Origin of the sequence: Kitasatospora sp. NPDC059408 (assembly GCF_042751525.1) — a bacterium.
In the GTDB taxonomy this organism is placed as follows: Bacteria; Actinomycetota; Actinomycetes; order Streptomycetales; family Streptomycetaceae; genus Kitasatospora.
The window spans coordinates 1-92153 of sequence record NZ_JBHYWI010000033.1; the positions used below are offsets into that span (position 1 = coordinate 1).

Sequence of the window (92153 nt, forward strand, 5' to 3'; positions counted from 1 at the left end):
ATGGTGGAGCCCGCCGGCCCCGCGGGCCCCGCGCAAAAAAGCGGCGCCAACGGGGCCGGCGCGCCCGGGCGGTGGGGGGGGGGGGGCCCCCGCACACGGGGGACCCCCCCCGCCCGCGCTCGCCTCAGTCGAAGAGCGACAGGTCCAGCGCGGCGAGCCGCTCCGGGTCGTTCAGCACGTCGATCGCGACGATCGCGCCCGCGACCACCGTGAACGCCATGACGGACATCGGCTTGCCGTTGGGGCCGATGACCACCGCGCCCGCCGTGCCGTTGACCAGCGCCGGCCGCGCGAACGGCGCCAGCTTGCCCCACAGCACCGCCTGCCCGGCCACCGTCGACGCCCCCGTGAACACCACCGAGTGCCGGGCCCGCACCGCGCCGCCGTCCGAGCGCAGCACGACGTCCGGGTCGAGCACGGCCACCAGCGCGTCGAGGTCGCCCTCGCGCGCGGCCGCGAAGAACGCGTCCACCGCCACCCGCTGCCGGCTCAGGTCCTTGTCCGGCGCGGGCGCCTGCCCCTGCACCTTGCGGCGCGCCCGGCTGGCCAGCTGGCGGGTCGCGGCGGCGGTCTTCTCGATCAGCGGCGCGATCTCCTCGAACGGCACCGCGAACATGTCGTGCAGCACGAACGCGACCCGCTCGGCGGGCGCCAGCGACTCCATCACCACCATCAGCGCCAGGCCGACGGAGTCCGCGAGCATCACCTCCTGCTCCGGGTCGACCACGCCCGCCCGCCCGAGGATCGGGTCCGGGATGCGCGGCGCGCCCGCCGTGCCGTCCTCGCCCGTCTCCAGCGGCTCCTCCCGCCGCTGCGCGCGCGAGCGCAGCAGGTTCAGGCACACGCGGGAGACCACCGTGGTCAGCCAGGCGCCGAGGTTCGAGACCTCGCCGGTCTCGGTGCGGTCGTAGCGCAGCCACGTCTCCTGGACGGCGTCGTCGGCCTCCGCGATCGAGCCGAGCATCCGGTAGGCGACGGCGCGCAGGTGGGGCCGGTGCTCCTCGAACTGGTCGGCAGGTGCGGTCTTCTGATTCACCGTATTTTTCCTCGTCCCCGTTGGCCCGCTGGTTGAAGCTGCAGCACTGGCAACCTAGCCGCTCCCGCGGGAACGTCGGACCCCGGGTCTAGGGTGACCGCCATGACCGCCGTGACCGCAGGGACCTCCGCTTCCGCCGGGACTTCCCTGATCGCCGCCATCCGTGCCCACCCCGCCGCCGAGGACTTCCTCGCGTGGCCGGGCGACTTCAGCCTCGACGCCTACCCGCACGTCGAGGACGTCGTGCTGGCCTCCGGCGAACCGCTCGAACTCCTCGCCAAGGAGGGCGGCGGCGGCACGTACTTCTTCTGCGGGCCGAGCGAGCTGGGCGAGGACCGCCCGGTCCTGTTCGCCGACTCGGAGGGTGGCGCGGCCCTCATGGCGCTGAACCTCCGCGAACTGGTCGAGCTGCTGATCACCGTGCCCTGGTGGCAGGACTGCCGCACGTTCACGGCGGAGGAGAGCGCCGAGGCCGCCGAGGACTTCCTGGAGGACGACCCCGATCTCCCCGCCGACCGCGCCGCCGCGGCGCGAGCCCTGGGCCTCACCCTCCCCACCGAACTCGAAGCACTCACCCGCCTCCGCGAGACGGCCACCGGCCCCGGCCGCGCCTACGTCCTCCTGAACGCGGTGGAGGGCTGCGCCTACAAGCCGCTGATCTGAGCCCCGGCCGGGACGGTTCCAAGATCCGCACGAGCGTGTCAGACGTATGTGTTGCACAAATGTCTAACTCCTGGGTACGGTCATCCCATCAACCGCTCCACGGGGGGAACGACCACCATGAACGACGCCATCCGCTCCGAGCTCGTCATCGACGGCCGCCGGCTCTCCTACCTCGACTTCGGCGGCACCGGCCGCCCGCTGCTCGCCCTGCACGGCCACCTCGCGGAGGGCGCCGTCTTCGCGCCGCTCGCCGCCGCACTGGGCCCGGAGTGGCGGGTCATCGCCCCCGACCAGCGCGGGCAGGGCGAGTCGGACCGGGCCGCCGACTACGCGCGGGAGGGCTACCTCGCCGACGTCGAGGCCCTGCTCGACCACCTCGGGCTGGAGGGCGCCGTGCTGCTCGGCCACTCGCTCGGCGCCGTCAACGCCTACCAGTTCGCGGCCCGGCACCCCGAGCGCGTGACGGCGATCGTCAACGCCGAGGGCCCGGCCGCGCTCGGGCTGGACGGGAGCCACCCGCTGGCCTTCCTGCTCCACCTGCCCTACGACGCCTCCAGCCGGGACGCCCTCGTCACCGCCCTCGGCCCCGCCGCGCCGTACTTCGAGGACCGGCTGCGCGAGAACGCCGACGGCAGTTGGCGCCTGCCCTTCCACCCGCAGGACATGTACGCCTCCGAGGCGGACGTCCACGGCGACCACTGGGCGGACTGGACGGCCACCACCTGCCCGGCCCTGGTGGTGAGCGGTACGAGGGGTGCCATCCCCGCCGAGCAGGTCGCGCAGATGATCGCGCGCCGTCCGGGGACGGTCCTGGCGGAGCTGGACGCGGACCACATGCTGGTCACCGGCGCGGCGGACGAATTCCACCGCGTGGTGCGGGAGTTCCTCGCCACGGTGTGACGGGTGGAGGGTGGAGCGGCGGCCCTCAGCTCCGCCGCCCCGTTGGCCTTTCGGCACCCGGCTCGGGGTCCGTTGAGCCAAACCCCACCTTGGGGTGGACTCAGCGGTCCGCCGGGTGACGGAGGACGAGGTCGGTGGCGGTGGCCCAGTGCTCGTCGACGGCGGTGACGATCACGTAGCCGCCGTCGAGGAGGGCGAGCGGGAAGCGGGCGCTGCTGCACCCGTGGGCGCGGTGGACGTGGACGGGGAAGGTCAGGCCCTCGAACTCGATGTCCCGGCTCGTGTAGCCGGTGGTGATGTCGAAGTCCGGGGGGACGGGCTCGATCCGGCCGGAGTTGGCGAGGAACGTCCACAGCTCGGTCTCCGGCGTGGTGTTCGGGTGCATGCGGTGGTGCTCCGAGAGGGGGCGCGCGGTCTGGACGGTTGCGGCGAGGCCGTGGCCGTGGCGGTGGTAGTTGACGTCGATGCACCAGAGGCACCCGTCGGATTCCTGCCCGCTGTAGATGGGTATCCAGCCGGGCGGCCGATCTCGGAGGTCGGCGATCGGGGCGTCCCACTCGGCGACGACATTGCGGAACACGTCTTCCCCCAACAGGTCCGTGGTGACTGGTCGTTGGGGTTCAGTACATCACCGGGCGACGGCCTCCGCGCGGGCCCGGCAGCGGGCGAGGGCGGGTTTGACGCGGGGGTCCGGGGTGGGGGCGGCGGCGAGGAGCTCGCCGGCGGTGACGAGGGCACTCCAGTAGTGGGCCGCGTCGCCGACGCCCGGGCGGGGTTGGGTGGCCGCGAGGGAGAGGTACGCGGCGGTGAGGTTGCCGGTGACGAACCAGCGGGTGAGGCCGTGCTGGTGGCCGGCGCGGAGGGTGCCGAGGGCGTCGATGGCGAGGAGGAACTGGTCGACGACGGCGAGGCCGCGGGCGTCGAGGGGCTTGGGGACGTCGAACACCCCGAGCGCTTCGAGGAGTTCGCCGGTGTCGGCCTCCGAGTTGGGGCGGGGGTCGGCGAGGAGGGCGTCGTAGCACTCGTCGATGCGGCGGGTCGTCTCGTCGGCGGCGATGCCGAGGGCGTGGCAGACGGCGCGGGCGGCGGTGGCCGGCTCGCTGGTGCGGCGGGCGAGGGCGGCGTAGGCGTCGGCGGGGGTGGCGCCGGTGTCGAACAGGTGCCGGGCGAGGGTGGAGAACGGCATCGGGCGGCCTTCAGGCGGTGAGGAGGACGGGAGCGGGGGCGGGTGCGACGAGGGCCCAGACGAACTTGCCGATGCCGCCCGCCCGGGGGCAGCAACCCCACTTCTCGGCCAACTCGTCGACGAGGTGCAGGCCGCGGCCGTGCTCGTCGGCGGGGGTGGTGGCGAGGAGGGACGGGCGACCGGTGCCGGCGTCGTGGACTTCGAGGCGGAGACGGTTGCCGATGAGGGCGAAGCGGACCTCGATGAGGCGGTCATCGGGGGCGTCGGAGTGCTGGACGGCGTTGGAGAACAGCTCGGAGAGGAGCAGTTCGGCGATGTCGGAGTACCGGTCGCCGGAGGGGAGGGCGGAGAGGTAGGCGCGGAGCAAGTGGCGCGCGATGGGGGTGGAGTAGGGGCGGGAGTCGAGGCGCGCGGCGAAGGTTCGGGGCCGGCGGGTGGTTCTGAGCATGGCGAGGCACCTCGGGGGCGGATGGGGGTGGTGCGACGGGAGCGCACAATCACGCTGTGCGTGCGAATGATTGCGTTCTGGCCTCAATGGTCCCGGTGCCGGAGTTACGGTGACGACCAAAACCACGTGTTTGCCGTGCGCTGCACATCCGGGAGCTGCGATGACACCAAAGGCCAAGCGAGCGCCGACCGCGAGCTCGGCGGTCCTGTTCGGCGAGGAGCTCCGGCACGCGCGCAAGGCGGCGGGCTTCACGCAGGAGGAGTTGGGCAAGCTCCTGCACTGCGACCGGACGGTCATCACGCGGACCGAGGGCGGCAGGCGGAAGCCGTCGGTCGAGGAAGTCGAGGAGTACGGTCGGCTGTTGAACACCGGCGACCTGCTGATGCGGCTGTACACGCGAGTCGACTGGGATGGGTCGATCGCGCACCCGGATTGGTTCCAGGAGTACGTGGACCTGGAGGCGATCGCGATCGCGCAGCGGGTGTACCAGAACAGCGTGATGTACGGGCTGTTGCAGTGCTGGCAGTACATGCGTGCGCTTTTTGCATCGGGCGATTCAGCTGGCAAGCCGGAGAGGATCGAGGAGCTGACCAGAGCTCGACTCAGTCGGCAGACCCGCTGGTTTGACGGTGACGGGCCATTGTTGATCGTCATTCTCGACGAGAGCGCCATCCGTACAGTCATCGGCGGGCCGACCGTGATGAGATGTCAGATGGAGCACCTCCTTCGGGTGGCCCAACTCCCGAACGTCGTGATCCACGTGGCGCCGTTTGCGAAGCGGCGGACTCTCATCGACGCGGGTATGGTGTTGCTGGAGCTGCCGGACGAGGAACGTTGGACCTACTCGGAGAGCCTCGATCTAGGGCATCTGAGCAGCGATCCCGCCACTGTGGCCAAGCGCCAGCGTCGCTACGATCGGCTCCGTTCTGAGTGCCTGTCAGAAAGTGACTCGCTTCGGCTGATCGCCGAGACGCTGGAGGGTTTCAGAGATGAAGAGCAACAAGCTCGCCGGAGCCGCTTGGCGGAAGAGCAGCTACAGCGGCACCAACGGCGGGGGCTGCGTCGAAGTGGCCCTCGAATCCCTTCCCGGCGCCGTCCCAGTGCGTGACTCGAAGGACCCGAACGGCCCGGCCCTCGTCTTCCCCGCCCCCGCCTGGGAGTCCTTCGTCTCCGCCGTCCGTGCCGGCGACTTCCCGGTCTAGCCGGTCAGCCTCGGTCACATCCGAACGATTTCCATCAGTTCCGACGCGGCCCTGGTGCTGTGAGTAATCGAACCATTACGGTCCATCACTGTGCGCACGTGACCCTGCTCGCATCGACCGAGGCGGTACCTCATGGCACAGGAACCCCGTATCGACGTAGCGCTGACTGCCCTCAAGGAGGGCCAGGTGGAGCCCACCAAGGCCGAGTTGGCGGAGATCGCCGACTCGCTCAAGCCCGGCGTCTGGTTCGCCGGTGAGCTGTCCGGCGAGCGCAGCCGCGACGCCGACGTGGTGTGGGACCTGACCGGCGCGCCGTACAAGGGGCAGGAGGCGACCGGGCAGGCAGCGGTCTACTACGCCAACCCGAAGTTCGGCCTGCGGAAGCCCTTCCTCTTCGCGGACGGCTTCAGCTACGGCCCGAGCAACCTCCCCGGCCTGTTCGCGCACTTCAACACCGTCACCGACGGCCGGCCGGGCCTCTTCGACGAGCTGCTGAGCCGGGGCTACGACATCGTCCTGATCGGCTTCACCGAGCGGCACACCCACATCCAGGCCAACGCCGGGGTCGCGGTCGACGCCATCCGCCGGGTCATCCAGGAGCGCGTGGGCGAAGAGCGGCTGACCGTCGGCGGGGTGAGCATGGGCGGCATCGTCACCCGCTACGCGCTCGCCAAGATGGAGTCCGAGGACATGGACCACCAGACGTCGACGTACCTCTCCTTCGACTCGCCGCACAACGGTGCCTGGATCCCGCTGGTCCTCCAGCAGATGGCGTACTTCTTCGAGGACTTCACCCCGGCCGGTCCGGACGGCGCCAAGCAGGCCGACCTGGTCCGCAGCCCCGCTGCTCAGCAGCTCCTGTGGGCGTGGGTCGAGAACTCGAAGTACTCCGGCCCGGTGGCCACCGCCAGCCCGCTGCGCAAGGAGTTCCTCGACGACCTCGCGCAGGTCGGCAACTTCCCGGTGCGTCCTCTGAAGCTCGGCGTCTCCAACGGCCGGCGTGACGGGGTCGGCCTCCCGCTGCCGGTGGGCGAGGTGGCGTTCGACTGGCAGGCGCTCGTCGCCAGTGCCACGGCCCGGTTCCAGCCGGACAAGGGCGAGAAGCAGCGGATCGGCGGCATGCACCTCGGCCTCGCCGTGCGCCGCAGCACCACCACCGAGGTCCCGGGGCTGGACGCCGTGCCCGGCGGCACGCTGGACTCGTTCGGCAAGGTTGCGGACGCGCTCAAGGCCAAGATCTCCGACGACTACCGCAGCGGCACCTTCGTGCCGGCCGTCAGTGCGGCGGCGCTGGACTTCGACCCGGTGAAGTGGGACGTCGACCCGGCCGCCGCGATCACCGACGCCGACGTGGAGCGCGGCCACCTGGACTCCGTGAAGTTCGACGACGCCAACACCGAGCACAGTCACGTCTCCCGCGTGCTGGTCGACTGGATCGTCGCGCAGCTCGCCGACTGACGCCTCTCACCTGGTCCGGAGCACCCGCGCGGATGGGCTACGATATTCCTCATCACCCAGATGCGCGGGTGGCGGAATAGGCAGACGCGCTGGATTCAGGTTCCAGTGCCCGAAAGGGCGTGGGGGTTCAACTCCCCCCTCGCGCACAGCGAACGGCCGGTCGATCTTCGGATAGACCGGCCGTTTTGTCGTTCCCGGGCCTTGCGCCCGCATGGTCAAGAGCTGCCCAAAAAACTCATCGCGCTCGACGGGCCCGCCGTGGGACCCTCGCGCGGGGTCGAGGGTGCTTCTCAGCTTGTCCTTTGCGCTCGCTAGACTCCGCCCGCCTGTGAACTCCTGTGACGGTCACGGGAGTCAGGCGTTTCCGACATGGGGGGAAAGTGTGACGTTCCTGTCCACCGACAGACGAACGCGACACAGGGGGAGGAGAGCCTCACTCGCGGCTCCCGGCGCCCTGCTGCTCGCCGTCCTGGCCACGTTCGTGGGCCAGGCCAACCCGGCTGCCGCCGCTGCGCCGCCCGCAGCCACGTCGTCCGCGAGCCCGACCGCCGCGCCGACCACCACCCCGGCCCCGGCCGCCGCGCCCACCGCCGGGCCGTCGACGGCGCCGGTTCCGGACCCGAAGGCCGAGCACGAGAAGGCGGCCCGCGAGGTCCAGCAGGCCGACCCGACCAACCCGTGTCCGGCCGGCCTGGTCCCGGGGGCCGTCTCCACCTGCTCGATCGACGGGGGCAAGACGGCCTCCTTCGCGCTCACGCTCCCGCAGGCCGCGGACGTGCTCCTCGTCCAGGCCGTGGCGACGAACAACCCGGTCTACCCGACCGTGGCCGGGCCGGGCGGTGCCGCCGTGGCCTGCACCCAGCCGATGGGCGGGGGCTGGGGCGACGGGATGCTGCGCTGCGCCATCGCCCAGGCCGGCACCTACACGCTCCAGGTCCGGGACGGCAGCGGCCGGACCAACGGCCTGTCCGTCTCCTACCTGCCGCTGCTGTCGACCACGGCCTGTCGGACGATGAGCGCCACCGACCTCGCGCTCGGCAGCCCGACCCTGCTGCACGGGTCGCTCCCGGTCGGTTCCACGGGCGACTGCTACGCGCTCGGCGACCTGACCACCGGTGACGTGCTGCGGACCCACGTGTCCGCGTTCCAGATCATCCAGATCGTCTACGACGCCACCGGAAAGGAGGTCTGCAACACCCGGTCGAACCAGAACACCGAGATCGACTGCAAGCTCACCGGCCAGGCGCCGTTCCGGATGACCGCGCAGCAGATCTCCGGCGCGGCCCAGACGTACGACCTCACACTGGCCCGGCTCACCCACCCGGACGGCTGCGCGATCGTCGAGCCGCAGGCGTTCGGTACGGGCCCGGACCTGACCCCGGCCCAGCGCTGTCGGACGCTGCGGGTCACCGAACAGGCCCAGTACTCCTTCGCTCCGGTCACCGCCGACGGCTCCACCCTTAACGGCGGGCTGTACGGCCCCGACGGCACCCAGCTCTACGGCGGCTGCGCGAAGGGCGAAGGCTGCGACCTGGCGCCCGGTGACTACACCTGGGTGGTCGAGGCGCGGAACGTCAACGCCGGAGCGTTCGGCATGGCCTTCCACTCGGGCAAGGAGACCCGGGGTTGCACCGCCACCAACGACACCGGGCTGACGTCCGGCCCGGCCACCGGTACCTTCGGCGCGCGCGGGCAGCAGTTCTGCCTCACGCTGCCGACGGCCACCGGGAGCGGTGTCTACCTGCTCAACCGGCCGCCCACCGGCGGTACCGGGGCCTTCGCCGCCGTCTACGACGCGGCCGGCGCCAAGCAGTGCGACAACGGCGGCGCCAACACCCCGTCCGCCGTCTGCAAGCTGGCCGGTACCGCGCCGTTCCGCGCGGTTCTGAGCGGCGAAGTGAACAAGTCCTACGCGCTGGTGATCCACCGGACCGGCGAGACGGCAGGCTGTGCCGCCTGGCCGCAGAGCGGGTTCGACGGCACCTGGGGCGCGGAGGTCACGCTGACCGCCGACGTGAAGCAGGCCTGCCTGGCCCTTCCGGCGGACCAGCACGCCACGGCTGAACAGGCCGACTACACCAACACGGCGAACCAGCTCAACGCCTCGCTGCAGGTCGTCGACCCGCAGGGCAACGTGGCGTGCTCGACCTTCCTCAACACCGCCTTCACCTGCGCCCTCACGGCCGGCGCCCCGTACACCGCGCTGCTGACCAACTCGGCCGGGGGCGACAGTTACAAGCTCGTCCGGCGGGACATCTCGCCCACCGCGAACTGCCTCACCCCGAACTCGACCGCCGTCGGCGGCCAGTCCGTCCAGCTGGACCTGGGCTCGGTCCTCGACGCCCGCTGCGTGCGGGTCACCGCCGCGGCCACGGACAAGTTCTGGCTCAGCGTGCGGACGACCACCGTCGGCAACGGGGCCCAGGGCACGGCGACGCCGCTGGTGATCGACGCGAACGGCAAGAGCCTCTGCGGCGCCAACGGCACCTACTGCAAGGTCACCGGCTCGACCTCCTACACCATGGCGGTGCTCGCCTCCGGGTACCGGGGCCAGAACATCCACGCCGCCGTGGACACCTGGAAGGTCGGCACGCCCGACGGCTGGGCGCCGGAGTGCACCGCCAACCCGGTCTCGGTGCAGGGCTTCCCGCTCCGCAGCGGACTGCTCACGGAGTCCTCGACCGGCTACTGCGCCGTCGTCGACATGAAGCCGTCGCAGTCCTTCAACGTCGTCGGCACCAGCAGCGCCACCAACATCGCTCAGCCGGTGCTGACCTTCCTGACCCCGGCCACCTGGGACGACTACGACTACACGTACCAGTGCGGCGGGAACTGGGGCCAGTTCGGCGCCCGCTGCCAGGCCACCAACAACGCGGTTCCCGGCAAGGCCGTCCTGCTGCTCAGCGCCGGCGGCACGGTGACCCCGACGGAGTACAGCATGCAGGCCGTGTGCGAGTACCCCACCTGCACCGGTCAGAACGGACCGTCCCTCACCGGGATCAACGGCACGACCGGCGCGGCCGGGACCCAGACCCAGATCGAGATCCGGGGCACGAACCTCACCCTGGGGACCAAGGTGAAGTTCGGCGGCGCCATGTACCCGATGCGGCCGGTCTCCGTCAGCCCCGACGGCACCTCGCTCCACGTCATGGCCGACACCAACGGGATGACGCCGGGCACCTACGACGTCGTCCTCGACGGGATCGGCTACACCACCGGCGTGCCCTCCCCGAACTACTTCCCCAAGGCCTTCACGGTGACCGCCGCCGCGCCGGCCACCAAGGGCAAGCTCGTCCCGCTCACCCCCAACCGCATCCTCAACACCGTCTCCGGTGTCGGCGCGCCCGCCGGCCGCCTCGGCCAGGGCGGCGTGATCTCGCTCCAGGTGGCGGGCGTCGGCGGCGTCCCGACGACCGGCGTCACGTCCGTCGTCATGAACGTGACGGCCGTCAACCCCAGCAGCAACAGCGCCGTCTCGGTGTACCCGAGCGGACAGAAGGTGCCCGACCTGCCGACCGTCAGCTTCGCCGCCGGGCAGATCGTCACCAACCTGGTGACGGTGCCGCTCTCCAACGGCAAGGTGGACATCCGCAACGCCTGGGGCGACGTCGACCTCGGGGTCGACATCCTCGGCTACTACACCGACGGCGGTGCCGGCTCCCTGCTGCGCCCGGTCGCCCCGTCGCGCATCCTGAACACCGTGTGGGGCGTCGGCGCCCCGGCCGGGCGGGTCGGCGCCGGTGGCGTCGTGCCGCTCAAGGTCACGGGTGTGGGCGGCGTCCCGGAGACCGGCGTCACCGCGGTCGTCATGAGCGTGACGGCCGTCAACCCGTCGCAGACCAGCTACCTCACGGTCTACCCGGACGGCCAGCCGGTGCCCGACGCCTCGGCGGTCAACTTCGCCGCCGGGCAGAACGTGACCAACCTGGTGACCGTCCCGGTCGTCAACGGCGTCGTGGACATCCGCAACGCCTGGGGCGACGTCGACCTCGGCGTCGACATCACCGGCTACTACACCGACTCGGGCTCCACCTACACGCCGTCCTCGCTGGTGCGGCTGATGGACACCCGCGATGGCGAGGGCGCCCGCGTGGGCTCCCTGGGCGGCTCGGGCGACCTGGTGAGCCTGCGGGTGGCCGGCGTCGAGGGCATGCCCGCGACCGGGGTCACCGCCGTCGTCATGAACGTGACGGCGGTCTGGCCGACGAACACCAGCTTCCTGACGGTCTTCCCGCACGGGACGGCCCGCCCGGACGCTTCGAGCATCAACTACCGGCCGGGGCAGGTCGTCTCCGCGCTGGTGGTGGCCCCCGTGGTGGACGGCCGGGTGTCGTTCGTCAACCAGTGGGGGAGCACCGACGTGGTCGCCGACCTGGTCGGGTACTTCTCGTCCTGAACCGCTCGGCAGGAATACCGGTGGGCCCGACGTCACGGACGTCGGGCCCACCGGCCTTTTTTCTCACATCGCCGCCGCCTCGCGGAACTCCCGGTAGGCCGAGTCCGAGGCGGGCAGCAGGCCGGCCCGGACCATCGCCGCGCCGAGCTCCAGCCGCCGCTCGGGGTCGGGGCACTCCAGCCCGCACTGGATGACCTCCGCGACCACCTCCGTCGTCCCGGCCAGGAAGATCGAACCGCTGTCCACCTGGTAGAACCAGGCCTCGTAGCGCGGTACTCCGTCGGCCACCACGTCCCAGAGCTCGCAGAAGTGCAGCACGCCCTCGTCGCCGTCGTCGCCGTCGTCGCCGTCCGCGTCCCCGTCCGCGTCCCCGTCCACGTCCGCGGACAGCCGCCGCTCGGCGGGCAGGTCCTCGCCGTCGTAGAGCCTGCCGCTCAGGGCGACCTGCGCCGCCTGGAGCGGGGTGAGCGAGTCCGCCGACGTGACCGGGCGGCGATTGGTGAAGTCAGCCATGCGCGGGAACCTACCAATACCCACCGACCACGGCCGGTGCCGACATTTCTCGCCGGCCGGTGGTGGCGGTGGCCATGGTGCACGGGCCGGCCGCCGGACTCGCGCTGCTCTCGGAGCTGGAGGCGGACCGGCGGCCTCCGCGCCACCACCGGCTCTTCGCGGTGCGCGGGCAGCTGCTGGAGCTGTTGGGGCAGTCGGCGGAGGCTGCCGCCGCCTACCGCGAGGCCGCGGCCCGTACGGTCAGCGCGCCCGAGCGGCGGTACCTCGCTGAGCGGGCCGGCCGGGTGGCGTCATGACGTCGCCCGGCGGGCCCGGAGCTCGTCGAGCCGGCCGCTGACCTGCTCGTCGCTGTGCAGGTAGGGGGCTCCGGGGCCGTGGCGCAGGTCGATCCCGGCGAGTAGGGCGAGGGCCCGGGCGGCCGACTCGTCGGTGTCGTCCTCGGTCAGGTGCATCTGCTGCACGGCCCACTCGTCCGCCGCCTCCCGGGTGAGACGGCCGTCGAGGACGTTGCTCCTGCACGGTGCCGACCCGAAGCGGGCTTACTTCTTCGCCCCGTCCTGGGGCGTGAAGTTCGCACCGTGTCAGGAGCCTTCGGACGACGAGATGCACCTCACCGACGGCGGGACCGTCACCACGTGTGAGATCTACCTCGTGCCGGAGAGCGTCCAGCCGCTCTACGTGGGATTCCAAGGGCGGCGGGACGCCTCGAACCCGAGCAACGACACGGGTTCCGCGCCGGAGGTGAGCCGGAAGGTGGGCCGACGGTGTCGCCCGGGTGCCCGCCGTGCCGGCTCGCGACCGCCTTGAGCGGGCGTCGAGGCGGGGTTCCCCCGACCGGCGGGCGGCCCCATCATGGGGGCTCCCCAGGAGAGCCCCCCAGGAGGCAGCGATGTCGATTCCACTCCCCGTCCGGATCCAGGCCGCCGTCGTCCGGGGCGCGTTCGCGCTGCCGGAGGGGGTGCGGCGGGCGATCGCGGGGGCGCCGGTCGTGCGGGACGGGCAGACGCTCGCCCTGGACGCGCAGCTGATCCTCAAGCTGCAGCGGCTGTCGAAGGCGGCCCTCGTCCTGCCGGGCGGGGTCGGGCCCTCGCGGACGGCGATGGAGTACGCGCGGTACCTGGTGGGCGGGCCGACGATCGGGCCGGTGGCCGTCCGGGAGGTCGGAATCCCCTCCGGCGGCGGCGAGTTGGCGGCGACGCTGTACAGCCCGGCCGGGCTGGGGGAGCGGTCCGGGCTGCTCGTGTACTTCCACGGCGGCGGCTGGGTGGTGGGCTCCCGGGCGAGCCACGACCACGTCTCGCGGTTCCTGGCCCAGCGGGCCGGGGTGCGGGTGCTGTCGGTGGAGTACCGCCTGGCGCCCGAGCACGCGTACCCGGCGGCGGCCGACGACGCCCTCGCCGCCGTCGACTTCGCCCTCGCCAAGGCGGGCGACCTCGGCGCGGACCCGGCACGGATAGCCGTCGGCGGCGACAGCGCGGGCGGCAACCTCGCCGCCGTCGCCGCGCAGCGGGCCGTGCGCCGGGGCGGGCCCGCGCCCGTCTTCCAGCTGCTGCTGTACCCGGCGACGGACGCGTCCGTCCGGCGGCCGTCCCGGGACCTCTTCGCCGACGGCTTCTTCCTCACCAGCGCCGACATGGACTGGTTCGCGGACCGTTACGCCCCCGAGCCGGTCGACCGCGCCGACCCGGGCGTCTCACCGCTGCGCGCCGCCGACCTCACCGGCCTGCCGCCCGCGTACGTCGGCACGGCCGGCTACGACCCGCTGCGCGACGAGGGCGAGGCGTACGCGGAGGCGCTGCGGGCGGCGGGGGTCGAGGTGGAGCTGAGCCGGCAGCCGGACCTGATCCACGGGTACGCCAACTACATCGGGATCGGGCACCGGTTCCGCGAGGCGACGGCGGAGGCGGCGGAGGCGCTGCGGAAGGCGCTGCGGTAGGGCTTCGGTTCTTTGAGGCGGCCTGCGCTTCTTTGAGACGGCCCGCGTTTCTTTGAGGCGGCCCGCGCCCCGGGGTTCGCTCCCGGGGCGCGGGCCTTTCGCTGTGCGCCCCCGGTCCGTCGCGCGGGGGGTTCTCGGCGGCGGGCTCTTATTGTACTGTCCGTCTAATAAGCGGGTCAGCGGGAACCCGCAGGAGCAGGCACCTGGAGGCAGCCATGGCTCTCACCGACCCGGCGGCGCGGCGGAGGAACGACCAGCACACCGTTGCCGACGACGACGTCTCGAAACGGCTGCTGGACTCGGCCGCCATGCTCTCGTACGACCCGTCGACCGAGATCGACTGGGACGCCCCCCTCCCCGACGAGCACTACGGCCTCAATCCGGAGTGGAGCACGCTCTACGGCACCCGCCTCTGGGACGAGATGACCGAGCAGCAGCGCGTGACCCTCACCCGGCACGAGGTCTGCTCGATCATGAACACCGGCATCTGGTTCGAGATGATCCTCCAGCAGATGGTGCTCCGCGATCAGTACCTCAAGAACCCGGCCGGCTCCGAGTTCCAGTTCGCGCTCACCGAGATCGCCGACGAGTGCCGGCACTCGATCATGTTCGCGCGCGCCTGCCAGAAGATGGGCGTGCCCGCGTACCGGCCGAACAAGGTGGTCGCGAACGCCGGCCGCGCCTTCAAGTCCCTCGCGAAGGGCGAACTCGCCTACGGCGGCATCCTCGTGGCCGAGGAGGTGCTCGACGTCATGCAGCGCGACTGGATGCGCGGCGAGAACGTCCTCGACATCGTCCGCGGCACCTCCCGCATCCACGTCGTCGAGGAATCCCGGCACATGAAGTTCGCCCGCCAGGAGATCCGCGAACGCATGCGGCACGCCGGCCCCACCCGGCGGCGCACCTCCGCGACGGGCATCGCCATGGGCGCGTACGTCATCGTCACCAGCATGGTGCACCCCGGGGTGTACAAGGCCACCGGACTCGACGTCGCGCGGGCCCTCGCCGAAGTCCGGGGCAACGAGCACCGCAAGGCCATGATGCGCACCAGCTCCCGGCACCTGATGGCCTTCCTCGCCGAGACCGGGCTCCTCACGCAGCGCTCCGCGGCCATCTACCGGCGCATCGACATGCTCTGACCTCCCCCTCCTCCCCCCACTCAGTGAGGACCCACCCCCGGCCATGGCCTACGCGATCACCCGCACCTGCTGCAACGACGCCTCCTGCGTGTCCGTCTGCCCGGTCAACTGCATCCACCCGACCCCGGACGAACCGGAGTTCGGCACGACCGACATGCTGTACATCGACCCGGCGGCCTGCATCGACTGCGGCGCGTGCGCGGACGCCTGCCCGGTCGACGCCGTCTTCCCCGTCGACCGGCTCCGTGGGCCCGACACCGTGTACGGCGACCTCAACCGGGACTGGTACCGCGACCACCCCAACGACCACGCGTGGGGCGCGCCCACCTTCCCCCGCAGCCTGCCCGACGGGCTCGGGCCGCTGCGGGTCGCCGTCGTCGGCACCGGGCCCTCCGCCGGGTACACCGCGCAGGAACTGCTGCGCACCACCGGAGCCGAGATCACCATGATCGACCGGCTGCCCGTCGCCGGCGGCCTCCTGCGGCACGGCGTCGCCCCCGACCACCAGTCGACCAAGCGCATCGCCGAGAGCTTCGCCGGCGTCTTCCACGACCCGCGGCTGCGGATGTACCTCAACGTCGAGGCCGGCACGGACCTCACCCACGACGAACTCGCCGCCCACCACCACGCGGTGGTCTACGCCGTCGGCGCGGCGGCCGACCGGCGGCTCGGCATACCCGGCGAAGACCTGCCCGGCAGCCTCCCCGCCACTACCTTCGTGCGCTGGTACAACGCCGAACCGACCGTGCCGGCCGACGCGGTGACGCTGTCTTCGTCGTCGTGCGGTCGGGTCGTCGTGATCGGCAACGGGAACGTCGCCGTCGACATCGCGCGCATCCTGCTCACCGACCCCGACCGGCTCGCCGCCACCGACATCGCCGACCACGCGCTCGCCGCCCTGCGCGGCAGCCGGGTGCGGGAGGTCGTCCTGCTCGCGCGGCGCGGGCCGGCGGAGGCGGCGTGGACGCGGTCGGAGTTCCTCGCGCTGCGCCAACTGCCGGGGGTGGAGGTGGTGGTGGACTCGTCCGGGTCCGCCCCCGCGCCTCTGCTGGACGGGCTGCCGCTGGTGCGCTTCGACGGCTCGGCGGAGCCCGAGGGGGCTCGCCGCTTGGTGCTCCGCTTCTTCTCCACCCCCACGGCTCTGACCGGGGACGACGGGGGAGTGACGGGGGTCGCGGTCCGGCGGGCCACGGGGGAGGAGGAGGTGATCCGGGCCGGCCTGGTCGTGCGCTCCATCGGCCACCGGGGCGTCCCGATCCCCGGCCTCCCGTTCGACGAGACGACGGAGACCGTCGCCCACCACGGCGGCCGCGTCGACGGCCTCCCCGGCACCTACGTCGTCGGCTGGGCCAAACGCGGCCCGTCCGGCGGCATCGGCGCCAACCGCGCCTGCGCCCGCGAAACCGTCGACGCCCTCCTCGACGACGCCACCGCCCGCACCCTCCCCACCCCGGTCGCCACCCGCAAGGACCTCGACCACCTCATCCGCTCCCGGCGCCCCGACACGGTGGGCCTGAAGGAACTACGAGCCGTGGACCGCGCCGAACGCACCCGAGGCGAAGCCGAAGGCCGCCCCCGCGTAAAGCTGGCCACCGTCCCAGCCCTCCTCGCCGCCGCCCGCTCCAAGCCCTAACCCCACCTCACCCCACCCGACGTCCTGCGCCTTGGCGCCCCCTTCGTCCGCTCGCACGCGGCGCCCGCCGGCGCTACTGGGCCGTGTATCGAAAGTAGATCTTGAGCGATGAATGATCACCGTTCATGGGGCGGGGAGATCTCACGGACGAGCAGTGGGCGGTGCTGGAACCGTTGTTGCCGAAGGGGGGGCGAGGGCGGGGCGGCCACCCGTCTGGCCTCGGCGGCGGCTGACCGACGGCATACGGTTGCGGGTCCGTACCGGTGTTCCGTGGCGAGACGTGCCTATCGAGTACGGACCGTGGGGCCGGGTCTACGACCTGTTCCGCCGATGGCAGCGGGACGGCATCTGGCATCGAGTCCTCACCCAGCTGCAGTCCCTGGCCGATGCGAAGGGTGCGATCGTGTGGGACCTGAGCGTCGACTCCGCGGTATGCCGTGCTCATCAGCATGCAGCTGGGGCTCGTAGGCATGGTGACCTGCAGAAAGAATCACCGGGCGGGTTGTTTACCGAGCCCGGAGATCACGGACTGGGACGTTCGCGCGGTGGGTTCACAACCAAGGTGCACCTGGCAGTCGAGCAGGGGCAGAAGCCCATGTCGATCGTGATCACGGCAGGACAGCGCGGCGACTCGCCACAGTTCGAACCCGTACTGGAGAAGGTCCGCGTGCCCCGCGTTGGGCCGGGCCGGCCACGCGCGCGCCCCGACCGAGTGCGGGCTGACAAGGCGTACGCCTCCCGCAGGAACCGCACCTACCTGCGCCGCCGTGGAATCCGCTGCACCATCCCCGACAAGGCCGACCAGGCACGCAACCGCCAGAATCGAGGCTCCCGAGGTGGCCGACCACCGCGCTTCGACCCGGTCGACTACCGCAAGCGTCATGCGGTCGAGTGCGGGATCAACCGTCTCAAGCGCCACCGTGCCGTGGCCACCCGCCATGACAAGCTCGCGGTCCGCTTTGAAGCCACTGTCCTCGTCGCCGCCATCAACGAGTGGCTGTGATCAGTACACGTCGCTACAGCTCATAGTCGTGGGCCAGCTCCTCCCAGTGAATGCTGCGAAGCGCAAGATCTGCATCCTCGCCCGCCGGCACCTCCGGTGCTGCCTGGAACCAGGCGACGACGAGGGTGGAACCGTCCATCGCCGGGTCGAGCGCCGTGGAGCCGAAGACGCCGACGCAGGCCACGGAAGGCAGCACCTCAACGGGACCGAAGGCGCCGGCGGTCTCATCCGGGTACTCGCGGGAGGGCTCAACAAGATGGACCGGTGTGGAGGGAAACGCGCGCTCGGCCTGCCGCTGGAGCGAACTGACCTTCATGTCGTTGATGCGCTTGCACGGGTAGCCCTCCAGCATCCCGCCGTAGGTCGAAGACATCCGTAGCTCGGCGAGCCGGATCGAACGACCGGACAAGAGGACTATGTGACCCAGTGACATGCCAACACCCTAAGCGAACGGTTCACTTCCGATACACGGCCTAGTCGTGCCCCAGCACCCGCGCGAGAAGTCGGCCAGCCCGACTTCTCGCGCATCCGCGTCCACATCGTTCGTTAACGCACCGTCCGCTGGCGCTACTCTTCGCACGCCAGCACCTACGTGAGAAGTCGGCCCGCCCGACTTCCTATGCAGCGGCGATCCTTGTGCTTTGGGGGTGCACTGGGCCGGATGACAGGCACCGGCTGACCCCGCACGAGAAGTCGGTCTGCTCGACTTCCTGCGCGCTCGCCGCCGACCGCCTCTTGTGCGAGGCTCGCCGGCTGGCGTTGGCGGCGTCATCCCTCAGATCGCCGACGAACCACCGCTAGTGATTCCTTGGCACCCACCGCCCCTCGCGCCGGTCCCGCGTGGGAAGTCGGTCTGCTCGACTTCCGGTACGCAGCTGGCGCCTTCCTCACCCGCTGGCTTGTACGGGCGGCGCACCAACCCGCATGGGAAGTCGGCCGGCCCGACTTTTGACGCACCACTCCCAACGCCCCAACTCTTGTGCAGCCCACTCGAGAAGTCGGGCCTGCCGACTTCTCGCGTATTGGCTGGTGGGTGGTGTGCAGGGTGGAGTTTCGAGTGAGCGAGTGGGTGCGTGAGAAGTCGGGCTGGTCGACCTCGTGTGCGGGCTTGAGGTGGATTTCGAGGGTGAGCGTGCAAGAAGTCGGCCACGTCGAATTTCTGTGTGTCGGCTGGTGGGTGGCGTGCGGGGTGGGGTCTCCGAGTGAGTGAGTCCGTGCGTGAGAAGTCGGGCTCGCCGACTTTCTGTGCGGGCGTGGCGGCTCCGGTTGGCCCTCGCGTGAGCGCACGGGAAGTCGAGCTCGCCGACTTCCTGTGCAGGGGTGGCTCGTAGGGCGTTGTGGGGGAGGGCGATAGGGGGTGGGCGCACAGGAAGTCGGCTGGGTCGACTTTCTGTGCGAAGTGGGGTGGGGATTCGGGGTGAAGGGGTGGTGGGGGCGTGTCTCCGGTGGGGTGGGGGCGTTGGGCGGGGCGTGAGTGATTGTGTTGCGTCGATGGGCGAGGAAACGATTCTGCGGGACGTCGCCGGGGTGCCGATCTATGCCGAGTTGGTGCGGCTCTGGTGGGCGGCCGGGCGGGCGGTGCCGGGGGTGGTGGATCCGGTGTGGGAGAGTTTGGCGGCTCCGCCACCGGGGTGGGTGCCGGGCAGTGCCGGGTCGATAAAACCCGGATGATCCACTGTCACCGCACCGCGGTTGGCCCTAGCCTTTGAGGGCTCGCGGGGAGGGGGAGACGGTGGAGCAACTCGGGCCTGCGGATCCGCGACAGGTCGGGCCGTACGCATTGGTCGGACGGCTCGGGGCCGGTGGCATGGGGGCCGTGTACCTGGGCCGGTCGGCCGGTGGGCGGACCGTGGCCGTCAAGGTCGTGCGGCCGGAGCTGGCCGGGGACCCGGGCTTCCGCGCGCGGTTCCGGCAGGAGGTCGCGGCGGCGCGCCGGGTGTCGGGGGCGTTCACCGCGCCCGTCGTCGACGCCGACCCGGAGGCCGTCACCCCCTGGATGGCCACGGCCTTCGTCGTGGGCGTCCCGCTGCAGGACGCGGTGGTGCGGCACGGCCCGTTACCCGAGGGGACGGTCCGCACGCTGGCCGCCGGGCTCGCCGAGGCCTTGCACGAGGTGCACCGTGCCGGGCTGATCCACCGGGACCTCAAGCCCGGCAACGTGCTGCTGGCGCTGGACGGTCCGCACGTCATCGACTTCGGCATCTCGCGCGCCGCCGACGGCACCGGGCTGACGACGACCGGTTCGGTGATCGGTTCGGCGCCGTACATGTCGCCGGAGCAGGCGCTGGGCGAGCCGCTCGCCCCGGCGAGCGACGTGTTCGCGCTCGGGTCGACGGTCGCGTACGCGGCGCTCGGACGGCACCTGTTCGGCGAGGGTGCCGGTGCGGCCGTGCTGTTCCGCGTGGTCAACACCGAGCCGGACCTGAGCGGTCTGCCGGACGGCCTCCGGTACCTGGTGGGCGCCTGCCTCGCGAAGAACCCGGTGCACCGGCCGGCCCCGCGGCAGCTCGTCGAGCTGGTCGAGCGGATCGGCCGCCCCGACACGGCGGGCGGCTGGCTCCCGCAGGCCGTCACGGCGGACGTGCTCGCGGTGCGGGGCGTCCTCACCGCGGCACCCGAGCCATCGGAGAGACCGGAGTCCCCGGAGCCACCGGAGTCACCGGCATACCCGCCGCCGGCATACCCGCCCCCGGCATACACGCCGCCCCCGTCCGACGCCCCACCCCGCCAACCCCCGCGTCGCCGGCTCCCGCGCCGTCGCGTCCTGCTGGCCATCGGCGGCGGCGTGCTCACCGCAGCGGGCGCGGCCACCACCGTCGCTCTCCTCCGCGAGCAGGACGTCCACGAGCAGGACGTCCGCGACGTCCACGCGCCGCCCGGAGCCGCCGCCACCACGGGCGCCACGACCACCCGCCCCGCCGTCGCCGCCGTCCCCGAGGCGTCCCTCGCCTGGAAGGTGAACCTGCCGTCCGCCTGCCCCCAGCTCCTCTCCGCCCCCGGCGTGACGGCCTGCATCGGGCTCGGCCACATCTGGGGCGTGGACGACGCCGGCCACACCAAGTGGACGGCGGACGCCGGCTACGCGATGGGCGGCATGCCCCGGAACTTCTCGGCCCTGGGCGGCGACCGCCTCTACACCGTCGGAATGGCGATGGTCGGAGTCGCGTCGAGGAGCGAGCTGGTGAGCGTGAACCCGGCCGACGGTTCGATCGACTGGCGGCTCCAGCAGGACCACCCGCACGCCGTGGGCGAGCTGCTGTTCGCCGGGGTCCGCGCCGGCCGGGCCTACCTGATCGGCCTCGGCGACGGCGCGGACCGGGGGATCGCGGACACCGGCTTCCACGTGTGGGCGGTGGACCTGGCCGGCCGCCGTACCGCCTGGCTCCACGGCGACCAGGCGCAGCTGCTCGAACTCGCGCTCCTGCCCGGCGACGACCACGCGGCGCTGAGCACCCAGGACACCCTGAAGATGCTGGACGCCAAGGGCGAGGTCGCGTGGGAGCGGAGGATGCCCTCCCTCGGCCTGACCGCCGCGGGCGGCCACTACCTCGTGCCCGACGCCGTCCGGGGCACCCTGACCGCCCTCGACCCGGCCACCGGCAACCCGACGTGGACGACGGACGGTGTCATCGGCGCCTCCCTGCGCGGCGACGGCTTCGCGGCCTCGGCGGACGGCGGCACGGTGCACTGCCTGATGAAGGACGCGGACGGAGGCGTCTCGGTCGCCGCCCTCGACACCGGCAACGGCCGCCCCCGCCACCGCACCCCGCTGCCGCCCGACCCGCCGGACGCCGCGTACCTGGGCGCCCGCCTCCTGCTCGCCGACGGCAACCTCTACCGGATGGGCCCGGACACCGTCCTGTGGGCGCTCGACCCGGCGGACGGCAAACCCCGCTGGAAGTACTCGGGGTTGAAGGGCAAGGACCCGACCACCCTGGCCTGGACGGCCGGCGACGGGCGGCTGTGCGTGTCCGACCCGAGTACGTCCACGGTGACCGCCCTGCACGCGAACGGAGCGTGAGCACGACCGTGCACGACCACCCCGCCCCCGCCCCCGCCCCCGCCCCCGAACCCGCCCCCGCCCCCGAACCGAACGGAACCCGATGATGCGGCAGCTGGACCCCGCCGACCCGCCCAGGATCGGCCCGTACGCGCTGCTCGGCCGGCTCGGGGCCGGCGGCATGGGCGTCGTGTACCTGGGCCGGTCGGCGGGCGGACGGACGGTCGCCGTCAAGGTGGTGCGGCCCGAACTCGCCGGGGACCAGGGCTTCCGCGCCCGGTTCCGGCGCGAGGTCGCCGCCGCGCGCGCCGCGTCGTCGGCGTTCACCGCGCCGGTCGTGGACGCCGACCCGGACGGGCCCGTCCCGTGGTTGGCGACCGCCTTCGTGCCGGGCATCGGCCTGGACGAGGCGGTGATGCTGGTCGGGCCGTTCCCCGAGCACGTGCTGCGCATCGTCGCGGCCGGGATCGCCGAGGAGCTGCGCGCCATCCACGCGGCCCGGCTCACCCACCGCGACCTCAAGCCGAGCAACGTCCTGCTGGCGCTGGACGGCCCGCACGTCATCGACTTCGGCATCGCGCGGGCGGCCGACGGCACCGCGCTCACCGCCGAGGGCGCGATCTTCGGCACGCCCGCGTACATGTCCCCGGAGCAGGCGCTGGGCCGGACGGCGGGCCCGGCGAGCGACGTGTTCTCGCTCGGCGCGACGCTGGTGTACGCGGCCTCCGGCGGGCGCGGGCCGTTCGACGGCGGGCACCCGCTGGCGGTGCTGCAGAAGGTGACGGGCGAGGAGCCCGACCTGTCGGCGGTGCCCGGCGGGCTGCGGCTCCTGATCGCGGCCTGCCTGGCGAAGGAGCCGGCGGACCGTCCGACGCCGGAGCAGGTCGTGGCCGCGCTCGCGCAGGGCGGTGCGGGGGCGGTGGCCCAAGGTCCTTGGCTGCACCCGTCGTTGGTGACGCAGATCGAGCGGGCGGCGGCCGTCCTCGCGCCGTCCGTCCCGCCACCGCCCGCGGCGCCCCCTCTCGCCCCGCCCGCGGCGCCCCCTTTCGCCCCGCCCGCGGCGCCGCCCGCCGCACCGCCGCAGCCCGAGCCCGCTCCCGGGCCGACCGGTCAGCCCAGGCCCTCCCGCCGCAAGCTGCTCCTGGGCCTGGCCGGGGGAGCCGTGGCGTTGGCCGGGGGCGGCGCCGCGCTGTACTACGCGCTCCCGTCCTCCTCGGACCGGGCCTCCGGCGACGGAGCGAAGCCCTCGACCGCCGCCCCCGGACGCCCCGCCCCCACCGACCTCACCCGCCCGATCGACACCAAGACCGCCGCCACTCCCCTCTGGACCGCCCAACTCGACGAGCCCGCGATCCAGTTGGCCGGCGAGGGCGGCACCGTCCTGGTCGCCGGGATGACCGGCGTCCGCGCCTTCGACCAGTCCGGCCGTCCCCTCTGGGGTCCGCTGTCGAACCAGATGGCCCGTTCGTGGACCGGGCTCGGCTCCGGCGCGTTGGTGGTCGGCGGTGGCAAGGCCTACGCCGGCGGGTTCGTGAGCCTGACCGACCCCCTCAACCTCAACTACGCGATCAAGGCCGTCGACCTCGCCACCGGCACCGTCGCCTGGTCGATCACCCGCAAGGCCGTCGGCCTCACGAACGTCTCCCTCGCGGGCCTGCTCGACGGGGTCCTGTACATCCACGGGGACGGGACCACCACGCACGTCGCCCCGCCCGCGCCGCCGACGTACCAGCAGGAGTCCTTCGTCCAGGCGATCGACCCGGCGACGCAGGCGGTCCGCTGGGAGACCACCTACCCCCACACCCAACCGGTGTACGGGCGGCTCCTGGTGCCGTCCTCCGGCACCCGCGTGCTGTACAACACCGCCACCGTCGACCGCACGATCTCCAAGCTGACCGCGCTCGACACCACCGCCGCCGGGAAGACGGTGTGGGAGCAGCCCGCCCCCGGAGCCGGGACCACGCTCACCTCCCTCACCACCCTCCCCGCCTTCTCCGACGGCCCGCACGCGTCGGCCGGCGGCCGGTTCCTGTTCCTCACCGACCACCTCTACGCCCTCGACCCGGAGGGCGGCGCGGTGGCGTGGCAGTCGCCCGGCCGGCCGGTCTTCCAGGCCGCGGCGGCGAGTCCGGACGGCACCGCCGTCTACGCGGCCGCGTCGCGGTTCGAGGAACCGGCGGTGGTCGTGCAGGCCTTCGACGCGAAGAGCGGCGCGGTCCGCTGGTCGGGGGCGCTGCCGATCGGCTCGGTCAACCGGATCGAGGTGTTCTGCGCGGACGGCAACGTGTACGTGTGGGCGCACGGACAGGTGTGGGCGCTCGACCCGGACACCGGCGACGCCCGGTGGAGTTTCGACTTCACGCCGAGCACCGAGACGACCGCCCTGGTGCCGTTCTGGGCGGGCGGCGGAAGGGTCTACGGGCCGACGGACAAGGGCCTGGTCGCGCTCGCGGCGGACGGGAAGGCGGCGCGGAGCTGAGCGGCGGAGGCGCTGGTCCGTCGACCCGTCAGTCCGCCAGCGCCTCCTCCGTCGGCGCCCCGTCGGCGAACAGCTCCGCCCGACCCGCCTCCTCGCCGTAGAACTGGCGCGCCCAGCGCCGGAGCAGCCCGATCGAGCGTTCCCCGGGGACCAGGCGCGGCTGCGCCAGGTAGCGCTTGTGGGCGAGCACCGGGCGGTCCTGCTTGACGACGCGCACGGTGCCCCGCAGCGCCACCCACGCCGCCGCCCGGTCCGCCGCCCGGTCCGCCGCCGAGGCGAGCACCCCCGGCACCCCCGGCACCCCCGGTGCCCGCCGGCCGACCGCCACGGCGATCAGCACCGCCGTCCGCCACGGCGCGACCGGCGTGGACAGCACCCACACCCGCAGCCGGCGGCCCAGTCCCGGCAGTTCCGCCACCACCTGGATCGAGCCGAGCCCGGCCAGCGTGACCGGCTGCTCCAGGCTGACCGCGCCGAGGCCCGGGAAGCGGGTGGTCGTGCGCTGGTGGACGGTGAACAGCGGGCCGGCGATCTCCGGCGGGGCGGTCTCCCGGGTGTCCAGGCCGTGCAGGACGGCGGTGTGCCGGAAGTCGACGCTGTTCTCCGCCACTTCCTGCGGGTGCGACAGCACCTCCCCGCGCCACCACGCGAGCGGCACCGCCCCGACCGGCGGTGGGAGTTCCCACGTGGGCGGTTCGCCGGCGATCCCCCGCCAGACGTACAGGATGCCGTCCCGCTCGGCGAGGTGGTTGTGCGTCAGGCCCGCCCGCAGCCGGGTGCCGTCCGGTGCGCCCGTGCACGAGCCGTCCGGCCCGAACGCGAAGCCGTGGAACGGGCAGACCAGGTCCTCGCCCCGGACGGTCCCGCCCGCCCCGAAGTGCGCGCCCAGGTGCGGGCAGTGCGGGCCCACCGCGCGCAGCGTGCCGCGCCGGGTCCGGTACAGCACCACGTCCTCGCCCATCAGGCGGGCCGTCCGCACCCGGCCCGGCGGGACGTCCCGGGCGAGGCCGACGCAGAACCAGCCGCTCGGGTACGGCAGGGGGGCGGCGTTCGTCATGCGGTTCACCTCGGGGGCTCGGCGGCGGAAGCGGGGGAGAGCGGCTTGACGGCATTCGGCTTGACGGCGGTGTGGACGTACCAGGCGACGTATGCCCGCACGGCGTACATCTCCACCGTGGAACGGAGGTTGAGCCAGCGCGCCGGATTCCCGAACCGGCGCAGCACCGCCCACGGAAGCCGGAAGTACGCGTACACGGCCTCCGTCGTCGGCGTGTAGTACGGCGTCGCGTCCAGCGCCTCCTCGACCTGGAACCCTGCCTCGGCGAGCAGGTGCGGGAGGTTGCGGGCGTGGTAGACCTTGGCGCCCGTCATCACCATCGCGTCCAGGTAGGGTTCGAGCAACGCCCGTGCGTCCGGCGCCATTTCGTCCAGCGGGACGGTGCTCATCGGACCGAGCAGCACCAGCCGCCCGCCCGGGCGCAGCACCCGGTGGAGCTCGGCGAGGGCGCGCGGCGGGTCGTAGGAGTGGACGAGCGTCTCCATCGAGTACGCGCCGTCGAACGTGCCGTCGCGGAACGGGAGTCGGTGGTAGTCGCCGCACGAGAAGGTGGTGCGGTCGGACAGTCCCGCGCGGGCGCTCAGCCGGTTCGCCTCGTCGACGTGGAAGTCCAGCAGGTCGACGCCGGTGACCGCGAGCCCGAACCGCACCGCCATCGCCCGCGCCACCACGCCCGCCCCGGCGCCCGCGTCCAGCACCTCGGCGCCCGGCGGGAGCGCGAGCCTGCGGCCGAGCACGTCCTCCAGCTGCCGCTGCGCCCGCCACAGGCGCCACTTCGACTGCCCGGGCTCGGTCCACCCCCAGTGCCGGGCGTTGCGCGCCACCCGGGTGTAGAACAGCCGGCTGCCCGTACGCCCGTAGACCCGGCGCAACCCGGCGAGATCGGGTTCCTGAGCGATCATGCAGACAAGCTAGCCCCGCACGTGAGGCGCGGACTCGCGCGCCACGCGCGGGGCTCGTTCGTTCGAAGTCGTGCGAATTCGTGCGAAGTCGTTGCGACGAGATGATCAGCCGACCATCGTCTTCCGCAGCCACGCCGTGATGAGCTCCATCGCCTCGCCCATCTTCGAGATCGCGCAGTGCCCGGTGTCCGGAAGCAGGTGCACCTCGGTGGCGCGGCGGCCGGTGAAGACCAGGGTGTCGTGCTGCGGGACGTGCACGTCGTCCGCGCCGTTGACGACCAGCATCGGAGCGTTGGCGTCCCGGTCCAGCAGTGGCCGCAGGTCGAACTCGGCGAAGGCGTCGTCCCGTTCGGCGGCGCTCGGCGGGGCGTCGAAGCCCAGCGCGTTGCCGACGATCCCGTCCATGCCGAACGCGAACCCGCGCCCCCGCACGAACGACCGTTCCACCGGGCCGCCCAGCACCACGGCCGCGTCGACCGCACCGCTCAGGCCCGTCCGGGCCGCGTAGTAGCCGCCCATTGAGATGCCGAAGTACCCGACCCCGACCCCGCCGCCGACCGCCCCGCCGCCGCCCACTCCGCCACCGACCGCCCCGCCGCCGCCCACTCCGCCACCGACCGCCTCGCCGGCGATCGTCCGGGCGTGCGCCACCAGGCCTTCGATCACCTCGGCGCCGCCGTCCGGCGTCATCGGGAGGTGCGAGGTCTCGCCGGTGCCCGGGAGGTCGAACAGCAGCAGGCGCACCGGCAGGGCGAGCGCGAGCCGGACCCACAGGCCGTGCAGGTCCATCTTCCAAGAGTCGACGCCGCCGCTCGCCAGCAGTACGGGCGCGTCGGCGGGCAGGCCGGGGGCGGCCATCAGGTGGACGGTGACATCGGTCGTGCCGGTGCCGGTGCCGGTGCCCGCGCCCGGGCGTCCGCCCCCGCCGTACGGGACGGTGAGCGTGCGGCGCTCGAACTCCACCGGGAAGCCGGCCGCGGCGAGCCGGTACTGCTCCGCCTGGCGGGCGAGCGCGGCCCGCTTCGGCCCGTCGGCCAGTGACGGGAACTTCGCCCAGCCGTACGCCTGCGCCGCGAGGTCCGGACGCCCGGCGGCCGCGTGCCGGGCGGCCAGGGCGGACCACTCGTGCACCCAGCCGCCCGGCCGGTCGGGCCACATCTCGGTGACGGCGGCGCGGACGGCGTCCACTTCGTCGGCGGGGAGGCCGAGGGTCATCTGCGGGTAGCGCTCGGCGAACAGGTCCTGCGGGTCCAGCGGCCAGATGAAGGGCATGTCGAGACTCCTGCCGTGGCTGGGGGGCTGCGTCCTTAAAGCCGGAACTCTTGCGTTAATGACTATGCGCCTCCATCGACCCTTAACGCAAGTGGTCCTGCGTTAGGGTGATGGGCATGGAATCGGAAGAGTCGGAACCGGTGCGGAGGCGACCGGGCGGGCGGGCCGCGCGCGTCCGCGAGGCCGTGCTGGCCGCCGCCGCGGACGTCCTCGTCGAACACGGCGCCGCCAAGCTCACCATCGCCGGCGTCGCGGCCCGCGCCGGCGTCAACGAGACCACGGTGTACCGCCGTTGGGGTACCCGCGAGAAGCTCGTCCTGGACGCCCTCCTCGCCGCCAGCGACCAGGGCATCCCCGTCCCCGACACCGGCGACGTCCGCGCCGACCTCACCGCGTTCGCGACCGCGCTGGCCGAGTACCTCGCCACCCCCCTCGGCCGAGCCGTCGCCCGGGCCGCCGTCCTCGGCGCGGACGACCCCGCCCTCGCGGAGGCCTGGCAGGAGTTCTGGCGATCCCGCCTCGACCAGGCGGCCGTGATGATCCAGCGGGCCGTCGACCGCGGCGAACTCCCCGCCGGCACGGATGCCGCCGTGGCCGTCGAGCTCCTCGCGGCCCCCGTGCAGTCCCGGGCGCTGCTAGGGCACCGGCCGCCGGAACCGGACTTCCCGGGGCGACTGGCGGCGGTGATCCTGGACGGCCTGCGGGGTCGGTGAGCCGGCGGGTGGCGAGGCCGGCGGCGGCCGGTCGCGTCGGCACCGTGTCCCCCGACACCGTGACCGACGTGACCGGCATGCCCCCCGGGGTGCCCACCGGCTCGTGCCCCCCGGCACGGTGCCCGGCACCCCCACTGCGGCCGGCGCCACCCCCTGTCGGGCGCCGGCCCACGGCCGTCGGTCCGAACCCGGCGACGGCCGTTGGCACCGGGCCGCCCGCACCACCGGACAGCCCGCCGCGGCCGCGACGTCCCCCCGTCGTGGGCCGCGCCCCCGAGCGCGTTCCGGTGGCACCGCACACCTCGGCGCCACGGAGATCGTGACAGTGCGGAGGCCCTCCGCACATTGCCAGGACCCGGCAATCTTGACGCCCCTTTGACACCCGGAAACGCGCGTGTGCCCAAGCGCGCCCGCCCGCGTTCATGCGCGCCCGCCGGCCGGCGTCGCTACAGCGGCTGCTCCGGCCAGTTCAGGAGCCGGGCCCCCATGGCCGCCGTCTCCAGCGTGAAGCGCTGGAGGGCGTCGGACGGGTCGTAGCCGGTCAGGGCCTTGATCCGCTCCAGGCGGTAGCCCAGGGTCCGGACGCTCAGGCCCAGGCGGCGGGCGGCCTCCGCGTTGACGTAGGCCGTCTCCGACTGGACCACGATCGTGTCCAGCAGCGGGCGGGCCCCGCCCCTCGCCTCCGTCAGCGGGCCCAGGACCGTCCGTACGAGGTCCGCCATGGCCGCGCGGTCGCGCATCAGCACCGGGAAGACGAGCAGCTCCTCCGCCTTCAACTGCCGTGCGGGGAGGGCGAGCCGCTCCGCGTAGTCGAGTGCCCCCAGTGCCTCCTCGTAGCTGCGCAGCACCCCGCTCGCGCCCGAGTGGCGGCGGCCCGTCGCCACCCGCCGGACCGGGCGGTAGCCGGTGCCGGGGCGCAGGGCCAGTTCGGTGAACGCCTCCAGCACCACGCGTTCGCTGTCCGGGGCGATGCACACCAGCCGGCCGTCCTTGCCGGTCAGCAGGACGCCCCGTTCGCCGAAGCGCCCGACCAGTTCCCGTTCGACCCGGCTCACCAGGTGGTGCACGTGGTGCGCGTCCGCCGCGGGCCCGTCGACGGCGGCCACCGCGACGGCGTAGGCGCTGGCGAGCCGCAGGCCGAAGCGGTCGGCGCGTTCGGCGAGGGCGCCGAGGTCGGTGCGGCCGTGCAGCAGGTCGTCGATGAACTCCCGCCGCGCGGACTCCTCCTGGCGCACCGCCATGCGCTGGGCGCGTTCGTGGCCCTCGCCGAGGGCGGCGAGGGCGGCCTCGGTCGCGGCGAGGACGGCGTCGCCGGTGCGGCGCAGGTCGCCGACGCCGCTCGCGGCGGTGACGTCCGGCAGGGTGTGCCAGGCCCGGCGGGTGGCGGCCAGGCCGTGGGCGACCACCTCGCGCAGGCCGTAGCCGGCTTCGGCGCAGTGCTCGCCGAGGGTGCGCAGGTGCTCCAGTTCGGCGCGGCGCGGGAGCCGGCCGGTGCGGGCGACCTGGGCGAGCAAGTCCGTGCAGGCGGTGGCCAGTTCGGTGGGTATGCCGGGGCCGGGTCCGGGTTCGTTCCCCGCCGTCATCGTGTTCCGCCCCGCTCTTCCTTCGTGCCGCTACCGGCGCGGAACCCTAGCAGGACCGCTACGGACCGTCCGGCCCAGGCCCGTCCGGCCCGGGCCCGCCCGCCGCCGATTCGCCGGGCCCAGGCCCGCCCGCCGCAGAGTCGCCCGGCTCCGCTCCCAGCGGCTCGCGGAAGTGCAGGACGAAGCGCGCGCTGCTGCCGTCGATCCGCCGCCGCACGTACAGCGCCGGGGCGCCGTCCGGGGTGCAGCTGACGCCCTCGCGCACGAGCAGCGGCGTGCCCGCCGGGACGCCGAGGAGTTCGGCGTCGGCGAGGTCGGCGCCGATCGCGCCGAACGCCCGCCAGTCGTACTCCAGCTCGACCCCGGCGGCGCGGGCGAGGTCGAGCACCAGGTTGCCGGGCCGGCCGGGCCGGACGAGCTCCGCGGGCAGCGGCCCGAACGGCACCCAGTAGCTGCACGCCGCCCGGGCCCGCCCGCCGAGGCGGATCACCGTGTCGACGCGGGACAGCTCGCCCGGCCCGCGGCCCAGCTGCCGGGCGGCCTCCTCGTCCTCCGCCGAGCCGGCCACCGGCCGCGCGCCCAGCACGAACTCCCCGTCCCCGCCCTCCGGGGCGCCCGGCAGCGCGCTGTGCACGCTCCCGAGGTCGAACCGCTGGCTGCGCGGGTCCACCGTGATCGAGACGCGCACCGCCGGCGGCCGGACGAACGTGCCGACCCCGCGCCGGATCTCGACGACGGCCGCGCGCTCCAGCTCCGCCACCGCCTGCCGGACGGTGAGCCGGTTCACACCGAACTCGGCGCTCAGCTCCGGTTCGCTGGGCAGCCGGGCGCCCGCCGGGTACGCGCCGGCGTCGATCCGCTCCTGGAGCTGTCGCGCCAGGCGGCGGTAGAGGGGGGTGCTGGGAGGGTTGGTCGCCACGGGCACGATCCTACGAAGCTCCCGGCCCGACGATTCCCGTCCGGCGCGGGCCCGGCTCGACGCGGGCCCCGGCTCGACGATCCGGCCCGGGAGCGGTGCCATGGAAGGTAGCCCCGGGGCACGGCGGCTTGCCCGCGACCCCTCGGAGCGGTTAGACATCTGGACGACACATCTAGATGTCTAGATGTCCTCTCGAAAGGCATAGGCCGCGCATGTCCCTGGTCAACTTCCGCGACTCCGCCGTCCTCGGCGACCCCGAGGGCCTGCGGGTTCGCCCCGGTGTGCTCTACCGCTCCGCCCAGCCGTTCCCGGCCGCCGACGCCGCCACCGTCGAGCAGCTGCGGGCCTGCGACATCCGCACCATCGTCGACCTGCGCGACGGCTCCGAGACCGACCCGGCCGACTGGGCCGCCGCCGAGTCCGCCGGGATAGCCGTCGTCGCGGCCCCGGTGAACCCGGCCACCGACGGCCTCGCCGAGCGCTTGCGCACCATGACCACCGCCGCCGACCTCGGCGACTTCTACGTGCTGATGGCCGAGTCCGCCCCGGCCGCCGTCGCCGCCGCCGTCGAGGCCGCGGCCCGTCCGGGCGCCGTCCTGCTGCACTGCGCGGCCGGCAAGGACCGCACCGGGCTGCTCACCGCGCTGCTGCTCGACCTGCTGGGCGTCCCGGCCGAGCTCATCGTCGCCGACTACGTCCGCACCGCCGACGCGCTGCCGCAGATCTTCGCCGGTCTCGCCGACCGCCACCGCACCGCCCTCAACGAGCGGCCCGACCTGCACATCCCGGCCCCGCTGCTGCAGGCCCCGGCCGAGGCGATGGCCGTGTTCCTCGACCTGGTCCGCACCCGCCACGGCGGCGCCGCCGCCTTCCTGCCGGCCTGCGGCGTGAGCGCGGAGACGCTGGCCGCGTTCCGCGCCAAGGCCTCCGCCGATGCCTCCGCCGATGCCTCCGCCAAGGCCTCCGCCGATCCCGCTGATGCCGCCGATCCCGCCGTCAGTGCCGGCGTCGTGGAACCCGCGGCAGGCTGAGGCCCGGGAGCCGCAAATCCCGTTGCCGCCGCCCGCCCCTCCTGGCAACGTGCATCGGCATGACCGCGCTGTACGGGATCCGGGCCGACCACGACGAGCGGACGATCGTCCTCTACCAGGCGTACGCCCCCGCCGTCGCCGACCCGGCGCTCGCGGCGGGCCGGTTCGTGGCGCCGTTCTCGTTCCGGCGGATGACCTGGATCAAGCCGTCGTTCCGCTGGCTCATGCACCGCAGCAACTGGGCCCGCAAGCCAGGCCAGACGCGGGTGCTGGCGGTCCGGATCACCCGCGAGGGCTGGGAGGAGGCCCTGGCCCGGGCGGTCCTGACGACGGCGCACCCGGACGAGGTCGCGGGTGCGGCCGTGCACGTCCAGTGGGACCCGGAGCGGACGCTGCGCGGGGGAGCGCTCAACCACTACAGCATCCAGGTGGGGGTGGGCCGTTCGCTGATCCGGACGTTCGCCGACGAGTGGGTGGTCGGCCTCACCGACCTCACGCCGCGGGTGCACCGGATCGCCGACCTGGTCCGGGCCGGCCGGGCGGCACAGGCCGAGCGCCTGCTTCCGCCCGAGCGCCCGTACCCGCTGCCGGCCGCGATCGCCCGCCGCCTGGGAGCGGACTGACCTCCGCGGGTCCCGCCGTCCCGGCCCGTCCTCACACGTCCCGCCGCCGGACCAGGACGACCGTCACCGCCACCGCGACCACGCCCCACACCCCCATGGTGATCCACGAGTCCAGCACGCTCGGCGCGTACTTCCCCATCGTGGTCGTCGAGTTCGGATTGATGGCGAGCCGCTGCACGGTGGCCAGCGGCAGGTGGGTGCCGATCTCCTTGAGCCACCGGTAGCGGTCCCCGCCGAACATCATCGGCAGGATGAACAGCAGCATCACCAGCGAGACGATCGACGCGGTCGCGTGCCGAAGCAGCGCTCCCAGCGCCATCCCGATCAGCGCGCAGACCGGCACGATCGCCGCGTACCCGAGGACCGCCCGCAGGCAGCCGTCGTCGGTGATGGACAGCCCGACGTGCCGGGAGGCCAGCATCGCGTTGGTGGCGAAAAAGGAGACCACCGACACCACCGCCCCGGCGAGCGCGGTGATCCCGCCGATCAGCAGCACCTTGGCGCCGATCACCCCGCGCCGGTCGGGCACGGCGGCGAACGTGGTGCGGATCAGCCCGGTGGTGTACTCGCCGAAGACGGTGATCGCCCCGAGGCTGCCCGCCGCGACGGCCATCAGCGCGCTCGAAATGCTGCCGAGCCCGTGGTACAGCGGGTCGTACCGGTACGGCGGCATGCCGGGCATCCGCGCGGGCGGGTGGTCGATGTACGTCAGGTCGGTGTGGACGGCGTTGATGTTGACCGCGATCGCCACCAGCGAGGCCAGCGCGAGCACCCAGTAGGTGGACCGCAGCGAGCGGAGCTTGATCCACTCGGCGGCGAGCAGGTCGGTGAAGCGGGGCAGCGGCGCCCCGGGGTGGAGCGGCGCCGCCGGCTGGAGCGGGGCTGCGGGCTGAACGGTCACGGTACTCATCGGGCATCTCCGGCCAGGTACTCGACGCTGTCGGCGGTCAGGGACATGAACGCCGACTCCAGGGAGGACGTACGGGGGGCGAGCTCGTGCAGCACCACGCCGTGCCGCAGGGCCAGTTCGCCGATCCGGGCGGCGGGCAGGCCGGTCACCAGGCCGGTCTCCGGGCCTTCGCGCCGCACCTCGGCGCCCGCGTCCGTCAAGACCGGTACCAGTGAGGCGAGTTCGGGCGTCCGCACGGCCACGCCCGCCGCCGTGTGCCGGGCCGAGAAGTCCGCGAGGCTCTCGTCGGCGATCAGCCGGCCCCGGCCGATCACGATCAGCCGGTCGGCGGTGTGCTCCATCTCGGCCATCATGTGGCTGGAGACGAAGACCGTCCGCCCCTCCTCCGCGAGCCGCCGGAACAGCCCGCGCACCCACAGCACGCCCTCCGGGTCCAGCCCGTTGAGCGGCTCGTCGAAGAGCAGCACCGGCGGATCGCCCAGCAGTGCGCCGGCGATGCCCAGCCGCTGCTTCATGCCCAGCGAGTACCCGCCGATCCGGCGCCCGGCGGCTTTGCCGAGCCCGACCTCCGCCAGCACCTCGTCCACCCGCCCGAGCGGGATCCGGTTGCTGCGGGCCAGCGCCGCGAGGTGCGCCCGGGCGCTGCGCCCGCCGTGCACGTCCTGCGCGTCCAGCAGGGCGCCGACGTGCCGCAGGCCGCGCGGGCGCCCGGCGAACGGGACGCCGTCGACGGTGACGGTGCCGCCGGTGGGCGTGTTGAGCCCCAGGACCATCCTGAGGGTGGTGGACTTGCCGGCGCCGTTGGGGCCGAGGAAGCCGGTGACGGTGCCCGGCCGGACGGTGAAGGACAGGTCGTCGACGGCGAGCTTGTCGCCGTACCGCTTGTTGAGTCGCTCGATCTCGATCACGGGGACAACGGTGCCGGTCGGAGCCGTGCACCGGCATCGGGCGACGGGACACACCGCGCGGCCCACGGGACACACCGCGCGACCGGTGCAGTGGCCCCGGGGATTAGGCCCGTGGGCCACTGTGCGGCGCACGGATGATCGATACGATCGGGCGATGATCACCGAAGCCCGCCCGCCGCTGCTCCGGCGCCTGCCCCCGGGCGTGTGGGTGGCGGCGTTCTGGGCGGCCGTCGTCGTCTTCCGGTTCTTCACGCGCGCCGACGAACTGCGCCACCTCCTCACCTACGACGGCAACCCCGAGGACATGCCGCTCGTCGTCACGGCGGTCGTCACCACGTCCGTCGCCGCGCTGCTGGTGCGCCTGCCGCTCGCCGCCATCGCGGTGGCGCTCGCGGGCGGCCTCTTCTCGCTCGGCATGTGGAAGGTCCCCGAGACGACCGTCCTCCAGTTCCTGATCGCCGACGCCGTCGTCGGCTACTGCGCCGCCATCCGCACCCGGCTCGTCTCCCTCTGCGCCGCCGGGATGCCGCTCGCCATGCTCCTCGGACTGTTCCTCTGGGGCGCCCTCAACGGCTACCCCGTCAACCCGATGGCCTACGGCGGCATCGGCGCGACCGTCGCCATCGCCTGGCTCGTCGGCAACACGATCCACCAGAGCCGCCGCCACACCGAAGCCCTGCGCGGGCGCGCCACCGAACAGGCCGTCACCGCCGAACGGCTGCGCATCGCCCGCGAGTTGCACGACATGGTCGCCCACAACATCGGCATCATCGCGATCCAGGCCGGCATGGGCCGCCGCGTCATGGACACCCAGCCCGCCGAGACCCGCAACGCGCTCGACGCCATCGAGGCCACCAGCCGCGAGACCCTCGCCGGACTGCGCCGCATGCTCGGCGCGCTGCGGCAGGGCGAGGGCGAGTCCGCACCGCTCGAAGTCGCGCCCGGACTGGCCGAGTTGGACCGGCTCGTGGCGAACACCGCGGTCGCCGGCGTCCGCGTCGCACTCACCCGCACCGGCGAGCCGCGCCACCTGCCCGCCGACGTCGACCTCGCCGCCTTCCGGATCGTCCAGGAGGCGGTGACCAACGTGGTCAAGCACTCCGGGACGAGGGACTGCCACGTCACCGTCGACCACCGCCCGGACGAGGTCGAGGTCACCGTCGTCGACCTGGGCGTCGGTGGCGGCGCGGGCGGCGGCTCCGGATCCGGCCCGGGGCACGGCCCGGGCCCGGGGCGCGGATCCGGCACCGGCTACGGCATCGCCGGCATGCGCGAACGGGTCAGCCTGCTGAACGGCGAGTTCAGCGCCGGCCCGCGCCCCGAAGGCGGCTTCCGCGTCGCCGCCCGACTACCGCTCCCCGCGGACTTCCCCCTGGAGGTGGGACCGTGATCCGAGTCGTCCTGGTCGACGACCAGCCGCTCATCCGCACCGGCCTGCGCGTGCTCATCGCCGACACCCCCGACCTGGAGGTCGTCGGCGAGGCCGGCGACGGCGCCGAGGCCGTCGACCTCGTCACCCGGCTGCGCCCGGACGTCGCCGTCATGGACATCCGCATGCCCGGCGTCGACGGCATCGAGGCCACCCGCCGCATCGCCGCCGACCCCGGCGTGGACACCCACGTGCTCGTCCTCACCACCTTCGACGACGACGACTACGTGTACGGCGCGCTGCGCGCCGGCGCGAGCGGGTTCCTCGTCAAGGACCTCGCCCTGGAGACCATCCTCGACGGCATCCGCGTCGTCGCCGCCGGGGACGCCCTCATCGCGCCGAGCGTCACCCGCCGCCTGATCGGCGAGTTCGCCGCCCGCCCGCAGTCCGCGCCGACCCCGCGCCGGCCCGTCGCCTCGATCGTCACCGAACGCGAACGCGAGGTGCTCACGCTGGTCGGGCGAGGGCTGTCGAACGCCGAGATCGCCGCGGAACTCGTCATCAGCGTGGCCACGGCGAAGGCGCACGTCGCCCGGCTCTTCGCCAAACTCGACGCCCGCGACCGGGTCCACCTGGTCATCCAGGCCTACGAGTTCGGCCTCGTCGCACCGTAGGTCCCGACGGCGCCTCCGCGCCCCTGTCCCCCCGGGCACGGCAAAGCGCCGGGGCGGGCCCGCACTGCCCGCCCCGGCGCCTGTTTTCCGGCGGCCTTCAGATGGTTCTCACGTGGTGCTCAGACGGTTGCCCGGATGGTTGCCCGGACGGGTGCCCGGACAGTTCAGGGAACGACCGGGTGCGAGATCTCGCAGCCGCCCGCGCCGCCGTTGTAGTCGTTCGCCCAGGTGCCCTGCATCGCGAACGAGCCCGTCGCGAGCGTCACGTTCTGCGCGCCGCCCACGCCGCCGGTGCCCTTCCAGGCGCACTTGTCGGCGTTCTCCGAGCCGGACGAGTCGGTCCAGCCGCCGGCCGGGTTCTGGTCGGTGATGGTCTCGGAGTACTCGTGGCCGTACACCATCGTCACGCCGTCCAGCAGGCCCGCGGTGCCGGTGTTGACGTAGTTCTGGCCGCAGGAGGTGCCCATGTCGGTGACGTACGGGTCGTTGGTGAACGCGATGTCGCCGTACGGGGAGGAGGCCGCGCCGCCGCTCAGGGTGGAGTCGCCGTTCCAGTCGTGCCAGGCGCAGAAGCTGCCGGAGGTGGTGTTGAAGCCGTCCGGGTGGGTGCCGGTGGGGGAGAGCACCACGTACTGGACGTTGCGGTTGGCCGCACCGGTGGTGTTGCCGAAGTGCCCGGCGGCCTTGATCGCCTCGTTGGCGATCTGGTTGCCGGTGGCCTGGCCCGGGGCGGCGGCCGACGGGTCGACCCAGACGCCGGCCAGCGCGCCGCCGGTCGGGTAGCCGACGTGGGCGGCGGTGGACGGGCAGGAGGTCGCGCCCTTGGTGATGCCCTCGCAGTACTGCGTCATGACGCCGGACCAGGTCTCGTTGTTCGTGCCCAGGCCCTTGAACAGCTGCTGCGCGCGGACGGCGATGCCGCTCGGGTCCCCCGAGAGCGTGGTGTAGCCGTTGGCGTCGGTGCCCTGGGTGCCCCACTGGGAGCCCCAGAAGACCAGGTAGACCTTGGGCGCGCCGGTGGTGACGCCGATGCCGTCGACACCGCCGCCGTAGTTGAGGTTCGACGTGCGCTTCCCGGCCGCGGCGGCGCCGGCCTCCTTGGTGGGGACGACGCCGTGCCGGTACGGGTGGGTGTGCCCGGCGAACTCGCTGCCGGGCTGGTCCGCCTGCGCGGGTGCGGCGGCGGCGAAGCCCGCGGCGGCCAGCACCAGCGAGGAGAGGCCGGTCAGGACTCTGGAGGTGGGGGACATGCCCATCGTGAGGGTTCCTCTCTGCCGCCGGCGCGGAGGTGTGGGGTGCGCCGGCGGTTCATGGGGCCGAAAGGGTGGCCCGAAGCAAAGCAGAGCCGCTGAAAGCGGGTCAACGAGATCGGAAGCAAAGGAAACCCAGCCGTACCGTAGCGAACTCCAAAAGCGGGCAGGTCAGAGCACGTCCATGCGCGTAGCGACGCCTTCTATCAACATTCGGAGGGGAGTTCCGCAACAGTATGGAGACCGTCCACACAACACGTCGGGGCCCCGGCCGGGTTGGTCCTCCCGGCCGGGGTCCTCGCGCCTCACGTCAGTTGCCGGCGGGCGGCTCGACGGCGGGTGGCTCGGCGGCGGGCGGCTCGACGGCCGTGTTCTGGCCGGCGACGATCCGCCAGCCGTCCTCCTGCCGGGCGACGACGTAGAGCGTCGCCCCGCGCACGCCGTCGACCGGGTTGCCCGCCCGGTCGGTCGGCTGCTGCGCGACGTTCACCGCGATGACGTCGGGCGCGATCTCCAGCAACTTGACCACGTCGTAGCGCGCGTAGGAGTCCGCGAGGAACCCCTTCAGTGCGGGCCCGCTGAACTCGGCGATCGACGCGCGGTCGTCCAGCCGCAGGCCGCGGGCGTTCGACCACGACGTCCGCCGCGCGAACTGCGCGGCCAGCGCGTCCCCGTCCTTCTCGTTGAACGCCCGCTCCAGCGCCTTCACCACCCCGGTCACCGCCCGCCGCACGTCCTCCGGGACGGACCCCACCACCAGCACGTCGTTCGTCATGACCTGACCTCTCGCCTCTCGCCCGTCGCATCGACGGATCGGATGCGACCATTCGATGAGCTCAAGCGCCCTTGAGGTCAAGTGCCGTCCCGCGCAAGGAGTCCGGCCCCGGCACCACCAGCGCCGCGACCAGCGGGAACGCCACCACCGCCGCGTACGCCCACGCGTAGCCCGTCACGCCGATCAACGCACCGGCCGTCGGGGCGACGCCCGCCGCCACCGCGTTCTGCACCGTCGTGTGCACCCCCAGCGCGCGGCCCGCCCACGAACCGCCCGCGTACTCGGCCACCGCCGTGAACGACAGCCCGTTCGTCGACACCGTCACCACGCCCGCGGCCATCAACGCCACCGTCGCCGCCGCCGAGTGCGCGAACGCCCCCGCCGCAAGCACCGCCAGTACGCCGGCCGCCGTCAGCGCCAGACGCCGCATCGGCACCGTCCGGCTCCCCGCCCGGTCCGACCACCACCCGGCCGCCAACCGCGCCCCGGCCCCTGCCACCTGCACACCGGCCAGCACCGGACCGGCCGTCGACGGCGACCAGCCGCGCTCCTCCACCAGGAACACGAACGCGAACACGGACACCGTGAACTGCGGCACGACCAGCAGCGTCGCCGCACCGTGCAGCCGCCACAACACCGGTGTCCGGTACGGGTTCCCGCGCTTCTCCCCGGAGCCGCCCCCGAGCCGCGCCGGGTCCCGCACCAGCACGACGACCAGCAGTGCCGCGGCCACGCTCAACGCCCCGAGTACCGCCAGCGCCAAGGACCGTCCGTGTGCGGCCAACGGCGGCAGCAGGAGGGCCGCCAGCGCGACCCCCAACGGCAGCGACGTCTGCCGCAGCCCCATCGCCAACCCGCGCTCCCGCGCCGGGAACCACCCGAGGATCAACCGCCCGCTCGACGCGTGCGCCGACGCCCCGGCCGCCCCCGCGACCAGGAAGCACACCGCCAACCCGACCGTCCCGTGCACCGCCGACGCCCCCAGCAGCACCAGGCCCCCCACCCCGAGGCCCGACGCCAGCACCCACCGCTCCCCCCAGCGGTCCGCCGCCGCACCCCAGGCCGCGAGCGTCAACACCAACCCGATGGTGGGACAGGCCGCCACCAACCCCGCCTGCCCCAGGGACAACCCGCCCGCCCGCAAGGCCGGAATGAGGTACGGCAACCCGAACTGGAACGCACACCCCGAGGCCATCGCCACCATCCCGACGACCAACACCACCCACCGCCGCCCATCACCCATACCGCCCACCCAACCCGACCACCCCCACCCCGGCCACCCCCGCCCACCCAATGGACACCCCACCCGCAAAACATCGCCCACGCCGACTTCCCCCGCGCCGCAGCCCCAGCCGGCCCCACGTCGCTTCACCCGTGCCCTTGTCGCCGGGCACGAGAAGTCGGCCGCCTCGACTTCCTACGCGCCGCGACCCCAGGCGGCCCCGCGTCGCTTCGTCCGCCCCCTTGTCGCCGGGCACGAGAAGTCGACGTGCCCGACTTCCTGCGTCCCACCTCGCCAACGGCTCCGCGTCGCTTCGCCCGTGCCCTTATGGCCGGGCGTGAGAAGTCGACGTGCCCGACTTCCTGCGCGCCTCAGCCCCAGGTGGCCCCGCGTCGCTTCGCCCGTGCCCTTATCGCCGGGCGCGAGAAGTCGGCGGGCTCGACTTCCTGCGTGTCGCTGCTCCAGGCGGCCCCGCGTGGTTTCGGCCGTCTCCTTTGTCGCCGGGCGCGGGAAGTCGGCGAGCTCGACTTCCTGCGTCCCACCTCGCCAATGGCTCCGCGCCCGGCGGTGTCGGTTCCACCTACTCTGCACGCTCTGCACGAAAAGTCGATGAGGCCGACTTTTCGTCAGCGCTCCGCTCATGGCCCCTAATCGCCGGGCGCGAGAAGTCGACGTGCTCGACTTCCTGCGTGTCGCTGCGCCAGGTGGCCCCGCGTGGTTTCGGCCGTGTCCTTGTCGCCGGGCGTGAGAAGTCGGCGAGCTCGACTTCCTGCGTCCCACCTCGCCAACGGCTCCGGGTCCGGCGGTGTCGGTTCCACCTACTCTGCACGCTCTGCACGAAAGGTCGATGAGGCCGACCTTTCGTCAGCGCTCCGCTCATGGCCCCTAATCGCTGGGCGCGAGAAGTCGACGTGCTCGACTTCCTGCGTGCCCCTGCGCCAGGTTGCCCCGCGTTGCTTCGCCTGCTCCTCAACGGCCGGGCACGAGGAGTGGACGGGCCCGATCTTCCGCGCGTCACCCGGCGGCCGGCGGTGCCGCGTCGATTCGCCCAGCTCCCAACCGCTGGACACAGGAAGTCGATTGGCTCGACTTCCTGTGTCCGGCAGGATCCGCTTTCCGACCGTGTTGCTTCCAACTGTTGGCCTGCGTGGCTGTGCCCGCTGGCTTGCGGGCATGCGGCCGCCGGTTGGGGCGGGTGCGCAGGGTGCGTGGGAGGTCGATTTGGCCGACTTCCTGTGCGGGCGCCTCCACTCCGCCTGCTGGCGCCCCGGGGTGGAGCTGCTTCTATTCGCCGGGCGCGGGAAGTCGGCCGGCTCGACTTCCTGTGCGCTGCTGTGCCGGGTGGTTCCGCGTCGCTTCGCCTTGCCCCAGCGGCCAGGTACGAGAAGTCGGCGGGCTCGACTTCCTGCGCGCCGCTGTGCCAGGTGGTCCCGCGTCGCTTCGCCTTGCTTCCGGCGGCTGGGCGTGAGAAGTCGACGGGCTCGACTTCCTGCACGCTGCTGTGCCGGGTGGTCCCGTGTGGCTTCGCCTTGCCCGCAATGACCGGGCGCGGGAAGTCGACGGGGCCGACTTCCTGTGTGCCGCTGGCCCTGCGTCCGGCTGGGGTGCTTCCAGTTGCTGGCTTGCGGGCATGCGGCCGCCGGTTGGGGCGGGTGTGCAGGGTGCGTGGAGGTCGATTTGGCCGACTTCCTGTGCGGGCGCCTCCACTCCGCCTGCTGGCGCCCCGGGGTGGAGCTGCTTCTATTCGCCGGGCGCGGGAAGTCGGCCGGCTCGACTTCCTGCGCGCTGTGCCGGGTGGTCCCGCGTGGCTTCGCCTTGCCCCCCAGCGGCTGGGCGTGAGAAGTCGGCGGGCCCGACTTCCTGCGTGCCGCTGTGCCGGGTGGTCCCGCGTCGCTTCGCCTGGCCCCCGGCGGGCGGGCGTGAGAAGTCGACGGGGCCGACTTCTTGCGCACCAGCCTTCGCTGCCCCGGGCGGTTCTGTGTGGATTCGCATGCGGGAGGTCGACTTGGGCGACTTTCTGTGTGCTGCATGGCCCCAAGTGGTGTGGTGTTGATTCGTTCGATTCCCAGGGGGTGGGCGCCAGAAGTCGGTCGGCCCGACTTCCTGCGCGCGGTCTCAGGTGGGTAGGCGGCGGTAGGCGGTGGCCACCTTCAGGAGCCAGGTGATCTCCTCCTGCGGGGTGGCGCCGCCGGGGTGGGTGGGTTCGGGGGGCATACCGGTGGCCGGGGGGTGGCCGGTGGTGTGGTGGTGGAGGGCGGCGTGGAACCAGGCGGCCTCGGCGCGCGCTCGGTCGCCCGGCGCGACCGCGGCGACCGCCGCGCCCGCGCCGGGGGCCGAGGACGGCAGGCCGTCCCGCAGGGCCAGTGCCGCGTCGCGGATCTCGAACGCCCGGTGGGCGACGTCCAGCGAGCGGTCGCCGAGGGCGAAGAGGTTGCGGACCCGTCCCGCCGGGGTGCCGAAGACGACCTGCGGCGCCGCCGCGACGAGGTCGGCCCAGAGGGGGTGGAGCCGCCACATGGCGTGCTGGTCGCGGACGTAGCGGCTCACCGTCCGCAGGGGCGGCATGGCGAGGCCGAGCACGAGCAGGATGGCCGCCGCAGCCGGCAGGAGCTCGCCGACGGGGTCGTACGGCGGGACGGGTTTCCCGGTGACGGGGTCGTGTGCGACGACGGTGTGCGCCGCGATGTAGTACACCCGGTACAGGACGTACACCGCCCCGGTCCCGGTGCTCGCCGCCATCAGCCGGACGCCCGTCCGCAGGAGGCCGCGGGGCACGTTGAGCCGGTTCGACCAGAAGAGCCGGGAGGCGAGCAGCGTCGAGGCGAAGAAGAACAGGTAGTAGACGGTGAGGTAGAGCTGCACCGGCCGGTCGGCGTAGTGCGCGTCGATGCCGTCGGGCCCGATCTGCTCGTGCTTGAAGAAGAAGACCGACAGCACCGCCATCACTCCGCACGCCACGGCCGCCGCCGCGTGCCGGACCTTCGCCGAGCGGATGCCCGTCCCTGGCTTCCCGTGGATCGCGAAGACGTAGTCGAGCAGGCAGGTCGCCGCCGCGATGCCGAGGAGGTGCTTGATCAGGACGGACACCTCGGGCAGCCCGGTGCCGTCCTCCAGGAGGCGGGCGACGGGGGCGGGCCGGGTGGTGAGCGCGAGCGCCATCGCGGCCACGGTGCCCCAGAGGGCACGGGTGGCGGGGGAGCGGAAGGCCCGGGGCGCGCGCCAGGCGACGGCGGTCCACAGGAGGGCGGGGACGAGGATCTCGAAGACGGAGCGCAGCATCCTCAGCCTCGCCCTCCCGAGGACCGCCGCCCGCGCCGGAGGGGTTCGACCGGGCTGAGCATGCTGTCGACGAGCCGTTGGGAGGATTCCGTGCGCGCGCGGTCGGTGCCCGCGAGGTCGGCGAGCAGCAGGGCTATCATCTCCGCCTCCTGTTCTTCGACGGTGGTGTAGCTCGTGCGGGCCAGGCCGAGGGCCCGGGCGACGAATTCGGGGGTGAGGTCCGGCAACAGACCGGTGAGGTGGCGCAGTTCGAGGACGCCGGTGTGCTCGCAGGCGACGTGCCCGAGTTCGTGGAGCTTGATGAGGTCCTGGTGGGCGGGGGTGGTGTGCCGTTCGTAGAAGACGACGTCGATGCTGGGGAGGGCGATCCACAGTCCGCAGGGGGCGTCGTGGCCGAGGGCGGGCAGGGGTTCCATGGCGATCGGCCGGCCGCGGTGGCGTTCGAGTGAGGCGCGGAAGCCCTCGACGGTGAACGGGACGGGCAGGTCGAGGGCGCCGAGGATGTTCTCGCAGCGCCTGCGGAGGCCGCGGGGAAGTGGCATGCGGGAAAACGTTCCTTCAGTCGGCGGCGATCGGCGAGCGGGCGCACGTGCATGCGAGCGGGCGTACATGCGGGCGGGCACACGAGCAGGCGGACGGCCTCAGTTCGCGTCCGAGCCGCTGAGGCCGTCCGCTCGCGACGCCCCTTCCTCCAGGGTCTTGAGCCGTTCGGCGAGGACGAGCAGCATGTTCAGGCTGTTGTCGGACAGTCCCGAGGCGCGCTTGACCAGGCTGACCACCCCGGAGTTGCCGAGGGCGTGCCGGAGGTCCCCGAACTTGTCGAGGCGGTCGAGCTGTTCGTCGACGTCGGCGGTCCTGCGGTCGTCCAGGAAGTAGGCCGCGCCCTGCCGGATGCCGAAGCCGCGGCCGAGCCAGTCGAGGGTGTCGACGGTCGGGTTGGGGCTCTGGCCCTTCTGCGTGACGCCGTGGTGGAGGTTGCGGATGGTGTCCTTGGAGATGACGTCGCGTCCGGCCAGGGTGTTGATGCGGTCGGCGAGTTCGCGGTAGGTGGGGGCGCGTCCGGCGGCCCGGGCGGCGTCGCGGGAGATCAGGTGGTCGATCTTGTCGGCGATGGCGCGGGCGCGGCGCGGCGGGTGTTCGGGCGCAGCGGGGCGATCCGCAGCGGGGCGATCCGCGCCGGGGCGGTCGACGACGGGGTGGTCAGCGCCGTCCGGCTCGTGTTCGCGCACGTCACCCGCCCCTCCGATCGATCCGGGGCACCAACCTATCGCGGGGGCCCGGCCCGCTGAATCCCTACGGGCGGCCGAGTTCCGTGATCCGCATGATGCGCCCGTGCGAGTCGAGGACGACGTCGTACGTGTTGCCGTAGCAGCCGTAGGGGGTGGCAGGAGGGCGGGCGGCGAGGCAGTCGTCGAGGTGGGTGAGGAGTTCGGGCAGCGGCACCGGCTTGGCGGGGTCGCCGTGCCGGCGGTCGACGAGGGCGGCGTCGACGCCGGCGGCGGCGAAGGAGTAGTGCATCGGGCGGCCGACGGGCTCGAAGCGGTTCGGCGAGCAGAGGTACCGGGTGGCCCGGGCGGTGAGCCCGGGGCCGTCCAGGGCGCCCGTGGCGTCCGCCGCCCCTGCCGGGTCCGCCGGGTCCGCGGCGACGACGAGCAGCACGGTGTGCCCGGGGTGCTCGCCGGCCGGCGAGCACGTGGCGGGGGCGGACGGCAGTGAAGGGACCGCCTCGACGGCGTCGTCACCGGCGTCACCGGCGTCCCCGGGGTCGCCGGCGTCCCCGGGGTCGTCGTCCGGGCCACCGGACTCGCTGGACGCGCTCACGGCCGTCGGGTGCTCGTCGACGGGGGTGCAGGAGGCGAGTCCGGCGACGGTGAGGGCCACGGCGGTGCAGGAGAGGACGGCGGTGAGCAGGATGCGGGGCGTGGCCATGGCACCAGTCTCCCCGGCAACGTGGCGGACGTGTACATCCGGTCGTGGACGCGGACATCCGGTTACACGTGTGCGGGCCGGGGTGCGGTTCCCGTCCCCGTCGGATGTGCGGACCCGACGGGGACGGGAAGTTCAGGAGGGCCGGAAGTTCAGGAGGGCCGGAAGGCCAGGACGACCGGAGGCTCAGGGCCGGTTCACACCGCGACCGGCCGCCCGGCTTCGTACGCCTCCCGCACCCGCGCCTGCGCCCGTGCGTCGCCGCCCAGGTGGTCGAGCCCGAGCAGGGCCGCCCCGAGCACCGGCGGCGCGACGACGACCCGCGGCTCGGCCAGCGGCGCGGCCTTCGCGAGCCGCGCCGTGACGTTGTCGAGGAGCAGCGGCTGCCGGGAGGCGAGCACCCCGCCGCCGAGCACGACCGGGGCGGGCGCGTCGAGCAGCTGCAGCCGGGTGAGCGCGACGACGGCGAGCCGGACGATCTCGTCGGCCTGCCGGTCGACGAGCTCCCGCGCGGTCGGGTCCCCCGCGTCCGCGACGGCGAACAGCACCCGGACGATCTCGTGCAGCCGCGCCGCCGGCAGGTGCCCGAGGTGGACGGCCTCGGCGACGGCGCCGGCGCTGGGCAGCCCGTAGTGCTCGGCGATGGCCCGGGCGAGGGCGGTGGGCCCGCCGCGCCCGTCCTCGGCGCGCACGGCGTGCCACATGCTGTGGCCGGCGAGGCTGGCGCCGCCGCCCCAGTCGCCGGTGAGCTCGCCGAGGGCGGGGAAGCGCGCGGTGCGGCCGTCCGGGAGGAGGCCGACGCAGTTGATGCCGGCGCCGCAGACGACGGCGACGCCGCGCGGGCCGTCGGTGCCGGCGCGCAGCAGGCCGAAGGTGTCGTTGACGACGGTGTTGCTGACGCCCCAGGGGTGGGATTCCAGCGCGGTGCGCAGCGCCTCCTCCTCCACGGGGAGGTCGGCGTTGGCGAGGCACGCGCTGACGTGGGTGGTCAGCCGGCCGGTCCAGGTGGGGTGCCCGGCCGTGCGCGCGGCCTCCTCGACCAGCGGGGCGAGGCCGGCGACGGCGGCCGCGCCGCCGATCTTCTGCGGTGCGAAGCCGCCGCCGCGGGCGGTGCCGAGGACGGTGCCGTCCGCGCCGATCAGGGCGACGTCGGTCTTGGAGTTGCCGGCGTCGATGGCGAGCACGCCGGGCAGGACTGGTTCGGGCTGGTGGGTCATCAGGTCCCCGCGACTCGTACGTGGCCCGGCCGAGGGTGCCCGGCCGGGTGGCCCGGCCGGTGGTTTCCCCGGCCGGGGGGGTGGGCGGTCCGCTCGCGGAGCCCGGCCCGCGACACCCTCATATCGCGGGCCGGGCCGTCCACGGCGACGCCGGGGCGCGGACGTCGGGCCGTCACAGCGGGCCCGGGACGCCTGCACGCCCGGATGCCCGGGACGCCTGCACGCCTGCACGCCCGGACGCCAGAACGCCCGGACGCCAGAACGCCCGGACGCCTGCACGCCCGGACGCCAGAACGCCCGGACGTCAGGACGAGCGCGACCGCCCGGCGCCCCGGACGTCAGGCCCAGGCGAGGTGCTCGCGGTTGTGGGCGAGCAGCCGGTCCGTCAGCCGGTCGGCGAGGTCGAACTGGCCGACCAGCGGGTGGGCGAGCAGCGCGTCGTACACGCGGTCGCGCCCGCCGCGCAGGGCGGCGTCGAGGGCGAGGTGCTCGTACGAGGTGACGGCCGCGACGAGCCCGGCGTAGAGCGGCTCGACGAGCCGCTGCGGCAGCGGGCGGACGCCGGCCGCGTCGACCTCGGCCGGCACCTCGATGACGGCGTCGTCGGGCAGGAAGGGCAGCACGCCGTCGTTGCGGGTGTTGACGACCTGGACGGAGGTGCCGCCGTCGGTGCCGAGCAGGGCGGCGATGAGCTGGACGGCGGCCTCGGAGTAGAACGCGCCGCCGCGCTTGCCCAGCAGTTCGGGCTTGGTGTCGAGGCCGGGGTCGGCGTACATCTCCAGCAGCTGCCGCTCGATCTCGGCGACCTGCGCGGCCCGCGAGCCCTGCGCCTTGAGCTCCTCGACGACCTCGTCGTGCTGGTAGTAGTACCGCAGGTAGTAGGACGGGACGACGCCGAGGCGCTGCACGACGGCCTGCGGCAGGTGCAGGTCGTCGGCGATCTCCTTGCCGAAGTCGCGGAGCAGCTCGGGCAGCACCTCCCGCCCGCCCGCCGCGCCGGGGGCGTCGAGCAGGGTGACGCCGCGCTCCCAGGTGAGGTGGTTGAGGCCGACGTGGTCGAGCCGGACGAGCTCCGGTGCCACCCCGAGGTGCGCGGCGAACTTCCGCTGGAAGCCGATCGCGACGTTGCACAGGCCGACGGCCTTGTGCCCGGCCTCCTGGAGGGCCCGGGTGACGATGCCGACCGGGTTGGTGAAGTCGACGATCCAGGCGTCCGGGTTGGCCCGGCGGACGGTGTCGGCGATGTCCAGCACGACGGGGACGGTGCGCAGCGCCTTGGCGAGCCCGCCGGCGCCGGTGGTCTCCTGGCCGACGCAGCCGCACTCCAGCGGCCACGTCTCGTCCTGGTGGCGGGCGGCCTGTCCGCCGACGCGCAGCTGGAGCAGGACGGCGTCGGCGTCGGCGACGCCGGCCGCGACGTCCGTCGTGGTGGACACGACCGCCGGGTGGCCCTGCTTGGCGAAGATGCGCCGCGCCAGCCCGCCGATCAGCTCCAGCCGTTCGGCGGCCGGGTCGATCAGGACGAGTTCGCCGATCGGCAGGGTGTCCCGCAGCCGGGCGAAGCCGTCGATCAGCTCCGGGGTGTACGTCGAACCACCGCCGACGATCGCCAGCTTGAGAGCGGACCTGGGAGCGGACTTGGGAGTGGACTTGGTTGCGGACATCAGCCCTTGACCCCTGTCAGTGTCACGCCTTCGATGAAGGCCTTCTGCGCGAAGAAGAAGAGGAGGATCACCGGTGCCATCACGAGGAGGGTGGCGGCCATGGTGAGGTTCCAGTTGGTGTGGTGGGCGCCCTTGAAGGACTCCAGGCCGTAGGAGAGCGTCCAGGCGGCGTGGTTCTCGCTGGCGTAGATCTGCGGGCCGAAGTAGTCGTTCCAGCAGTAGAAGAACTGGAACAGGGCGACGGCGGCGATGGCCGGCTTGGCCATCGGCAGCACGACGCGCAGCAGGGTGCGCAGGTCGCCGCAGCCGTCGATCCGGGCCGCCTCGATGTACTCCTTGGGGATGGTGGTGAGGAACTGGCGCAGCAGGAAGATGGAGAAGGCGTCGCCGAAGGCCATCGGGATGATCAGCGGCCACAGCGTGCCGGTGAGGTGCATCTGCTTCGCCCAGAACAGGTACATCGGGATGATGGTGACCTGCGGCGGCAGCATCATCATCGAGATGACCGCCATGAGCGCCAGTTTCCGGCAGCGGAAGCGGAACTTGGCGAGCGCGTAGGCGACCGGGAGGCTGGAGACGACGGTCAGCAGCGTGCCGGCGCCGGCGTAGACCAGGGTGTTGCGCCACCAGGTGAGGAACCCGGGCGCCTCCCACACCTTGGTGTAGTTGCCCCACTGCCAGGAGGTGGGCCAGTAGTTCGTCGTGAGCGCCTGGCTGTCCGTCATGACGGAGGTCAGGAAGGCGAAGACGAACGGGAGGATGAAGAACAGCGCGGCGGCGATGCCCAGGGCGTGGACGGCCACCCAGTTGAGCGCGGCGCGCCGCCGGGCGGCCGCGGAGGCGGCCGAACGTCCCGAGGGCGACGAGGCCTTGGCGAGTACGGGGGTGCTGAGAGTCATGAACGGGTCCTCACTGGTCCGCTGATCCGCTGATCCGCTGGTCCGCTAGTCCTCGCTCGCCATGAAGCCGGAGCGGCGGCGCAGCAGGAGGGAGGTGACGGCCATCGCGATGGCGAACAGGACCAGGGCGACGACGCAGGCGGAGCCGGTGTCGAAGCGCTGGAAGCCGAGGTTGTACACCATCTGCGGCAGGGTCCAGGTGGAGCCCTGCGGGAAGCCGGGCTCGAACTGCTGCCCGGAATTGCCCGCGATGCCGCTGGCGACGCGCCCGGCGACGATCGCCTGGGTGTAGTACTGCATGGTCTGGATCACGCCGGTGACCACGGCGAACGTGATGATCGGCGAGATGTTCGGCAGCGTGACGTAGCGGAAGCGCTGGAGCGGCCCCGCGCCGTCGAGTTCGGCCGCCTCGTACTGCTCCTTGGGCACGTCCAGCAGGGCGGCCATGAAGATCACCATCAGGTCGCCGATGCCCCACATGGCGAGCATGGTGAGCGCGGGCTTGGACCAGTTCGGGTCGGCGAACCAGCCGGGCTGCGGGAGCCCGAGCTCGCCGAGGAAGTGGTTGACCGGGCCGGTGCCGGGGTTGAGCAGGAACGCGAAGGAGACGGTCGCGGCCACCGGCGGGGCCAGGTAGGGCAGGTAGAAGGCGGTGCGGAAGAAGCCGACGCCGCTCTTGATCTTCGTGATGAGCAGCCCGATGCCGAGCCCGAACAGCACCCGGAGGGACACCATGACGACGACGAGCCAGAGGGTGTTGCGCAGGCCCTGCCAGAAGAAGGGGTAGTGGTTGAAGACGTAGTCCCAGTTCTTCAGCCCGTTGAAGGCGGGGGCCGAGAACCCGTCGTACTTCATGAAGGAGAAGTAGACGGTGGAGATCAGCGGGTACAGGAAGAAGACGCCGAAGCCGATCAGCCAGGGGGAGAGGAACGCGAGGGTGCGGGCCGCCTCCCGGCGGCGCTTCCGGCGCAGCAGGTGCTGCGTGGAGTGCGCCGCCGGGTCGGCGGGTCCGGTGCCCTTGCGGGTGCCGAACGCGAGTGCCATGGGGTGCTCCGAGTGCCGTGTTCTTCGGACTGCCGTGCCGGGCCGGTTACTTCGCCTGGGCGATGGCGGCGTCGATCTCCTTGGCGGTGGCGGCGAGGCCGGCCGCGAGGTCGGGCTGCTTGCCGGACTCGTACGCGTAGCCGAGGTTCTGCAGCGACACGATGTAGGCGCCGCCGTTGGCGCTGGCCGGGGTGGTGCCGGAGTTCGGGTTCTTCGCGATGTCCAGGAAGGTCTTGAAGTTCGGGTCGCCGCTGAGCTTGGGCGAGTCGAGCGCGGCGAAGGTGCTCGGCACGTTGTGGATCGCGTTGGCGAAGCCGACGACCGCGTCCGTGTCGGTGGTCAGGTACTTGACGAGCTCCCAGGCGGCGGCCTGCTTCTTGCTGCTGCGGGCGATGCCGATGACGGTGCCGGTCTGGTAGCCGCGGCCGTAGGTGGCGGCCTGGTCGTCCGGCACCGGGAACGGGGCGGTGGCCCAGTCGAAGTCGGGCTTGCTCTCGGCGAGCGAGTTGGTGCGCCACTCGCCGTCGATGGCCATGGCGACCTGGCCGGTGTGGAAGGGGTTCTTCTCGCTGAACTCCTCGCCGAAGGTGGAGCGGTACTTCTCCAGCTTGTCGAAGCCGCCGAGCTTGTCGACGAGGCCCTTCTGCCAGGTGAGCATCGCGGCGACCTTCGGGTCGGAGGCGACGGCCGACTTGCCGTCCGCGCCGAAGTACGCCGGCCCGTACTGGCCGAGGAAGTGCTCGGTGGTGGACTCGTAGCCGTGGTAGTCCGGCATGAAGCCGAGCTGCTTGAAGCCGTCGCCGTCGGGGACGGTGAGCTTGGCCGCGGCGTCGGCGAACTCGCTGAAGGTCTTCGGCGGGGCGGTGATGCCGGCGGCGGCGAAGGCCTTCTTGTTGTAGTAGAGGCCGTAGGCGTCGCCGAGCAGCGGCAGGGTGCACTGGTTGCCCTGGAACTGCGTGTAGTTGAGCATCGCCGACGGGAAGGTCTTGGCGGCGTCGATGCCGCTCTTCTTCAGCAGCGGGTTGAGGTCGATGAAGGCCTTGGTCGAACAGAACATGCCGACGTTGTTGGTGGTGAAGGAGGAGACCACGTCCGGCGCGTCGTCGCCGCCGGCCCGCAGGGCCTGGTTGACCTTGTCGTCCGCGATGTTGGCCACGGCCTTGACGTGGATGTTGGGGTGGGCCTTCTCGAAGGCGGCGATGTTGTCATTGATCGCCTTCACCTCGTTGTCCTGGCTCCAGCCGTGCCAGAAGGTGATGGTGACGTCCTTGCCGCTCGCCGAGTCGTCGCTGCCGCCGGCGTCGTTGCTGCCGGTGCAGGCGGTGGCGAGCAGGGCGAGGACGGCGCTGCCGGTGACGGCGGCGATCGTGCGGCGGCCTCTGCGGGAGGTGGTGGGGTGCACTTCGAGGTCCTCCTGGGGGTGCGCGGGCAGGCGTCATTGCCTCGTCGCCCGCGGTCGGGGGTTGGGGAGAGGTGGGTGCAGGGGTGGATCGCAGGGGGAGTCGGCAGGGGCAGGGGGCTGTCAGTGGGTGGAGAAGACCGCCTCGCGGGCGGCCGCCAGGGCGCGCTGGAGCGCGCCGAGCAGGACGGGTGAACCGGCGAGGGCGCTGCTGCGCACCTCCGGGCGGGCGATCGAGAGCCGGGCGAGCTCCTCCTGGACGAGCGCGCGCAGATGTTCGCCGCCGGCGCTCGGCACGCCGCCGGAGAGGACCACCAGTTCGGGGTCGACGACGGCGACGATCACGGCCAGCCCGACGGCGATCCGGCCGGCCAGTTCGCGGAGGAACTCCTCGCCGGCGCCCGGGGTCGCCAGGGCCTTGGCGATGGTCTCCTCGGCGGTGGGCGCGCCGAGCCCGTGCTCGCGGGCCAGCGCCCGGACGGCGGCCGCGCCGACCAGGTCCTGGAACCCGCCGAAGTTGCGGCGGCGCACGTCCCGCACGACCGGCGAGCCGGGCACCGGCATGTAGCCGACCTCACCGGCGCCGCCGGTGAAGCCGCGGTGCAGCCGCCCGGCGATCACGATCGCGGCGCCGATCCCCGCACCGGCCCACAGCAGGACGAAGTCCTCGGAGCCCCGTGCCGCGCCCGAGGCCTGCTCGGCGACGGCGGCGAGGTTGACGTCGTTCTCGATCGACACGGGGGCGCCGATCTCCCCGGTCAGCTCCTCGACGAGCGTCGGCGAGTGCCAGCCGGCCAGGTGGGAGGCGTAGCGCAGCTTGCCGGTGACGGGGTCGGGTGCGCCGCTGACGCCGATCACGACGGTGTGCAGCGCGCCCTCGCCGATCCCGGCCGCCCGGACCGTGTCGGCGACCGCCGCGGCGACCCGGGGGACGGTCCCGGCGGCCGGGGCGCCCTTCACCGGCACGACGTGCTCGGCGAGCGTGCTGCCGGTGATGTCGGCGACGGCGACCCGGATCCCGGTGGCCGTGACGTCCACCCCGGCGACGTACCCGGCGGCCGGATTCACCTGGTACAGCTGCGCGTTGGGCCCGGGCCCGCCCGCCGTGGTGCCGACCGGCAGGACCAGGCCCGCCGCCTCCAGGCGCGCCAGCAGCTGGGAGGCGGTGGGCTTGGAGAGCCCGGTGAGCGTGCCGATCTGGGTGCGGGAGAGCGGTCCGTTCTCCAGCAGCAGTTCGAGGGCGGCGCGGTCGTTGATGGCGCGCAGCAGGCTGGGGGTGCCGGCGAGGGGGGCCTTGGCGGTGGTCTTGGTCACGCGCAGAATCCTCCTCTTCCGGCAGGTCGGGGGCGTACCCGGGGGAACTCCCGGGGGTGTCCGGGGAGCGCCCGGGGGGTGTCCCGGGTCCACGGTGCGAACTGTTAGGAAACTTTCCAGTCGCTTGGGAAGGACCGTACGGTCAGCGTCGGCGGAGTGTCAATGGCCCGCCGGGCGGTGGATGCCGAAGCGTTACCGGGCAGCACGAAGCCCCGCCCCCACGTCGGTGGGAGCGGGGCTTTCGTTCGCGTGTCCTGGCCTTCCCGGCCGCTGCGAAGGGGTGTTACGGCCCGGCGGGGTCGTCCGTCGGCGGCTTACGGCTCGGCGAGGTCGCCCATCGGTGGCTTACGGCTTGGCGAGGTCGTCCGTCGGCGGCTTACGGCTTGGCGAGGTCGTCCATCGGCGGCTTCGGCGCCGGTATCGGCTCGGTCGCCTTGTAGCGCGCCGAGGTCGGGTCGGCCAGCGAGGACGGCGGCGACGGGTCCGGGGCCGCGGCGATCGCGACGCCCGTGGCCGCCGCCTCCTCCTTGACCTTGATGCCGGCGTGGTCGAAGGCCGCCTTCAGCCGCTGGCGCATCGCCCGCGCCACCATCGCGGCCTTGCCCGGCGCCGTCCTGGCCTCGATCCGCACCACCACCGAGTCCGCCGCGACCGACTCCACGCCCAGCACCGACACCGGCTCCCAGATCAGCTCGTCGTACGGAGCCTCCTTGGACATCGCCTCGGCGGTCTCCTGGATCAGGTCCTCGGCCCGGAGGAGGTCCTCCTTGTACCCGACCTGGACGTCCACGGTGGCCGTGGACCAGCCCTGGCTCATGTTGGCGATCCGCTTCACCTCGCCGTTGCGGATGTACCAGATCTCGCCGTTCGCGCCGCGCAGCTTGGTCACCCGCAGGCCGACCTCCAGCACCGTGCCGGCGGCCACTCCGGTGTCGATCTCGTCGCCGACGCCGTACTGGTCCTCCATGATCATGAAGACGCCGGAGAGGAAGTCCGTGACCAGGTTGCGGGCGCCGAAACCGATCGCCACACCGGCCACACCGGCGCTCGCCAGCAGCGGCGCCAGGTTCACCCCCAGCGCGGAGAGCACCATGAGCGCCGCCGTGCCGAGGATGCCGAAGGACGCGACGCTGCGCAGCACCGAGCCGATCGCCTCCGAGCGCTGCTGGCGCCGCTCCGGGTTGACGACCCCGGTGTTGGCGAGCAGTCCGCCGATGCGGCCGTGCTCCTCGGCGCTCTCGTGGGCGCGCGCCATCCTGGTTATCAGCTGCGTGATGAGCTTGCGCACCACCGCGCGCAGCACCAGTGCCAGCACGATGATGAAGACGATCCGCACCCCGGCGGCGAGCCAGGACTGCCAGTGGGTGTCGAACCAGCTGGCCGCCTGCTTGGTGGTGTCCGAGACCTCCTGCGCGCTCGTCGGGATCCGCAGGTCGAGCTGCGGCACCTGCGGCGCGGTCGGGCCGGGGGACGGCGTCGTCGACTGGGAGGACGCGTCGGCGAGGCCGAGGACGCCGGAGCGGAACACGTGCGGGACCTTCCTTGCAGGGGGCATTGCCCGGTCCCGTGCCGCAGCGAGCCCGACCCGCGGACCGTCGCCCCAGCCTAGCGGGCACCGAACACCCGACCGGACCCGCCGAACGGCGCGCGGGCCGCCCCGGACGCCCCGTCAACGCCCCGGTGCGCTCCCGCGCGCACCCGTCCGGGCGCCGCCTCGGCACCGCTCCGGCACCCTCCGGAGGCGGCCCCACCACTGCTCCGACCGGCCGAGCAGTCCCCCCGGGGGGAAGCGGAAGGGCTCCTACCGGAGGCCCTGGTGCAACCCGACCTTCCGCCGGGCATATCGGGTATGACGGAAACCACACCCGGAGATCACGTCAGGTCCGTTACACAGGAGTGGTGGCGCCGTACGAAGGCGTAAGGCGACACTGGGGGAGATCACTCACCCGTTGGGTGATCCAACCGCTCGTCCCGGCGCGAGCCACGCGCCGCAGGCGTCCAAGGAGGCATCCGTGCCGCATGTCCTGGTCCTCAACGCGTCCTACGAGCCACTCGGCGTCGTATCGATGCGCCGCGCACTCATCCTGGTCCTCAACCACAAGGCGGTCAGCCTGGAGGACACCGGAGTCACTCTGCACAGCGCCACCAGCGCCCTTCCGGCGCCGTCCGTCGTCCGCCTGACCCGCTTCGTCCGGGTCCCGTTCTGCGGGCCCGTCCCGCTCACCCGCCGGGCGCTGTTCGCCCGCGACCACGGCCGCTGCGTCTACTGCGGGGCCGCCGCAACCAGCGTCGACCACGTCATCCCGCGCAGCCGGGGCGGCCAGCACCGGTGGGACAACGTCGTGGCGGCCTGCCGCCGCTGCAACCACACCAAGGCCGACCGCCACCTGACCGAACTCGGCTGGCGCATGAAGCGCCCGCCCGCGCCGCCCTCCGGCCTCGCCTGGCGGATCATCGGCACCGGCATCAAGGACCCCCGCTGGCGGCCCTACCTGGAGCCGTACGGCGGCGGCGACCAACTACGCGCCCCGCAGTGGGGCGAGTACGAGCACCACGACCATACCGAGCCCAACCACTCGGTCCCGATCGGCCGGGCGCACGGCGCCCACGCCGCCCCAGTCCGCCGCGGCGAGCAGCCCGAACCGCTCTCCGCCTGAACCAGAGCTCCACAAGGGCCTGCCCCGTCACATCTCGGTACGCCTCATGGGCCGCCGCGCACCCCACCGGGGAGCACGGCGGCCCGCCGTGTGTACGGCCGCCCCGCGGGCGACCGCTGCGCGGACCGCTGCGCGGGCCACTGCACGGACCGCTGCGCGGACTACTGCTTCGGCGGCGTCCCGGCGGCCGGCGGCTGCTGTCCCGCGGCCGGCTGTCCCGGCTGCGGCTGCGGCTGCGGCTGCTGCGCGGGCGTGGTGCCGGGGGTGCCCGGGGTCCCCGGCTGCGCCGGAGGAGCCACCGGCGGCTGCGGCTGCGCGGGCGGCGTCACGGCGTACAGCTCGATCCCCCACAGCGAGTAGCCGTACTTGGTGGCCCGGGTCACACCCTGCATCCGCAGGAACTTGGCGTTCGCGGCGTCGAAGCGCACCGTCTCGTCGCCGCCCTTGCCGTTGTCCACGCTCGCCGCGGTCGTCCAGGTGACCCCGTCCGACGAGGTCTGGATCTTGTACGACGCGGCGTACGCGGCCTGCCAGTGCAGCACCGCCGCACCGAGCCGGACGGCCTGCGGCAGCTCCAGCTGCACCCAGGCGTTGTCCTGCGCGGGCGAGGACCAGCGGGTCTTCGGGTCGCCGTCGGCGATGTTCGAGGCCGGGAAGTTCGCCGTCTCGTCGCCCGAGGAGGTGGCCTTCGCGCCGAGCGCGAGGTCCGCCCCGCCGGTCGGCGGCACCACGTGCACCTGGAGCACCTGCTTGACGACGGTCGAGCCGGCCACGTACTGCACCGGCACCTGGTACGTCCCGGACGGCGTCCCGGCCGCGGCGCTGACCAGCAGCGGCACCCCGACCTTCCCGCCGCGCGGCACCGTCACCCCGGCCGCCGGCGCCACCGTCAGGCCCTTAGCCGCCGCCGGCACGTCGGCCTGCAGGCTGCCGGTGGTGCCCTCGGGGCGGCCGGCCGTGACCGTCGCCTGGGTCTGGGCGGGCGCGGCCGCGCCGGTCACGACGTCCAGGGACGGGTCGGCCAGGGTGAGCCGGGCCGCGGGGGCGTCCGCGTACCAGGGGATCACCTGGTTGACGACCGGCGGGTCGCCGCCCGGCTTCCAGGTCAGCCGGAACGCGTCGGCGGGCTGGCCGCCGGCCGGCAGCTCGTTGTAGCCCGGGTTGATCGTCCCTATGTCGAACCAGGTGCCGTCCGGGCGCCGCAGCGACACGGTCGCGGTGGCCTTCACGCTCGGGTCGGTCAGCACGGTGAGCCGGTCCACCGGCCGGGCCGCGCCCAGCTCGACGGTCAGCGGCTCGTCCTGCGCGGTCGGCGCGCTGGCCGCCCGGTAGGCGGTGTCCGGGTTGCCGTCCAGCACCGCCGCCGCCGAGGAGCCGGGCAGCGCGGCCGGTCCGCCGGAGACGCTCGCCGGGGCCTCGTCCGGCGCCGTCACGGTGAACTCGCGCACCGCCACCGCGGTCTTCTGGGCGGCGGTGGCGCGCAGCCGCACCGCCCGCACCACCGTGCCGGCGGGCACCTGGGCGCTGACCGTCTTCTGGTTCTTCACCACGGCCAGCTGCTTCCAGCCGCCCTCGCCGGTCGAGTACTCCAGCACGCCGTCGCGGATGTAGTCGTCCACCGCGCTCTGGGCGTCCGGCCCGTCGCCCCAGCCGCCCATCAGGACGGTGACGCCGCTGACCGGGCGCCCGGAGCCGAGGTCCACGCCGACCGAGTCGCCCGGCTGCGGGGGAGCGGAGCTCCAGTAGAAGGTGTCGGCCTGGCCGTCGGTCATCAGCGCCGGGAGGTGGTCGTGCGCGGAGCCCATCGTCGTCGTCGGGCTGATGCCGCCGCTGACCACGCCCGCCCAGTTGTCGGCGGCCCGCAGCGCGTGCTCCAGGAACGGGCCGAGCACGCCCGCGCCGATCGTCGCCGGGCTCTGCGCCAGCTGCTCGCGCAGCCGGTTCAGCTCCACCCGGGCCTTCCAGGCGGCGGCGCCGTCACCGCCGTGCTGCGCCAGCAGCATGTCGAGGGCGGCCTGCCCGGCCAGCCCGTACCCGTGCAGCGGCGCCAGCCACGGCCCGGCCTCGGCGGCCAGCGCGGACGTCGCCGCGGTGCCGGCCAGCGTCTCCTGGGCCGAGGCCATCGCGCCGAACGCCTCCCGCAGCGGGCCCGCGGCCTCTATCAGCTTGGCGAGGTCGGGGGCCGCGCCCGAGGTGGGCTCGGCGGTCGCCCAGAACCTGTCGATCAGCGGGGTCAGGTAGCCCGACTCCTGCTTGGACAGCGGCGAGGACGAGCTGTTGCCGGCCAGCGCGGTGACGGCCGCCAGCGCCGACCCGGCCGGGGTCGCGGAGGCGCCGGTCGGCCCGGCCATCGTGCGCAGCGCGGCCTGCCAGGACTCGTCCGGCTTGTACGCGGCCGGGTTCCAGGCGAAGTCGCCGGCCGTCGACAGGGCTATCCGGGAGGCCACCGGCTGCTGCATCGCCCCGGTCAGCATCACCGCCGAACGGCTCGCCACCTCCGGGTCGCGCCCGGTGTAGGCGCCGAGGTAGAGCCGGTCCGGGTTGGCGTCGTTGACCGGGTAGTTGTCCATGGTGACCAGCGGGTGCCCGTACAGGCCCGCGGTGTCCGAGGCCTGAGCGCCGGTGATCTTCTCCGGGATCACCCCGACCCCGCTCCACGCCACCTGCACCCCGGCCGGCAGCGCGTCCGCGAGCGCCTTGCGGTAGGGCGTCGAACCCGACTGGTGGTACTCGGTCGGCACGATCGACAGCGGCGCCAGGCCCGGGTTCTTCGAGATCAGCCGGTCCTGCACCTTCGCGGCCAGCGCGGCCTGCGCCTTGGCCGCGGCGGCCGGCCCGGTGCCGTACGTCGAACGGTCGTCGGAGCAGTGCCACTCGTCGTAGCTGACGTCCAGGAACTGCAGCTGGAACGCGGAGAAGCCGAGGGCGCGCAGCCCGTCCAGCTTCGCCACCAGCGCGTCCACGTCCTTGCCCGAGCTGAAGCAGAACGACTGCCCCGGGTCGACGGCGTACCCGAGCGTCACGTGGTTGGCGGCCGCCCGGCCGCCCAGCTCGCGCAGCTCGGCCGTCTTGTCCGCCGGGTACGCGTCGCGCCAGCGCGACAGCCGGTACGGGTCGTCACCGGGCGCGTAGAGGTAGAAGTTCTGCTTCGAGCGGCCCAGGAACTCCACCTGGTCCAGCCGCTGCTGCGCCGTCCACGGCGTGCCGTAGAACGCCTCCGCGGTGCCGCGCACCGGCGCCCCGGACGGCCAGTCGCGCAGCGTGATCCCCGGCAGGCCGAGCCCCGAGGCGCCGGGCGCCTGGTTCTGCCCCTGCCCGGCCGGCACCGCCGCCAGCAGCTGCCGCAGGCTCTGCGCCGCGTAGAAGGTGCCCGCCGCGTCCGCGCCCGCCAGCACCACCGCGCCGTACGTCCCGCCGCCCTGCGCGGGCAGCTGGCCGGCCGTCAGCACGTAGCCGCCGATCGGCATCCCGATCAGCGACGGCGCGGCGCCGTCCTTCGTCCCGCCCGCGGCGGCCAGGTCGCGCAGCGCCCGGTCCACCGCGCCGCCCGCGCCCTCGGCCGGCCCGCCGACGTACACGACGAGCGAGCCCGCGGCCGGCGGGGCGTCGACGTCGGACACGGTGGTGAAGTCGGTGGCCCCGGCGATCCCGAGCACCTCGTGCACCGCGTCCACCGCGCCGTGGTCCGCCTTCGGCGCCGTCACCAGCGTCACCGCGGCCGGCACCACGACCGGCTTCCCGGCCACCGTCTGCTCCTGCGGCCGCGGGAACACCTGCGGGTTCGTCACGCTCCCCAGCGGCGTCTGCGGCGCGGTGCTCACCACGTCCGGCCCGGGTACCCCCGCGTACGCCGCCGCCGACGGCACCGGCCCCGCGAGGAGCCCGCCGACCACGGCCGCCGCGGCGACACCGGCCGCGATCTGCAGCGCCCGCCGCCCCGGCGCGCGGCTCCCGGCCGCCCGCTCGGCGCGCACGGACGCCAGCAGCGGCTCCGTCCCCTTGAAGTCGGCGATCAGCCGGTCCGCCGTCTTCGGCGCCAGCTGACGGCACGTCCGCGCGGTGGCCCGCCGGGCCGCCAGCGCCGCGGGGTGGTACAGGACATCGCGCAGCGCGGAGCTCTGCTCCAACTGCTGCCGCAGCCGCCGCCCGGCCGCTACGGAAACTCGGGCTTGCACAGGAGCCTCCTCGCCAGGCCTGGACCACATCGCCGCAACCCCACCAGCTACCCAACCCGGTGTCAACGCCGTCGTCAGATATGTCCACTTTGCCCAATTGATCACCGTGCCTCCCCCCGGTCATCCCTCCCACCAGCAGAACCGCCCGGGGCGGCCGGTCCTCCTGACGGCCGGTCGGCCGCTCGCCGCCCTCGCGCTCCCCTCGTCCCTTTCTCGACGCGCGCCTCCGTCCACCCGCAGCCGCGCCGTTCCCCCCTCCCCGGCCCCTTCCGATGGCCGGTCGACCGCTCGCGCTCGTGTCGCGCAGCGTCATCGGGTCGTCACGCGGGTAGGACTGTGGTCGTCCCGAACTGGCGTTGCCGAGACATCGCAGGAGCCGCGAGTGGCCGCTTATCTCGACCGTGACGGAGCCGACGGGCTCAAGGTGCCGGCGCAGGACGCTCCGGCCCCGCCACCCGAACTGGTGGCGCTGGCACAGGCGCACGGGGTCGATCCGAAGGACCCGGGGCCCGGCGGGGTGCCGGTCGGCGCGCGGACACTGGTGGCGGTGCTGCGGGCGCTCGGAGTCGAGGCCGGGACGCCGGAGGAGGTGCGGGCGGCGCTGGACCGTCACCGGGCCGAGCAGCAGGCCCGGTTGCTGCCGCCCTGCGTCGTCGTCCGCCAGGGGCGCCGCACCGCGCTCGACGTCCCCGCCGACGCCCGCCTCCACGTCGAGCTGGAGGACGGCGGCGTGTGGGAACTGCCCCGCGGCCACTCCCACTGGCTCCCGGCCGACCTGCCCCTCGGCCGGCACGTCCTCACCGCCGAGTGCGCCGGCGGCACGGCGCGCGCGGCCCTCGTCGTCGCCCCCGACAAGCTCCCCGAACTCCCCACCCGCAGCTGGGGTTTCCTCGCCCAGCTGTACTCCCTCCTCTCCGAGCGGTCCTGGGGCATGGGCGACCTCGGCGACCTCGCCGACCTCGCCCAGTGGGCCGGCGCCGACCTCGGCGCGGGCTTCGTCCAGATCAACCCCCTCCACGCCGGCCTCCCCGGCGCCCCCTCCGACCCGTCCCCCTACCGCCCCTCCTCCCGCCGCTTCGCCGACCCCGTCCACCTGCGCGTCGAAGCCGTCCCCGAGTACGCCTACCTCGTCGGCGACCAGCGCGCCGAGGCCGAGGAACTCGGCCGCCGGGCCGCCCGGCTCCGCGCCGAGGTGCTCGCGCACGACGGCCTGATCGACCGGGACGCCGTCTGGGCGCTCAAGCGCGAGGCGCTGGAACTGCTGCACGAGGTCCCGCGGGGCACCGGCCGCGACGCCGCGTACCGGGCCTACCTGCGCCGCGAGGGCGAGTGGCTGGAGCGGTACGCGCTGTGGAACGCGATCGCCGAGGAGCACGGCCCCGACTGGCACGCCTGGCCCAAGGGGCTGCGTCACCCGGACGGGTCCGGGACCGAGCGCGCCCGCAAGGAGCTCGCCGACCGGGTCGAGTTCCACCGCTGGCTCGCCTGGCAGGTCGACCAGCAGCTCGCCGCCGCCACGGCCGCCGCCGACGGCGCCGGCATGCCGGTCGGCCTCATCCACGACCTCGCGGTCGGCGTCCACCCGGACGGCGCCGACGCCTGGGTGCTCCAGGACGTGCTGGCGGGCGGCATCTCGGTCGGCGCCCCGCCGGACGCCTTCAACGCCCACGGCCAGGACTGGGGCCTGCCGCCCTGGCGCCCCGACGCCCTCGCCGCCGCCGGCTACGCCCCGTACGCGGAACTGCTGCGGGCCGCCGCCCGGCACGCCGGCGCGGTGCGGATCGACCACGTGATGGGGCTGTTCCGCCTGTGGTGGGTGCCGGAGGGGCACGCGCCGACGGAGGGCGCGTACGTCCGCTACGACGCCGAGGCCATGCTCGGCGTGCTCGCGCTGGAGGCGCACCGCGCCGGGACGGCGGTGATCGGCGAGGACCTCGGCACGGTCGAGCCGGGCGTCCGCGAGGAACTGGCCGAGCGCGGGATCCTGGGCACGTCCGTGCTGTGGTTCGAACGGGACTGGGCGGCCGGCGGGGAGATCCTGCCACCGGACCGCTGGCGGCGCGGCTGCCTGGCCACCCTCACCACCCACGACCTGCCCAGCACGGCGGCCCGGCTCTCCGGCGAACACGTCGAGCTGCGCCACCGGCTGGGGCTGCTGGCCCGGCCGCTGGGGGACGAGCAGGCGGAGGCGGCGGCGGAGCTGGCCGAGTGGCGGGCGGCGCTGACGCGGCTGGGGCTGCTGGCGCCGGGGGAGCCGCTGTCGATGCCGGTGCTGTACCGCTTCCTGGGCGCCACCGGGGCCGGGCTGGTGGGCGTGTGGCTACCCGACCTGGTCGGCGACCCGCGCCCGCAGAACCTCCCCGGCACATGGGACCAGTACCCGAACTGGCGCCTCCCGATCGCCGACGGCGCCGGCCACCCGGTGACCCTGGAAACCCTCGCCACCACCCCCGCCGCCCCCTTCCTGTCCCACCTCCTGGCCCCCGCCCCGCGCCACCACCACCCCTGAGCCGCCCCCACCCGGAGCCCCGGAAGTCCCATCAGGCCCACCCCGACGCGCGCCACCCCGTGAGCCTCACCCGTCCCTGCCCCCGCCCCCCTGCCCGGAGGGCATCCCGCACACGCCCCCGTCCCATCAGGCCCACCCCGACGCGCGCCACCCCATAAGCCCCGGGTAAGTTGGAAAACGTGGACAAGAGGAACGCTTTGCGAGCCGGCGCGGTCTCCGCAACGGTCACGCTGATGATGCTGCTGTCGTCGCCCGCCATGGCCCTCACCCGGGACGACGGCGACGACCCGGGTTCCGGCCTCGGCGTCGGCCAGACCATCGGCCTGTACGTGCTGATCCCGATCGCCGCCTTCGCGATCATCGCCGCCCTCGCGGGCCTGCCGTACGGCAAGGGCAAGAAGAAGTAGCCGACGGCCCCCGCGGCCGTCCACCAGTAAGACCCGCACCAACGCCGAAGGGGCGCCGGACCGAGTCCGGCGCCCCTCCGCGTTGTCGGGCCTAGCGCGCCCCGGCCGCCCGGTCGGCGGCCTGCGCCCGCAGCGCCCGCTCGACCCCGGCCTTCGCCTCGACGACCTGGCGCCGCAGCGCCGGCGCCGGCTCGGCCGCGGCCAGCCACGCGTCGGTGGCGTCGACCGTCGCCTGCGACACCTGCAGCGCCGGGTACAGCCCGCCGATGATCTGCTGCGAGATCTCGTGGCTGCGGGTCTCCCAGACGCCCTTGACGGCGTCGAAGTACTTCGCCGCGTACGGTGCGAGCAGCTCCCGCTGGTCGGCCTGCTGGAAGCCGGCGATGGTGGCCTCCTGCACGTAGTTGGTGAGCGTGTCCGACTCGACGACCGCCGCCCACGCCTGCGCCTTGGCCTCGGCGGTGGGCCGGGCCGCGCGGCAGGTGGCGGCGTGCTCCTGGCCGGCCGCGGTGTTGTCGCGCGCCAGCTCGGCGGCGACGGCCGCCTCGTCGGCGCGTCCGGTGGCCGAGAGCCGGACCAGCAGGGTCCAGCGCAGCTCGGTGTCGACGGCCAGGCCCTTGATCTCGGTGGTCCCGGCGAGCAGCCCGGCGAGCAGGTCGAGCTGGGCGTCGGTGCGGGCGACGGAGGAGAGCGTGCGGGCCCAGGCCAGCTGGTGGTCGCTGCCGGGCTCGGCGGCCCGCAGGTGCTCCTCGGCGGCGGCGGCCCAGCGGGCGAGGCCCTCCTCGCGCCAGGCCGGGTCGGTGTAGGCGTCGAGGGCGAGCTTGACCTGCCGCTGCACGGACTGGACGACGCCGATGTCGCTCTCGCGCCCGATGCCGGAGAGCGCGAGCGCCAGGTAGTCGCGGGCGGCGAGTTCGCCGTCGCGGGTCATGTCCCAGGCGGAGGCCCAGCACAGGGCGCGGGGCAGCGACTCGGTGAAGGCGCCGAGGTGTTCGGTGACGACGGCGAGCGAGTCCTCGTCGAGCCGGATCTTGGCGTAGGAGAGGTCGTCGTCGTTGAGCAGGACGACGGCCGGCCGGTGCCGTCCGACGAGCTCCGGCACCTCGGTGCGCGGCCCGTCGACGTCGAGCTCGATCCGGTCGGTGCGCACCAGGGTGTCGCCGTCGGCGAGTTCGTACAGGCCGATGGCGATGCGGTGCGGGCGCAGCACGGCCTCGCCCTTGGCGCCGGCGGGGAGGGCGGGGGCCTCCTGGAGGACGGTGAAGGACTCGATCTCGCCGTCGGTGTTCAGGACGATCGAGGGGTGCAGCACGTTGATGCCGGCGGTCTCCAGCCAGGCCTTGGACCACGCCTTGAGGTCGCGTCCGCTGGCCTCCTCCAGCGCGCCGAGGAGGTCGCCGAGGCGGGTGTTGCCCCAGGCGTGGCGCTTGAAGTAGGCCTGCACGCCCTGGAAGAAGGCGTCCTGGCCGACGTAGGCGACGAGCTGCTTGAGCACCGAGGCGCCCTTGGCGTACGTGATGCCGTCGAAGTTGACCTGGACGTCCTCCAGGTCGTTGATGTCGGCCATGATCGGGTGGGTGGACGGCAGCTGGTCCTGCCGGTACGCCCAGGTCTTCATCTGGTTGGCGAAGGTGGTCCAGGAGTGCGGCCATCGGGAGCCGGGCGCCTCGGCCTGGCAGACGGCCTCGGCGAAGGTCGCGAAGGACTCGTTCAGCCAGAGGTCGTTCCACCACTCCATGGTGACGAGGTCGCCGAACCACATGTGGGCGAGCTCGTGCAGGATCGTCGCGGCGCGGGCCTCGTAGGCGGCGTCGGTGACCTTGGAGCGGAACACGTACTGGTCGCGCAGGGTGACGGCGCCCGCGTTCTCCATAGCGCCGGCGTTGAACTCCGGGACGAACAGCTGGTCGTACTTGGCGAACGGGTAGGGGTAGTCGAACTTCTCCTGGAAGTAGTCGAATCCCTGTTTGGTGACCTCGAACACGGCCTCGGCATCGAGGAATTCGCGCAGCGAGGGCCGGCAGTAGACGCCGAGCGGCACCTTCTGGTCGCCGTTCTCGTAGCTGTCGAACACGCCGACGTAGGGGCCGGCGATCAGCGCGGTGATGTAGGTGGAGATGCGGCCGGTCGGCTCGAAGGCCCACACCCGGGTGTCCCCGTCGCCGGTCGGCTGCGGCGTCGGCGAGTTGGAGACGACGACCCAGCCCTCGGGGGCGGTGACGGTGAAGGTGAACGCGGCCTTCAGGTCGGGCTGCTCGAAGTTGGCGAAGACGCGGCGGGCGTCCGGCACCTCGAACTGGGTGTACAGGTAGGTCTCGCCGTCGACCGGGTCGACGAAGCGGTGCAGGCCCTCGCCGGTGTTGGTGTAGGCGCAGTTCGCGACGACGCGCAGCTCGTTCTCGGCCGCGAGGCCCGGCAGCGGGATGCGGCTGTCGGCGAAGCTCGCGGGGTCGAGCGCGGCGCCGTTGAGGGTGATCTCCTCGACGCCCGGGGCGACGAGGTCGATGAACGTGTCCGCGCCGGGGGTCGTGGCGGTGAACCGGACGACGGTGGTGGACCGGAAGGTCCCGCCCTCGCGGGCGGTGCCGAGGTCGAGCTCGATGTCGTACGCGTCCACGTGCAGGAGGTCGGCCCGGGTGCGGGCCTCCTCACGGGTCAGGTTGGTGCCGGGCACTCGCTGAACTCCTTCGTCGGGCTGGTGTTGCGCATCTTCCCATGGGCAACGCGCGGGCCCGCCGAATAATCGCGGGCGGACGGCCCGGGCCGCGCAATGGCGGGGGGACGACGAAGGAGGGGCGGGCCGGGGCCGAAGCCCCGACCCGCCCCTCCCCGGGAGCGACGTCAGTCCGTCGTCACTTCTTCGCCCACTTGGTGAGCGGCGAGTCCGAGCCGTACCGCGAGAAGGTGATGACCTCGCTGGCGTCCTGCGCCATCTTGTACTCGTTCAGGCTGGCGCCGATGTCCATGCCGTCAGGCATGGCCAGGGTCCCGAGGTCGGTCATCGAGCCGTCGGTCGGCGAGAGGGTCACGAGCCGGGCGGGCTTCTTGTAGCCCTGGGTGAGGATGGCGCGGACCTTGCCGTCCTTGTCGTACCCGGAGACGAGCCGGATGTCCTGGTTGGCCGTCGGGTTGGCGGCCGACCACAGCCGCTTGCCGGTGGTCAGGTCGTACGCGTTGACGGCGTCCTTGGTCCCGGTGACCTGCGCGTACAGGATGTTCCCGCTGACGACGTTCGCCCTGATCGCGTCGCTCAGGCCGGTCAGGCGCAGGCTGTCGGAGCCGGGCTCCTTGACCGACATCGGGTTGCCCGGCTTGTCGCTCTTGTCGAACGGCAGGACGTAGTCGCCGTTGGTGCCGTTGGTCATGAGCACCACCAGCGGATCCGCGGAGACGACCTTGTCGACCGCCTCGATGCTGCCGGCGAGCGCGAGCGGCGTGCTCTTCTGCGCGCCGGTCTCCGAGTCCACCACGTACAGCTGGGACTTCGGGCTGCTCTCGTAGCAGCGGTCGCTGATCACGATCTGGGCGGCGGCGGTGCGGCCCGTCACGGTGCAGCTGCTGTCGCGCGGCTTCCACGACCAGACGGTGCTGCCGTTGTCGATGCTGACCGCGCCGACCAGCCGGCCGCCGATCGCGACGACCTTGTCGGTGACGGACAGGGTCGGGGAGGAGAGCCGGTCGTTGGAGACCTTGACGCTCCAGGTCAGCTTGCCCGAGGTGAGGTCGACGGCGGCCATGGTGGAGCAGTCGCTGTCACCGGTGTTGAAGGCGACGGCGCCGATGTTCTTGGAGTTGGTGCTGTTCGACGCGGCGCACAGCTCCTTGGCGCCGTTCGGCACCGGGATGGACCACGCGGGCTTGCCGTCGGACAGGTTGTACGCGCGGATGCCGTTGGAGTCCACGCGCACGGCGAGCTTGTCGGTGGCCCAGATGCCGAGCATCTGGGTGCTGCCGTCCGAGTCGGTGGCCTTGGGGACGGACCAGGCGACGTTGTAGCTGGCACCGCTGCCGCCCGTGCCGCCGTTGCCGCTGGTGCCGCTGCTGGTCCCGGTGCTGGTGCTGCCGCCGTCGCCGGAGGTGCCGGTGGTGGTCCCGCCGGTGTTCGCGACCGGGTTGTCGGGGTTGTCCTTCTGCTGGAACAGCACGACCAGCGCGGCGACGATGGCGATCGCGAGCACGCCGCCGATGATGCCGCCCCACACCATGACGGGGTTGCGCTGCTTCGGCACGGCCGGCACCGGCGTGGTCGGGTAGGCGTAGCCGCTCTGCTGCTCCTGCGGGTAGCCGTAGCCGCCGCCGTAGGACTGCCCGGCGTCGGGCGCCTGGTAGCCGCCGGGCACCGGGTCGTACGGGCCGACGGGCGCGCCGGCCGGGGGCGGCGGCGGGGCCTGGGAGGGGAAGGCGGCGGCGGTCGGCGCGTAGGCCGGGCCGGTCGGCGGTGCGGCCGGCGGCGCCGCCGGCTGGGCCGGCGGTCCCGCGGGCGCCGCCGGTCCCGGGATCGCCGAGCCGTCCAGCTGCGTCATCTGGTCGGCGACGGCGGCCGGGTCGACTCCGGGCTGGCGCCCGAACGAGACGCCGCGGTGTTCCTGCGGGCCGCTGCCCGGTGTTTCGCCTGCCCCCGGCGTAGGGTGATCCCCTGCCATCTGATTCCCCGTCATGTCTGGATTCGTCCCCTGCCGGTACCGTCCGCGGTCCGGTGGGACGCGTGAGATTGGGCACCATGGTAGTGGTGACCGGTTTTCGGCTGTCGGCAGGAGCCCGAAAGCCCCCGGACCTCCCCGGGATCCCCCCACCACCTCAACCCCACCGTGACCTGACGACCCCGCCGGCCACCCGGGCCACGTCTCCTCCCGTTGCCCCCACGGCCGCCCGCCGTCACCCTCGCCGCCCCCTGATCCGGCCTCCAGCACCCCCACCTCCCCGCCCGGCCGCGCCTCCTCCCGCCGCCTCCTCCGCCGCCCGCCGTCACCCTCGCCGCCCCCCGATCCGGCCTCCAGCACCCCCACCTCCCCGCCCGGCCACGTCTCCTCCCGTCGCCTCCTCCGCCGCCCGCTGTCACCCTCGCCGCCCCCTGATCCCGCCTCCAGCACCCCCACCTCCCACCCGGAGCCGTAGGCTTCAGGAGTTGAAGGGGACGCCCGGCGGAGGGGTCCCCGCCCCTCTGGGATGGTGGATCATGGCGACGGACACACCGGGCTCGCAGTCATCGCTGCACCGGGCGAACCTGGAGCGCGTGCTGCGGGCCGTACGGATGGCCGGCTCGCTGACCCAGGCCGAGATCGCCCGCGGCACCGGCCTCTCGGCGGCCACCGTCTCCAACATCGTGCGGGAACTGAAGGAGAGCGGCACCGTCGTCGTCGCCGACACCTCCTCCGGCGGCCGCCGGGCCCGCAGCGTCTCGCTCAGCGGCGACGCCGGCATCGTCGTCGGCATCGATTTCGGCCACACCCACCTGCGGGTCGCGGTCGGCAACCTCGCGCACCGGGTGCTCGCCGAGGAGAGCGCCCCGATCGACGTCGACGTCTCCGCCGCCCAGGGCTTCGACCGCGCCGAGGCCATGGTCGATCGGCTCCTGGCGCAGGCCGGCTTCCGCCCGGACAAGGTGATCGGCGTCGGCCTCGGCGTGCCCGGCCCGATCGACGTGGAGACCGGCGCACTCGGCTCCACCGCGATCCTGCCCGGCTGGACGGGCATCGCCCCCGGCCGCGAGCTGGCCGAGCGGCTCGGCATGCCGGTGCACGTCGACAACGACGCCAACCTCGGCGCGCTCGGCGAGCTGGTCTGGGGCGCCGGCCGCGGTCTGAGCGACCTCGCCTACATCAAGATCGCCAGCGGGGTCGGCGCCGGCCTGGTGGTCAACGGCCAGATCTACCGCGGCCCGGGCGGCACCGCCGGTGAGATAGGGCACATCACGCTGGACGAGGCGGGCCCGGTCTGCCGCTGCGGCAACCGCGGCTGCCTGGAGACCTTCGTCGGCTCCCGCTACCTGCTCTCCCTGCTCTCCTCGACCCTCGGCCCCGACCTCACCCTGCCCAGGGTGGTCGAGCTGGCCCACCAGGGCGACCTCGGCTGCCGCCGGGTGATCGCCGACGCGGGCCGGCAGATCGGCACCGGCGTCGCCACCCTGTGCAACCTGCTCAACCCGCGCCGGGTGATCCTCGGCGGCGACCTCGCCGAGGCCGGTGAGCTGGTGCTGGCCCCGATCCGGGACTCGGTCGCCCGCTACGCGATCCCGAGCGCCGCCCGCCAGCTGTCCGTGGTGCCGGGCACCCTGGGCGGCCGCGCGGAGGTGCTGGGCGCGCTGGCGCTCGTCATGAGCGAGATGGGGGAGTCGGGCGCCCTCGCCGCCGCCTCCGTCAATCGGAATTGACGCGACCCGCTCCCGCCCGGACCCCCGTCACCTCGGGGATCGTCCATGGCCGGCCGGTGGCACCGGGCGCGCCGCTCGGTGTCCGGCAGGCGGACATTAGACTCGACCGGTCGGCACCGACCACGACCGTCGCAGCGGACCGTCGAGGCGCACCGGCACACCGGGCAGCGACGCCCGTCGGACCGGCCGCGGTCCGCGAACACTGAACGAGGAGGAACGGGTGGCCCTGCTGACCCGCATTCGGGGACCGCGCGATCTCGACCGGCTCACGCCCGGACAGCTGGCCGCACTGGCGCAGGAGATCCGGACCTTCCTGGTGACGGAGGTCTCCAAGACGGGCGGCCACCTCGGCCCCAACCTCGGCGTGGTGGAGCTCACCATCGCGCTGCACCGGGTCTTCGACTCCCCGCGCGACCGCATCCTCTTCGACACCGGCCACCAGAGCTACGTCCACAAGCTGCTCACCGGCCGCCAGGACTTCTCGATGCTGCGGATGAAGGGCGGCCTGTCGGGCTACCCGTCCCGCGCCGAGTCCGAGCACGACGTGATCGAGAACTCGCACGCCTCCACCGTGCTCTCCTACGCCGACGGCCTGGCCAAGGCCAACCAGCTCAAGGGCAACAGCGACCCGGTCGTCGCGGTCATCGGCGACGGCGCCCTCACCGGCGGCATGGCCTGGGAGGCGATCAACAACATCGCCGACGCCACGGACCGCCCGGTCGTCATCGTCGTCAACGACAACGAGCGCTCCTACTCGCCGACCATCGGCGGCATGGCCAACCACCTCTCCACGCTGCGCACCACCCAGGGCTACGAGCGCTTCCTGTCCTGGGGCAAGGACGCGCTCCAGCGCACCCCGGTGGTCGGCCAGCAGCTCTTCGAGACGCTGCACGGCGCCAAGAAGGGCCTCAAGGACTTCATCGCCCCGCAGGGCATGTTCGAGGACCTCGGCCTCAAGTACATCGGCCCGATCGACGGCCACGACCTCACCGCCCTGGAGTCCGCGCTGACCAAGGCGCGCGGCTTCGGCGGCCCGGTGATCGTCCACTGCCTCACCGAGAAGGGCCGCGGCTACCACGCCGCCGAGAACAACGACGAGGACCGCTTCCACGCGGTCGGCGTGATCCACCCGGAGACCGGCCTGCCGATCAAGAGCGCGGGCAAGGACTGGACGTCCGTCTTCGCCGAGGAGATGGTCGCGATCGGCCGCGAGCGCGAGGACGTGGTCGGCATCACCGCCGCCATGCTCCACCCGGTCGGCCTGGCCCCGTTCGCGGAGGCCTTCCCGAAGCGGATCTTCGACGTCGGCATCGCCGAGCAGCACGCCGTCACCAGCGCCGCCGGCCTGGCCACCGGCGGGCTGCACCCCGTCGTCGCCGTCTACGCGACCTTCCTGAACCGCGCCTTCGACCAGGTGCTGATGGACGTCGCCCTGCACAAGCTGGGCGTCACCTTCGTGCTCGACCGGGCCGGCGTCACCGGCAGCGACGGCGCCTCCCACAACGGCATGTGGGACATGTCGATCCTGCAGGTCGTCCCGACCCTGCGCCTGGCCGCCCCGCGCGACGCCGACCAGCTGCGCGCCCAGTTGCGCGAGGCCGTCGAGGTCGAGGACGCGCCGACGGTCGTGCGTTACTCCAAGGGCACCGTCGGCCCGGCCGTCGCCGCCGTCGGCCGGGTGGGCGGCATGGACGTGCTGCGCGCCGCGGAGGAGTCCGCCGGGGCGCACCGCGCCGACGTGCTGATCGTCTCGGTCGGCGCGATGGCCGGCACCAGCCTGGAGGTCGCCGACCTGCTGGCCGCCCAGGGCATCACCGCGACCGTGGTGGACCCGCGCTGGGTCAAGCCGGTCGACCCGGCCCTGCCGGGCCTGGCCGCCGAGCACCGCGCCGTCGTCACGATCGAGGACAACGGCCGCGCGGGCGGCGTCGGCGCCGCCGTGGCGCAGGCGCTGCGCGACGCCGACGTGGACCTGCCGGTGCGCGACTTCGGCATCCCGCAGGAGTTCCTGGACCACGCGACCCGGGCCGAGATCCTGGCGGAGATCGGCCTCAACGCCCCGGACATCGCCCGCAAGGTGACCGCTCTGGTGGCCGGTCTGGACAAGGCCGCCACGGAGGCCCGCGTCGAGGCCTGAGCCCCGTCGCAGGGCCGTTTGCCCCAACTCTGTAACAGCTCGTCACAAGACGAGCCGATAATCGCACCGAAAGGCGGGACCGGCGCTGCCCGCGCCGATCCCGCCCGGTAGGTTGTGATGGTGCCGACCACCCCCACCCACCCCCGCCTCGCCGGGCCGGCCCAGCGCCTGCCCGAGCGCGTCCGTACCCACGTCACCACCGGGTACTGGACCAGGCTGGTGCCGGTGCTGGCACTGGTGGCGCTCGCCACCCACATCCCCTCCTTCGCCCGGCCGGTGTGGAGCCCCGACGAGGGCTTCCTGGCCACCCAGGCCCGGATGCTGGCCGACGGCGGGGTCCTGTACGACACCGTGGTCGACCGCAAGCCGCCGCTGCTGCCCTGGCTCTACCAGGCCTGCTTCGCCGTCTTCGGCTCCGCCTCGCTGTGGCCGCTGCGCACCCTCGCGGTGGTCGCCCACCTGGTCACCGCGATCCTGCTGGCCTCCATCGCCCGCGGCCGCTGGGGCAACCGGGCCGGCGCCGGCGCCGGGCTGCTCTACCTGCTGGTGTCCATCGGGCTCTCCCCGGAGGACACCCAGGCGGCGACCTTCGAGGTCTTCATGCTGCCCGCCATGGTGGCCGCCTTCCGCTACGCCGAACGCCGCCGCTGGCTGGCCGCCGGCATCGCGGTCGCGCTCTGCTCGCTGACCAAGCAGACCGGCGGCGCGGTGCTGCTCCCGGTGCTGTGGATGCTCCTCCAGGACGCCCGCCGCCGCGGGGTGCGCTGGCCGCCCGCCCTGTTCAAGATCGGCTTCGGCTTCGCGCTGCCGATAGCGCTCGTCGCGGTCATCCTGACCAAGCCCAAGGGCTTCCTCTTCTGGGTGGTCACCGGCAGCGGGGACTACGCCTCCTTCGGCGGCGCCTGGCTGCAGATGACCGGCCGCGCGCTCGGCAACTCGGCCATCCTGGTCGCCGCCGGCCTGGGCTTCCTGCTCCCGGTGGGCCGGCGCCTGTGGCTCAAGCACCGCCACCGCCCGCTGCCGGTCGCCGGCGAGGAGCACGGCTCCACCGCCGACCTGTGGGTGTGGCTGCTCTCGTCGGTCGTCGCGGTCAGCGTGGGCTTCCACTTCTTCGGCCACTACTACCTCCAGCTGATGCCACCGCTGGTGCTCCTGGGCACCGGCGCGGTGGCCACCTCGGCGGTCCGCTGGAAGCCCGTCCTGGTGTACACGACGGTCGCCTCCACCGTCTTCTGGGGCCTCGCCCTGGCCTGGCCGGGGGAGCGGCTCAGCCGCACCACCGAGGTCGCCACCGCGGTGGCCGCCCAGACCACCCCGAAGGACACCGTGCTGGTCTGGGGCATGCACCCCGAGCTGTACTGGCTGGCCGACCGCAAGCCCGCCACCCGCTACCTGACCGCCGGCTTCCTCACCAACTACAGCGGCGGCAAGGACGGCAGCCAGAACGTCGGCGAGCAGTTCAGCGTCTCCAACGCCTGGCAGACCTTCGACAAGGAGCTGGCCAACGGCCTGCCCGAGGTCTTCGTCGACGACTCCGGCATCGCCCCCTACCAGCCCGTGATGGTCCCCAGGATCGAGAACCTGCTGGACACCCACTACGAGATGATCGGCGTCATCGGCGACACCGTCTTCTACCGCCTCAAGCACTGACACCACGCCCGGCCCGACAGGCCGGGGGAACGCACGAAGGAGCCCCGGTGACCGTCCAGGTCACCGGGGCTCCGCCGTTCGTACGGGCTACGCCTTACGCGGGCACCGAGGCCACGCCGGGGGCGAGGAACCGCTTGCCGTTCACCCGCTCCGAGACGCCCTCACGGTCCAGGTACGGGGTGATCCCGCCCAGGTGGAAGGGCCAGCCGGCACCGGTGATCATGCAGAGGTCGATGTCCTGCGCCTCGGCGACGACACCCTCCTCCAGCATCAGGCCGATCTCCTGCGCCACGGCCTCCAGGGCACGGCTGAGGACCTGCTCCTCGGTGAGCACCGAGTCGCCGAAGGCCAGCAGCTCCAGCACCTCGGGGTCGAGGACCTGCTTGCCGTCCACCCAGGTGTAGAAGCCTCGCTTGCCGGCCTTGACCACCTTGCCGAGGTTCTCGGAGACGGAGAACCGCTCCGGGAAGGCGCCGTGCAGGGTCTCCGAGACGTGCAGCGCGATGGCCGGGCCGACCAGCTCCAGGAGCATGATCGGGGACATCGGCAGGCCGAGCGGCTCGACGGCCTTCTCGACGCTGGCGATCGGGGTGCCCTCGTCGATGATGCTCTGGATCTCGCCCATGAAGCGGGTCAGGATCCGGTTCACCACGAACGCCGGGGCGTCCTTGCACAGGACCGAGGTCTTCTTCAGCTTCTTCGACACCGCGAAGGCGGTGGCCAGCGAGGCGTCGTCGGTCCGCTCGCCGCGGACGATCTCCAGCAGCGGCAGGATCGCGACCGGGTTGAAGAAGTGGAAGCCGACGACCCGCTCGGGGTGCTTCAGCTTCGAGGCCATCTCGGTGACCGACAGCGAGGAGGTGTTGGTCGCCAGCACGCAGGTCGGCGAGACCACGTTCTCCAGGTCCGCGAAGACGGTCTGCTTGACGCCCATCTCCTCGAACACGGCCTCGATGACGAAGTCCGCGTCGCCGAAGGCGGCGGCCTTGTCGAGCGAGCCGGTGACCAGGCCCTTGAGGCGGTTGGCCTTGTCCTGGCCGATGCGGCCCTTGCCGAGCAGCTTGTCGATCTCGGCGTGGACGTAGCCGACGCCCTTGTCGACGCGCTCCTGGTCGATGTCGGTGAGGACCACCGGCACCTCCAGACGGCGGGCGAACAGCAGCGCCAGCTGCGAGGCCATCAGACCGGCGCCGACGACGCCGACCTTGGAGACCGGGCGGGCCAGCGACTTGTCCGGCGCGCCGACCGGGCGCTTGGCCCGGCGCTGCACCAGGTTGAAGGCGTAGATGCCGCTGCGCAGCTCGCCGCCCATGATCAGGTCGGCCAGGGCGGCGTCCTCGGCGTCGAAGCCGGCCTGCAGGTCCTGGTCCTTGACCTGGGCGATGATGTCCAGCGCCCGGTAGGCGGCCGGGGCCGCGCCGTGCACCTTGGCGTCGGCGACCAGGCGGCCCCAGGCGACGGCGTCGTCCCAGGCCTTGCCGCGGTCGATCGCCTCGCGCTCGACGGCCACGTCGCCCTTGAGGACCTTGGCCGCCCACAGCAGCGACTGCTCCAGGAAGTCGGCCGGCTCGAAGATCGCGTCGGCGATCCCCAGCTCGAACACGTCCTTGCCCTTGAGCTGCTTGTTCTGCGCCATCGAGTTCTCGATGATGACCTTGACGGCCTTCGCGGGGCCGATCAGGTTCGGCAGGATGGTGCAGCCGCCCCAGCCGGGGACGAGGCCGAGGAAGACCTCGGGCAGCGAGAACGCCGGGACGCCCGCCGACACGGTGCGGTAGTCGCAGTGCAGGCCGACCTCGACGCCGCCGCCCATCGCCGCGCCGTTGTAGAAGGCGAAGGTGGGGACGGGCAGCGCGGCGATCCGCTTGAAGACCTCGTGGCCGCCCTTGCCGATGGCGAGCGCGTCCGCGTGCTCCTTGAGCAGCTCGACGCCCTTGAGGTCGGCGCCGACGGCGAAGATGAACGGCTTGCCGGTGATCGCGGCGCCGACGATGGTGCCCTCGGCGGCCTCGGTCTCGACCTGGTCCAGCGCCTCGCTCAGCTTCAGCAGCGAGCCGGGGCCGAAGGTGGTCGGCTTGGTGTGGTCGAAGCCGTTGTCCAGGGTGATGAGGGCCAGCTTGCCGGCCTGCAGCGGCAGGTCCAGGTGGCGCACGTGCGCGGTCGTGACGACCTCGCCCGGGAACAGCTCGGCGCCCTGCTGGAGCAGCTCAGTGGTGTTGCTCATGCTCACTTACCACCCTCGACCTGAGACGACTTTTCCGCTCCGCTCCAATGCGGGTTCTCCCAGATGACGGTGCCGCCCATGCCGAAGCCGATGCACATCGTGGTGAGGCCGTAGCGGACGTCCGGGCGCTGCTCGAAGCGGCGGGCCAGCTGGTTCATCAGGCGGACGCCGGAGGAGGCCAGCGGGTGGCCGAAGGCGATCGCGCCGCCGAACGGGTTGACCCGCTCGTCGTCGTCCGCGATGCCGTAGTGGTCGAGGAAGGACAGCACCTGGACGGCGAAGGCCTCGTTGACCTCGAAGGCCTGGATGTCGTCGATGGTGAGGCCGGCCTTGGCCAGCGCCTTCTCGGTGGCCGGGACCGGGCCGATGCCCATGACCTCGGGCTCGACGCCGGCGAAGGCGTAGGAGACCAGGCGCATCTTGACCGGGAGGCCGAGCTCCTCGGCGACGTCCTCGGCGGCCAGCAGCGAGGCGGTGGCACCGTCGTTCAGACCGGCCGAGTTGCCCGCGGTGATGTTGCCGTGCGGACGGAACGGGGTCTTCAGGCCGGCCAGCGACTCCATCGTGGTGCCCGGGCGCATCGGCTCGTCCACGGTGGCCAGGCCCCAGCCGGTCTCGCCGACCTCGGGGTTGGTGTTGCGGATCGTGATCGGCACCAGGTCGGGCTGGATGTCGCCGTTGGCGTACGCCTTGGCGGCCTTCTCCTGGGAGCGCACGGCGTAGGCGTCGCAGCGCTCCTTGGTGATGTGCGGGAAGCGGTCGTGCAGGTTCTCCGCGGTCATGCCCATGAACAGGGCGGACTCGTCGACCAGCTTCTCGGAGACGAAGCGCGGGTTCGGGTCGACGCCCTCGCCCATCGGGTGGCGGCCCATGTGCTCGACGCCACCGGCCACGACGATGTCGTAGGCGCCGAAGGCGATGCCGCCGGCCGTGGTGGTGACGGCGGTCAGCGCACCGGCGCACATGCGGTCGATCGCGTAGCCGGGCACGGACTTGGGCAGGCCGGACAGCAGGGCGGCGGTGCGGCCGATGGTCAGACCCTGGTCGCCGATCTGCGTGGTGGCCGCGATGGCGACCTCGTCGATGCGCTCGACGGGCAGGTTCGGGTTACGGCGCACGAGCTCCCGGATGCACTTGACGACCAGGTCGTCGGCGCGCGTCTCGTGGTAGATGCCCTTCGGGCCGGCCTTGCCGAACGGGGTGCGGACGCCATCGACGAAGACGACGTCCCTCGCGGTACGAGGCACGGGGGCTCTCCTCCCAGGGACCAACATTTGAGGTGGGCAGGCTGCCGCCGGCGAAGACCCGAGCGGCGCCGCTTCACCGCCATGCTACCGGTCGGTAACCAACCTGCCCAGGCCCCTCGGAGGGTTCACCCGGTGTGTCCCGCGACACGTCGACCAGGACCGCTCCCCGGCGGCGGCTCCGGACGCGCCGAAGGGGACGCCGTCCGTCCGGACGGCGTCCCCTTCGGCCGGCGCGCGAGGCCGGGCCCGCGCCCGGGGTCAGTCCTCGGCGGCCGCCGCCGCGGCGAACGCGGCGGCCACCACCGGGGCGACCAGGTCGACCTGCCACTGCCGGGCCCCGAGGCCGCGCAGCGCGGCGGCCACCCCGGCGGCGCCCGGGTCGGCCGGCGGTTCCCAGGACACCCGGCGGACCAGGTCCGGGGTGATCAGGTTCTCGGCGGGCAGGTTGTGCTTCTCGGCCAGCTCGCTGACGGCGCTGCGGGCGCCGGACAGCCGGGCGGCGGCGACCGGGTCCTTCTCGGCCCAGGCGCGCGGCGGCGGCGGCCCGTCGTGCGGCGCGGCGGCCGGCGGCAGCTGGTTCTCCGGCACCTCCCGGCCGCGCTGCACGGCGGCCAGCCACTGCTCCAGCTGGCGCCGGTGCACCCGCGGCCCGAAGCCCTGGACGGCCTGGAGCGCGGCGATGTTCAGCGGCATGGCCAGCGCGGCGTTGACGATCGCGGCGTCCGACAGGACCCGGCCCGGCGAGACGTCGCGGTCCTGCGCCATCCGGTCGCGGGCCAGCCACAGTTCGCGCACCACGGCCAGCTGGCGGCGCCGGCGGACCTTGTGCAGCTGCGAGGTGCGCCGCCACGGGTCGGTGCGCGGGGCCGGACGGGGCGCGGCGGCGATCGCGGCGAACTCCTCCAGCGCCCAGTCGAGCTTGCCCTGGGCGTCCAGCTCCCGTTCGAGTGCGTCCCGCAGCTCGACCAGCACCTCGACGTCCAGAGCGGCGTAGCGCAGCCACGGCTCGGGCAGCGGACGGGTGGACCAGTCGACCGCCGAGTGCTCCTTGGCCAGGCTCAGGCCGAGCACGCTCTCGGTCATCGGACCGAGGCCGACCCGGGCGAAGCCGGCGATCCGTCCGGCCAGCTCGGTGTCGAACAGCCGCCGCGGTCTCATGCCGACCTCGGCCAGGCACGGCAGGTCCTGGGTGGCGGCGTGCACCACCCATTCGGCGTCCGCGAGGGCGGCGCCGAGCCCGCCGAGGTCGGGGCAGGCGATCGGGTCGATCAGCGCGGTGCCGGCGCCCGCGCGGCGCAGCTGGATCAGGTACGCGCGCTGCCCGTAGCGGTAGCCGGAGGCCCGCTCGGCGTCGACCGCGACCGGTCCGGTGCCCGCGGCGAAGGCGGCGACGGTGGCGGCCAGCGCCTCCTCGTCCGCCACGACGGGCGGGATCCCCTCCTTGGGCTCAAGGAGCGGGACCGGGGCTGCTTCTTCTGGGATGGCTGCTACGGCGTCGGTCACTCACCAAGGGTACGACGGACCTCGGAGCCGGGAGTGTTGTCGGACTGGTCAGACCGGGTCACCGACTATGCCACCGGAACCTCCGGGAACGCCGCGGCGGCTCAGGAGGAAACGTTCCTCCCGAGCCGCCGCGGTGTTCCGGTTCAACGGCGCGGCCCCGATCGGCTCAGTGGATGATCCCGGTGCGCAGCGCCACCGCGACCATGCCGGCCCGGTCGCCGGTGCCGAGCTTGCGCGCGATGCGGGCCAGGTGGCTCTTGACGGTCAGTGCGGACAGGCCCATCGCGACGCCGATCGCCTTGTTGGACTGACCCTCGGCCACCAGCCGCAGCACCTCGACCTCGCGGCCGGACAGCTCGCGGTAGGCGGTCGGCTGCGCGCCCGGCGCACCGGGGGCGCCCGGGGCACCCTGCGCTCCGGGTGCACCGGGCACGCCCGGCATGCCGGGGCGGCGCATCCGCCCGGCCAGTCCGGCGGCGCCCAGCGGCATGCCGGGGCGGCCGGGCATCGCGACGTTGGTGCGGGTGCCGGTGACGACGTATCCCTTGACGCCGCCGGCCAGGGCGCTGCGGACGGCGCCGATGTCGTCGGCGGCGGAGAGCGCGAGGCCGTTGGGCCAGCCCGCGGCGCGGGTCTCGGCCAGGATGGTCAGCCCGGAGCCGTCCGGCAGGTGCACGTCGGCGACGCAGATGTCGCGCGGGGTGGAGACCCGGGGGCGGGCCTCGGCGATCGAGGACACCTCGATCACGTCGCGGACGCCGAGCGCCCACAGGTGGCGGGTGACGGTGTTTCGGACGCGCGGATCGGCGATGACCACCATGGCGGTGGGCTTGGTCGGGCGGTAGGCGACCACGTTTGCGGGGTGCTCAAGAAGGACCGACACCAGGCCTCCTGCGGGGAGTGGCGGACGGAACCCCGATGGGGGCGGTCGGAGTGTTCCGCGTTCGGAAAGGGTCACAGTCTGCTTCGGCAGCTACCGTGCCCGGCTTTAGCGAAAGATCACGATCTAGTGAGTAACAATACGGACAAATCGCGCAAATGATTGATGCGACATGCCTGGTATTCGCACAAAATCGATCGGATTCGTCCCCGATTGGGTCGGTGGCGATCGCTTTCGACCGGTGAATTGACGCAGAGCCGATCCGAAGTCACACTCCGTCAGCCCTGGGGGTGGCGTCGGGCCGACCGGTGCCGCGCGGGCCCGACGCCACTCCTCAGTGCGAGCGCGGACGCCGCCGGGCGGGCATCGGGACCACTCCACCGAGTGACGGGACGTCGGCGGGCGCCTGCGGGGCCGGGGCGACCGGCGGCAGGCCCGCGCTGGTGCACAGCAGCTCCCCCCAGGCGGCCAGGTGCCGCTCGAAGCGGCCGTCGGCCGGAGTCCAGGAGGCCCGGATCTCGATCTCGGTGGAGGAAGGGCGGTCCGCGAGCGCGCCGAAGTACTGCGAGGCGCACCTGGTCACCGTGCCGGACGGCTCCGCGTACCCGGCGCCGTGCGCCTGCAGCGCGTCCAGCAGCCAGGCCCAGCCGACCTCGGACAGCATCGGGTCGCCGGCCATCTCCGGCTCCAGCTCGGCCCGGGTCATCGTCACCACCCGGAACTCCCCGTTCCAGGCCTCCTGCCCGGCCGGGTCGTACAGCAGCACCAGCCGGCCGTCCGCCAGCTCGTCGCCGTCCACCTCGACCGAGGCGGTCACCGCGAACGCGTGCGGGGCCAGCCGGCGCGGGGCCGGCGCGGGGGACAGCTGGACCTCGGGCCGCAGCCGCGCCCCGTCGAACGCCGCCACGGCGGCCCGGAACTCGCTCGGCACGCCCTCCCGACCAGTTCCGCCACCTGCTCCGCCACCCTGTGCGGGGTGCCCGCCGACCGCTGCCATGCCCCGAAGACTAGGTCGAAGACGCGGGTTATCGCCGCAACTTCCGTCCGAGCGGCGTGCCGGAACGGCAAACCCGGCCAGATCTTGGAGGAACCGACGAGACCGGCCGGGGAGGGCGGTCCGGGGCGCGTGCGAAGATTTGCACCGTGAGCGAGACAACGGCAGACACCACGGCGGCCGCCCCCGACGGCCGGACCATCCCCGCGCGCCGCGGCGCCGCGCACGACTCCGCGTTCCTGCGCGCCTGCCGGCACGAGCCGGTGCCGCACACCCCGGTGTGGTTCATGCGCCAGGCCGGCCGCTCGCTGCCCGAGTACCTGAAGGTCCGCGAGGGCATCCCCATGCTGGAGTCCTGCATGCGGCCCGAGCTGGTCAAGGAGATCACCCTGCAGCCGGTGCGCCGGCACAAGGTGGACGCCGCGATCTTCTTCAGCGACATCGTGGTGCCGCTCAAGGCGGTCGGCATCGACGTCGAGATCAAGCCGAACGTCGGGCCGGTCATCGCCGACCCGATCCGCACCGCCGAGGACCTCAAGCGGCTGCGCCCGCTGGAGCCGGACGACGTCCCCTACATCACCGAGGCCGTCGGCATGCTCGTCGAGGAGCTCGGCGCCACCCCGCTGATCGGCTTCGCCGGCGCCCCGTACACGCTCGCCAGCTACCTGGTCGAGGGCGGTCCGTCCAAGAACCACGAGAACACCAAGGCCATGATGTACGGGCAGCCGGAGCTGTGGGCCGCCCTCGTCGACCGGCTCGCCGACATCACCTCCGCCTTCCTGAAGGTGCAGATCGAGGCCGGCGCCTCGGCGGTCCAGCTGTTCGACTCCTGGGTCGGCTCGCTCGCCCCCGACGACTACCGCCGCTCGGTCATGCCGTCCAGCGCCAAGGTCTTCGACTCCGTCGCCCACTACGGCGTGCCCCGGATCCACTTCGGCGTCGGCACCGGCGAGCTGCTCGGCCTGATGGGCCAGGCCGGCGCGGACATCGTCGGCGTCGACTGGCGGGTGCCGCTGAACGTCGCCGCCGAGCGGGTCGGCCCGGGCAAGGGCCTGCAGGGCAACCTCGACCCGGCCGTGCTGTTCGCCCCCACCAAGGTCGTCGAGACCAAGGCCCGTGAGGTCCTGCACGCCGCCCAGGCGCTCGGCACCAGCGGCCACATCTTCAACCTCGGCCACGGCGTCCTGCCCAGCATGGACCCGGACGCCCTCAGCCGCCTCGTCGCCTTCGTCCACGAGGCCAGCGAGCGCTGACACCCCCCGGTGGCAGGGCCCCTCCCGGCGAGGGGCCCTGCCACCGGTGCGTTCAGTCCTGCTCCTCTCCCGTCGGGCCGGGAGCGGCGACGGCGGCGGGCATGCGGTACCGGCGCCACCACCAGTACGCCACCGCGGCCGGAACACCCAGCACGAGCAGGAACGGCGCCACCGCGGCCAGGGCGACGACCAGCCCGCGCAGGATCGTCAGCAGTACGTGCCAGCCGCCGGCGAGAGCCGAACCGGCCGACGCCCAGAAGCCCTTCGCCTCCACCTTCGGCGCCGGCGGCGGGGCGGGGGCCGGCGGCACCTCGCGGTGCACCTCCAGGGTGATCGTCGAGAGCGACGTCTTGCCGGCCAGCTCCTTCTGCTGCTTCTGCAGCGACTCCAGGTCCGACTCCCGGCGGCTCAGCTCCGCCTCCAGCGCGGTGACCTCGCTCAGCGACTTCGCCTGCGCCATCAGCGCCCGCACCCGCTCCACGCTCGCCTGCTGCGACTGCACCCGGCTCGCCACGTCCGCGACCTGCTGGGTCAGATCGTCCGCCTGGCTCTTGCGGGACACCACCTCGCCGAGCCCGGCCAGCTGGTCCAGCGTCTGCTGGAACGCCGCCGACGGCACCCTCAGCGTGAGCTGGCCGCCCGCGTCGCCGTCACCGCCCCCGGCTATCGACTCACCGCCGACGTAGCCGCCCGCGGAGCCGGCCATCTCCCGCGCCTTGGCGAGCAGTTGGCCGACGTCCTTGGTGCGCAGCGACAGCTGCGCCGTGTACGCGATCAGCCGGTTGTCCGCCACCGGCGCGGCACTCGCCGCACCGTTCGCCGCACCGTTAGCCGCGCTGCCCGCGGGCGCCTGGGCGGTCGGCGCCGCACTGGGCGCGGCAGCGGCGGCAGGCGCCTTGGCCGCGGGCGCCGCGGCCGACCCCTGCCTCCCACCGTCGGCCGCACTGCAGCCGGCCCCCAACACCACCACGGCAGCCAGCACGGCCACCGCCCCCGCTCGTCTCGCCATCATCGGGCCTCTCCCCAAGTCCGTTGTCAGGTCTCCCCATTGGACGAAAAGCGAGCACGAACGGACCCCACCGGGAGATCGCAACTCCATCACAGCTCGGACGCGGACGGGACTCGCTATCTTGGGAGCATGAGCGAGCTGCCGGATTGGATTTACCCGCCCAGACTCGAGGGCTGGTTCGCCGATGACCTCGACCACCTGCCGCAGGCGCCGCGGCACACCGAACTGATCGACGGAGCACTGGTCCTCATGATGTCTCCCCAGCGCTCGTGGCACAGCCGGGTCGTGCGGCGGCTGACCGCGGCGCTGGAGGGGGCGGTGCCGGACGGGGCGCTGGCCGAGGGCGAGATGACGATCAAGCTCGACCGGCGCAACCGACCGGAGCCGGACATCGTCGTCGCCACGGCCGAGTACGACCCCGACCGCACCTGGTACGCCCCGGCCGACGTGCTGCTCGTCGTCGAGGTCGTCTCCCCGGAGTCCGCGCACCGGGACCGCACGGTCAAGGTCCGCAAGTACGCCGAGGCGGGCATCCCCCACTACTGGATCGTCGAGGATGAGGACGGCCTGCCCGTCGTGCACGCATTCGAGCTGGAGCCGGTGACCTCCTCCTACGCACCCGCGGGGATCTTCCGGGGCACCCTGGAGCGGCCGGTGCCGTTCCCGCTGACGATCGACCTCGACGCGCTGGTGCCGCGCGGCGCGAAGCGTGCAGGGGATTGAGGCATCCGTGTAAGGACCTGCGAGACTGCGAGGCATGTCGGATGCACATGTCGTCGTCATCGGTGGCGGGATCGCGGGGCTGGCCGCGGCCGCGTTCCTCAGTGGGGCGGCCGGTGGGGGACCGGCGCGGGCCCGGGTGACGTTGGTCGAGGCTTCGGGGCGGCTCGGGGGGAAGCTGCGCGGGGGCGAGGTCGGCGGGGTGCGGGTGGACCTCGGGGCCGAGTCGATGCTGGCGCGGCGGCCGGAGGCGGTCGAGCTCGCGCGGGCCGTCGGGCTGGCGGAGGCGCTGGAGCCGCCGACCACCGCGAAGGCCGCCATCTGGACCAGGGGCGCGCTGCGCCCGCTGCCGGGCGGGCAGGTCATGGGCGTCCCCGGGGACCTGGCGGCGCTGGCCGCGTCGCAGGTGCTGTCCGCCGACGGGCTGGAGCGGGCGCGGCACGAGGGCGCCACCGAGGTCGGCGACGACGTCGCGATCGGCCGGTACGTCGCCGACCGGCTCGGCCGCGAGGTGGTGGACCGGCTCGTCGAGCCGCTGCTGGGCGGCGTCTACGCCGGCCACGCGGACGAGATCTCGCTGCGCGCCGCCGTGCCGCAGCTGCTGTCGATCGCCCGCGGCGGCGGGTCGCTCGTCGAGGGGGTGCACGAGCTCGCCTCCCGGCCCCAGACCGTCGGCACTCCCGTCTTCCAGGGGCTGCAGGGGGGCCTCGGCACCCTCCCGGAGGCCGTCGCCGCGGCCTGCGCGAAGGCGGGCGTGGACCTCCGCACCGACACCGCCGTCGACGAGCTGCGCCGCACCCCCGGGGGCTGGCGCGTCGTGGCCGGCGGCGAGGTGCTCGCCGCGGACGCCGTCGTGCTGGCCGTCCCGGCACCCGCCGCGGCCCGGCTGCTGCGCACGGAGGTGCCCGCGGCGGCGGCCGAGCTGGACACCGTCGAGTACGCGGGTATGGCCCTCGTCACCCTGGCGTTCCGCCGGGCCGACCTGGCCGAGGTGCCGTCCGGCAGCGGGTTCCTGGTGCCGCCGGTGGACGGGCGGCGGATCAAGGCGTCGACCTTCTCGTCCAACAAGTGGGGCTGGCTGGAGCGTTCGGCCCCCGACGCGTTCCTGCTGCGCACCTCGCTGGGCCGGCACCGCGAGGAGCAGGCGCTGGAGCTGGCGGACGAGGAGCTGGTGGCGCTCTCGCTCGCCGACCTCGGCGAGGCGATCGGGCTCACCGCGCGCCCGTACGACACCGCCGTCTCGCGCTTCGAGGCCGGCCTGCCGCAGTACCCGGTGGGCCACCTGGACCGGGTCGCCCGGGTCCGGGCCGCGGTGGCCGGGGCCGGCGGCCTGGCGCTGTGCGGTGCCGCGTACGACGGCGTGGGGATCCCGGCGTGCATCGCCTCCGCGGCCACGGCCGTGGCGGCGCTCGACAGACTGTTGACCCCGGAGACCGGGGAAGGTTCCACGGAGAGGACAATGGGCGCATGACTGAGACCGTTGAGCGGCAGCCGGAGCAGCAGCCCGAGAAGAAGAAGGCGCGCGACCTGAACCAGGTCATCCGCTACACGATGTGGTCGGTGTTCAAGCTCAAGGGCGCCCTGCCCGAGGACCGCACCGCCCTGGCCGCCGAGGTGGACGAGCTGTTCGCCCAGCTGGCCGCGAAGGACGTGACCGTGCGCGGCACGTACGACGTGTCCGGTCTGCGCGCGGACGCCGACATCCTGGTCTGGTGGCACGCCGCCGACTCGGACGACCTGCAGGAGGCGTACAACCGCTTCCGCCGCACCGGTCTCGGCCGTCAGCTGGAGCCGGTCTGGTCGAACATGGCGCTGCACCGCCCGGCCGAGTTCAACAAGTCGCACATCCCGGCGTTCCTCGCCGACGAGCGCCCGCGCGACTACGTCTGCGTGTACCCGTTCGTCCGCTCCTACGAGTGGTACCTGCTGCCGGACGCCGAGCGGCGCGCGATGCTCGCCGAGCACGGCCAGATGGCCCGCGGCTACCCGGACGTCCGGGCCAACACGGTCGCCTCGTTCGCCCTCGGCGACTACGAGTGGCTGCTCGCCTTCGAGGCGGACGAGCTGCACCGCATCGTCGACCTGATGCGCGACCTGCGCCCGTCCCGCGCGCGCCTGCACGTGCGCGAGGAGGTGCCGTTCTTCACCGGCCGCCGCAAGCCGGTCAGCGAGCTGCTCAACGGCCTGGTCTGACCGGGCGCTCGACGAGGGAGGGGTCCGCTGCGGCGGGCCCCTCCCTCGTCGCACGTCACGTGCGGTGGGGGCGCAGGGCCGCGCGCAGGCGGGGGTCGGCGAGGGCGGCGGGGCCGTTCATGGCGACGGCGGTGAGGAGTTCGCGCTCCTCGTCGTCCCCGAGGCCGTGCTGGCGGGCCGGGCGCACCTCGCGCAGGACCTCCTGGCCGATCGGGGAGGCCCAGCGGGTGTACGGGTAGACGTCGACCCGGGCCATCAGCAGGGTGCCGGAGGTGAGCACCAGCGGCAGCGAGAACCAGGCGAGCGCGGCGAGGGCGTCGCCGTCGGTGAAGGACCCGACGGCGAGGGCGGCGGCGAGCAGGGCGAGGCTCAGCAGCAGCGCGTGCCGCACCTGGCGGACCACGACGACGGTGTTGCGCTGGATCAGCGCCGGGGTGGCCAGCCCGGCCAGCGAGAGCCGGGAGCCGATCTCCAGCACGGTCGGGTGCTCGCCCATCGCCCGGCGCAGCCCGTCGGTGCGGCACTGGCCGTCCGGGCCGACGGTGGCGATGACCGCCCGCTCCAGCCGGCTGCGGCCCTTGGGGTCCACGACGGTGGTCCAGCCGGTGTGGGCGAGGTGCAGCCGGCCGCGGCCGGCCATCAGGACGAGGGCGAGCTCGACGACCCGGTCCGGGCCGCCGGCCAGGTACGCCGTCTCGTAGAGCCCGATCCCGACGGCCTCCGGCGGGCGCAGCCCGTCCGGCCCGGCGAGGGCGTCGGCGGTGGCGGTCATCCGGACGAGCCGGAGGCAGGAGAGCACCGCGGCCACGCACGCCGGTATGAGGAACAGCAACCACATGGCCCCGTTGTATGCCGCCGCCGACGACCCGGGGAACGGCTTCCGGTGGCGCGATACCGAACTGTGACGTCAGGACCCGCAGCTGGACCCGCAACTCGACCCGCAGCTGGAGCCGCAGCTGGACGAGGACCCGCAGCTGTGGGACGAGCCGCAGCTGTGCGAGGAGGACGACCCGCAGCTGTGGGAGGACGAGGAACCGCAGCTGTGCGAGGACGACGATCCGCCGCTCGACGACCCGCACCCGGAGGACGTCCCGGTGTCCGAGGAGCCGCCGCACCAGGACACCGCGCCGCCGCACGACGACGAGCCGGACGAGCCCGACGAGTCGGACGCGTACGAGGCCGAGCAGGAGGACCCCGAGCCCGACGACCCGCCGAACGCCCCCCGGGCCGCCGCCTGCTGCGCCACCGCCTGCTGGGCCGCCGCGCCGATCATCGCCTCCTGGAGCTCCTCGTTCGCCAGCTCCGCCCCCGCGACGGCCAGCCCGCCGAGCGCGAGCGCGCCGAGCACCTCGCCGCCGGTCGCGCGCGGGTACAGGCCGGAGCCGGGCGTCCACGGCTTGCCGGTGTCCATGAGCGAGAGCTGGCGCTGCCCGGCCGGGGTGATTCGGCCCTTGGCCGGGCGGGAGGCGAACAGGGTGACCAGGCCGAGTGCCAGCAGGACCACCGGGACCCACACGGCCGGCCGGTCGCCGCGCCCGTCGTCCAGGCCGGCGAGCACGAAGGAGAGCACGGAGAAGAGCACCACGGCGCCCACCGCGAGCCACAGCAGCCGGCGGGCCTTGCGGGCGTCCTTCAGCCGGTCGGGGTGGCGCAGCAGGCCGCGGTCGGCGAGCTCGTCGCCGAGGGCCTGGACGGCGGGGGAGCGCATCACGTCCGCGCGCAGCGGTCCGAGGTCGCGGCTGCCGGTCGGGCCGACGGCCGTCATGATCGCCTCGTCGACGGCGTCGTACGGCCGGTCGTGGGTGAGGGTGACGGTGCCGCCGCGGCTGACCACCGCGCGCTCGGCCAGGTGCATCCGGACGAGCGCGGTGTCGAAGACCCGGCCCGGGCCGCCGGCCAGGAACGCGGCGCTCAGCAGCGGGAGGCCGCCGCCGGGCAGGCCCTTCGGGTGCGGGACGTGCCGGACGCGCCGCCCGGTGTGGTCCACGTACAGGACGGCGGCCACCACGAGGATGGCGGGAACGATGAAGAAGCTGTTGTCCCACATGGGCTGATTCCCCCGAGAGTGAAGAGTGTTACCGGCGCCGCAGGGCCCGGCGCAGGCGGGCCAGCGGTCCCGGTGGACGGGCGGGTGCCGGGTGCAGCCACTGCTCCAGGGCGCGGCGGCAGTCGGCGGCCAGCGGGCGCGCGTGGGTGAGCGCCCACGCGGCGAAGGCCCGGGCGTCGGCCCGGTATCCGGCGGTCTGCGGGTGGGTGCGGGCGTAGGCGAGGAAGAGCGGCCCGTACCGCGGGCCGAGCTGCCGGGGCAGCTCGGGCGCGACGCGGGCGACGGTGTCCCGCCGCTTGGCGGCGAGGCCGGTGGACTGGGCGCGGACCTGCGCCGGGTCGAAGCCCGGCGGGACGGGTCCGCCGGCCACCAGGGCGGCCAGCAGTTCCTCCTGACGCCGTGCGAGCTCCTGCCGTGCCGTGGTGAGGTCGGCTGCGAGGCGTTCGGTCATGGTCGGATGCTCCCCTCCAGCACCCGGCGGATGGCGTCCAGTTCACCGGCCAGCTCGCTGGGCGGCGGGAAGGCGGCGTCCCGTTCGAGCAGGACGCCGGGTGGTGCGACCCGCGCGCACAGTTCGGCCAGCACCTCCAGCACCGGTTCGGTGACGGGGTGGGCGTGGGTGTCGTGCCAGACGCCGTCGACCATCGTGCCGCCCGCGACGTGCACGTAGGCGATGGACTCCAGCGGCAGGCGGTCGAGTTCGGCGGCCGGGTCGACGCCGAGGTTCACCCGGTTGGTGTGCAGGTTGGCGACGTCGATCAGCAGCCGTACGCCGGTGCGCTCGACGAGCTCGGCGAGGAACTGGCCCTCGGTCAGCTCGTCGTCCGGCCAGGCCAGCTGGGCGGCGATGTTCTCCAGCGCGAGCGGCACCGGGAGCTGGTCCTGGGCGATCCGCACGTTCTCGGCGATCACCCGCAGCGCGTCCCACGAGTACGGGACGGGCAGCAGGTGGCCCGCCTCCAGGCCGCCGGCCCGGACGAACGCCAGGTGCTCGCTGACCAGCGGCGAGTCCAGCGCGACGGCCGTCCCGGCGAGCCGGGCGAGGCGCTCGGGGTCGGGCCGGTCGGCGCCGCCGAGGCCGAGCGAGACGCCGTGCGGCACGACGGTGACGCCGCGCTCGCGCAGCACCGTCAGCGAGGCGGGCAGGTGGCCGGCGCAGACGTTCTCCGCGACGACCTCGACCCAGTCCAGGCCGGGCTGACGCTCCACCACGGTGTCGATCTCGCTGCGCCAGCCGAGGCCGACGCCCAGCCGGGGCGCGGGTGCCGGGCCGGCCGGGGCGCCGTCGCCGGAGGCCGCCCGTGCGGGCAGGTTCAGTGCAGGGGAAGTCATCGGTACGCCCCCTTCGGAGGGCCGGGGTGAGGGGCCGTCGGGCGGTGCGGGCGCCGTCGCCGGGACCGCCCGTGGGCCGTGTTGCCGAGAATGTCCCCGGGCGGGGTGGCTGCCAAGCCCCACCCGGTCTTCTCAGAGCATTATTTGAGCTTGTCGACGAGGGACTCCAACCCCCGATCCGATCCCTTCGCGCAGGTGGGGTGGCCTGCGCGCGGAAAATCCGGAGGCGTGGGACGGGAGCCGCGGATAGCGTGCGAACCCATGACTTCGAACGAACCGATGATCCGAGACTTCCGCCCCGCCGACGCCGAGGCGGTGGCGGCCGCCCACCGGGCCGGGCGCGAGCACCTGGTGTGGACCGCCGAGGCCCTGCTCTGGGCGAACGCCCGGCAGAACCCCGACGAGCACTTCCGCACCATCGTCGCCGAGTTGGACGGCCGGGTGGTCGGAGCGGTGCGCTGCGGGCTCACCCTCGGTACGTCGGCCACCGGCCTCGGCCACGCCAACGGCAGCGTGCTGCCGGAGTTCCGCCGGCGCGGCGCGGCGACCGCGCTGCTGGCCGCGGCCGAACGGCACCTGGCCGCGCACGGGGTGACCGAACTGCACAGCTGGCTGGACGAGGAGCCCGACTCGCTGGCCTTCGCGGCCGCCCGCGGCTACGAGCTCGGGAGCGCGGCCCACTTCGGCGAGCGGGACCTGACGCTGCCGCTGCCCCCGGCTCCGGTGCGGCCGGCCGGCGTCGAGCTGCGCCCGGCCACCGACTGGGCCGACGATCCGCGCCCGCTGTTCCTGGTGGAGGCGGAGGCCATCCGGGACGAACCCGGCGAGGTGACGATGGACGCCCTGGACTACGAGGAGTGGTTGCGGGGCGACTGGGCCCGGCCCGACCTGGACCCGGCCCTGACGGTGGTCGCCGTGGTGGACGGCGTACCGGCGGCGTTCACCCTGGCGCAGACCGACGGGGTGGACCGCTACTGGTCCGCGTTCACCGCCTGCCGCCGGGAGTTCCGCGGCCGCGGCCTGAGCAAGCTGGCCAAGCTGGAGTCGCTGCGGCTCGCCGCGGCGGCGGGCTACCGGCACGCGTACACCAGCAACGACACGACCAACGCGCCGATGCTCGCGGTCAACGCCTGGCTGGGGTACCAGCGCTGCGCGGGGGAGCGCAAGGGGATCAAGCGCCTGGGGTGACCGTCCGTGCGCGGATCGTGACGCTCCGAATCGGCGCGAGTGGGGTATTTCCGGCCACGGGAGGGGACTTAACCAGGGCGCACAGTTCGTGGTCGAGTCTTCCTCCGGGGGATCAAATGGAGATCCTGCTCCAAGTGCTGATCGCATCGGTCCCGGCCGTGATCGGTTTCCTCGCGGCCCGCTCCCTCGCCCGTACCCGGCTGTTCCTGCGGTACGGCTTCCTCCGGGCGCTGCTCGCGCCGTACAGCCGGGTCCAGATCATCACCCCGAGCATCGAGGCCGCGGAGTTCGCCTTCGCCCGGGACGGCCTGCGGCTGACCGCCCGGGCGCCGAAGAACGTGCTGTTCATGCCGATGGCGGAGGCGAGGGCGATCGCCCAGCTGATCGACCTGCTCCGCAAGGTCAACCGGAAGGCGACGATCGAGCTGGTCGCGGCCGGCGCGCAGGATCCGCGGATGCCGACCTTCTCGATCGGCGGCCCGAGCGTGAACCCGTACACCGAGGGCGTGCTGGGCGCGGTGTTCCCGGACTTCCGCATCGAGTACCCGCAGGCGGCGCGGGCCCGGTGGGGCGGGATGACCTTCGAGGCGCTGTACAACGCGTCCGACGAGCTGATCCGGGACCACGGCTTCATCTTCGTGACCCGAACGCCCCGGCACGCGCCGTGCGTCGTGCTGTGCGGGGTGTTCGCGTTCGGCTCCGCGATGGCGGTGGAGGCGCTCGCGGGGGCGGGCCGGAAGTCGCCGCTGGCGGCGCTGTTCCGCTCGGGGGAGAAAGGATTCGTCGCGGTCGAGGGGCGGGTGATCGGCCTGGAGACGGTGGACGTGACGGTCGAGGTGTGCCGGATCCTGCCGCTGCCCTGACGCGGCTGCCCTGACACAGCTGCCCTGACGTGGCTGCCCTGACGAAGTTGCCCTGACCGCCGGGCTGCGTGGGCCGCGGCAGTTCGCGGTGTCCACGTACCGTCCCGCCGAGTGAGACGATTGGTCTCGACCAGATGGCACGAATCCGGACGGTTCGGGAGCGTCTGGGGCACGAACTCGCGGCGATCGCACAGGTTTTGCCCCGCTCCTGACACATCGTCGGCATAATCGCGCACATGACGATCAACCGTGCCTCCCTGAGCGCGATCGCCGACGACCTCCACGTGTGGCTTCCCCCGAAGCGGGGCTGGGGACTGGCGAACTGCGGGCTGCTGACCTCCCGGAAGACCGCGCTCTGGATCGACACCCCCTACGACCCGGCGCTGGCCTCGGAGTTCCTCGCCGCGAGCCGCCGGGTGCTGGCCGACGGCGTCACCGTCGACCGGGTGATCGTCACGCACGCCAACGGCGACCACCTCTGGGGCGCCGGCGTCGTCCCGGACGCCGAGGTGATCTCCACCCGCGAGGCCCTGGAGCACATCCACTACGAGCCCACCCCGCAGCAGCAGCACGCGCTCGTCGCGGGCGGCGACCCGGACTCCCCGCTCGGCGGCTACCTGCGCGAGCACTTCGGCGGCTTCGACTGGTCGCAGACCGAGCCGGTGCGCCCGGACACCGTCTTCACCGGCGAGCTCGAACTCACGGTGGGCGAGCACCCCGTGCACGTCACCGCCCTGCCCTCGGCCCACACCGGCGGCGACCTGATCGTCCACCTGCCGCACCGGCGCACGGTGTTCGCCGGCGACGTCATCTTCGGGTCGACCGCCGAGCAGCCCGGCGACCACCCCTCGCACTGGGCCGGCCCGCTGGAGAACATCGTCGCCGCGTGCGAGCGGATCCTCGACACCGGCGCCGAGACCGTCGTCCCCGGCCACGGCCCGGTGCTCGACCGCGACGGCGTCCGCGCCCACATCGCCTACCTCGCGTACGTCCGCGAGCGCACCCACGCGCTGCACACCGCCGGCATCCCCGCGCTGGACGCCGCCCGCCGGGTGATCGCCGAGCAGCGCCACCCCGAACTCGGCCTGCCCGAGCGGCTGGTGCTCACCGTCGCGGCCGAGTACCGGCACCTGGACGGCGGCGAGGCGCCGAACGTCCTGGAGGCCATGACTCAGGTCGCCCTCGTCGCGCGCGAGATCGCCGAGGACTCGGTCCGCGCCCGGCGGCTCTTCCCCGACATCGGTTACCGGGACTGACCGGGCCCGGCCCGCCACCAGCCAGCCAGCAGGAAACCCCCCGAGGACACCCATGACGCAGATCGCGCTGATCGCGCTGATCACCACGGTGCTGGCCGCCGCGACGGCGGGCGTGCTGGCCCGCGGCCGGGCCCGGGCCACCACCCGGGCGGCCGTCGCCGAGGAGCGCGCCCACGTCGCCGAGCAGCGCGCCCGCGCCGCCGAGGAACGGCTCGCCCGCGCCGAGCACCGGCTGCACGAGTCGGCCGCCGCCGCCCGCGAGGCCACCGACGAGGCCGAGGCCCGCTACCGGGCCGCGGAGGAGCGCACCCGCGACGCCGAACTGCGCGCCCGCGCCGCCGAGGACGCCGCCCGCGACGCGCGGGACGCCGCCCGCGAGGCCGACGGCCGCACCGCCGCCGCCGACACCAGGGCCGCCGAGGCCGAGCGCCGCCTCGCCGTCGCCGAGGAGCGCGGCGCCGCCCTGCTCGCCGAGGTCCGCCACCTCGCCGACGAGCGCCTGCCCGCGACCGCGGTGCGGCTCAGCCACGTCAACGCCCCCGCCGTCGGCCCGCTGTCCGCGCAGGTCGTCGGCCCGGACGCGACCGAGGCCCTCCAGGCCGTCCTGGACGCCGCGGCCGGCGCCATCACCGACGAGCGCGAGCGGGTCGACGCCGCCGCCCGCGCCGCGATGCGCGGCGCCACCTCCAAGATCCAGACGCTGCTCTACCAGATCCAGAGCCTGGTCCAGCAGCTCCAGGACGACAACGACGACCCCCGGCTGCTGGAGGTCGACTTCCGCAACGAGGTCGCGCTGCGCCGGATCCAGACCGTCGCCGTCCTCTGCGAGGCCTGGCCCGGTCTCGCCCGCAGCGACTCCCCGCTCGCCGAGGTCGTCGTCGGCGCCCTCTCCCGGGTGCCCGGCTACGCCCGGATCAAGGTCGCCAACCACCTGCGGGAGAACCGCCTCGCCGTGGTCGCCCGCGCCGCCGAGCCGCTCGCCATCACCGTCGCCGAACTGCTCGCCAACGCCACCGCCTACTCGCACCCGGAGACCGACGTCCCGGTCACCGTCCAGCAGGGCGGCCGCGGCGCACTGGTGATCATCGACGACAGCGGCATCGGCATGGACGACGACCAGCTGCGCCGCGCCCGCCGCCTGCTGGCCGGCCCGCCCGACGTCCTGCTCACCGAGCTCGGCAACCCGCCCAAGACCGGCTTCGCGGTGATCGGCAAGCTCGCCCGCCAGTACGGCTTCTCCTGCCACATCGAGCCCTCGCCGTACGGCGGCATGCGGACGATCCTGCGCATCCCGGCCGCGCTCGTCACCGTCGTCGACGACGGGCAGCCGCTGTCGGTGCTCACCCCGCTGCCGCTGCGGGCCGGCGCCGGGCCCGCCCCCGCGCCCACCGTCCAGGCCGTCCCGCCGATGCGCGACGCGGGCGAGGACGCCGGACTGCCCCCGCTCGCCGACCGGCACCACCAGCCGGGCCCGCACCCGGCGCCCGCCATGCACGTCGTGCCGTCCGCCGCCGCCGGACGGCCCGTCGCGGGGCGGCCCGACACCGACCGCCCCGGCGACGGCAGCGAACTGCCCAGACGGCGCCGGCTCCAGCCC

71 protein-coding genes, 1 tRNA gene and 1 pseudogene are annotated in these 92153 nt (G+C 73.4%); 33 read left to right on the forward strand and 40 right to left on the reverse strand.

Going from position 1 to position 92153, the window contains the following annotated elements:
• Positions 1-124: 124 nt before the first annotated feature.
• Complete coding sequence (locus tag ACFXDE_RS22255) at positions 125-1036, reverse strand: sigma-70 family RNA polymerase sigma factor (RefSeq protein ID WP_380441885.1); 912 nt, start codon at positions 1034-1036, stop codon at positions 125-127.
• Positions 1037-1138: 102 nt separating this feature from the next.
• Between ACFXDE_RS22255 and ACFXDE_RS22260 the strand changes: the two genes are divergently transcribed.
• Complete coding sequence (locus ACFXDE_RS22260; RefSeq protein WP_380496574.1) at positions 1139-1699, forward strand: hypothetical protein; 561 nt, start codon at positions 1139-1141, stop codon at positions 1697-1699.
• 117 nt (positions 1700-1816) lie between these two features.
• Positions 1817-2599, forward strand: coding sequence for an alpha/beta fold hydrolase (locus ACFXDE_RS22265; RefSeq protein ID WP_380496575.1), 783 nt, complete (start codon positions 1817-1819; stop codon positions 2597-2599).
• A 100-nt stretch (positions 2600-2699) separates the two neighbouring features.
• Here ACFXDE_RS22265 and ACFXDE_RS22270 read toward each other — a convergent pair whose 3' ends face one another.
• Genes ACFXDE_RS22270 through ACFXDE_RS22280 form a run of 3 tightly spaced genes read right to left on the reverse strand, consistent with a single transcriptional unit; the run spans position 2700 to position 4233 of the window.
• Entirely contained in the window at positions 2700-3179 is a 480-nt protein-coding gene (locus tag ACFXDE_RS22270; protein ID WP_380496576.1) for a hypothetical protein, read from the reverse strand.
• Positions 3180-3227: 48 nt separating this feature from the next.
• Positions 3228-3785 carry a hypothetical protein gene (locus tag ACFXDE_RS22275; protein ID WP_380496577.1) on the reverse strand — a complete coding sequence of 186 codons (558 nt, stop codon included), beginning with the start codon at positions 3783-3785 and terminating at the stop codon, positions 3228-3230.
• 10 nt (positions 3786-3795) lie between these two features.
• On the reverse strand, positions 3796-4233 hold the full coding sequence (locus tag ACFXDE_RS22280; RefSeq protein ID WP_380496578.1) for an ATP-binding protein: 438 nt from the start codon (positions 4231-4233) through the stop codon (positions 3796-3798).
• Between the two features lie 160 nt (positions 4234-4393).
• Between ACFXDE_RS22280 and ACFXDE_RS22285 the strand changes: the two genes are divergently transcribed.
• The 5 genes from ACFXDE_RS22285 to ACFXDE_RS22305 all read left to right on the forward strand — a co-directional run bounded on the left by ACFXDE_RS22285 (position 4394) and on the right by ACFXDE_RS22305 (position 11289).
• The gene (locus ACFXDE_RS22285; protein WP_380496580.1) at positions 4394-5341 is read left to right on the forward strand and encodes a helix-turn-helix domain-containing protein; all 948 of its coding nucleotides are present in this window, start codon (positions 4394-4396) and stop codon (positions 5339-5341) included.
• Positions 5301-5435, forward strand: a complete 135-nt coding sequence (locus tag ACFXDE_RS22290; RefSeq protein ID WP_380496581.1) for a DUF397 domain-containing protein — start codon at positions 5301-5303, stop codon at positions 5433-5435. Before ACFXDE_RS22285 ends, ACFXDE_RS22290 begins: the two co-directional genes overlap by 41 nt.
• Positions 5436-5621: 186 nt before the next feature.
• Complete coding sequence (locus ACFXDE_RS22295; protein WP_380496582.1) at positions 5622-6893, forward strand: hypothetical protein; 1272 nt, start codon at positions 5622-5624, stop codon at positions 6891-6893.
• A 62-nt stretch (positions 6894-6955) separates the two neighbouring features.
• Positions 6956-7039: transfer RNA gene (locus tag ACFXDE_RS22300), tRNA-Leu, on the forward strand.
• 236 nt (positions 7040-7275) lie between these two features.
• Positions 7276-11289 (forward strand): hypothetical protein, encoded by a 4014-nt coding sequence (locus tag ACFXDE_RS22305; protein ID WP_380496583.1) that lies wholly within the window; start codon positions 7276-7278, stop codon positions 11287-11289.
• A gap of 63 nt (positions 11290-11352) precedes the next feature.
• Here the strand turns inward: ACFXDE_RS22305 and ACFXDE_RS22310 are convergent, their stop codons facing one another.
• Entirely contained in the window at positions 11353-11802 is a 450-nt protein-coding gene (locus ACFXDE_RS22310; RefSeq protein WP_380496584.1) for a hypothetical protein, read from the reverse strand.
• A gap of 74 nt (positions 11803-11876) precedes the next feature.
• Between ACFXDE_RS22310 and ACFXDE_RS22315 the strand changes: the two genes are divergently transcribed.
• Entirely contained in the window at positions 11877-12098 is a 222-nt protein-coding gene (locus ACFXDE_RS22315) for a hypothetical protein (RefSeq protein WP_380496585.1), read from the forward strand.
• Here ACFXDE_RS22315 and ACFXDE_RS22320 read toward each other — a convergent pair.
• Entirely contained in the window at positions 12093-12263 is a 171-nt protein-coding gene (locus tag ACFXDE_RS22320; protein ID WP_380496586.1) for a hypothetical protein, read from the reverse strand. The genes ACFXDE_RS22315 and ACFXDE_RS22320 overlap by 6 nt on opposite strands.
• Before the next feature lie 428 nt (positions 12264-12691).
• Between ACFXDE_RS22320 and ACFXDE_RS22325 the strand changes: the two genes are divergently transcribed.
• The 4 genes from ACFXDE_RS22325 to ACFXDE_RS22340 all read left to right on the forward strand — a co-directional run bounded on the left by ACFXDE_RS22325 (position 12692) and on the right by ACFXDE_RS22340 (position 17513).
• Positions 12692-13738 (forward strand): alpha/beta hydrolase, encoded by a 1047-nt coding sequence (locus ACFXDE_RS22325; protein ID WP_380496587.1) that lies wholly within the window; start codon positions 12692-12694, stop codon positions 13736-13738.
• A 215-nt stretch (positions 13739-13953) separates the two neighbouring features.
• Positions 13954-14877, forward strand: coding sequence for a diiron oxygenase (locus ACFXDE_RS22330; RefSeq protein ID WP_380496588.1), 924 nt, complete (start codon positions 13954-13956; stop codon positions 14875-14877).
• A 43-nt stretch (positions 14878-14920) separates the two neighbouring features.
• Positions 14921-16510, forward strand: coding sequence for an FAD-dependent oxidoreductase (locus tag ACFXDE_RS22335; RefSeq protein WP_380496589.1), 1590 nt, complete (start codon positions 14921-14923; stop codon positions 16508-16510).
• A gap of 125 nt (positions 16511-16635) precedes the next feature.
• A protein-coding gene (locus tag ACFXDE_RS22340) for an IS5 family transposase (RefSeq protein ID WP_380496590.1) occupies positions 16636-17513 on the forward strand; the annotation gives its coding sequence in 2 pieces (ribosomal slippage) (positions 16636-16725 and positions 16728-17513; 876 coding nt in all).
• A gap of 13 nt (positions 17514-17526) precedes the next feature.
• Here ACFXDE_RS22340 and ACFXDE_RS22345 read toward each other — a convergent pair.
• Complete coding sequence (locus tag ACFXDE_RS22345; RefSeq protein WP_380496591.1) at positions 17527-17946, reverse strand: hypothetical protein; 420 nt, start codon at positions 17944-17946, stop codon at positions 17527-17529.
• A gap of 1299 nt (positions 17947-19245) precedes the next feature.
• On the opposite strand from ACFXDE_RS22345, the gene ACFXDE_RS22350 reads away from it, so the two are divergent.
• The gene (locus ACFXDE_RS22350) at positions 19246-21534 is read left to right on the forward strand and encodes a PQQ-binding-like beta-propeller repeat protein (protein WP_380496592.1); all 2289 of its coding nucleotides are present in this window, start codon (positions 19246-19248) and stop codon (positions 21532-21534) included.
• An 82-nt stretch (positions 21535-21616) separates the two neighbouring features.
• Complete coding sequence (locus tag ACFXDE_RS22355; RefSeq protein ID WP_380496593.1) at positions 21617-23992, forward strand: PQQ-binding-like beta-propeller repeat protein; 2376 nt, start codon at positions 21617-21619, stop codon at positions 23990-23992.
• A gap of 28 nt (positions 23993-24020) precedes the next feature.
• Here ACFXDE_RS22355 and ACFXDE_RS22360 read toward each other — a convergent pair whose 3' ends face one another.
• The 3 genes from ACFXDE_RS22360 to ACFXDE_RS22370 form a co-directional block, all read right to left on the reverse strand.
• Complete coding sequence (locus tag ACFXDE_RS22360) at positions 24021-25049, reverse strand: Rieske 2Fe-2S domain-containing protein (RefSeq protein ID WP_380496594.1); 1029 nt, start codon at positions 25047-25049, stop codon at positions 24021-24023.
• 5 nt (positions 25050-25054) lie between these two features.
• Entirely contained in the window at positions 25055-25951 is an 897-nt protein-coding gene (locus ACFXDE_RS22365) for a methyltransferase domain-containing protein (protein WP_380496595.1), read from the reverse strand.
• Between the two features lie 105 nt (positions 25952-26056).
• The gene (locus tag ACFXDE_RS22370) at positions 26057-27223 is read right to left on the reverse strand and encodes an alpha/beta hydrolase (protein WP_380496596.1); all 1167 of its coding nucleotides are present in this window, start codon (positions 27221-27223) and stop codon (positions 26057-26059) included.
• Positions 27224-27339: 116 nt separating this feature from the next.
• On the opposite strand from ACFXDE_RS22370, the gene ACFXDE_RS22375 reads away from it, so the two are divergent.
• A complete protein-coding gene (locus ACFXDE_RS22375) occupies positions 27340-27936 on the forward strand; it encodes a TetR/AcrR family transcriptional regulator (protein ID WP_380496597.1) in 597 nt (198 codons plus the stop codon).
• A gap of 446 nt (positions 27937-28382) precedes the next feature.
• Here ACFXDE_RS22375 and ACFXDE_RS22380 read toward each other — a convergent pair whose 3' ends face one another.
• Together ACFXDE_RS22380 and ACFXDE_RS22385 are read right to left on the reverse strand one after the other, a co-directional pair.
• A complete protein-coding gene (locus ACFXDE_RS22380) occupies positions 28383-29519 on the reverse strand; it encodes a PucR family transcriptional regulator (protein ID WP_380496598.1) in 1137 nt (378 codons plus the stop codon).
• A 58-nt stretch (positions 29520-29577) separates the two neighbouring features.
• Positions 29578-30438: a GntR family transcriptional regulator gene (locus ACFXDE_RS22385; protein ID WP_380496599.1), complete on the reverse strand. Its 861-nt coding sequence runs from the start codon at positions 30436-30438 to the stop codon at positions 29578-29580.
• Positions 30439-30650: 212 nt separating this feature from the next.
• On the opposite strand from ACFXDE_RS22385, the gene ACFXDE_RS22390 reads away from it, so the two are divergent.
• Both ACFXDE_RS22390 and ACFXDE_RS22395 read left to right on the forward strand, forming a co-directional pair.
• Positions 30651-31469 (forward strand): tyrosine-protein phosphatase, encoded by an 819-nt coding sequence (locus tag ACFXDE_RS22390; RefSeq protein ID WP_380496600.1) that lies wholly within the window; start codon positions 30651-30653, stop codon positions 31467-31469.
• 59 nt (positions 31470-31528) lie between these two features.
• Positions 31529-32092: a DUF4291 domain-containing protein gene (locus ACFXDE_RS22395; protein ID WP_380496601.1), complete on the forward strand. Its 564-nt coding sequence runs from the start codon at positions 31529-31531 to the stop codon at positions 32090-32092.
• Positions 32093-32123: 31 nt separating this feature from the next.
• On the opposite strand, the gene ACFXDE_RS22400 is transcribed toward ACFXDE_RS22395, so the two are convergent.
• On the reverse strand, positions 32124-32993 hold the full coding sequence (locus tag ACFXDE_RS22400) for an ABC transporter permease (RefSeq protein WP_380496602.1): 870 nt from the start codon (positions 32991-32993) through the stop codon (positions 32124-32126).
• A 5-nt stretch (positions 32994-32998) separates the two neighbouring features.
• Complete coding sequence (locus ACFXDE_RS22405; protein ID WP_380496603.1) at positions 32999-33910, reverse strand: ABC transporter ATP-binding protein; 912 nt, start codon at positions 33908-33910, stop codon at positions 32999-33001.
• A gap of 154 nt (positions 33911-34064) precedes the next feature.
• Between ACFXDE_RS22405 and ACFXDE_RS22410 the strand changes: the two genes are divergently transcribed.
• Together ACFXDE_RS22410 and ACFXDE_RS22415 are read left to right on the forward strand one after the other, a co-directional pair.
• The gene (locus ACFXDE_RS22410; protein WP_380496604.1) at positions 34065-35300 is read left to right on the forward strand and encodes a sensor histidine kinase; all 1236 of its coding nucleotides are present in this window, start codon (positions 34065-34067) and stop codon (positions 35298-35300) included.
• Positions 35297-35953: a response regulator gene (locus tag ACFXDE_RS22415; protein ID WP_380441947.1), complete on the forward strand. Its 657-nt coding sequence runs from the start codon at positions 35297-35299 to the stop codon at positions 35951-35953. Before ACFXDE_RS22410 ends, ACFXDE_RS22415 begins: the two co-directional genes overlap by 4 nt.
• A 164-nt stretch (positions 35954-36117) precedes the next feature.
• Here the strand turns inward: ACFXDE_RS22415 and ACFXDE_RS22420 are convergent, their stop codons facing one another.
• The 14 genes from ACFXDE_RS22420 to ACFXDE_RS22485 form a co-directional block, all read right to left on the reverse strand.
• Positions 36118-37209, reverse strand: coding sequence for a hypothetical protein (locus tag ACFXDE_RS22420; protein WP_380441949.1), 1092 nt, complete (start codon positions 37207-37209; stop codon positions 36118-36120).
• Between the two features lie 304 nt (positions 37210-37513).
• Complete coding sequence (locus ACFXDE_RS22425) at positions 37514-37978, reverse strand: SgcJ/EcaC family oxidoreductase (RefSeq protein ID WP_380496606.1); 465 nt, start codon at positions 37976-37978, stop codon at positions 37514-37516.
• A gap of 61 nt (positions 37979-38039) precedes the next feature.
• The gene (locus ACFXDE_RS22430) at positions 38040-39221 is read right to left on the reverse strand and encodes an MFS transporter (protein ID WP_380496629.1); all 1182 of its coding nucleotides are present in this window, start codon (positions 39219-39221) and stop codon (positions 38040-38042) included.
• A gap of 2094 nt (positions 39222-41315) precedes the next feature.
• Complete coding sequence (locus tag ACFXDE_RS22435) at positions 41316-42479, reverse strand: MAB_1171c family putative transporter (RefSeq protein ID WP_380496607.1); 1164 nt, start codon at positions 42477-42479, stop codon at positions 41316-41318.
• 2 nt (positions 42480-42481) lie between these two features.
• The gene (locus ACFXDE_RS22440; protein WP_380496609.1) at positions 42482-43021 is read right to left on the reverse strand and encodes a hypothetical protein; all 540 of its coding nucleotides are present in this window, start codon (positions 43019-43021) and stop codon (positions 42482-42484) included.
• A 99-nt stretch (positions 43022-43120) separates the two neighbouring features.
• A complete protein-coding gene (locus ACFXDE_RS22445; protein WP_380496610.1) occupies positions 43121-43708 on the reverse strand; it encodes a hypothetical protein in 588 nt (195 codons plus the stop codon).
• Between the two features lie 64 nt (positions 43709-43772).
• The gene (locus ACFXDE_RS22450) at positions 43773-44408 is read right to left on the reverse strand and encodes a hypothetical protein (RefSeq protein ID WP_380496611.1); all 636 of its coding nucleotides are present in this window, start codon (positions 44406-44408) and stop codon (positions 43773-43775) included.
• Positions 44409-44602: 194 nt separating this feature from the next.
• Complete coding sequence (locus ACFXDE_RS22455; RefSeq protein ID WP_380496612.1) at positions 44603-45622, reverse strand: N-acetylglucosamine kinase; 1020 nt, start codon at positions 45620-45622, stop codon at positions 44603-44605.
• A 338-nt stretch (positions 45623-45960) separates the two neighbouring features.
• Positions 45961-47286, reverse strand: a complete 1326-nt coding sequence (locus tag ACFXDE_RS22460; protein ID WP_380496613.1) for a 6-phospho-beta-glucosidase — start codon at positions 47284-47286, stop codon at positions 45961-45963.
• Positions 47286-48185 (reverse strand): carbohydrate ABC transporter permease, encoded by a 900-nt coding sequence (locus ACFXDE_RS22465; protein ID WP_380496614.1) that lies wholly within the window; start codon positions 48183-48185, stop codon positions 47286-47288. The genes ACFXDE_RS22460 and ACFXDE_RS22465 overlap by 1 nt, the downstream gene beginning before the upstream one ends.
• Positions 48186-48230: 45 nt before the next feature.
• Positions 48231-49229: a carbohydrate ABC transporter permease gene (locus ACFXDE_RS22470; RefSeq protein ID WP_380441968.1), complete on the reverse strand. Its 999-nt coding sequence runs from the start codon at positions 49227-49229 to the stop codon at positions 48231-48233.
• A 46-nt stretch (positions 49230-49275) separates the two neighbouring features.
• A complete protein-coding gene (locus tag ACFXDE_RS22475) occupies positions 49276-50631 on the reverse strand; it encodes an ABC transporter substrate-binding protein (RefSeq protein WP_380441970.1) in 1356 nt (451 codons plus the stop codon).
• Between the two features lie 120 nt (positions 50632-50751).
• Positions 50752-51942, reverse strand: coding sequence for an ROK family protein (locus ACFXDE_RS22480; protein ID WP_380496615.1), 1191 nt, complete (start codon positions 51940-51942; stop codon positions 50752-50754).
• 376 nt (positions 51943-52318) lie between these two features.
• A complete protein-coding gene (locus ACFXDE_RS22485; RefSeq protein ID WP_380441974.1) occupies positions 52319-53497 on the reverse strand; it encodes a mechanosensitive ion channel family protein in 1179 nt (392 codons plus the stop codon).
• A gap of 457 nt (positions 53498-53954) precedes the next feature.
• Between ACFXDE_RS22485 and ACFXDE_RS22490 the strand changes: the two genes are divergently transcribed.
• A complete protein-coding gene (locus ACFXDE_RS22490; RefSeq protein ID WP_380441976.1) occupies positions 53955-54599 on the forward strand; it encodes an HNH endonuclease in 645 nt (214 codons plus the stop codon).
• A gap of 161 nt (positions 54600-54760) precedes the next feature.
• Here ACFXDE_RS22490 and ACFXDE_RS22495 read toward each other — a convergent pair whose 3' ends face one another.
• Positions 54761-58774: a beta-N-acetylglucosaminidase domain-containing protein gene (locus ACFXDE_RS22495; RefSeq protein ID WP_380496616.1), complete on the reverse strand. Its 4014-nt coding sequence runs from the start codon at positions 58772-58774 to the stop codon at positions 54761-54763.
• Between the two features lie 424 nt (positions 58775-59198).
• Between ACFXDE_RS22495 and malQ the strand changes: the two genes are divergently transcribed.
• Both malQ and ACFXDE_RS22505 read left to right on the forward strand, forming a co-directional pair.
• Positions 59199-61283: a 4-alpha-glucanotransferase gene (gene malQ, locus ACFXDE_RS22500; protein ID WP_380496630.1), complete on the forward strand. Its 2085-nt coding sequence runs from the start codon at positions 59199-59201 to the stop codon at positions 61281-61283.
• A gap of 179 nt (positions 61284-61462) precedes the next feature.
• The gene (locus ACFXDE_RS22505; protein WP_380441980.1) at positions 61463-61690 is read left to right on the forward strand and encodes a hypothetical protein; all 228 of its coding nucleotides are present in this window, start codon (positions 61463-61465) and stop codon (positions 61688-61690) included.
• Between the two features lie 91 nt (positions 61691-61781).
• Here ACFXDE_RS22505 and pepN read toward each other — a convergent pair whose 3' ends face one another.
• Positions 61782-64364 (reverse strand): aminopeptidase N, encoded by a 2583-nt coding sequence (gene pepN / locus ACFXDE_RS22510; RefSeq protein ID WP_380441982.1) that lies wholly within the window; start codon positions 64362-64364, stop codon positions 61782-61784.
• A 178-nt stretch (positions 64365-64542) separates the two neighbouring features.
• Positions 64543-66333, reverse strand: coding sequence for a PQQ-binding-like beta-propeller repeat protein (locus ACFXDE_RS22515; RefSeq protein ID WP_380441984.1), 1791 nt, complete (start codon positions 66331-66333; stop codon positions 64543-64545).
• 533 nt (positions 66334-66866) lie between these two features.
• Here ACFXDE_RS22515 and ACFXDE_RS22520 point away from each other — a divergent pair.
• From ACFXDE_RS22520 to ACFXDE_RS22530, 3 genes are all read left to right on the forward strand, one after another.
• On the forward strand, positions 66867-68060 hold the full coding sequence (locus ACFXDE_RS22520) for an ROK family protein (protein ID WP_380441986.1): 1194 nt from the start codon (positions 66867-66869) through the stop codon (positions 68058-68060).
• Positions 68061-68280: 220 nt separating this feature from the next.
• Positions 68281-70197 (forward strand): 1-deoxy-D-xylulose-5-phosphate synthase, encoded by a 1917-nt coding sequence (dxs, locus tag ACFXDE_RS22525; RefSeq protein ID WP_380441988.1) that lies wholly within the window; start codon positions 68281-68283, stop codon positions 70195-70197.
• A gap of 117 nt (positions 70198-70314) precedes the next feature.
• Positions 70315-71847, forward strand: coding sequence for an ArnT family glycosyltransferase (locus ACFXDE_RS22530; RefSeq protein ID WP_380496617.1), 1533 nt, complete (start codon positions 70315-70317; stop codon positions 71845-71847).
• Between the two features lie 94 nt (positions 71848-71941).
• On the opposite strand, the gene ACFXDE_RS22535 is transcribed toward ACFXDE_RS22530, so the two are convergent.
• The 5 genes from ACFXDE_RS22535 to ACFXDE_RS22555 all read right to left on the reverse strand — a co-directional run bounded on the left by ACFXDE_RS22535 (position 71942) and on the right by ACFXDE_RS22555 (position 78698).
• The gene (locus ACFXDE_RS22535) at positions 71942-74071 is read right to left on the reverse strand and encodes a 3-hydroxyacyl-CoA dehydrogenase NAD-binding domain-containing protein (RefSeq protein WP_380496618.1); all 2130 of its coding nucleotides are present in this window, start codon (positions 74069-74071) and stop codon (positions 71942-71944) included.
• 2 nt (positions 74072-74073) lie between these two features.
• The gene (locus ACFXDE_RS22540; RefSeq protein WP_363655388.1) at positions 74074-75318 is read right to left on the reverse strand and encodes an acetyl-CoA C-acyltransferase; all 1245 of its coding nucleotides are present in this window, start codon (positions 75316-75318) and stop codon (positions 74074-74076) included.
• Positions 75319-75576: 258 nt separating this feature from the next.
• Positions 75577-76821, reverse strand: a complete 1245-nt coding sequence (locus ACFXDE_RS22545; RefSeq protein ID WP_380496619.1) for an HRDC domain-containing protein — start codon at positions 76819-76821, stop codon at positions 75577-75579.
• A gap of 166 nt (positions 76822-76987) precedes the next feature.
• The gene (locus ACFXDE_RS22550) at positions 76988-77704 is read right to left on the reverse strand and encodes a LuxR C-terminal-related transcriptional regulator (RefSeq protein WP_380496620.1); all 717 of its coding nucleotides are present in this window, start codon (positions 77702-77704) and stop codon (positions 76988-76990) included.
• Between the two features lie 331 nt (positions 77705-78035).
• On the reverse strand, positions 78036-78698 hold the full coding sequence (locus tag ACFXDE_RS22555; protein ID WP_380447875.1) for a DUF3000 domain-containing protein: 663 nt from the start codon (positions 78696-78698) through the stop codon (positions 78036-78038).
• 197 nt (positions 78699-78895) lie between these two features.
• Between ACFXDE_RS22555 and hemE the strand changes: the two genes are divergently transcribed.
• Entirely contained in the window at positions 78896-79948 is a 1053-nt protein-coding gene (gene hemE / locus ACFXDE_RS22560; protein ID WP_380496632.1) for a uroporphyrinogen decarboxylase, read from the forward strand.
• A 52-nt stretch (positions 79949-80000) separates the two neighbouring features.
• Here the strand turns inward: hemE and ACFXDE_RS22565 are convergent, their stop codons facing one another.
• Positions 80001-80960, reverse strand: a complete 960-nt coding sequence (locus ACFXDE_RS22565; protein WP_380496621.1) for a DUF4349 domain-containing protein — start codon at positions 80958-80960, stop codon at positions 80001-80003.
• A 126-nt stretch (positions 80961-81086) separates the two neighbouring features.
• Between ACFXDE_RS22565 and ACFXDE_RS22570 the strand changes: the two genes are divergently transcribed.
• The 3 genes from ACFXDE_RS22570 to hemQ are packed head-to-tail and all read left to right on the forward strand — an operon-like array spanning position 81087 to position 83870.
• Positions 81087-81680, forward strand: a complete 594-nt coding sequence (locus ACFXDE_RS22570) for a Uma2 family endonuclease (protein ID WP_380496623.1) — start codon at positions 81087-81089, stop codon at positions 81678-81680.
• A 34-nt stretch (positions 81681-81714) separates the two neighbouring features.
• On the forward strand, positions 81715-83148 hold the full coding sequence (hemG, locus tag ACFXDE_RS22575; protein WP_380496624.1) for a protoporphyrinogen oxidase: 1434 nt from the start codon (positions 81715-81717) through the stop codon (positions 83146-83148).
• Positions 83145-83870 (forward strand): hydrogen peroxide-dependent heme synthase, encoded by a 726-nt coding sequence (hemQ, locus tag ACFXDE_RS22580; RefSeq protein ID WP_363655129.1) that lies wholly within the window; start codon positions 83145-83147, stop codon positions 83868-83870. Before hemG ends, hemQ begins: the two co-directional genes overlap by 4 nt.
• Before the next feature lie 55 nt (positions 83871-83925).
• On the opposite strand, the gene ACFXDE_RS22585 is transcribed toward hemQ, so the two are convergent.
• The 3 genes and pseudogenes from ACFXDE_RS22585 to ACFXDE_RS22595 form a co-directional block, all read right to left on the reverse strand.
• Positions 83926-84708: a TIGR04222 domain-containing membrane protein gene (locus ACFXDE_RS22585; protein ID WP_380447882.1), complete on the reverse strand. Its 783-nt coding sequence runs from the start codon at positions 84706-84708 to the stop codon at positions 83926-83928.
• 69 nt (positions 84709-84777) lie between these two features.
• A complete protein-coding gene (locus ACFXDE_RS22590; protein WP_380496625.1) occupies positions 84778-85917 on the reverse strand; it encodes a TIGR04222 domain-containing membrane protein in 1140 nt (379 codons plus the stop codon).
• Positions 85918-85945: 28 nt separating this feature from the next.
• Positions 85946-87228, reverse strand: a pseudogene (locus tag ACFXDE_RS22595) (DUF692 domain-containing protein).
• Positions 87229-87510: 282 nt separating this feature from the next.
• Between ACFXDE_RS22595 and ACFXDE_RS22600 the strand changes: the two are divergent.
• The 4 genes from ACFXDE_RS22600 to ACFXDE_RS22615 form a co-directional block, all read left to right on the forward strand.
• A complete protein-coding gene (locus ACFXDE_RS22600) occupies positions 87511-88437 on the forward strand; it encodes a GNAT family N-acetyltransferase (protein ID WP_380496626.1) in 927 nt (308 codons plus the stop codon).
• Positions 88438-88571: 134 nt separating this feature from the next.
• Positions 88572-89300, forward strand: coding sequence for a hypothetical protein (locus tag ACFXDE_RS22605; protein ID WP_380447887.1), 729 nt, complete (start codon positions 88572-88574; stop codon positions 89298-89300).
• A 236-nt stretch (positions 89301-89536) separates the two neighbouring features.
• A complete protein-coding gene (locus ACFXDE_RS22610; RefSeq protein ID WP_380496627.1) occupies positions 89537-90556 on the forward strand; it encodes an MBL fold metallo-hydrolase in 1020 nt (339 codons plus the stop codon).
• Between the two features lie 52 nt (positions 90557-90608).
• Positions 90609-92153, forward strand: a 1545-nt coding sequence (locus tag ACFXDE_RS22615; protein WP_380496628.1) for an ATP-binding protein, incomplete at its 3' end; no start/stop codon positions are given.

Bases quoted from the DNA above. Each gene is read 5' to 3' on its own strand.
- ACFXDE_RS22520 (WP_380441986.1), top strand. From the start codon at position 66,867: ATGGCGACGGACACACCGGGCTCGCAGTCATCGCTGCACCGGGCGAAC.
- ACFXDE_RS22330 (WP_380496588.1), top strand. From the start codon at position 13,954: ATGGCTCTCACCGACCCGGCGGCGCGGCGGAGGAACGACCAGCACACC.
- ACFXDE_RS22335 (WP_380496589.1), top strand. From the start codon at position 14,921: ATGGCCTACGCGATCACCCGCACCTGCTGCAACGACGCCTCCTGCGTG.
- ACFXDE_RS22450 (WP_380496611.1), bottom strand. From the start codon at position 44,408: ATGGCCACGCCCCGCATCCTGCTCACCGCCGTCCTCTCCTGCACCGCC.
- ACFXDE_RS22265 (WP_380496575.1), top strand. From the start codon at position 1,817: ATGAACGACGCCATCCGCTCCGAGCTCGTCATCGACGGCCGCCGGCTC.
- ACFXDE_RS22260 (WP_380496574.1), top strand. From the start codon at position 1,139: ATGACCGCCGTGACCGCAGGGACCTCCGCTTCCGCCGGGACTTCCCTG.
- ACFXDE_RS22420 (WP_380441949.1), bottom strand. From the start codon at position 37,209: ATGGGCATGTCCCCCACCTCCAGAGTCCTGACCGGCCTCTCCTCGCTG.
- ACFXDE_RS22360 (WP_380496594.1), bottom strand. From the start codon at position 25,049: ATGACGAACGCCGCCCCCCTGCCGTACCCGAGCGGCTGGTTCTGCGTC.
- ACFXDE_RS22585 (WP_380447882.1), bottom strand. From the start codon at position 84,708: ATGTGGTTGCTGTTCCTCATACCGGCGTGCGTGGCCGCGGTGCTCTCC.
- ACFXDE_RS22610 (WP_380496627.1), top strand. From the start codon at position 89,537: ATGACGATCAACCGTGCCTCCCTGAGCGCGATCGCCGACGACCTCCAC.
- ACFXDE_RS22455 (WP_380496612.1), bottom strand. From the start codon at position 45,622: ATGACCCACCAGCCCGAACCAGTCCTGCCCGGCGTGCTCGCCATCGAC.
- ACFXDE_RS22370 (WP_380496596.1), bottom strand. From the start codon at position 27,223: ATGCCCTTCATCTGGCCGCTGGACCCGCAGGACCTGTTCGCCGAGCGC.
- ACFXDE_RS22285 (WP_380496580.1), top strand. From the start codon at position 4,394: ATGACACCAAAGGCCAAGCGAGCGCCGACCGCGAGCTCGGCGGTCCTG.
- ACFXDE_RS22355 (WP_380496593.1), top strand. From the start codon at position 21,617: ATGATGCGGCAGCTGGACCCCGCCGACCCGCCCAGGATCGGCCCGTAC.
- ACFXDE_RS22425 (WP_380496606.1), bottom strand. From the start codon at position 37,978: ATGACGAACGACGTGCTGGTGGTGGGGTCCGTCCCGGAGGACGTGCGG.
- ACFXDE_RS22565 (WP_380496621.1), bottom strand. From the start codon at position 80,960: ATGATGGCGAGACGAGCGGGGGCGGTGGCCGTGCTGGCTGCCGTGGTG.
- ACFXDE_RS22435 (WP_380496607.1), bottom strand. From the start codon at position 42,479: ATGCTGCGCTCCGTCTTCGAGATCCTCGTCCCCGCCCTCCTGTGGACC.
- ACFXDE_RS22345 (WP_380496591.1), bottom strand. From the start codon at position 17,946: ATGTCACTGGGTCACATAGTCCTCTTGTCCGGTCGTTCGATCCGGCTC.
- hemG (WP_380496624.1), top strand. From the start codon at position 81,715: ATGTCGGATGCACATGTCGTCGTCATCGGTGGCGGGATCGCGGGGCTG.
- ACFXDE_RS22465 (WP_380496614.1), bottom strand. From the start codon at position 48,185: ATGACTCTCAGCACCCCCGTACTCGCCAAGGCCTCGTCGCCCTCGGGA.
- ACFXDE_RS22395 (WP_380496601.1), top strand. From the start codon at position 31,529: ATGACCGCGCTGTACGGGATCCGGGCCGACCACGACGAGCGGACGATC.
- ACFXDE_RS22535 (WP_380496618.1), bottom strand. From the start codon at position 74,071: ATGAGCAACACCACTGAGCTGCTCCAGCAGGGCGCCGAGCTGTTCCCG.
- hemQ (WP_363655129.1), top strand. From the start codon at position 83,145: ATGACTGAGACCGTTGAGCGGCAGCCGGAGCAGCAGCCCGAGAAGAAG.
- ACFXDE_RS22430 (WP_380496629.1), bottom strand. From the start codon at position 39,221: ATGGGTGATGGGCGGCGGTGGGTGGTGTTGGTCGTCGGGATGGTGGCG.
- ACFXDE_RS22440 (WP_380496609.1), bottom strand. From the start codon at position 43,021: ATGCCACTTCCCCGCGGCCTCCGCAGGCGCTGCGAGAACATCCTCGGC.
- ACFXDE_RS22380 (WP_380496598.1), bottom strand. From the start codon at position 29,519: ATGACGGCGGGGAACGAACCCGGACCCGGCCCCGGCATACCCACCGAA.
- ACFXDE_RS22470 (WP_380441968.1), bottom strand. From the start codon at position 49,229: ATGGCACTCGCGTTCGGCACCCGCAAGGGCACCGGACCCGCCGACCCG.
- ACFXDE_RS22485 (WP_380441974.1), bottom strand. From the start codon at position 53,497: ATGCCCCCTGCAAGGAAGGTCCCGCACGTGTTCCGCTCCGGCGTCCTC.
- ACFXDE_RS22365 (WP_380496595.1), bottom strand. From the start codon at position 25,951: ATGATCGCTCAGGAACCCGATCTCGCCGGGTTGCGCCGGGTCTACGGG.
- ACFXDE_RS22600 (WP_380496626.1), top strand. From the start codon at position 87,511: ATGACTTCGAACGAACCGATGATCCGAGACTTCCGCCCCGCCGACGCC.
- ACFXDE_RS22410 (WP_380496604.1), top strand. From the start codon at position 34,065: ATGATCACCGAAGCCCGCCCGCCGCTGCTCCGGCGCCTGCCCCCGGGC.
- ACFXDE_RS22280 (WP_380496578.1), bottom strand. From the start codon at position 4,233: ATGCTCAGAACCACCCGCCGGCCCCGAACCTTCGCCGCGCGCCTCGAC.
- ACFXDE_RS22375 (WP_380496597.1), top strand. From the start codon at position 27,340: ATGGAATCGGAAGAGTCGGAACCGGTGCGGAGGCGACCGGGCGGGCGG.
- ACFXDE_RS22275 (WP_380496577.1), bottom strand. From the start codon at position 3,785: ATGCCGTTCTCCACCCTCGCCCGGCACCTGTTCGACACCGGCGCCACC.
- ACFXDE_RS22325 (WP_380496587.1), top strand. From the start codon at position 12,692: ATGTCGATTCCACTCCCCGTCCGGATCCAGGCCGCCGTCGTCCGGGGC.
- ACFXDE_RS22590 (WP_380496625.1), bottom strand. From the start codon at position 85,917: ATGTGGGACAACAGCTTCTTCATCGTTCCCGCCATCCTCGTGGTGGCC.
- ACFXDE_RS22460 (WP_380496613.1), bottom strand. From the start codon at position 47,286: ATGTCCGCAACCAAGTCCACTCCCAAGTCCGCTCCCAGGTCCGCTCTC.
- ACFXDE_RS22390 (WP_380496600.1), top strand. From the start codon at position 30,651: ATGTCCCTGGTCAACTTCCGCGACTCCGCCGTCCTCGGCGACCCCGAG.
- ACFXDE_RS22555 (WP_380447875.1), bottom strand. From the start codon at position 78,698: ATGGCAGCGGTCGGCGGGCACCCCGCACAGGGTGGCGGAGCAGGTGGC.
- ACFXDE_RS22570 (WP_380496623.1), top strand. From the start codon at position 81,087: ATGAGCGAGCTGCCGGATTGGATTTACCCGCCCAGACTCGAGGGCTGG.
- ACFXDE_RS22515 (WP_380441984.1), bottom strand. From the start codon at position 66,333: ATGGCAGGGGATCACCCTACGCCGGGGGCAGGCGAAACACCGGGCAGC.
- ACFXDE_RS22315 (WP_380496585.1), top strand. From the start codon at position 11,877: ATGGTGCACGGGCCGGCCGCCGGACTCGCGCTGCTCTCGGAGCTGGAG.
- ACFXDE_RS22530 (WP_380496617.1), top strand. From the start codon at position 70,315: ATGGTGCCGACCACCCCCACCCACCCCCGCCTCGCCGGGCCGGCCCAG.
- ACFXDE_RS22310 (WP_380496584.1), bottom strand. From the start codon at position 11,802: ATGGCTGACTTCACCAATCGCCGCCCGGTCACGTCGGCGGACTCGCTC.